Source organism: Gottfriedia acidiceleris (genome assembly GCF_004138285.1).
Lineage (GTDB): Bacteria > Bacillota > Bacilli > Bacillales > Bacillaceae_G > Gottfriedia > Gottfriedia acidiceleris_A.
The window spans coordinates 57,672-173,014 of the sequence record NZ_SCFN01000003.1 but is presented as its reverse complement, the minus strand read 5'-3'; the positions used below and the strand labels follow the sequence as shown (position 1 = coordinate 173,014).

The following is a 115,343-nucleotide window of genomic DNA, read 5'->3' as shown; positions in this document are numbered from 1 at the left end:
TAAAGAATCTTCTAGATCAATTAGCAGTACATAGAATAGAATTTTGCGGCGCTCAAACTGAATACTGTATGGATGCTACAATTAAATTTGCACATGGATTAGGTTACGAAAACTTCATGGTAAACGGAGCGACTTCTACATTAAATAATCCATTTATGTCAGCAAAAGAGACAATTGATTTTTATGAAAAAATGTGGAACCATAGATTTTTAAATTTCATAGAAACTCAAATCTCAGAATAACGGATAAATACTAAGGTTTCTTAGCAAAAAATTAAACAGCTTTAGTTTAAAGAGACAAAACGAGAAATACTCTCTAGGACTATTTAAAAATCTAGTGAATATAATTTAGTAGATTTGAATAGAAGTGGGGGGATATAAATGAAAAGAGTTGCATTTTGCTTCTTCTGTTTCTTTTTGTTGTTTTTATCTAATGTATCGACCTCAAATGCAACATCGCGCTATTTAGATCAAATAGATAAGAATAATCGTAAAGAAGTTCATTATTATGTTAAGAAATCAACGGAGATTGTTGAACAAAAAGAATTTAGTTTAACAAATAAGGACCAAAATACAAACGAAAATGTAGTGGCAATAGCTGTAAAATACGATACAGTTAGAGATCGTTTCTTTAAAACAGCGAATTATGATACGTATTTACTGGATGAAAAAACAGGAGAAATTCTAGATCCAGGAAAATTTGTTTCATCGAAAATATATGATGAATTCATAAATCAACATAAAAATGATGGAGAAAATGATTTTAGATGGAAAAATTCATTAATCGTTTTGGCATTAATATTTATTACAATCATAATCATTCCAATCTTTGCTTCTAAATTAAATGAATAATTCGAAGGCTGTTTCGGCAGTCTTTTTATTATGCTAAATAGAAGATTGATTGAAGAAGGAATATTATTAGATTGAAATATTGTTCAACTAGTAGTACTTTTAATAGAAAATATGTTAGGAGATTAGAAAATGATCCAGTCAATCGTTCATATAGCATTAGTCGTAAAAGACTATGATGAAGCTAAAGCGTTTTATACGAAGAAACTTCATTTTAATTTAATTGAAGATACATATCAGCCTGAACAGGATAAGAGATGGGTAGTTGTAAGTCCACCTGGTTCTTCTGGAACGACTATTCTACTTGCAAAGGCATCGAAACAAGAGCAAGAGCCTTTCATTGGCAATCAAGCTGGTGGGAGAGTTTTTCTATTTTTAGGAACGGATGATTTCTGGAGAGATTATGACGAAATGATTTCAAAAGGAATTGAGTTTGTAAGAGAACCGAAAGTACAAGATTATGGTACGGTTGCAGTATTTAAGGATTTATACGGAAATTTATGGGACTTAATACAATTCAGTGTCAATCATCCGCTTGCAAAAAGAATAAAATAAAACTTAATTTATTAATATTAATTAAGTAATTGCAGTTAAACTCCAGAATAAGATTTTATTGGCACTATTAAATTGAATGTTGATCTTTTATAAAGTAATAAGAGGAACCTTCATTTTGTCGAGGGTTCCCCAATCTTCTTTATTAATTTCACAAACATTATAAATGGAATAAATGCATAAATAAAAATACAATTGGAGGAATTAATAATGATGGTAGAAGATTTAAAGTATTACATTTCTTAATCCCCAATATACTTAGGCCTGACGCTATAATTAATATACCTCCTACAATCGTCACTTCATTTAGAAGATCATTGCTTAAGGAATTCTTCATTAGTATTGCAATTAAATAGATTGAACCCTGCCATGTAAATAAAGCGATGCCAGCAAAAATGATTCCAATCCCAAAAGTGGATGCTAAAACAATCGAAGTAATGCCATCCAACGTACCATTTGCAAGGAGGTACGTATAGTCCCCTTTTAACGCTGCTTCTACTGGTCCTAAAATCGATAATGTTCCAATACAAAATAATAAAATAGCAGTTGATAACCCTTCAGCCAAATTACCTTTAGAATATTTATTAACTAAACTATTAAATCTTGATTCCAACTTGAGTTTTTGCCCAATTAATCCACCTATGGCTAAACTTACAATAAAAAGCACTGGATATTTGCTGGAAGGCAAATGTTGTACTAGTGAGTTTATCCCTAAGCCCAAAGCTACTAATCCCATCGCCTGCATAAGGATTTCATGATATTCTTCTTTTATTCCTTTTTTAAAGATACTTCCAATCATGCTCCCGGCTATAATCATCAATGTGTTAAAAATCGTGCCAAACATAATTCCATTTCTCCTTTTATTAATAGTATATTAATAAAAAATAAACCCTCTAGTAACTAGAGGGTCAAGTGAGTTTTTATCATTAAGTTTACTCGTAAGGTAATAAAATTTCCGTGACATACTTTTCTTTATCGTTGGTAAAGCCATAATCAATAAGTGTAATTTCAAAGGAATCGTCTAACAGTTCATAATTGTGATTTTTCATATAGGTCAACAATTTTTTATAATAACCAACAGCATCAATATGTGTACCTTTAAATCGAACTCTCAAATAGTTTCTTGATGGAATAAGAATGGAGGTTGGAGGTATATGATCACCATCTTCAAGTATCATGAAAATACTAGAATATTTATCAAAAACATTTTTCTTCAAATTAGGAGCCGAGATCGAGATTCCAATTTTCCCTAAAAAAATTTCCTCATTAATGCCAAAACTGTTCCTTAATTTTGTAATAGGTAATTCAATATCGTCGCCTATAACGTAATCATGGCGTAAATATGCTACGTGCATTTCGGGAAGTGTTATTTCCGATATTTTATCTAAAGGTGTACTAACAGCATCTTCAATTTGCAATAGGCGGCGTGATATTTTCGTTTCAATAATCTCCAATTCATTCTTTTTTTTGGCAACTTCATCTTTTTGTTTTTTTAACATATCAACAAGTGCATCAATTTCCCGGTAATTAAAAAAATCTATAATTTCGTTTATTGGTAAATCTAAAGCCCTCAAATATTTTATTGAGTTCAACCTTTCAAACTGCTGTGTAGAATAATATCTATAGTTGGTCTTTTTATCGATAAATTCTGGACGTAAGAGCCCAATCTGATCATAATACCTAAGAGTCGCAATTTTGACTTGGAATAATTTTGATACTTCACCAATTGTAAAATACTCTTTCATTTCTTAAAAACTCCTCGATTTGCCATGAAAATGATATTTCTTATTATCAAAAATTCTTTAATTTCAATGATCTCCAAATTGTTATTTGATAAATGTAATTACTTTCCCGAATGATTGTTGTAATTTAAATAATACATTCAATTCAGATCGTCATCAATAATCTACATTTACATTTATAAGAAACCTTTAATTAAACTGTTCTATGAAGGAAATCAGAAAATTCAATTATCAAAAATTGGATGGTTAATGATAATATAAGAAAATAGAGAGTAAATTTGTAAATTCAATCAATTAATGCTAAGTAGGAGCAGATAAAATGGAAAAAGAGATTTATTTAATTAGACACTGTGAAGCAGAAGGACAGCCATATGAGGCGAATCTAACGAAGCGAGGTATAATACAGGCTAAGCATTTAGGTGATTTTTTCTCAAAGATTAAAATTGACCAAATTATTTCAAGCCCTTTTTTTCGTGCAATTCAATCAATTGAACCGACGAGTAATGAAAAGAAAATAGATATTGTTCTCGATGAGCGACTGTCTGAACGTAAGCTAAGCTCGATTGATTTACCTGACTGGCTTGAAAAATTAGAAGCCACATTTGAAGATATGGAATTGAAATTTGATGGTGGCGAATCAAGTCAAGAAGCTACTAATCGTGCAATAAGCGTAATAGATGATATCATCAAAAGTGAAAATCAAATTACAATCGTTGTAACTCATGGAAATTTGATGTCTTTAATTTTAAAACAGTTTAACAAAGAATTTGGTTTTGAGAATTGGAAAAAATTAAGCAATCCTGATATTTATCTTTTGAAGTGTAAGAATAATGAGTTTGATTGTAAACGTTTGTGGGATGTTGAATAAAAAAGTTGGTACCAAAAGATTAAATTCAACTAAGCAAACAAATTATTAAATTAAAAAGAACACTACTTTTTTAGTTATTCAAAAACTGTAGTGTTCTTTTGTATATATTTATTAGGGCATATTTTAAATTTTGAATTTAATATTTATCCTTTAATAACAAGAGTTTCCCATCCATCATAATTACCACCGAAATGCTCTGAAGTTTCGATTAAGAAATCAGTTAGTTCATCTATGCTATCTAAATCAACATGATCTATTCTGGAAATACGTACGGTAAATTCATACTCCTCATCTAAATCTTCATCAATATTTGAATACTTTTCTTCAAAATTAAAACCTTCTTTTGCTATTTCTCTAATAAACTCATTAATCTTTATTTCATCATTAAATAGAATGAAATGTTCGACTTTACGAGGTGATTTTAATTTGTCACCTGATTTTTGTAATTGCTCAATTAATTCAGCATTGCTTATATGCTGAAGATGGTATTGATTTGGATAAAGAAAGTCGAAATAATATTCCCATTGTTCCTCTTCGTCAATACCATACACTTCAAATTCGTAATCATTCGCTTCAATGATTTGATCAGCAACTTCAATAAGCATTTTAGGATCTTGTTCCGAAGTATAATAAACAAGTTCTCTAAAACCATCAGTCGTAATTCGTCCAACATTAAGGTAAAGTTTTGGACTAATTCGTTTATCAATATCCTTATTAACTTTTTCTAAAACTTTTAATTCATGTTTACTAGGAAAACCTCGTTCGTCTGGATTTTTTAATTGTAGTTTTATACAAACAACAGTTGGATAATCTTCAATGTTTACTTCTTCAGTAACTTCCATATCTAATACTACAGTAGCAGGTTTATCATTTATATAACTAAAATACGCATTCCAATACTCAGACATTTATATTTCTCCTAAATTATATATAAGATTTATGACTTTTATCGCTTTACACGAATTTCTAATTCCTCAAGCTTAAGTGACAATTTTTCTTCATCAATATTAATTTTTAAATCCTCAAATGTATATTCAGCAAAATGAGGTATATCAATTGTAATGGCAGAAAGCTCTTTACTAATAAAAGTAGAGTCCTTACCAGCTTCTAATTTCTTTTTGTAGCGATTAAATTTTGAATCAAGATTTTCCATATTCTCATACAATTCTTCAACTGAGTTATAAAGTTGAATTAATGGAATAGCCGATTTTTCTCCTACTCCAGGGCAACCAGGAATATTATCACTAGAATCACCTAATAATGCTTTTACATCAACCCACTGTTTCGGATGGATACCATAATCATTATTGAAGTGCTCTAGGGAGTATACAATTTCACCAGTTTTTTGGGCAATGATTTGAGATGTATGCTCGTTTATTAATTGTAGTAAGTCTCGATCATTACTATAAATATAGCATTTATTTTTAACAGAATTAGACCAATTATTTGATAAGGTACCCATTAAATCATCTGCTTCATATGGTGCCATTTCTAGTTGAGCAATACCGATTTCTTCTAATGCTGTTTTTAAAGTGAAATATTGTTCGATAAGTGGCGTTGGTAATTCTCCACGAGTTGCTTTATAAAAATCATATTTATTACGACGATCAGTTTCTTCACGTTTTACATCCCAAGTAATTGCAAGATGAGTAATGTCATGCTCTTTAATTAAGTTAAAAAGCTTTGGAATAAATACTCTTAATGCATTTATATAAACGCCATCTTTCGTCTTAGAAAGTTGTTCATCACTTCTACCATAAGAAGTTGCAAAATAACCTCTACTTAATAAGTTAAAGCCATCAATTAATAATAAAGATTGATTTTCCATTTTATAAATCACCTAATATCTATATATTTAATATAAAAATGATAGCATATCCTACTGAAAATGATAACTAGTGTATTACTGCCAATTACAATGTAAGAACCAATGTTAGGAACATTTTATTTCATTCATGTAAATTGACATAAAACTTTCATTAGAAAATTGAATTTTCTGTTTATTTATTAATTAACTTTTAATATAATGGAATTTATATAAAAAAAATGCAAAGGGTAGGTAGTAATATGGAGAAAGTAAAAAATACTGTTAAGATTGAGGATATTTTAGTTGCCTATAATACGTTAAAAGAAGTTACGAATAAAACACCTTTGCAGATTAGTACAATGCTTAGTGAAAAATATGATTGTAACGTATTTTTAAAGCGAGAGGATTTACAAATAATCCGCTCATTTAAGCTTAGAGGAGCATATTACAAAATTAGCAACTTGTCTTATGAAGAAAGACAAAAAGGGGTTGTTTGTGCAAGTGCAGGCAATCATGCTCAAGGAGTGGCGTATACATGTAATCAATTGCAAGTGTATGCGAAAATATTTATGCCATCAACAACACCAAATCAAAAAGTATCTCAAGTGAAATTCTTTGGTGGACCATTTGTTGAAGTTATATTAATCGGTGACACCTTTGACATTGCACATCAAAATGCACAAACTTATTGCAATGAAAATCAAATGACATTTATTCATCCATTTGATGATCCAGATGTAATTGCAGGTCAAGGTACTGTAGCAGTTGAAATTTTAAATGAAATTGACCGTCCAGTAGATTATCTATTCGTAGCAATCGGCGGAGGTGGATTAAGCTCTGGAGTTGGAACATACATAAAAGGAATTAGTCCTTCAACTAAGGTGATTGGCGTAGAGCCGATGGGTGCTGCTTCAATGGCCGAATCGATTGCAAATGGAAGAGTTGTAACTTTACCTTTTATTGAGAAATTTGTTGATGGAGCAGCGGTTGGCCAAGTTGGATATTTAACTTATGAAATCTGTAGAGATGTACTTGATCAAGTTGTCGCTATTCCAGAAGGTGAGATTTGTACAACTATTTTAGAGCTATATAATAAAAATGCAATAATTGCAGAGCCCGCTGGAGCTATGTCTGTATCAGCTTTAGAATTATTTAAAGATGAAATAAAAGGAAAGAATGTCGTTTGCATCGTATCTGGTGGGAATAATGATATTGACCGACTTCAAGAAATAAAAGAAAGGTCTTTAATTCATGAAGGACTAAAGCATTATTTTATCATCAACTTTCCACAACGATCTGGCGCTTTACGTGAATTTCTTGATAAAGTATTAGGACCAAACGATGACATAACGAGATTTGAATATACAAAGAAAAACAATAAGGACAATGGGCCAGCACTAGTTGGAATAGAATTGGCCAATAAATCCGATTACAAAGCATTAATTGAGAGAATGAATTGTCATGAAATTCAATTCATGGAAATAAACAATAACCCAACATTGTTTAATTTACTTATTTAGACTTTTCGGATTGATCTCATTAAATAGTATAGTGAAAAAACCTACAAGGAATTAATTCCCTTGTGGGTTTTTGAATTTCTCGCAAAAAATACAATATACAGTACAATGTATACTTTCCGGAATTGTTCATCAACGAGTAGTTTATGTATTTCGTGCAAACTTATATTCCTGAAAAAAATCAACACTCTAAAATTAAATAAATAATTTCTAAATGCTCTTTAATTAGCCAAATTCTTTTTTATATTTATGGATCATGTCTCTTGACATAATAAATTAGTTAAAATACAATATTTCTAGAAATACTGAAATAAGTACTGGTCTTTGAGAGGGGGTTAAAGTGGTGAACGATGATATTGCAGTAAAGGTTTATAAGGCACTAGGAGAATCAACTCGATTGCAAATTGTTAAAGTACTTGCTAAGCAATCTGAATTAGCTTGTTCAGAAATGAAAAATCAAATAAAAGTATCGGCCAATTCTACATTGACACATCATTTAAAACCATTACTTGATTGCGGTTTGTTAACAGTCCGCAAAGAAGGAACCTTCAGATACTATAGTTTACAACGAGAAGTTTTGGAAAAATATGCACCCGCTTTACTTTAAAAATAAAGCGGTATAATTTTACTTTCTATTTCAGTATTTATAGAAATACCGAATAATTTAAGGGGGAATTGAATATGAGTTTAATAAGCAAAGATGATACTAGTTGGGGAAAATTAGAAAATGGTCTAGAAAGTAAACTTTTTGAACCAGTAAAAATAGGTGCTTGGAATTTACGTAGTCGTACTGCAATGGCTCCATTAACAAGAAGTTTTGCAGATGATCAAACAGGTGTAGTTGGAGAAGATGTAGTTGAATATTATCGTAAACGAGCTGCAGATGGCGTAGGTTTGATTATTTCTGAAGGAACAGTTATTAGTCCACGTGGTAAAGGTTACCCAGGTATTCCAGGAATTTATTCGGAGGCTCAAATTAAAGCTTGGAAAAAAGTAACTGATGCTGTTCATAAAGAGGGTGGCACAATGATATCACAAATCTGGCATGTAGGACGCTTATCTCATCATGAGCTTGCTGGAAATATGCCACCACAAGCACCATCAGCCATTCCTGCAGAAGGATTAGTTTCTCGTTTTCGTAAGCCATATGATATACCTGAAGAAATGACTACCCAGGATATTAAAGAAGTAATCAATCAATATGCTCAAGCTGCTAAAAATGCGATTGAAGCTGGTTTTGATGGAGTCGAAATTCACGCTGCACATGGATACTTAATCGATCAATTTAATTCAGATATTACAAATCATCGTACAGATCAATACGGCGGTGATCTTCCACAAAGATTAACTTTCATGAAGGAAGTAATAAAAGCAGTTATAGAAGCCATTGGTACTGAAAGAACGATGATTCGATTTTCTGCTCATAAAGCTGATATTCCGGGCTATATGTGGGAAGATCCAGATTACGCAATTCGTACATTCATTGAAGCATTCAAAGAAGTTGGCGCAACTTTATTGCACCCATCAATTATGCAATTTGATCGTATACTTGCAGATGGTAAAACGATGCATCAGCTTGTTAGAAAGTACTGGGATGGAATTATCGTTGGAGTAGGAACGTTAAATCCTGAAATGGCAGAAAAAGCGATCGTTGAAGGAACAATTGATGTTGCCGCGTTCGGGCGTCCTCTAATTTCGAATCCAGATCTTTTACATCGATTGAAAAATGGTGAAGCAATTGAAGAATATGATGTTAAAAAGCATCTGAATGTTCTAATCTAAGTTTAGATTTTTTAGTAGATAGAAGGAAGGGAGCTAATCATATAGCTTCCTTTTCTAAAATCCGATATTTCGGTATTTGTAGAAATATCAAATTATGTTGAAAGGAATTAATTTATGACGAATAAAGGAAAAATTTATATTTTAGCAATGATTAGTTTTTTAGTTGGAACTTCACAATATGTTATTTCCGGAATCTTAGATAAAATGGCCAATGAATTAGGTATTTCGATTGAAGCTGCTGGACAACTAATTACGGTGTATTCATTAATCTATGCGATCGGTACACCGATTTTAATGGCTGTATTAGCTAAAATGGAACGCCGAAAATTACTTCTATTTTCTTTAAGCGTATTTATTTTAGGTAATTTATTAGCAGTAATTGCACCTGGTTACGGTTTGTTTATGGTTGCGCGCATTATAATGGCGTTAAGTGCAGGAGTTACTGTTGTAACAGTACTAAGCTTGGCTGCAAAGATCGCACCAGCAGATAAAAAGGCAAGTTCAATTGCCACTGTTGTCATGGGATTTACAGCTTCACTGATCATTGGGGTCCCAATTGGCAGATTTATAGCAGCTGCCTATGATTGGAGATTCGTCTTTCTTGGAGTTGCAATATTCGTTTTAATCTCTTTAGCAGTTATCGTTAAGACAATACCACAAACAATGGGTGATCAACCGATTCCATTATTGCAACAAATTTCACTGATTAAACAACCAAAAATTGCATTAGCTTTATCGATTACTTTTTTCTTAATGAGCGGATATGGAATTGTATTTACGTATTTATCACCGTACCTCATTCAAACTACTAAGATGAGCGATCACGTTTTAAGTTTTGCTTTATTAATACTTGGTATAGCAAGTTTATTTGGATCTAAATTCGGAGGATTCAGTGCAGACAAGTGGGGAATTTCGCTTACTTTAAAACGAGGACTAGTACTTAATATTTTATCGATTTTATTATTATCTCTCATTTCTAGTTCAATCAATACAGTGATTATTATCCTTACATTATGGTCATTTTCTGGTTGGTCATCTGGTGCAACACAACAATTTAATTTAGCAACAATTTCGCCTAAATCATCTGATGTTTTATTAGGTTTGAATCAATCAATGATGCAATTAGGCTTTGCATTTGGTGCAGCAATCGGAGGGCTTGCAGTCAGTCAATTGTCCATCCGTTCAATTACATGGATGGGTTCAATTCCTGTTTTTGTTTCTTTAATCATAACATTTGGATTATCACGTTATTTAATGAATGAAAAGAAAGTTAGACAGGGTGTTGGCACACAAATTAGAGCCTAAATGGACGAATTTATAATTGAAACAAATTTTATTACTTAGTTTTGTGAAAAAATAATTTATATTTTTATGGGGCTGTCTTAAGTGTTGAGTTAATTGACAAATAGGCGCCCCTTTTTAATGTATAAAATAGATTGTACGAGTGTTTTGGAATCATTATTTGAGCTAAATCCAGGATTTTTTATTTTAACGATCTTTTTTAGAGAAAATAAGTAATTAGGTAATTTTTTATTTTATTTGCGATTCTTTGGTATTTAATTGTGGTTTTGCTAATTTTAATTGCAGTTTTCATATTTTAATTGCAGATATGCTAAATTTAATTGCGTTTTTCGAAAATTATTTGCAGTTCACTGTTTATTTGTAGGAATTCATCATTTATTTGTACTTCTCAACTATTTATTTGCAACCCAGACTTAAATCGACATGATTCTCCTTCACTCCCTTTTTAACCACTAGATGTTTTACTAAAAAAACAAATTGAATAATATTCGAATTATATGAATTTTTATAATAATTTAAATTCAACCTTTTTCGAATAAATTTTGAATAAAAGTATTCCTAATGCATTGTAACCGATTTATAATTGAATTCGGAAAGCCTAAACAATACATAAAAAATTTTCTTTTACAAAAATGGAAAATAATAAAACGATAATTTTTTATATTTATTTAATAATAAATAATAGATATAAAATGGGGGCTTACTCCTTTTAGATAAATAAACTTAATTAAGGAGCTGGTATTTATGTCAAGCAAGACATTAGAAGCATTTTTAACTCCACAATTAGCTGAGTTAAAAGAGAAAGGGCTCTATAATGAGATTAACTCTTTAGAAGGTTCTAACGAAGCTACTATTCAAATTAGTGGTAAACAATTTATAAATTTATCTTCAAATAACTATCTTGGTTTTGCGACTCATCCTCGTTTAAAACAAGCTGCTATTGAAGCGACTGAAAAATATGGAGTTGGTGCAGGAGCGGTACGTACGATTAATGGTACGATGGATATCCACGATCAACTTGAAAAAGCGATTGCTGAATTTAAACATACAGAGGCTGCTATTGCATTCCAATCTGGTTTTAACTGTAATATGGGTGCTATTTCAGCAGTAATGACAAAGAAAGATGCAATTCTATCTGATGAATTAAACCATGCTTCAATTATCGATGGTTGCAGACTTTCTGGGGCAAAAATTATTCGTGTAAAACACCAAGATATGGATGATTTACGTGAAAAAGCAAAAGAAGCTACAACTTGTGGTTTATATGAGAAAGTTATGTACATAGCAGATGGTGTTTTCTCTATGGATGGAGATGTAGCAAATATTCCTGATATCGTAAAAATTGCTGAAGAATTTGGCTTAATTACATATATCGATGATGCTCATGGTTCTGGTGTTATGGGAAAAGGAGCTGGAACAGTTAAGCATTTTGGATTATCAGATAAAATTGATTTCCAAATTGGTACACTTTCTAAAGCAGTTGGAGTTGTAGGTGGATATGTAGCTGGTTCACAACAATTAATCGATTGGTTAAAAGTTCGTGCACGTCCTTTCTTATTCTCTACTTCTTTAACACCAGCAAATGCTGCTGCTTGTATTGAAGCAATTCGTATTATGTCTGAAGAACCAGAAAAAATTGAAAAGCTTTGGGAAAATGGTGATTACTTAAAAGCTGGATTATCAAAACTTGGATTTAATATTGGTGAGTCTGAAACACCAATTACACCATGTATTATCGGTGACGAAAATCTTACACAAGAATTTTCTAAACGTCTATACGAAGAGGGAGTTTATGCGAAGTCAATCGTATTCCCAACAGTACCACTTGGAACTGGTCGTATTCGTAATATGCCAACAGCTGCGCATACTAAAGAAATGCTAGATGAAGTTTTAGCTATTTATGAAAAAGTTGGTCGCGAATTAAACGTTATTCAATAATTTTAAAATTAATTTTGATATTTTATTACTATAAGGTGGACTAAGGAATGAAGAAAATATTAATTACTGGTTGTTTTGGACAAATTGGTTCAGAATTAACTACGCGTCTTAGAAATGAATACGGTAATGAAAATGTTGTTGCGACAGATATTCGCCGTCTTGAAGGAAGTCCAATTTTAGAAACTGGTCATTTTGAAATTTTGGATGTAATGGATAAAGAAAAAATGTTAGAGATTGCTAAAAAGTATGAAGTTGATACTTTCATTCACTTAGCTGCACTATTATCAGCAGTAGCAGAAGCGAAACCTACATTAGCTTGGGACTTAAATATGGGTGGATTAGTGAATGCACTTGAAGTAGCAAGAGAGTTAAGCTTAAAATTCTTTACGCCAAGTTCAATTGGTGCATTTGGACCAGCAACACCAAAAGATAACACACCACAGGATACAATCCAGCGTCCAACTACAATGTATGGTGTTACAAAAGTAGCTGGTGAATTATTATGTGATTATTACTTTGAAAAATTTGGTGTAGATACTCGCGGCGTACGTTTCCCAGGCTTAATCTCTTATGATACAGTACCAGGTGGAGGTACAACTGATTATGCTGTTGATATTTACTACGAAGCATTAAAAAATAAGAAATATACTTCATTTATTGGTGAAGGAACATACATGGATATGATGTATATGCCTGATGCAATTGATGCAATTATTAAGCTAATGGAAGCAGATCCATCAAAACTTAAACATCGTAATGCATTTAATATCTCAGCGATGTCATTTGAACCAACTCAAATAGCGGCATCAATTCGTAAATTCATCCCTGAATTTACATTAGATTTCGACATTGACCCTATTCGTCAAGGAATTGCAAATTCATGGCCAAATTCAATTGACAGCTCTGCTGCAAAAGAAGAGTGGGGCTTCGATCCAAAATTTGATTTAGATCGTATGTCTGAAGATATGTTAAATAAATTAGCTTCAAAGTTAAACGTAACTCAAGCTTAAGAAAAAAGAAGGAGACGATTGTCTCCTTCTTTTTTTCTCTTCCTTTACTAATCCCTGTTTTTGGTATTTTGTTTAGTACTTTGACACAAACTTATCATGTATCAAGAATGATAAATTAAAATGCTGATAAAAAAGGAAGTTAGAAGATGAATAATTTAGATCATAAGGGATTACCATTAACGATTAAAGAGATTAAAACTGCATATGAACTTTTAGAGGGGAAAGTTCGAAAAACACCTTTAGTAAAATCATTTTATTTAACTTCAAAGTCGGACGGAGAAATTTATTTAAAACTTGAAAATATGCAATTAACTGGCTCTTTTAAATTTCGAGGTGCATTTAATAAAATTTCTCATTTAACTGAGGAAGAAAGAAGTAAAGGAATTATCGCATGTTCAGCTGGAAATCATGCACAAGGTGTCGCTTTATCATCAAAGCTATTACATATTAAGAGTAAAATCATCATGCCTTCAACTGCACCAAAAGCAAAGGTTGAAGCAACAGAAGGGTACGGTTCAAATATCATTTTATACGGTGATACATTTGATGATGCGAAAGACTATTGTGCTAAAGTGCGAGACGAAACTGGTGAAACATTCATCCATCCTTACGATGATATCTACATTATGGCTGGTCAAGGGACTATTGGTATTGAAATTTTAGATGATCTCTGGGATGTTGATACAATAATTGTTCCAATTGGTGGTGGTGGCCTCATTTCTGGAATTGCAGTCGCTTTGAAATCATTTAACCCTTCAATAGACGTTATTGGCGTTCAAGCAGAGAATGTACATGGAATGAAAGCATCAATAGACGCCGGAGAAATAGTGAGTAATTATATTGCTCCTACAATAGCCGATGGTTGTTCTGTTAAGGTTCCAGGGAAATTAACATATGAAATTGTAAAAGAATTAGTAACCGAAATAATTCTTGTAAGTGAGGATGAAATAGAAGTTGCAATGAAGGATTTACTACAACGCGGTAAGGCAGTTGTGGAAGGTTCAGGTGCCCTAGCGACAGCAGTAATTTTATCAGGTAAAGCTTCAAAATATATAAAAGATAAAAAAGTAGTAGCTATCATATCGGGTGGTAATGTCGATTTAGAGAGAATCTCCAGTGTTTGTGAACATTTCTTTGGGAATGAAGTAAAGTGATTTTTTTAAGAATGGGTGATCCTATTGTCGGAAAATAAACTAAGAAGAGAAATGGGATTTATTGCAGCTTTAACTACCGTAATTGGTACTGTAATTGGTGGTGGAGTCTTCTTTAAAGCCACAGCTGTATATGGCGCAACTGGATCTGCAAGCTTAGGTTTATTAGCATGGATTATTGGAGGCATCATTACAATTTGTGCTGGTTTATCGGGTGCTGAGCTTGCCGCAGCAATACCAAAAACCGGAGGAATGATTGCCTATTTAAAGCACACATATGGAGATCTAACTGCCTATTTACTTGGATGGGCTCAAACGGTCATCTATTTTCCAGCTAATATTGCCGCGCTTTCGATCATATTTGGTACACAAGCAGTTTCAATTTTTGGAGTCCCTGCCAATTCTAATCAATTCACTGTAACGATTATTGCTGTAGTTACTGCAATTTTTATCACATTAATGAATTTTTTAGGAGCAAAAACTGCTGGTAGTATTCAGTCACTTTTTACGTTTTGTAAACTAATACCGTTGGCGATTTTAATCATATTTGGATTAATACATGAAGGAAATGTGACTTTTCAGCTTTTTCCAGTTGAGGTAGGAAGTGATCGAAATTTTTTGCCAGCACTTGGTTCAGCTTTACTTGCTACGATGTTTGCATATGATGGTTGGATACTGGTTGGAAATATAGCCGGAGAAATGAAAAATCCTAAAAATGATTTGCCAAAAGCTATCGTATTTGGTTTAGCAGCTGTAATGGCGGTATATCTTTTGATTAACATATCCTTTTTATTTGTATTAACCGCAGTGCAACTAGCTGGTACATCTACACCTGCTACTGAAGTTTCGAAAGTTTTATTCGGTAATTTTGGAGGAAAACTCGTCTCAATCGGAATTTTAATTTCTGTATTTGGTACAATAAATGGCTATACAATGACAGGTATGAGGGTCCCATATGTAATGGCTAGAGAACAAAAACTTCCTTTTAGTAGTTGGTTTGGTAAATTATCTAAAACTGGAGTTCCATATAATGCTGGTCTATTTATCCTAATAGTTGCCATATTTATGATGTTTATAGGTGGATTTGACTTATTAACTGACATGTTAGTATTTGTCATTTGGATCTTCTATACATTAACATTTATTGCGGTTTATATTTTACGAAAACGGGAACCGGATCTAAAAAGGCCATATAGAGTACCTTTTTTACCCTTAGTTCTCTCAATCGCAATAATTGGGGGAATCTTTATCGTCGTTAATACATTAATGACGCAAACTATTTTAGCATTTTGGGGAATTGGTTTAACGTTAATTGGACTTCCTGTTTATTACATGTTACGGAAAAACCATGTTGCAGTAGATGATTGAAAAAAGGTAGGATTTCTCCTACCTTTAAGACTGCTTATTGAATTTATATCTGTTTCCTTATTTCAAAAAAATGTTTTAGTTCGAATGGTTATTTGTAAAATTCAAAAAATTATAAGATGTAATAACTCCAATCAATAAAAACAAGCTTGCAATGATTGGTGGTAATAGATGATAAAAATCTGTATATCCAATCATAAAATGGACTGCAAACGCAGTTATAAACGTAGGTAAACTCCCAAGCAATAATGTCCACCAAATCCATTTTTGGTTTTGTCTGAACCCCCATAATGAAATCATGAGTACTAGTAAGCCAACACTTACTAACCCACCTCCAAAACCGGCGCGATCATGTGAGATTACAGGAATTAAGTGTTGATTAAACGCATTCAACCTAGAGGGTGTTATACATAAATAATTTAAATCTGTTTTAACAAAGGTAGTAGTGACGCCTACAAAGGAAATAATACATCCTCCGATTATAATCGAAAATCCTAGTATAATAAAAAATAATTGACCTATTAAACTAATCTTCCAAAAGTTATTATTTGTTAAATTTTCAGATTCTGGACTTCTATTTATACCTCTTGTTTTAAAAAAACCAATTAAGAATGGTATTAATAGAACTACCCAAAATAAAGCGTGTAGCCAGTCAAAGTACCCATACCCTATAAATAAGAATATCGCTAAAAAACCTACGAACGCACTAGTGTCAGCTGCTTTCTTTGCCCAATGATAATGATGTTTAATTCCATTTCTTGCTAATGATATGAACAATATTCCACCTGACATAATCGTCCCTGAAAGTGTCATCCGATCATGTGACATAAAGGGGAGAATTCGATCATTAAATTGTAAAATTAAATGACGATTAATCGTTAAAAAGTGCTCATCATATGGAAGGACAATGGAAGTTAAACTAATAAATAGAGCAAGTAATCCTCCAAAAAACATGAAAAGTCCAAATAAAAAGTACCAAATCCATCCGTCACTTAAACTAGTCAACTCTTTTTTTCTTCTATACATTACCGCTTCATTGATCCGTTTTGGTAAACCAGGACCACTGAGCACATATCCATGAGTCAAAAATACTAATGATGCACCAGTATCGATTAATTCAATTGCATCAATCGGTTCAATCACTCCGCCTTTTGTAAAAATTGGTTTCTCAAACTGAATTGATTTTAACTTTTGAATAGTATTTATTAAGTTATTTTTTTGCTCTAAATCAGTAGTAATTGGAAGTTCTTCAATCAATATTGAATCGAATGGATAATTTGCTTGTTTAAGAAAAACATCTATTTCATTTGAATAAATTGAGAGACAAATAGGTTTAGAAGATGCCCAATTATTTTCTACTAAATCCCTGGCCAAATCAAGATCTAAGATGAATAGATCAACAAAATCAGTAAGCCTTGATTCGATCAGTTTAAATTCATCAAAACTCCCAACTATTCTAGCAAAAACGGGAACCTTCTTATGTATTTTTGAAAGTTTATGAACTGTTTGTTCTACGGTTAGTACTTTATATTCTTCTGTTCCAATTAATTGATTATGTTTCAAATCAATGAGCGGACTTTTACTTGTAGGAGTGTGATGTATAGAAATAGGTCCAATTTCAATTACACCAAATCCTAAATTCATAAAAGCATTTGTGCCAGATAGATATGGGTCAATCTTAGAGGCCAATCCAATTTGATTTTTAAGTTTCAAATTATGAATCTCGTTTTCAAGGGAACTATCAGTGTTTAAATGACCAAGAAATTCGATTAGATTCGGACCAAATGGCATGATTGAAATTTTATTCATGCTACTATGAATGAATTCTCTTGAAACTTTAGAAGGAAGCTTTGAGAGCAGTGGTTTAAAAATTGTATGATAAGACCAATCAGGCATAGTATAACCTCATTTATTTTCAGATTACTTCTAGTTTACTTTGACAAATATAAAATGAAAACACTTTCTTGCAAAATTGTGAATTGGTTCACAACACATTGGAATTTTTGTATAAATATGGTATAAATAAAATGAGTTATCTACTTTCAATATTAGTAAGACTAGTAAGGAAAAGGTTGTATAGAAAGGCGTATATGTGATTACAATGGTAAATATGCAAAAAGTGATAGTCATCGTTGGTCCTACAGCAGTAGGGAAAACAAAACTAAGTATTGAACTTGCAAAAGCTGTTGATGGAGAAATCATTAATGGCGATGCAACACAGGTTTATAAAGAATTAAATATTGGAGCAGCTAAAATTACAGAAGAAGAAAAAGAAGGAATTCCGCATCATTTAATTGATTTCCTTGATCCAAAAGATTCTTTTACAGTTGCTGATTTTCAAACTTTAGCTCGAGAAAAAATTAAAGAAATAGCTAATCGAGGTAAAATTCCAATTATTGTTGGTGGTACTGGATTATATATCCAAAGTGTATTAACTAAATATGAATTTGCTGAGCAAGAAGGTGATGAGCATTTAAGAAACCAATTAGAGGGCTTTGCTATGGCCTTTGGGAATAAAGCATTACATGATCAATTAAAAGAAATTGATCCAGAAAGTGCAAAGCAAATACATATGAATAATGTCAGAAGAGTAATCCGAGCAATAGAGGTTTTCAAACTGACAGGACAAAAATTTTCAGAGACCGCATTTAAAAAAGAGCCAGAGTATTTATATGATGCAGAAATAATCGGATTATCGATGGATCGAGAGCTACTATACAATCGAATTAATTTACGTGTTGATCTAATGCTGGAAGAAGGACTAGTAGATGAAGCAAAAATGCTCTACGACAAAGGTATTCGAAATTGTCAATCTGTGCAAGCGATTGGCTATAAAGAGCTTTACGATTATTTTGATGGAATCTTAACAAAAGAGGAAGCAATCGATTTAATTAAACAAAGCTCAAGAAGGTATGCAAAAAGGCAAATGACGTGGTTTAGAAATAAAATGAGCATCCATTGGTTTGATATGGATGGACATAATTTTGATATAAAAAAACTGGAAATTTTAGCTCTACTTGAAGGAAAGGGCTATTTCATCTCGAATAAATATATGTAGAGGTAGAAGAGGAGGAAAAGGACATGAAAACATCAATCAACATTCAAGATCAGTTCTTAAACCAATTACGTAAAGACAATCTAGCGGTTACAGTATTTTTACTAAATGGATTTCAAATCAAAGGTAAAGTAAAAAGCTTTGATAACTTTACGGTATTGTTAGATGTTGAAGGTAAACAACAATTAATATATAAACATGCAATTTCAACGTTTGTACCATCTAAAAATGTACAAATTGAAATGTAAAATAAATTGAAAAAAGAGCATTGATCTTATGGTCAATGTTCTTTTTTAATTATGCTAAATAAATTAATGAAGATAATTATATTATGTAAACTAAGGAGGAGAAATTAAATGTATGCTCCAAAAGAATTTAAAGAAACAGATCTAAATCAATTAATAGCCGAAATGAAGAAAAATAGCTTCGGAATATTATTATCAAATAATGACGAGGCAAAAATAGAAGCAACTCATTTACCATTTATCATTCAAGAAGCCAAAGAGAATTTAATGATAATTACACATTTAGCTAAGCCAAATCCTCAATGGAAAACGATGAATGGAAAGGAATGTTTAATAATCTTTCCAGGACCACATGCATATGTTTCTGCTTCATGGTATGAAGAAAAAAATACAGTTTCAACTTGGAACTATACAGCAATCCATGCTTATGGAAAAGTAACAACAATTGAAAATAAGGATGAAATGAGACAAATCGTTTTAAAAACAACCGACTATTTTGAAAAAGGACAATCAAAACCTTGGAAATACGAAGATCACACAGATTATGTTGAAAAATTACTTTCAGGAATTGTTTGTTTAAAAATTGAAGTAACAGAGTTAATCGGTAAAAAGAAATTAAGTCAAAATCATTCGATTGAGAGAAGAGAAAAAGTGATTACAGCTTTACAAAATGAAGAAAAATATTCCTCAAAAGAAATCGCAGAACTTATGAAAGCAAATCTAAACACAAGTTCCTAAAAGGAAGTTTACTACACTGTAAAAAGAGGGAGTTATGATGATAGAAATCATAACTCCTTTTTATTTGGGCGTTCATTTTCTTGAAAAAATTGAAAGTACCGTTTTAAAGAAACTGAGGTCTTCAATCCAACTAATTGCTGAATATCTTCCACTAATAAACCCTCTTTTATTTTCCGTAGAATAAAAGTGTTTCTTAAATGTTGTGAGCAAAGTCCTTTTCTAAGCCCAGCTCTTTTAACTTCCAACCTAAGCATTTTTTGAAATGCAATTTCAGTTAGTGCTTTCGGTGAATCTGTATCGTAAACCCAGTGGAATGTCATGCGGTTAAAATCAAATGCAACAAAGAGCGGATGAGTTGAATGATAGTGAGGTCTTACGGGCTCGGGTATCGTGACAAAATAATTATATAATAGTATTCGATCTTCTTTTGTAAGAATAATTGTTCTTTTAACACCTTCCTTGCTATGGACAACAAGTTCATTTAAAGCGAAGTTAATGTCTCTCATTTGTAAATCAATTAATTCCTTTAAAGTTAGTCCATAAAACAGCATTAAACGAATCATAATTTCGTTACGATCCATTAAAAATGATCTAGCTTTTAATTGTTTTTCTGATAAATCTGTCGTGGATTGAACAATTGATAGTAATTTTTTTTCTTCTTCTTCAGAGATAAAATCGTCTGTTGAAAGAGCGCGTGAAGGTCCAGCTAAATAGTTAGTGAATGGAATGATATTTTCGATTGAAGAATTATTAGAATGTAAAAATTTATAAAATTGATTTAGTACGACAAAAATTCGATGCATCGTTTTCTCATTATATCCACGTTCAGATGTTAAATAATAGAAATAATCATTAAAATTTTGTACTTGTAATGTACTAAAACTGTCATTAACTTTTTTAAAGTAACGGAAACATTCTTCTAAATCATAGCAATAACGCTTAATAGTAGATTCTTTTCTTCCTTTACTATTTAAGTGAGAGGCAAATTGCAAGATGACATCTGGTAAAGTAGCAGTCGTTAAGTTTGGGATCGTCAAATTTATCAACTCTTCTCTTTTTCTCTTATTATATCAAATAAGTTAATAGAATTTAGTAAAATTTAGCAATCTTATCCATTTAACAGTTAGTCTGGAGAATAAAAGTTTTGAAATTAATTGTTCGTACATATAATAGTAAAAAACTTATTTAGTAAAATACTTTCAAAAGCGCATAAAACGAACTGTAATGAGATTTCTCGTTGAGTGCTTTCTATAGATACTAAAAAATGTTCGACAGAATAAAGAGAGGTGTCATGTTTGGAGCAGCCAATTCGTTTAAAAGATAACGGCCAAATAAATGTTGTACTTAATACAGTGAAAAGGGGAGAGGTTTCTCCAAATCCAAGTATCGAAACAGTAAAACAGCCTAAACATGAATTATTAATTGAAATAGAGGATCAATTAAGACATTTAATTGGCATGGAAGAAATAAAAAAAATGATTCATGAAATTTATGCTTGGATATTTATTAATAAAAAAAGAGAAGAATTAAACTTAAAGGCTGAAAAACAAGTATTGCATATGTTGTTTAAAGGGAATCCAGGAACTGGAAAAACGACTGTTGCAAGGATTATTGGTCAATTATTTTTGAAAATGGGAGTATTGTCAAAGGGCCACCTAATCGAAGCAGAAAGAGCTGATTTAGTAGGAGAATACATTGGTCACACTGCTCAAAAAACTAGAGATTTAGTAAAAAAAGCAAATGGTGGCATTCTTTTTATTGATGAGGCTTACTCACTAGGCCGTGGTGGGGAAAAAGATTTCGGAAAAGAAGCGATTGATACACTTGTTAAACATATGGAAGATAAACATGGCGACTTTGTACTGATATTAGCCGGCTATTCTTCTGAAATGGATTATTTCTTAAGTTTGAATCCTGGCCTAAAATCAAGATTTCCATTCATTTTAGAATTCCAGGATTATTCTGTAAAGGAGCTTCTAGATATTTCAAAAAAAATGTTTGTTGACCGAGAATATATTCTATCTCGGGAAGCGGAATACAGATTAAGAGACTTTATCCAAAAGGCTAAACTTGAAAATCGTGCTCATTTTAGCAATGGGAGATTTGTCCGTAATATTGTTGAAAAATCGATTAGGACACAAGCGACAAGATTAGTATTTGAGACCGAATTTAATCGAGAATTATTAATGAGAATCGAAGAAAAAGACTTATTTACTGCAGACAAAATCGACTCGATTAATTGAACGATTAGCTATTTTATTTGGTGCTTTCTACCCCACCAACCTTTAATGTTAAAATAAATTGAAATAATGACCCCAATTAAAATATTGAGGACAATACAAAATAAATAACCATATTTCCATTTTAACTCAGGCATATTTACAAAATTCATGCCATAAATTCCTGCGATAAAAGACATCGGTAAAAAAATGGCACTTATGAGTGTTAAAGTTTTCATAATATCATTTGTACGGTCAGATTTTAAAGACACTTGCAGTTCTATTATGCCTCCCATACTTTCTTTAAAATTATCAAGGGCATTAATAATACGTTCATAATTCTCCTTCAATTCATTAAAATAAAAGCCTGCATCTTGACTTAAAAAGGGAAAATCTGCTTCTACAATTTGGTTAATGACATTTACTTGCGGTTCTACAAGCTGTCTTAAATCTTGAAGTTGAACTTTCCAATTGAAAATTTTCTGATCTAAATCCTTTCGAAATGGATCATTAAATAAGTCTCGTTCAATTTCTTCAATCTCATTTGCAAACCGATCAATAGAGATAAGGAACTTCTCGATCACTTCGTGGAAAATTTGATATAAAACATGACCAGCATGGTCTACTTTAATATAATTTTGACTGAATTCCTGAGTTACATATCTGAATAGATCTATTTCATGATCTTCAATATATGAAATAATTAAATTTCTGCAAACAAGTATATTTATTTTTGTCGGTTTAAATAACTTAGTTAAGGCATATAGGGAAAGTATTGCCTCGTTTTTAAAAACATTTATTCTTGGCTTATGATCACTATGTAGAAGTTTCTTTTTTGCTAAAGGATGAATATGTAAACTTTCAATAATAGTAGTTAACTCATCAAAGGATTTATTATTGAAGTGATACCAAAGAATTTCATTATCAGTTGGTAGCAAAAATTCATCAACGGTTTCGACTGAATGATTTGTTATATTATATCTCTTCAAATGAAATTCCTCCTTTAAATAAATTTCTAAAATAGTGTTGGCAAGTATAGGTAAATTATGTGAAGAAAACAAACGCTTTTTTGGTTTGTTTATTCATGGTAATGAAAAATGAGATTAATAAGGTTAATTGTTGCAAAGAAGCGCTAGAGCAGAGGCTAGAATATGTCATCAGTTTGTACTTACAAAAAAAAAAAACAAACCATCATTTTAAAAGGTTTGTTTTTATTGGACTTATTTATTTATTTATTTATTTATTTATTTTAATTTAATTTTTGAGTGCTTGATTCGTTTAGACTAACTGTAGAGTCTTTAAATGATCTTTTTGGTAGACTCCAATTATAATGTACAGATAATAGTCTAAGAAGAACAATAACAATGAATAATAATAAAAGTTCAAAATTTGTATCAACAAATTTATTTCCAATTAAAACGCCTATAAGTATTGCCCAAAAAGCATATACTTCTGAATGTAATACCATTGGTTTTCTTTTTGCAAGTAGATCTCGTACGATTCCGCCACCAATTCCAGTTAAGACAGATGCTACAATAACAGCGCTAACAGGTAATTTTAATTCCATGGCATAATTTGCACCAAGAATTGCAAAAGCGGATAAACCGATTGAATCGAATAAAATATCTAACTTTTTAAATGGTTTATTTGATAATTGCGGAAAGAAAAAGATAATTGTCATCGCAACTAACGCAATTGTAAAATTTGTTGTTTGATTCCATAAATAGTTGATTGGATAACCTATTAATAGATTACGTAATGCACCGCCACCAAAGGCTGTAGCAAAGCCTAGAATATAGACACCAAATAAATCATAGTCTTCTTCCATCGCGACTACTGCACCACTTAATGCAAAGGAAATAGTACCAATAATGCTAAATAACTCCCATGTTTCCAAAAAGCAATTCCCCTGCCCTCCAATAAAAAGATGAAAAATAGTCCAGATATCATTATAATAAAGAGACAGTTAAGAGTAAAGAATATTTATTGCTTAGAATTGGTTAAAGAAAAGGTGGAATTTTGTGTCGAATGAAATGAGAGAAAAAGCCATTTTAGTTGGATGTCAGCTTCAAAATGTAGATGATGATCGTTTTAATTATTCATTGGATGAATTAGCATCACTTACGAAAACGGCAAATGGAGAAGTAGTTTTAATAACTTCACAAAAAAGAACTAAATATCATCCAGCATTATACATAGGGACAGGTAAAGTAGAAGAGTTAGAGGCAGCAATTGCAGAGTTAGAACCTGATGTTGTTATTTTTAATAATGAACTGACTCCATCTCAAATACGTAATTTATCTGCAAGATTAGAAAAAAGAGTAATTGACCGCACACAATTAATTTTAGACATATTTGCACAGCGAGCGAAAACAAAAGAAGGTAAATTACAGGTTGAATTAGCTCAATTACAATATTTAATGCCAAGATTGGTTGGTCAAGGAACAGAGTTATCAAGACTTGGTGGAGGTATTGGTACAAGAGGACCTGGTGAAACAAAACTAGAATCTGATCGTCGCCACATTCGAAAACGTATTGATGATATTAAACAGCAATTAAACATAATCGTTGAACATCGTAAACGTTATCGTGAGCGACGTAAGAAAAATGAAATGTTTCATATTTCGTTAGTAGGTTATACGAATGCAGGAAAATCAACATTATTTAATCGACTAACTAAATCTGATGTGTATGAACAAGATTTATTGTTTGCGACATTAGATCCTACAACAAGAAAATTTGTTTTATCAAATGGTATGACAACTTTACTAACTGATACGGTTGGTTTTATTCAGGATTTACCGACATCACTTATTGCAGCATTCCGTTCAACACTAGAAGAAGCAACGGAAGCAGATTTCATTCTTCATGTTGTAGATGCATCTCATGAAAATTATAAAAGCCATGAAGTAACAGTTTCTAAATTATTGAATGATTTAGATGTTGAAAATATTCCAATTTTAACTGTCTATAATAAAATAGATCAAGTTCATGAGGACTTTGTACCGTCACCATCTGAAGGTTTTATTGAAATGAGTGCTTTAAATGAAGATGATTTAAGTAAATTACGTCAAAGAATAGAATTTGAATGTAAACAATACATGGAATATTTTGAAGTGTTTGTACCTGCAAACGAAGGGAAATTGATTCATGAAATCAAAAAATTAACGATGATTGAATCAATCAACTTTAATGAAGAAGTAGAAATCTATCAAATGACTGGCTACGTTTTCAAAGAACATTCAATTTATGATACAGTTAAAAGATATAGAATATATAAGGAGCAATAATCAATGCTAGAATTTTTATCAAACGGGGAAAAAATTGCACCATTAGTGGAAGATGTTGAAAAATTAATTTCAGAAGCCCATAAAGAAATTGACGAAGTGATTGAATATAACCAATTCAAAGTTTTACAAAGCTTTCGAAAGCATAAAGTGAGTGATAGTCATTTTATCCCAACAACTGGTTATGGTTATGATGATATCGGAAGGGATACATTAGAGGAAATTTTTGCTGATGTTTTAGGTGGAGAAGCTGGTTTAGTAAGACCACAAATTATTTCTGGAACTCATGCAATTTCAACTGCTTTATTTGGCGTACTAAGACCAGGGGATGAGCTTTTATATATTACCGGGAAGCCATATGATACATTAGAGGAAATCGTTGGGATTCGTGGTGAAAGTGGAAATGGCTCATTAAAAGACTTTGGTATTGGATATGAATCAATCGAATTAGTAAATGACGAACGAATCAATTATGAAAAAGTAGCAAATAAAATGACAAGTAATACGAAAGTAATCGGTATTCAGCGTTCAAAGGGTTACGGAACAAGACCTTCATATACAATTGAACAAATTAAAGAGATGATTGATTTTGTAAAAGAAATTGATCCAAATGTCATTGTTTTTGTAGATAATTGCTATGGTGAGTTTGTTGAAAAACAAGAACCATGTCATGTAGGAGCAGATTTAATGGCAGGTTCATTAATCAAAAATCCTGGTGGTGGACTTGCAAAAACAGGTGGTTATATTGTAGGACGTAAAGATTTAGTCGAAAAATGCGGCTATCGTTTAACATCTCCAGGAATTGGACGTGAAGCTGGTGCTTCTCTTTATGCGTTACAAGATATGTATCATGGATTTTTTATGGCGCCACATATTACTGGTCAAGCATTAAAAGGTGCATTATTTACTGCAGCGTTTTTAGAAAAGCTTGGAATGAACACAAATCCTTCTTGGGATGCGGTAAGAACAGATTTAATTCAATCTGTTCAATTTGATGATAAAGAAAAAATGATTGCATTTTGTCAGGCAATTCAAGCGGCTTCACCAATCAATGCTCATTTTACGCCAACAGCAAACTATATGCCTGGATACGAAGACGATGTAATTATGGCAGCGGGGACATTTATCCAAGGTGCAAGTATTGAGTTAACAGCAGACGGTCCAATAAGAGCTCCGTATGTTGCATACGTTCAAGGTGGTTTAACTTATGCTCATGTGAAAATCGCTATTTGTTCGGCAGTTAATTCTTTAATTGAAAAAAATCTATTAGAAATTTAAAACAAAATAGCTCATGACCTCTAGTCATGAGCTATTTTATATATGAAAATAATTGGGGACTTACTTTCATAATGAAGAAGGTTCTATCTATATCTATATCTTACAGGTCAATTCTTAAATTAACCTTAACACTTTTATTAAAATTCGATAATGATTATCTAATATTGTATTAAGGTCAGGAGTATGCGAGTATATAGAAGTTGGGTAAACAGTTTAGATTTAGTAATGAGCGGAGGAAAAACAATGGAAAATCTACCTAATTGTCCTAAATGTAATTCAGCATATACATATGAAGATGGAAATCTTTTAATTTGTCCAGAATGTGGTTATGAATGGACAATGGAAACAGAAAATACGAATGACGAAACAAAAGTAGTAAAAGATGCTAACGGAAATATTTTAAACGATGGGGATTCAGTTACTGTTATAAAAGATTTAAAAGTAAAGGGCACATCACTTGTTGTTAAAATTGGTACAAAAGTGAAAAGTATTCGATTAGTTGAAGGCGATCACGATATCGATTGTAAAATTGAAGGATTTGGTGCCATGAAGTTGAAGTCTGAATTTGTTAAAAAAGCGTAGTATCGTTATTATTAAATTTTATTAAAAGAACAAATGCATCAAGTCAAAAGGCTCGATGCATTTGTTTTATATGTAAACTTGAATAATATGATTAGAATGAATTTGTTTTAGAGGATGGCGTGAATTCATAAGAAGTGAAGTTATTTAGGAGAGGGAATTATGAAGCTTTTTCAAAGTGAAAATAGTTATGTTCATGCAAACAACTGTTACAAAGAGATCTTAACACCTCTTGGACATGTTTCGTTGGAACTAAATATTGACGACAATTGTTACACTAACTTAGCTAAAATTTCGGAATGCTTTACGCTCCATAATGGAGGCACATTACTTTGTTATAAACATCAACATTTCATTGCCGAATTAGTAATTTGCAAACCTGATTATAAAATCCCTAATCATATGAAAGTTGAAAAAGTTATCGCTGGAATTTGGAGGATTAAACCATTAGTTGAAAATTTAAATTGCAAGTTCGATACAAAATTAATACCAATCAATTTAAAGGAAACTGTTTGTGGTTCTAATAATGGAGTAAATCTAGATGCCATATCATTTGAGTATGAAGAATTTAAAATGACAATAGGAACACAAGACGGAAATACATTACTAAATCGATTACATGAAAAAGACATGATGGCGAATGAATTTAATCGATTGGAACAAGAATTTCCAGACAACATAATTCAATACAACAAAGACTATACTGGACTTTCTGTACCACTTACATCACTTGTAAGAAATGAAGTAACTCAAATTCATTTTGTTATTGCTTGGAATTATGCATTAGATGAATTTGACTGTTCAACTTGGTTTGCTGTTGATCTGTCTAGCAAAGCAATTCTTTCTGGTGAAGATTTGATTTAATTTTACTAAAGAAGTAAAATTAATAGTTTGATATAAATTGATATTTGTTAAAATAAAAGAGATGTATTTAAACGTTTACATTATTGATAGTATTGCAATCATTTTTTTAAAATCGCACGACTAAAAGAAGGTGTATAAATGAATAATCGAGCGCATAATTTTGCAATGGATTATGTGAATTCAGAGGAAAAACAAAAAATGCTATATAAACGGACTCTTTTGATGGTTAGCATTTCGCAAATTTTTGGTGGAGCAGGATTAGCTGCCGGAGTTACAGTCGGTGCACTACTGGCTCAACAAATGCTTGGTACAGATGCTTTTACTGGTCTTCCAGCTTCCCTTTTTACATTAGGTTCAGCAGGAGCGGCATTAATTGTAGGTAGGCTTTCTCAAAGATTTGGTCGACGAATAGGGCTTGCTGCAGGATTTTTTACAGGTGGACTTGGTGCAATCGGTGTAGTAATTGCGGCAATGACAAACAGTATTATCCTTTTATTTGCTTCACTCTTGATTTACGGAGCAGGAACAGCAACCAATTTGCAAGCTAGATATGCGGGAACTGATTTAGCAAATAATAAACAACGTGCAAAAGCGATCAGTATTGCAATGGTTTCTACAACATTTGGTGCTGTTGCAGGTCCCAACCTAATAGGCCCAATGGGAAAATTTGCAGTCTCCATTGGCGTGCCAGCACTTGCAGGTCCATTCATTTTATCCGCAACTGCTTTTATTTTGGCCGGCCTTTTTCTTTTCATAATGCTTAATCCAGATCCTTTGATTTTAGCAAAAATAATCGAGTCAAATAAAACACAAAAAGTGGATGTAGCTCAGTCCACACAAATTGAAAGTATGAAAGCAAAAAGGGGTATTGCTGTAGGAGCAACGACAATGGTACTGACGCAAATTGTTATGGTTGCTATTATGACAATGACACCTATTCACATGAAACATCACGGTCATGGACTAAACGAAGTAGGTATAGTGATTGCGTTCCATATTGGCTCAATGTATCTTCCTTCACTCATTACAGGTATTCTTGTCGATAAAATAGGTCGAACAGCTATGTCGATTGCATCTGGAGCTACTTTATTACTAGCAGGAGTATTAGCCGCCTCAGCACCAAGTGATTCTATGATTCTCCTAGTCGTTGCGCTTTCTTTATTAGGATTAGGATGGAATTTTGGACTAATCAGTGGGACTGCTCAAATCGTTGATTCAACAGATTCGACTACACGTGCCAAGACTCAAGGAACTGTGGATGTATTTATCGCACTAGCAGGAGCATCAGGTGGCGCATTGTCTGGAATGATTGTTGCCAATTCAAGTTATGCAACATTATCATTAGCTGGAGGGATTTTGTCCCTAATCCTTATACCAGTCGTGATTTGGTCACGTGGAGGAAAGAAAGAACGCGAACAAGGGCTTCATATGTAAAATGAAATTTAATTTATAATTAAGATAAAATAGGAGCTGATTAATCAGCTCCTATTTCACAATTTGTACGATTTTTGTGTAGGACAATTAATTTATTAGGTAAAATAGTAGCTAGAAGAACTAATCCTCACTAAATTAAAAGATAAAAGCAAGGTAAATCAGTTATTAAAAAAAGTCTTTTATTATGATAGATTTGATAACCTAATCCTTGAAATGAAACTAATCAAGAGGTGCTTATAATGAAGAATAGCATTTGGCTAGAGGAGAACGACTTATATCAATTAGAACCCTTAACGGACGAGATGGTAAAAAAAGCAGAAGAAAAGTTTAACATTAAATTACCTAATAAATACATAGAAATCCTTAAACAACAAAACGGGGGAGTCATTAAATTTGATTCATTTCCTACTGAAATTCCAACTTCTTGGGCAGATGACCATATTAATGTAGATCATATTTTAGGAATTGGTGAAGAAACTGGGATTTTAGAAAGTGAGTATCTAATAAAAGAATGGGGTTTGCCACGTAATATTGTTCTAATCTCAGGTGACGGACATTCTTGGATTGCTCTTGATTATAGGAAGACAAAAGTTGACCCACCTGTAATATATATTGACTTGGATGAAGATCAAATAATCAAAATAGCACCTAAATTTGAAGTGTTTTTGAAGGGTTTAATGAATTGGTAAATTTTTAAATAGGTTGATAGATTGAGAAATAATAGTAATCGGTTATAAAGGGGTAAACGAAATGTCTATTTTAACAAATCAATCTGAATTTAAGGATCGGATTGAAAATGAATTAATTCCGAATGTAATCCTCAAGAGTGAACGTCCAAATGACCCAATAGTAGTTAAGAATATACCTGAAGGCTGGAAATGCATTGGATCAGGTAATTATGCTGCTGTTTTTATACACCATTCTGAACCAAATGTGGTTGTTAAAGTGTATGGAAAAGATGTAGATGGTTTAGAAAAAGAAGTTCAAGTCTATAAACAATTAGGAGAGCATCCAGCTTATTCGAAATTGATACAATTCGGTGAAAAATATCTAGTATTAAAAAGATTAGAAGGAATTACGTTATACAACGCCCTTGCAAATGGTGATCGAATACCTGAAAGTGTGATTAAAGATGTAAATATTGCGCTTAAGTATGCGATAAGTCGAGGGTTAAATCCATACGATGTTCACGGTAAAAATGTGATGATGAAAGATGGTAGGGGGTACGTTGTAGATATATCTGACTTTTACAAAAAAGGAAAGGATGAAAAGTGGGAAGATATAGTCAAAGCTTACTATAAACTATATAAAAAAACTTTGTATAAAGTGCCTATTAAAATCCCATTAAGATTCCTAGATTTTACTAGACACTCATATAGATTCTACAAAAAACTCAAGAGGAAGATTAAAGATAGATAATGCTGGGAAATGGTATGACACGTGCAATGTTTTATATAATTGAGCTTTTTTTGTGAATGCGGATACTAAAAAAGAGTTAGCGGTTTAGGCTCAAGAAGACTAACTTACGGGCTAGTCTTCTTGAGTGTGTTTGTAGTTATTCATTTAGGGGGGGAATGTTTAGGATCATTACTCTCCTCATTTTATATCCCTTTTCTTTACTAAGACATTATTAAAATAAAGTCTGTTTTCATTTATCCATAGGAATATTCTATTTAGAAATATCTTGGCTATTATCATAATTTAACAATTGTTTATGATGATAAAATTTTTCAAAAAGTATGCCCATTAAATAGTAAAATACTAAGCCAAAACAAATATGAATAAGTGTAAATTTAATACCAAATGAAGCAAATTCATATATAACAACAGGTAGTTTAGCCGTTGTCCAAACTCCTAAAAAGAAAACAACATAGCGAATGCTTCCGCCTTTTTTCAATAAAAGTACCGCGATCGGAAAAGCTAGGTATAGAGGACCAGCTGCAATACCTCCTAGTAAGAGAGCAAACAGAACGCCGTAAATACCAGATTTATCTCCCATATATTTAATAAGAGTTTCTTTTTCAACCCATTTATCAAGTAAGCCAACAAATATTAAAACAGGAGGGAGGAGAAATAACATATTTAATATACTATTTCCAGTTAATTGAAATGCTTTCATTCCAAGTGAGTGGTTTATTAATGTTAAAAAGATGAACCCTATTAATAAAATAAAAAAGAAACGATATTTTTTTAATTGACTCATACCATCACCAACCAAATAATATATGCAAATATAAGAGACATTAAAAGTCCACTTGCATTACGCGCATATGCAAAACTTCTTCCAAATAATTTTTGTTCCATAGGTAAAGTGATAATTCCTACTGACATTAATGTAGACATTAATACTGCTACTTGAGGAAGTCCAGCACCATTTTGGACTAACGTTTCCCCAAGAGGAAAAACGATAAAACTAGGAATTAGTCCAACAGAACCAATTAAAGTAGATATGATAATTCCTAATATTCCTGAGTGTTCCCCAATAATTGAAGAAACGATGGTAGGCGTTAATAAGGATAAAGATAGCCCTACAAAAAACATAATAGTTAAAATTTCAGGAAAAATATTACAAAACATACTCCAAGATTTTAATAGAGCTTCTTTTGTTTTATTTCGATCTTTTATAAAAGAAATAATAGTAAGAGCAATTGCTAAACTGTATAGGATCGAAGCATTAATCATGATCCTTCTCCTTCCAATCATTGTATCTGTTCAAGAAAAATGTTAAATTTTTAAGTTTTTCTTCAATGTTAATTTGAAATTCTTCTAATTTTTCTTTTCCTACTTCAGTAATTTTGTATATCTTTATCGGTTTATCTTGTTCGGATGTACCTAAATAGGATTCAACAGCACCCTCAGTCTCTAATTGCTTTAGTGTGCGATATAAAATAGAACTGTCAATTGGATTGATTGGAAGTTCTTCCTCACATTTTTGCAAAAGCTTCCCACCATAGCTATCCCCCTCTGTTAAAAATAATAAAAGAAATGCACCAGTATGTCTTCCTGTATGTTTCATAAAAATTTAACCTCCTAAATTCGTATATTTTCGTTACAATGGATTACTTTTAAACTGATAAAAACAGTATACTGTTAATAACAGTAATGTGTTACTAACAGTATATTTGTTTTTTTATGTTATTACAACTCTAACATTATAAAAATGTTTCTCTTTCCAAGGGGGAGGGGTTGAATGATTTAAGAGTTATATGAGAATTTCTTTAGGTGAAGATTGCTTTTTTATTATTTATAAAATGTATGGATATTTTCATAACGATAATAATATAATAAAAAACAACAATAATTTATTGTAAAACGATAAAATATATGGTAAATTCAAATTGAAAATAATTTAGTGAGGTGCTTTTATGAAACGAGGGTCAACTCTCTTTTTAAAAATAGTAGTGATTCTTATTGGGCTCCCAGTTCTAGCATTGTGTATATTTGTTGTTCCGAAGATTGCAGAATTTGCTGCTGAGCTTTATCCGAATATTGCTTTAATGAAATATTTCATTTTTATAGATCTTTATGCAGCAGCTATTCCTTTCTATTTTGCTCTTTATCAAGCTTTTAAACTTTTAAGCTATATTGATAAAAACAAAGCTTTCTCGGAATTATCGGTTAATGCTTTAAAGAAAATAAAATTTAGTGCAATAGCAATTAGTGTATTGTATGTACTAGGGTTGCCACTTTTTTATTTAATTGCTGATATGGATGACGCTCCAGGAATTATTGTTATTGGAATGGTCTTGATTTTTGCTTCATTGGTAATTGCAGTCTTTGCAGCTGTTCTCGAAAGGCTTTTGAAAGAAGCGATTGATATAAAATCAGAAAATGATTTAACGGTCTGAGGTGAAGAACATGGCAATTATTATCAATATTGACGTGATGTTGGCAAAAAGGAAAATGAGTGTAACCGAGCTTTCGGAAAAGGTTGGGATTACGATGGCGAATCTTTCTATATTGAAAAACGGAAAGGCAAAAGCGATTCGTTTTGCAACTTTAGAAGCGATTTGTAAGGCCTTAGAGTGTCAACCTGGAGATATTTTAGAGTACCAAAATGATGAAGACATCAAGTAGATCGTAAAGATTGATATAAATTTATGAAGGAGAGCTAATTGTGAATTTAATACTTCAAAAGGCAGAGTCACATTTTATAAGAGCGGTCAAACAACTTGTTCGATTTGGTTTGGAGCAGGCTTTATCATGTATTTTTCCTGTTGTGATTTTTGCTTCTTTAGCTTTTACTAAAATTGTGCCACTTCCATTTCTGCCACGATATGATTGGTTACTATTGATCTGTATTTTGATGCAGTGGTTAATGGTGCGTACTGGACTTGAAACATTGGATGAATTAAAGGTAATTACACTGTTTCACTTAATTGGACTTGCGCTTGAACTTTTTAAAGTACATATGGGCTCATGGGCATATCCAGGGGAAGGATACTCCAAACTATTTGGAGTGCCACTATATAGTGGTTTTATGTACGCAAGTGTTGCAAGTTATTTATGTCAAGCGTGGAGAAGGTTAAACGTTGAACTAATTAATTGGCCACCATTTTTTGTAGTTGCTTCACTTGCAGCAGCAATTTATTTGAATTTCTTTACTCACCATTTTTGGATGGACGTTCGTTGGTGGTTATCTGGACTTGTCATAATTGTTTTTTGGAAATCTTGGGTCACTTATGAAGTCCATGGGACTAAGTACCGTATGCCAATTGCACTTTCTTTCGTGCTAATCGGATTTTTTATATGGATTGCTGAAAATATTGCAACGTTTTTTGGCGCATGGCAATATCCTAATCAGTCGGATGCATGGAGTTTAGTTCATCTAGGTAAAGTAAGTTCATGGCTCTTATTAGTAATTGTAAGCTTTCTGATCGTAGCTACGTTAAAGAGAGTTAAAGGAAAGAACACTAAAAAAGCAAAAATGTAGAAGTATTTATGTTCGGCAACATAAAAAATAACCTGTATCTTTGATTAACTAGTAATCAGATACAGGTTTATTTATTAATTTGTAACGTTAGTATATTTCAATAAGATTCCTAAACCTAATATTTCCTACTTACCGATAAGATTCATAAACCCTTTGTATATTAGGAAAAGGGAGAAAATTAAAATAGCTAAAATACCAATTAAATCTGTTAATGGCTCTACACTTGATAAGAATGTGCCTGCTAATGGCATTTTGATCAAAGCAAAACCAGCTATAATACTAGCTAACATTAAAAAAATTCTTTCCATTCATTCATCCCTCCATTCAATATATTTTATGTGCAAGTGAAATGTAAGTGCTTTCAAAAACAACCATTTATAAAAAATGTGCGTTTGTCACGGTAAATTAGAGATCAAATAACACAATAATTCGTTAGTTTATTTCACATGAATTTGGAGGAATTATTGAAATTAAGAGGAGTGTGGCTTTTAGGATACAATTTAATCTTTTAATAGAATTGGTTTCCTAGTTCTTTTTACATAGATGGGCAGTCAATACTATTTCTTTCCTATCATTTAACCACTTTTTTAATATAATCGCCGTTTCACCTACTATTAGATTTCATCTATTAAGCTCATCTAGTCGGGTATTCACAGAGTGACCGAACAAAAACTGGTCTTTGGCCATCGGATCATGCAGGGTTATTTTCAAGATTAAGTTTGAAGTAAAATCTTGATGATAATTAGTTAACAACTGAATAAATAAGAAATGACCGCAAATTTACACAAGGCGGTCATTTTATTTAATCAATCTTATAGCTGAAACTATGAAGGGCATTTCATTAAAGAAATTGAATACTATGTAAAAAAGAGTATTTTTTAAGGAGGTTTTAATGAAAAGAGTTAGACTGTTCAAGCTATCGTTTATAATATTGCCTTTATTACTTGTCGCTTGTCGTTTCATCCCTTCAGAAAGTGAATCAATTATAGATTGGGTAGACTTTGTTAGATGGAATGGGGTTGAGTACAATGGCATACAATCAGGAATTTTAGCTAATGAAAAATTTATTGATGAAAAAGTAGGGGAAGTTAAATTCAGGGTGGCAGATCATGTTACAAATCCCAATTATAAAATAAAAGATGGAGATGCAGCATTCCATGAGAAAGGAACGGACATTTATTCAATCAAGGGTAATCCTGAATTAATTGCCTTAAAAGACAAAACTGCAATAAATGGATATAGAGTCTATTATGCAAAAGGAACAACTGATTATAAGTGGTATTTTAAAGATGTACCAATCGAAAAAGTAGATATGATTGAAATCTATCAATCTTATTCACCTAACGCGAAAAAGATATCAGAGATTATAGACAAAGAAAAAATAGTTAACTTTCTGGATATCTTAAAGAATAGTAAGGAAGATTCAAATTTTCAGCCAAATAATGATAATACAGATTCTACTCATTATGAAATTGTATTGTATACAGATGAACCAATCGCTTATAAGTATCATATTGAGTTTGACGGTGCTAACTACTACTGGTATCCGTGGGATACTTCAATTTTGTCAAATGAGATTGGAAAATTTATACCAAAGTAATGTTGTATATACATATACACCTATATTTAAATACAAAAATAAACTCGCTAATTAATTTTAGCGAGTTTTTACTTTACATAATAATTTCACTACTAGACAAAACTCAAATCCATTATGTGCACTCCCACCGAAATCTAGTAATTTGAAAAACAACTAGTAAAATATGTGAACGATCTATGAAACTAGAAGATTTCTTGTACTAAACTACTTTTAAAAATGGTGAAATATGGTTATATCATATTAGGAAGTGGGACTTTTTTTACGGAGGGGCTATATTTGAGAAAGCCATATATATTTTTGATATGCGTAGCAATCCTAGCTGTGTGCTTAGGTGGATTTTATTTTGAAAAAATGAAGTATACCAAACCAAAAAATGAAATATGGATTGGTTATAACTACACAAAGTTCGGGAAAAATGTAATCAAATTTAAACCAGTAAAAGTAGAAAAACAAGCAAAATTAAGTCAATTAGAAGAAATATTTTTATTTAGTAAAAAATTAGAAAAACCAATTGTTGATTTAGCTAAATATGCTGTTCAGTTATCATTCAGAAGTCCAATAGATGAAACAGTTGAATATAGTTCATTACTTTGGTTCACAAAAAGTGGTGCAATCATAAAAATTAATGGATTTAATGGATATAGAAGTGTAAGTATTGAGAATGCCAAATCAATAAAAAATATAATAAATTACATAGAGTTGTAATGATTTAAATGAGTTGTCATGGCAACTTATTTTTTTTGATGTTATAAGGAAGAATTGGTTGGATATTTAGTGTGGCAGTTTAGTAGTAGAAGAAATGATATAATATTGTAGTGGTTTAAAAAGCAAACTTATTAATTAATCTTTAAGTTGGTGATTGGATGTTTCGTTTCATTAAATCTAAAAAGAAGGTAAGTTTTTGTGAAGAATTATGTGAATTGCAAAAGATAAAACAGCAAAAACTTAATATTTAACTGTTAACTTGATGTTGAACAATGTGGTACATCTATTTGTGCTCATTTAGAGCTGCTTGATAAAAATTTTGGCTAAAAGGAAACAATGTAGTGGGAATGTAAAGAAAGGAAGTGTAAAACATTGGAATTGGAAACGGTTATGCAGGAGCTAGAAGCACTCGGTAAGGAGCGGACAAAAAAGACATACATAAGTAATGGTGCACATGAGCCACTATTTGGAGTGGCAACAGGGGCAATGAAGCCGATCGCTAAGAAAATTAAAATGGATCAGCAATTAGCGAATCAATTATATGCAACAGGTAATTACGATGCGATGTATTTTGCGGGGATAATTGCAGAGCCTTTGAAAATGACTGAAGAAGACTTTGAGAGGTGGATTGATGGAGCGTATTTCTATATGCTTTCAGACTATGTAGTTGCAGTTACTTTAGCTGAAGCAGATATTGCGCAAGAGGTAGCCGATAAATGGATTGCAAGCGGAGATGAACTTAAAATGTCAGCTGGTTGGAGCTGTTACTGTTGGCTTTTGGGGAATCGCTCGGATACTGAATTTGACGAGATTAAGATTTCAGATCTGCTTGACCAGGTGAAGGATACAATCCATGAATCTCCTGAACGAACAAAATCTGCAATGAATAATTTTATTTATACAGTAGCGATTTCATATTTACCTCAACATGAAAAAGCAGTTGAAACTGCTAAAGCAATTGGGCCAGTCGAAATGAAAAAGGATAAGAAAAAAAGCACCATTTTACTTTGCTCTGAAAAAATTCAAAAAGATTTAGATAAAGGTCTTTTAGGATTTAAGCGTAAACATGTAAGGTGTTAATGTATTACATTAGTACTTTGAATTGATGTTAGGTGTAACGGACATTAAAAAGCTGAATCTATTATTTCGATTCAGCTTTTTCTTTAATTTTGATATGAATTTTTTCTATTTTTGAAAATAAAAAAGTAGCTTATGAAGATAATGAGAATTAAACCTAAACTAATAAAGACACCCATCCTTTGAGTTGCGTGAACTAATCCGCCTGAGACTCCCGCTAGTATTAATATAATGCCTAAGTAAGAAGTGTAAGGATAACCGAACATTTTAAAATGATCATTATTATTTCTTACTTTTCTTAGTTTAATTTGTGATGATAAGATTGTTGTCCAATTCAAAATCATCATAACGCCTGCTGCAGTTGTTATATATTCATATATTTTTCCCGGTAGAATAAAAGATAATATTAGAGAAATAGCTACTGCAACCCCCGTTAGAAATAATGCCTTTAAAGCAGTTCCTCTCTTGTCCCTGTTTGCTACTCTCCTAGGTGCTTCACCATCTTCCGCTAATGAAACCATAATGTTAGTCACTGAGAAAAGAGAGCCCACCATAGTTGATAAGGCAGCACTAATAATAATTAAGTTGAAAAAGGAATCGATATAAGGAAAATGAAAAACCGATAGAGCTGAAACGAATGGACTTTTTGATGCATTAATCTTTGTCCAAGGTACCATCATTAATACAAAGAAAATAGATGAAATATACACAGCAACTAGTGCAATGAGCATTCCTATTCCCGCTTTTGGAATGTCTTCTCTATTTTTCAATTCAGATGAGGCGATCCCAATTATTTCTATGCCTCCAAAAGAAAAAAATACAAATATTAAAGCAGACCACATTCCTTTCATTCCTGTTGCTAAAAATGGGTGAATGCTGTTTAATCCTTTTACTGAATTAGTTTCTGGGGTAATAATTTGGGTTATTAATAATACCCCAAATAAAATAAAGATAACTAAAGTAGATAATTTTATTATGGCGAAAATCGATTCTATTTTCCCAAAATTTTTTACGCCTAAAAGATTAATAGCGAATGCAATAATGACAAAGAAAACTGTAAAGATCCAAAGGGGAACATTAGGGAACCAATATTTAGCAAAGGTTCCAAGTGCTACAGCTTCACTAGAGATTATAAATACACCAGATAACCAATACATCCAACCAGATACAAATCCCATCGAGTTACCAAATGCTTTTTTCGCGTACGTTCTAAAAGATCCTGGCTCTGGATCTGCTACTGTCATTTCAGCAAGTGCACTAAATACAAAAAAGGAAGTGAATCCTCCGATTATGTAATTGAGTAATATTGCAGGACCTGCTATTTGGATCGATAAACCAGTACCTAAAAAGAAACCGGCCCCAATGATCGAACCAATTCCGATCAAAGAAAGCTGCCACCAAGAAAGTTTAGATGTTTTTCCTTTTTCAAGATTAGCCCTTTTTTTGTCAAGTACTGCCTGCTTTATCGAATGTTTATTATCCATATAAAAGGTCTCCTTAATTTTATTCAATACTAGTTATACATTCCCCATTTGTATAAAATTAAAACAGTTATTTTAGAATTATATCTAAATAACTAGAGTGTCAGTGTCAGTCTATTATTGGTTAGGAATCCGTATCTATTTATATTAGGTCAACAAAAATGAGAGCCGAACATCGGCTCTCATTTTACTTTTTGCAAGACTAGATAAGAAAGGTTTAGGAAGATGAAAAGGGGTTACTTAACATTTATTATAATTTGAAGATCTCATTAACTGCCTAGTGTGATATCCTCCAGCTTCTCGAAAAGATTTCTTTATCCTGTCGATTGCTTTACCGTAAGTCGAATTATTACTTAACATTTCCTCTGCGGCTTCACGCAGTTGAATTGGAGTTAAATTATCTAATTTCTTATTTTTATTAATAAGATGATTTTTTTAGATTTAAAAGGACTCCCAAAATATTCTTATCAAAATTCTGAATTGGTGTATTTATTACTTTTAATATTCTATAATATTATTTATACTAATCTAGTTAAATACTCTATTAAATTTAAAAACTTAAGGGAGCATCGTATGAATCAAATTACACTTGCTGAGGCTTTAAATATTAGACATATTCTTACAAAAAGAATTCGTGAATTAATTGAAGAACTTGAAGAAAATTCAACAGTTGAAGTAGAAAAGAACCAGCCTTTACCAAGTTTAGTTCGTGATTTGAATAAAATTGAAAGTGAATTATTAAAAGTTCGCACTGATTTTCGAAAATTAGATTTCTTGATGCAAAAAGCAAATGTAGAAAATACAATTACGATTGAAGACGAAGAGATGTCAATAACCGAAGCGATTGAGTATGCTAAACAACTACGTGCTGAGGTACAGCTAAGTAAAAGCTTTGCATTAAAGAAGGAACGTATTCAGCCGATGTATGGTTCTGAAAACATAATTGTAGAGAAACTTTACTTTAATCCTGAAGAGTATCGTTCTAGAGCATTAAAACTAGAACGAAAAGTAACACGCTTATCAGGATTAATCGATGCAAAAAACTTCACGATTATGATCCCATTTGATGGTACTGATTATTATTAAAACCTCACAGGAATGAGACTTTCCTGTGAGGATAAGAAGAGAAAAAATGGATCTATCAAAAGGTTGATAAGCAAACGGATGAAGAGTTACAGGTTACTTTCCTTACGTGTAACGAATGACGAACGAATGTAAACGAACTCCTCCCATAGTGTAGCTTAGCTACTTTAATTGGGTTACCATTAATCCCTTCTTCTTATGACCACCTCATAAATATTAGAGGTGGTCTTTATTTTTTAAACAAATGTTTCTTTCCAAATATTAAGTGTCTATTTTTAATAAATAATTATCTAATATAGCAGATATTGTACACCTTGTTAACTAGTTCAAAAAGGATAAAGGGGAATTGTTGATTCATTATTGAATTTATATTAAAGAATAAAAATGTAAAAGGAGATTATGATGAAACAATTAGTTTCTGCTTTGTATATTTTGTTTGGCCTATTAATTGTAACATTAACTTATTTTTCTAATTTTTCTGGTCCAAGATATCTCACAAATATAGGTTGGTTTCTTATCGTAATTGGGATTATATATCCATTTTATAGTCGTGTTGTTAATTATTTTAAACTTGAATTTGAAGATGAAAAAAATAGTGTCTAATTGAAAGGTATAATGAAAAGGGATCTTCTTATTTTAGAAGATCCTTTTTTATACTTATATGGGTATAGTTGAACAGATGAGATCTAGTATTTTATTAATTGTAAATTGGTTAAAAATAAACAAAGCTAAGATTTAGTGTTTAGGTTTTAAAGCAAATTGATTACTAAAAATATAAAAAAAAATAGAGGAATATCCTCTATGCAATAGTATAACTTATAAACCTCCGAGCGCTTTAATCGTTGCAGGTCCTACAATACCATCTACTTTTAAATGCCGGTCTTTTTGAAATTTACGCACGGCTTGGTCTGTATTGTTCCCAAAGATTCCATCGATACCTTTTGTACTGTAGCCGAGAGCTGTTAGCTTTTGTTGAAGTTTTTTAACTGTAGTTCCACGATTTCCCTTTTTTAATACAGTTCCACTTGGGATAACTGCATTTGAACCACCATTACTACTTGTTACCTTATACCCGTTTGCATTTGCTATTGAGTCAAATGATTTACTTGAAGTTGTAATGACAACAGGTGTGCTCAATTTTACTCTATTAAAAAGCCATTCTACTTCATTATCATACATTCTAACACAGCCATGACTGACGTATTTTCCAATCGAGCTTGGGTTATTGTTACCGTGGATGGCATATGTAGTTCCCCATGTACCACGGGCATTTAATCCAAGCCAACGGTTTCCGAGTGGGTTTCTTGGATCACCACCAGGAATGTGACCTGTATAGTAAGGTCTATTTACAATCTTATTTACAATTTTAAACTTACCTTCTGGCGTTAGAGATGGACTTTTACCAGTTGCTACTTTAAAAACTTTGTAGAGTTTACCATTTTCATAATAAGCTAGTTGATTTGTTGATTTATTAATTATAATGAATTGAGATGTAGCTGCCTGGCTAGGTTTAATACCAATACCCACAAACATAAGACAGGTTAAAATTAAAACAGCAAGCCATTTTCTTATCAATACCGTCCCTCCCGAATCATTTTTTCAAATTCTTAATCAATTAATCCTATGATGGTAGAAGTTGTCCGTGTGTCATTTTTTTCAAATATGCTTAAAATAGTTAAGGAACATGACAATTGTAACGGTGTTTTACAGTTCTTTTGGCTTGTATAGCTGTATTAATAAACTTGTAAATAAATGGTATATTTAAAGTAGTGGAGGTGAAAAGATGAAAATTAATAATTACATGCTCCAACTATCATTACTAATCATCATTATTTTTGGTGGAACTTTTATCATTCACTTAGTTCGAACAGGTGAACTTTTGTTAGATCAAATTATTGGATGCTCAGTAGGAATATTAATTCTTTTGTTTTCTTTAATTTGGAGGAAATCTAGCAAACTGTCATAATCCATAGAATTCGAGAAATCTAAAAGATTGTAATTTTTTTAAAAAATACCAAGTCATGGAGCTTAGATTAAAGTCTAAGGTTGAAGTGTATTTTAGATAACTACATTAAAAAATAAATAAAAAGGATCTATAAAAAGATCCCTTTTTATTATTCAGGCATAATTCGTTCAACCTGACAATTGGATACAAATACATCTCTGTTGCCATTTTGTATATTGAACCTTGTAATACCTTCACCTACATCCGTAACTGTTGCATTAGTAAAATTCATAATCTGCATACCCGTTGTATTGACAGTAAACATCTGAGGTAAGCCTTCAAATGTTAAAAAGTATGCAGTAACTGGATCTTCACAACAAGCACAAGAACCGGTACTAACAACAGATGGAGTTAACGTAACAGGTAATCCAGCAATAGTTGGTTCAGCTGCAACAATGTGACAGATTGGTATAATAGATTGTCCACTTGGTTCCATTATATTTAAGAGAAATCCATTAATCGTAGGATTCAATGCATCAATTACACCAGTTGTATTTTCGTCTTCAGTATAGATTGTTACTCTTCTTCCTGCCAATTGTACTAACACATTTCTCATTGGAGTTGTACAACAATCGCAATCAGAATTCATTGTTGGTCCGGTAGCGCCGGTGACCCCAGTAGCGCCAGTTGAACCAACAGCCCCAGTTGATCCAGTAGCGCCAGTTGAACCAGCAGCCCCGGTTGATCCAGTAGCGCCAGTTGAACCAGCAGCCCCAGTTGAGCCAGCAGGACCAGTTGGGCCAGTAACATCAGTTGCTCCTCTTTTTCCGTCTTTACCTCTAGGACCTGGGCAACAGCAACATATTTGGCAACCGTGACATTTACGACAATGGCAATCACATTTGTGATCGCAATTTTGATTTCTTGCATTCACATTTACAATCGCAATGTTTTTTATGAGAGCCATTACACTCATTACAATGACATTCACATTTCTCTTGGTGCTTAGATTCTTTACAATTACACTTTTTTTTCTTTTCTTCTTTTCCCAATTTATCACCTTTATTTTATAATAATTGGGCTCGTCCTAAGATGAATGTTACTTTTCTATTTGATATTATCATTCAACATATGCAAAAAAGGAGACTTGGTTTGAATAATTAAAGAAAATTAATTTGGTGATTTTTTACAATTGGGTTTAATGAATTTTACCAGTAATTTTAAAAAAATTTTTCATTTTTAAAGGTAAACTAGATGAAAATTCACTTAATTACGATTGTTTTTGTGCAAAGTAGACTAATCTTAAACAAATTGCAAATTATGTAGTAGAATGAAAGAATACGAGTTTAAGAAAATAATTGTGTGCATTGGTTGTATAAGAAATTAGACTCTATATTTAAGAATAAACGGTAATATAATGATTTTATAAGGAGATAGTTATGAGGAGGAACGATTTTGTTTAAACGTATTTCTTTCTTTATTTTTGTTAATATTTTAGTGTTAATTACAATTACTACGATTACAACATTATTAGGTGTACCTCGTTATATTGGAAATGGGGGATACTGGGCACTGCTTGCATTTAGTGTAATTGCAGGATTTAGTGGAGCGATTATTTCATTATTATTTTCTCGGATAATGGCCAAATGGATTATGGGTGTAAAATTAATTGATCCTCGTTCTCCACAAGTTGATCGATTTAATTTTGTACTAGAAGAGACTTATCGTTTAGCAAAACTTGCTGGTTTAAAAAAGATGCCACAAGTGGGCGTATATGATTCAGTTGAAGTTAATGCTTTTGCAACAGGTCCTAGTAAAAGACGATCTTTAGTAGCTGTTTCTAGTGGAATGATCGAGACCATGGATCGCCCAGCGATTAGTGGTGTTTTAGCACACGAAATTGCCCATATAAAAAATGGGGATATGGTTACTACAACATTATTACAAGGTATAATTAACACTTTTGTCATTTTCTTCTCCCGTTTAGTGGCAAAAATTGTTTCTAATTTTGTAAGAGAAGAGCTATCTTATGTAGTTTATTTTCTTTGTTCAGTAGTATTTGAGATTGTATTCAGTATTTTAAGTAGCCCAATTATCTTCTGGCATTCAAGAAAAAGGGAGTTTAAGGCAGATCAGTATGCGGCAGAACTTGGTGGAAAAGATAACATGATTTATGCTTTAGAATCATTAAGTCGAAATATTAGATTAGTTGATGATCGTCAAAAATCGATTGCAGCTTTTAAAATTAGCGGAAAAGAGAAATTCGCAAGATTATTCTCAACGCATCCACCATTAGAAAAACGTATCGAACGTTTAAAATCATTATAAAAGTTAAAGGCTTTTTACATTTAACGATGTAAAAAGCCTTTTTTTTTGCATGAAATTGAAAGAAGGAATTCATTAAGTTTTAGGGAATATAGATACTAAAAAGATGAGGTGTACTTTAATTTGGATAAAGATAAAATTGAAAAATTGAAGACAGCAGGAATAATTTTAGGTACCTTTGTTATAACCCTCGGAATTATCATATCTATTGCTACTATTAATTTTAATCACGCTAAAGCGCATCCAAATATTATCAAAATTCCTAAATCAAAAAGTATCATCACACTAGTAAATAAACAAGAATTAATTAACGTAGATTCAAATTTAAAAACTAGTGTTTGTGAAGTTATCGAACTTCCAAAAACAGATAATAAAAATCAGTATCAAATAGTTTGTGATGATTCTGAGAAATACGGATTTATGGAAAAAGAAATAATAGATAAAAATTCTCACCCTGCCTTGAAAGTCGGTGACACTGTTTATTTAACTATTTATAAAGATGGTAAATTAAAGGTGAGAATAGAAAATGAATAAGGATTTAGTAGTCTAAAAAAATGTTTGAACGTAAAATACACACCTATCGGATTTATAATATGAATAAAGGAACTTCAATTAGATGAAGTTCCTTTATATATATAATTATAGTTTTTCTCCATTTGAAGCAATCACGTCTTTGTACCAGAAAAATGATTTTTTCTTTTTTCGTTCTAATGTTCCACTACCGTCGTCGTGTTTATCGACATAAATGAAACCATAACGTTTTGAGAACTCACCTGACGATGCACTAACAAGATCGATGCAACCCCAGCTAGTATAACCCATCAAATTAACGCCATCTTGAATTGCTTCTCCCATAGCATGAATATGCTCACGTAAATAATCAATTCGATAATAATCATTAATTGATCCATCAGCTTCTACTTTGTCATATGCACCTAGGCCGTTTTCTACAACAAATAACGGTACTTGGTAACGGTCATACATTTGATTTAAACTAATTCGTAAACCTACCGGATCAATTTCCCAGCCCCAGTCACTTGCTTTTAGGAAAGGATTTTTAACGCCGCCAATCAGATTTCCTTGGGAGCTTTCTAAGTCGGATTTTTCTTTTTTCTCTGTTCTAGACATATAATAACTGAACCCAATATAGTCAACAGTGCCCTTTTTAATTAATTCTAAATCCCCATCTTGTATTTCAATATTAATATTGTTTTCTTTAAAAAAGCGTTTTATAAATGACGGATAATCGCCTCGAACTTGAACGTCTGCACAGAAGTAATTAAAAAAGCGTTCTTCTTCAAGGGTATACATTACGTTGTTAGGATTCGAATCAAATGAATAAACCGGAGCATATAAAATCATACATCCAATTTGAGAATCTGGAATGATTTCATGACATGCTTTGACAGCAATACTACTTGCAACAAATTGATGATGAAACGCCTGAAATGTTGGTTGGTATTTATCTTTTTCTTCTTTTATAGAAAAACCAAGACCCATAATTGGCATAATTAATCCACTATTAATTTCATTAAAAGTCATCCAATATTTTACTTTGTTTATATAACGATTGAAGATTGCGTTCACATATCTTTCAAAGAAGGTTACTACTTCTCGATTTCTCCAACCGCCATATTGTTTTACAAGATTTACTGGCATTTCATAGTGTGAAATTGTAACAACTGGTTCAATGCCATATTTGTGTAGTTCGTCAAAAACACGATCATAGAAGGCCAATCCATCTTCATTTGCATCTAATTCATTCCCATTTGGAAAGATTCTAGTCCAAGCAATTGACATTCGGAAAACTTTAAAACCCATTTCCGCAAATAAAGCAATATCTTCTTTATATCGGTGATAGAAGTCTATTCCTTCGTGGTTTGGATAATTATATTTTGAACGGTCAATCTCGAAATTAAATCCAGATGACTGTAAAATATTTAGTCTTTCCTTCCCCCCTGGAAGAACATCGGCTATATTTAAACCTTTATTCCCTTCATAAAATCCGCCTTCCATTTGATTAGCAGCTGTAGCACCACCCCATAAAAAATCTTTAGGAAACTTAAACTGATTCATTTTTTTTCCTCCTAATTTCTTTTTAATTGTTTATATTAATTCATATTTTTACTTATTGAGAGTATAAACGAATCATAACGTTAACGGATATGTTAGTAAATATGTGAATTGAATCTAGTTTCTAATCACAAAAGTAAATAATTGTTTCATAAATGTAACGCTGTGTTTTTTATTTTGTATGTTAAGATAATAAAAAAGATTAAATATAATTAGTACCAAGTTATAAAAGGAGAACTATATAAAATGTTTTCAAATGATCAAATCGCGTCTTTTAATGAGTTAGAGTTATCTTTATATAATTACATTTCGCAAAATATGGAAAAAGTCGCTTACATGCGTATACGTGAAATTGCAGATGAAACCCATGTTTCAACTTCAACAATTTTGCGTTTTTGTAGAAAACTAAATTGCGACGGCTTTTCTGAATTTAAAGTAAAGCTAAAAATGTATTTGGAGGAGGAGAAAAGGACCTTCGTAAAAAGTGCACATCATACTTTAGTGGAATTTTTTGAGAGGTCTTTAAAAGGGGATATAGAAGATAAAGTTAAAGAGGCTGCTATTGAAATAAACAAAGCTGAAAATGTAATTTTTATTGGAATAGGTAGCTCAGGTATTCTTGCTGAATATGGTTCGAGGTACTTTTCAAGTCTAGGAAAATTTTCACTCTATATAAAAGACCCACATTTTCCAATTCATTCTAAATTAACAAAAAATAGTATAGCAATCGCTTTGTCAGTCTCTGGAGAAACTATTTTCACAGTAAATCATCTGAATTTACTTAAACAAGAAGGATGTAAAATTATTAGTATTACAAACAACAAATTATCAACAATAGCAAAAATTTCTGATTTAAATATTCCCTATTATGTAACAGAAGAGTATTTTGAAGAGGCAAATATAACTACTCAAGTTCCAGTGGTCTATATAATTGAATCAATAGCGCGCGAAATATATAGAATTAATCAATAAGTCAAAAGAGCTGCGATTATTTTTACTCATTATTAGAAGGGATTTCACAACATGTGAGGAATGTTATTTATTCTGATAAAGAGTAAAGGAGTATTAATATTTATGAAATTAATCGATCCTACATTAAATAAAGATTGGGTAACACCACATTCAACAAAGTGGTATGAACAAATAGGTAATTTATATGGGGAATACACATATCCTTGGAATTCAACAATTACAGAGCCGAATGGGGAGTTAATTTTTAATAATGAAGTATTTGAAATGATTAATAACAAAACTGTATTAGACGTAGGGTGTGGACATGGAGAATTCACTATTAAATGTAGTGAAAAAGCAAAAGAAATTGTAGGGTTTGATCTTACAAATGATTTTATAAAAAGTGGAAATGAATCGAAAAAATCAAATGTGTCTTTTATTGCTGGCAGCACAAAAAATGGGTTGCCTTTTGAAACCGGACAATTTGATTGTGCTTATAACCGAAAAGGCCCAACATCAGCTTATCCAGAAATTAAAAGAGTAGTTAAAAAAGGAGGAAAAGTCCTTGGACTTCATCCTGGTGATGATTTAGGAACTGAATTAACTAAATTATTTCCTAATCTTTTTCAATCAATTAATAGTGAGAAACCGATTTTAAGAACGATAAAGCAAAGACTTGATCAATGTAGATTTGAAAGTGTAGAAATACAAGTCATTAATAGTATTGAATTTTTACATACGCCACTTGATGTTTTAAAACTAAGATGCTTCGGCCAAAAGCAATCTCTATTAAAGGAGCAAACAGAAGATAATTTATCGGAAGTAAAACGAATATTTGAACAAAATGCTCAGAAAAATGGATTGCCAATAACTTATTCACGTTACATCGTTAGAGCAAGGGTTTAATTTTGATTGGAGGATGATAAAACATCCTCTTTTTTTGTTTTAGACTTGAAGAATACATATTCATTTTTTAATTCGTAATTGTAAAAATATACCAAATATTTTTTTGGTCATATATAATAATCAAATTTTAATGTAGGTACATAGAATTATATTGGTATGAAAAATGGACAAGATTCTTTGCCAAAGTGGTTTTCTAGTTGGAAAAGGTGATAATTTGGGGAAAGAGAATGAAGAAAATAAAAAATCTTGTAAATGCAAAGATTGCAAATGTAAGAAATGTAAATGTAAGAACTGCGAGTGTAAAGAATGTAAGAAATGCAAATGTAAGGACTGTAGGTGTAAGAATTGTAAGGAGTGTAAACGTAAGGACTGTAAGTGTAAAAATTGTAAGGAATGCAAGTGTAAGGACTGTAATTGTAAAGATTCAAAGGAATGCTACTGTTGTGATAAATGTTGTAGAGGACCTAGAGGTAAAAGAGGTAAAACTGGTCCTCAAGGGCCGACTGGAGTAACGGGGGCTACCGGAGCAACTGGAATTGGGTTAACGGGAACATCTGGAACAACGGGTGTAACCGGAGCGACTGGTTCGACTGGTGAAAGAGGAGAAACCGGATCAACCGGATCAACAGGTGCAACTGGTGAAAGAGGAGAAACAGGTTTGACAGGAGCAACAGGAGCTGGTGCAACTGGTGAAACAGGAGTAACAGGATCGACGGGGTCGACTGGAGCAACTGGAGAAAGAGGAGTAACAGGAACGACCGGCTTTACTGGTGTAACAGGTGCAACCGGTGCAACTGGAGAAAGAGGAGTAACAGGTTCAACAGGTCCAACCGGAGCGACAGGTGTAACTGGAGAAAGAGGAGTAACAGGAACGACCGGCCCAACTGGAGCGACAGGTGTAACTGGAGAAAGAGGAATAACAGGAACGGCCGGCTTAACAGGAGTATCCGGGGCAACAGGTGCAACTGGAGAAAGAGGAGTAACAGGAACGACCGGCTTAACAGGTGTAACAGGGACAACAGGTGTGACGGGCTCAACTGGCTCAACGGGCATAACAGGGGTAACCGGGTCAATCGGAACGACAGGAGTAACAGGAGTAACAGGAGTAACAGGCTCAATTGGGGCAACCGGAACGACAGGAATAACCGGGGCAACAGGAGTATCTGGAGCAACGGGAATAACAGGAGTAATAGGTTCGACGGGTGAAACAGGAGCAACGGGAGTAACAGGAGTAACAGGTTCAACGGGTGAAACAGGAGCAACGGGAATAACAGGAGCAACGGGAATAACAGGAGTAACAGGTTCGACGGGTGAAACAGGAGTAACGGGAACGACAGGAACAATAGGAGTAACAGGAGTAACAGGAGTAACAGGAGTAACAGGAACGACAGGAACAATAGGGTCAACAGGAACCACAGGAGCAACTGGAACAACAGGAACGATAGGAGTAACAGGAGCAACAGGAGTAACGGGAACGACAGGAGCAACCGGCCCAACAGGTTCGACAGGAACAACTGGGGCAACCGGAATAACGGGAACAACAGGAGCAACTGGGGCGACAGGAACAACAGGGTCAACAGGTCCGACGGGAATAACCGGTGCAACCGGATCGACAGGGTCAACTGGCCCAACGGGTGCAACCGGAGTAACAGGAACAACAGGGGCGACAGGGTCAACAGGTTCGACGGGAATAACTGGGGCAACTGGAACGACAGGAGCAACAGGAGCAACTTGAGTAACAGGAACGACAGGAGCTACTGGGGCGACAGGAATAACAGGATCGACAGGGTCAACAGGTTCGACGGGAATAACCGGTGCAACCGGATCGACAGGAGCAACCGGAGTAACAGGAACAACAGGGGCAACAGGTCCGACGGGAATAACCGGTGCAACCGGATCGACAGGAGCAACCGGAGTGACAGGATCAACGGGAGCAACTGGGGCGACAGGAACAACAGGGTCAACAGGTCCGACGGGAATAACCGGTGCAACCGGATCGACAGGGTCAACTGGCTCAACCGGAGTAACCGGAGTAACAGGAACAACAGGGTCAACAGGTCCAACAGGAATAACCGGTGCAACCGGATCGACAGGAGCAACCGGAGTAACAGGAACGACAGGAACAACAGGGTCAACCGGATCGACAGGCCCAACCGGAGCAACGGGTCCGACGGGAATAACGGTGCAACCGGATCGACAGGGTCAACCGGAGTAACCGGAGTAACCGGAACAACAGGGTCAACCAGAGCAACTGGAGCAACCGGAACAACAGGGTCAACCGGAGCAACCGGGGTAACCGGAGTAACGGGTCCAACAGGTCAAAGACCAACTCTAACATTTGCAGAAAATGCAGGATCGATTGCGGTATTCCCGCCACTCAATACTGAAGTAACCATTGTAAGTATCACTCAAGGCGTACTTGCTAATCAGCAGCTTAAAATTGACTATGCAACAGCGATTGAACTAGTTGTTTCTGCAAACTGGTCAGTTACATTTGAATTGCGACTATACAGGGATGCCACTTTAATAGATACTAGAATATTTAATAGTAGCCAGCCTACAGCTGGTACTCACCGATATCAATTTGCAAGTACTCAAGTTAATATAGCACCTGCAAATGCAACATCAACGTATAGTCTAAGAGTATTTTTTACCGCTGCATCGAATCTTACTTCAGCATCGGCAATTAATAGAGATATGAATATAATCACATTTACACCGTAAGTTAGTGTGAATAGATTTATAGAATAATAACCCCATATGATAGACAGTTAGAATAGATTTTACTGTTTGTTATATGGGGATTCTTTATTTAAAGAAAATATAGATATGATGTACAACTTTAATCTTCAACCAAAAACATTTTATTTTTTTTCACATACTTTAATAAAATAGAAAATTAAGGATGTGGAGAATTTGAATCGCTTTAATAGCCGTAAAGTCGAGCAGTTACAATTCGATATTGAATTCAGAACCCAATTTACTTTTATAGTTAATGATGAAACTTTATGTTGTGTTTTAAAAGATATTGCTAACGATTCAGTAAATATTGTTGGGGTTTTACTGACAAAAAGTAGTGAAAATAATAATTTTGTTAGACTTGTGCCTGGTACAACCGAATCGCAGAATAAGCAAGATCTAAAAGTAGTTATAGAAGTACTTGAATCATTTAATGTGAATTTTAAAGAAGAAACAATTTTCGCTATATTAAATATTCCCCCTAGTATTCCAGGAGTATTTAGTAAAATTTACGGTAGTTTATGGTGTAAGGTTGGTGTGAAATCATTTTATATAGGAGAAAAAGATAGTATTTTTTTAACCGTATCAAATATTAAGAAAGCAACGGACATTTTAAAGAATGATTACTTTATACAATGCGATAATCATTGTGAATAACTTTAAACTAGATTTCTGTAGTTTTTAGGTGACTTAAATAAAGTTTATTCATCATTTTGAATATTATATTTCTGCAATAATTTGTTAGCTAATTCTATTCCATCTTCTGTTAAGTAAACTGATTTAGCACGATTACTAAAAAATATGAGATTACTATTTGATAATTTATTTAATGTGTCGAAAGGATATCCTTTCCAACTTCTGAGTATAGTATCACCTAATACTGTGTTTTCTTCAAATGCTGTTAAATATATTAACAATAAAGTTAATTCATCAATCTGTTCTTGCATTTCAAATAGTTCCTTTCTAATCTATATTTAAAAATAAAGGAAGTAAGAGTAAACCTTCATAAGTATAAGGATTACTCTTACTTCCAATAAATAAACTATAAATTTGTACAAATAGAGCGAAAAAAGTAATTTAGTAATTTAATCATTTATAATAGTCATTCGATCTCTATGACCACAAACTGGACAAGTAACTAACCGTTCATTTAATTTACCGGTTTTAAATGTTAAAGCAAAATTTAATTTAGATAATTTAAAGCGACTACTACAACGAGGACAAACAAAATGGGTAGTTCTTGTGCGAATTTCTGAATATTTATAGACAAAGACAAATGCTAAAATTAATATAAGAATCGATTGAAAAAGACCAGAAATAAATTGATTCATATGTTATCCCACTTTCTTTTTTATTGATAAGATCATAAAAAATTTTTTATGTTTGCTATTTATAGAATGATACCTTTGTAGTTTTGATTTCAAATTAGTAAAATAACTTTACAATCAAAAAATAAAAAGTTAAAAAAAGAAAAATAAAAATTGAGGGAAATACCAAAAATAGGAAACAATAGAAACTAAGTACAAAATACATAAATAAAGATTGAACTACATACGAAAGGAGAATTTTATGAATATAAAATTCTTGTTTATATTAAATGATTATATACCTACAGAACCTGCTTATGTTGCCAATATTGGAAAATATATAGATGGCTCATTAAATATCTATTTAAATGAAACTTTATTTTTTCATGATCCGAATTTAAATCTTACTGAGTTTGCGAGTCAATTAAATGAATGGGTTCAAAAGGTACAAAATGGATCAAGAGATAACATGAATTATGAATCGATTAATCGAAATGAAGATCTTATGAATTTCCTATATAAAGGAGATGACAGGTGGGGGATTTATTCGGTGTGGCAACTGTTTGAACCCACAGAATATATTAATACAGAGGTATTAGTTGAGTCTGTAAATAGATTTCTTACTGCGTTAAATGATGGGCTTATTGAAATCAATTATGATTATACGCTTGATGAATTTAATCAGTAATTTCTATTATAAATAAATGTTGTTTTACAAAAAAGAGTTGCAAGAGTAACTCTTTTTTTAATGCATTTTGATAGGGAAATTTTACTAAAAAAATTGTATTTCATATGCTTAATATATCTTTTTAATTATTATCTAATGGTTTAAAAGGAGTAATGGGTAAGATGTTGAATTTTATTGGAAAATCGAAAAAAAATTGGAGGATTAATGAGAAAACTTCTAATCGTTTAAAGTTGTATATTCCTTTTATTTGGCTGTTCTATGAAATCAAATACAGAGCAAAACTAGTAAAGTTGTTGGTATCATAGGAGTTACTTCAGTAGTTAAAATTATTTATTCGGCGGATAAAGATTATGATTTAATTAATAAAATCGAAAAGGTTTTAAATTAAAAAACATTGAGGATAAACAAATTGAATCCACTGATTTAAGGTTACTGTTGGTGAAATTGTTGAAATGCCAAATGGAAGAGTGTTTAACTTTGCTGATGATGAACAAAATTATTTTGCTGTAATGGAAAAAAAGTAAAAGATTTAAGTAATAAAATAAAGGGATTATTTTAAAAACACAGGGTAAAATTTTACCTTGTGTTTTTTTTATAAATTTTAATTAAAAAATCACTTTTACCATGAAGATAAAAGTGATTTGCACCTGTTTGCCAATGCCACCAAGAAAACAAGGTTAATACAGGATATGTTAGGAAATGGGAATAGTTCAATTTTCTCATATGGTAATAATTTCCTGATTGATTAATTATGGGAATTTTTAGATTGATGATGATCGTAGGCAGTAATTGAGATTTATATTTTTATCAAGTAAGTATCTAATTTATTAAGTTATCTGTTAAAATAATTCGTAAGATTAATCATAAAAGGAGAAATCAACTTATGATGAAAGTATTTTCCAAAAAAATCGTACTATTAGTCACTTCATTGATGATTTTACTAATGATAAGCGGAGCGTTAATTTCTTTAACTTATATCCCATTAAAAGTCAAAGAAAATCAAGAGAAAATGAAATTAATAGAAAGTCACTAATAGATCTTAAAAGAAGACAAATTATTTTAAACTAAAAAGCTCTGAATAAGGGCTTTTTGTACTTTAGTAATTAAAATCATTCAACTAAATGCAACTACAATTGATGAATATAAAGCTGGAGGGAATTTATAATGAGTCAAAAAAGAATAAGAGATTATGGTGTTAATATTGGATACCTAGAAACAGGGAAGCTAAATTCTATTACGGATGTTGAAGGGGTTACAGTAGGTCATGTAACGATCAGCGATCATGACATCCAAACTGGTGTTACAGCAATTTTTCCTCATCAAGGAAATCTATTTAAGGATAAGTTAATTGCGTCATCTCATGTCATTAATGGGTTTGGTAAGTCGATGGGAACGATTCAGATTAATGAGTTAGGAACAATCGAAACGCCAATTATATTAACAAATACTCTAAGTATTGGGACAGCCGCAGACGCTTTAATTGAATATATGTTAGAACATAACCCAGAAATAGGCCGTACAACAGGAACAGTTAACCCAGTGATATGTGAGTGTAATGACATGCTTTTAAATGATGTACGAGCTAGATTTATCACGAAAGATCATGTTTTTCAAGCATTAAGTAATGCTTCTTCAGATGTGAAAGAAGGAACTGTTGGAGCAGGAACTGGAATGCTTTGTTATTCATTAAAAGGTGGGATTGGAACAGCTTCTCGAGTTATGAAGATGGAACATGGTACATATACAATGGGTGTTTTAGTCTTATCTAACTTTGGGATTTTAAGCGATTTAAAAGTAAATGGAAAGCCTGTTGGAGCAGAATTGCGAGATTTTATCTTAAAGGAACAAGACGAACAAGATAAGGGTTCAATCATTATGATTGTTGCAACGGACCTTCCCGTATCCGAAAGGCAGCTAAATCGTATAATTAAAAGAACAGTTACAGGTTTATCAAGAACAGGCTCAATTATTACAACGGGAAGTGGCGAAGTTGTTATTGGCTTTTCAACTGCAACAAAAATACCTCATGAAAAAACATCGCATTGTATTACGGTTCCGACTATACATGAAGAAGATATTGATCTTGCATTTAGAGCAATAGGAGAAGCAACTGAAGAAGCAGTTTTAAACTCCTTGGTAACAGCAACACATATTGTTGGTAGAGATGGAAATGAAAGACCAGCTTTTAAAGATTTAGTAGAAAAATACAATATTAACTTAATATAGTTTATAGAATTCAAAAATCTAACAAGAAAGATTTTATAAAGTTCTAATAGCGTAAACACTTACATAAAATACTCTTAATCTTAAAGTTGGACAAGCATTAAGTTAGAAGGCTATAATGAAAAAATTTGTATTTTTTGTTTGCACAATTATTATTTGTTTAGGTGTTAATTTTATGGCTTTTTATCAAATTAGTTTAAAAAAGGCTAACTCAACACTAAAAGAACACGTTCAGATTGAAGCTCAAAATAAAGTAATCGCTGATAAAAATATAAATATATTGAATTTACCTCTGCCTCATACTGATCAAAGAAAATATAGTGTAAAAAAATTACCAATCAATGGCAGTAAAAAAGAAATTAAAAAATTAAATAAATATTTTAATAATGTAATTGTCTAAGTGTAAATTAGTCAAAAAAAATGACAGACCACAACACATTAATGGTCTGTCATTTTTTAATTAAATCCTTTATTAAAGAAAGGTGTTGGTGTTTTTTTATATTCATCAGACTGGGTCATGAACCAATGAAATATTACAGTTAAATATATCTAGGAGAGAATTTTTATTGAATAAGTTCTATATTAGGTTCATTGATATTATTAGTACTCTAACGCATTGCTTTAGTTATAAAACAATCTGACTGCTTCGGCGGTCTTTTTTGTTGAACTAAATGGCAGGATAGTTGAATTAGGATAAACGGCTCAATTAAACATTGGAAATATTTGTTAAAATTATAATTAGAATAAATCTTGCTCAAACAACTGAAACAAAGGAGAAACTATGCAGAGTAAAAACGTAGAACTTGTGGAATTAAATGCAGAAAATTGGTATGAATGCTGTCAATTAGAGGTATCTGAGGATCAAAAGAGCCACATCGAACCGAATGCGATCTCGATTGCTCAATCGAAATTTAAATCTTCACTAAAGCCATTTGCTATTCATTTTGAAGGTAAAACAGTTGGATTCTTAATGTTTAATACTAATGAAGAAGAGCTTGATGGCTATTGGATATATAGAATAATGGTTGATAAAAACTTTCAACAAAAAGGCATAGGTAAAATTGCAACTCAGTTAATGATCGATGAAATTACTAAACTACCTAATGCAAAAAGAATTGTTGTAGGTTATCATCCAGAAAACTTAGGGGCACATAATTTATATTCAAGTTTAGGCTTTATTGATCATGGCGATAGATTTGGTAAAGAAATGGCAGTAGTATTAGATATTAAGCATAAATAAATACATCTTATTCAACTAACGTATCCGTTAGTTGAAGTGCATGAAGGCTGCTTTGGCATTCGTTTTATTATGCTATCCCACAGTTTAATGTAAAGGTAAAATTCACGAAATATAACAAAAATTTATCAATAACATGTAAAATAATATTTAAGTTACAGAAATGTGAATTTTAATAAATAGTATAGGAGAAGAAACCAATGAATCCATTATTATTAGAAATTCCAACTAAAATCGATACTAAGAGATTGTACTTAAGAATTCCGATGGCTGGAGAAGGTGAAACAGTTCATGCTGCAATAAAAGCTTCAATTAATGAATTTAAACTTTGGTTACCATTATTTCAAAGTATACCTGATATTACTGAAACAGAAATCCTTGTGCGACGTGCACATAATCAGTTTTTAAATCGTGAAAGTTTTCGTTTTTTTATATTCAGTAAAGAAAAAGATGAGTTTATAGGTACGTGCAGTTTACACAATATTAATTGGGATATTCCTAAATTTGAAATAGGATACTGGATTGATACTCGTTTTAGTGGTAAGGGTTTTATGACTGAAGCAATACAAAGATTAACTCATTTTGCAATTCAGGAATTGAATGCTAGACGAATTGAAATACGATGTGAATCTAGTAATACGAAAAGTCGTGCGATCCCTGAAAAATTAGTATTTGAGCTTGAGGGGATTTTACGTAATGAAGATTTCTCAGCAGATGGTAAAAAACTAACTGACACCTGTATTTATGCAAAGATAAATTAGCCTATAACGTAAATTTACTTGTTCAACAATCGCATGCATTAGTTGTATAAGATGTTGCTATACAAATCGACTTAATATAAAAAATATCATTCCCAATGTCATGTATATTATTGAGACAACATGAGTAGCATTATTGCGTATTTTTTTTCTTTTTGTCTCATAAGAAATACTAAAAATAAAAGCTACATATAACACAGTAATTACAATTGGTAATATTGAGTCGATGAAATGAAACATATTTTTAGTCTCCCTTTTGATCGATAATTACATAAGGTTTTTATTCAACTTTTACTTGGCTGTTTAAACGTTCTGATAAATGTTCCTAAACATACAGAACATATAAAGAAAATGGGAAAAAGCTGAACGAAATTTTGTTTTGTTGAAAATACAAAAATTAATAAAGAAACTCCAATTCCTGTAAGAGTCACTATTCTTAATTGGTTTTTAGGTGTTTTTTTAAATGGTTTTGGAATAGCAGAAAGAATACATACGATTAAACCAAAAATGATTAGTTGAATAAAAAAAATCATCATCTATTTCTCCTTTATAATGGCTTAAGTAATTTGGGAGTATTTTTCATAACTACTTCTTAATATAACGCTACAATCATTTCAAGTAAATCGGGGGAATTTTATGCTTGGATACTTGTAAAACTAAATAAATTTTGAATTTTGATATGTCGAAAATCGAAAAAAACATAGAAGTATGTAATATTTAGTCTGAATTTGATGTATCATCATACAAAAACTTGGGGGAATTTTAATTCATTATTATAACTAACCTTTATGAACTAATCTGCCAGTTAGTTGAATAAGAAAATCAACAATCTACTTTAACAGAGTCTATTTTAAAAAAAGGTAGGACTATAACAAAACAAATAGAATAATTATTTAAGAGGAATATAGATTGTCATGGAGGGGAAATAATGAAAATTGGTTTTCTTATTATTGATATGCAAAAAATATTTTTAGATGGTAAAAAAGAATCATTGAATGTCGAAGGTGCTTGTGAATATATAAATTATGTTGCTGACCGTATCCGATCAAAAAATCATTTAGTCATACATGTTCAAGATGTTGAAGGAGCAGATGAAATAAATTCAGAATTACTTTCTTTCATCCCTGAAATTAAAGTAGAAGAACAAGATATTTGTGTTTCAAAAGAACATTCAAATGCATTTTGGAATACTGAATTAGAGCAGATTTTGAAAGGAAATGACGTTGAGTTAGTTATAATAGCTGGATTTGCAGCAGAACAATGTGTTCTATTTACGTATAATGGAGCTAGCGAAAGAGGATTTAAACCAGTCTTATTGCAAAATGGAATATTAAGCACAAAAAGTGATGTAATAAATCAAACGTATCGTGATCGAAACATTATTTCATACAATGTTGTCCCTTACATTATTTAGTATAAAAATAGATTGATAATGAGCTCTTTTTTTGACATAAAGAATAAAACAAAGAAACCACAAGATAAAATTAATGATCTTGTGGTTCTAATATTATATATTGGAAATTTAGACAACGTTCCTCGTATTTTTCTAATGGATACGGATTAGTTCATAAATATCAGAGTCAAATCGAACTCTTGTATGTTTGGATTCAATTCGTTCTATTTCTTCTATTTCTTCTCTTAACTCTCCAAACCACCAAAATTTGATTTCAGTTAATAAATTAGTAAGCATTTTATTCCCCCTAGTTTGAATAATGCCTTAACACTATTAGATTATATATCCATTTTTTTAAGCCTAGATTAATCAAATGTAAAAGTTGGAAAAGGTTTTATGTAGTTATAGAAGATTATCAAATTTGTTCAATTAAATAAGTGAATCTATTAAATTCCAAACAGATTGGCATAAATTTTAAATAAAGTTGAATTTATTTAAAGGAAAATTATGGATGGATGTAGAATATTAATCTATACCTCAAAGATTTATCCTTTATGAATAAATCCCAAAAAGGAGTTGGTAGGCATGTCTAAATTTAGATTAATTCCTTATAAGTTGGAAGAAGTTAAAGGTAGTACAAAGGAAGTACCACCTGGAGTTCGTTTAATTGAAGCTAAATCTATTTGGGAAAAAGGGTGTCAAGGGGAAGACGTGGTCGTAGCAGTTATCGATACTGGCTGTCAGACAGACCACCCTGATTTACAAGAACGAATTATTGGTGGATATAATTTTACTGAAGATTACGGTGGGGATCCTAACGTATTCTTAGATAATAACGGTCACGGTACACATGTTTGCGGAACGATTGCAGCTTCTGAAAATGGAGAAGGGGTAGTAGGTGTAGCTCCAAAAGCAATACTTCTCGTTTTAAAAGTACTAACTGGTGCTGGGGAAGGAAGCATAGAATCAATTGTACAGGCTATTGATTATGCGACGAATTGGAGAGGCTCTAATGGTGAAACTGTTCGAGTGATTTCAATGTCATTAGGTGGTCCAGAGGATGATTCTTCGTTACATGAAGCGATTCAAAGAGCGGTTGAACAAAATATAGCCGTTGTATGCGCAGCTGGTAACGAAGGTGATGGTGATGGCACAACCAATGAATATAGCTATCCAGGTGCTTACGATGAAGTAATAGAAGTAGGTTCTGTAAATCTTCAAAAACGATTATCCAACTTTAGTAATACAAATAATGAAATTGATTTAGTTGCGCCGGGCGAAAAGATACTTTCGACTTATCCGACAAATCAATATGCTGTTCTTTCTGGTACATCAATGGCAACACCACATGTATCAGGGGCAATTGCATTATTAATTCAACAGTTTGAGTCTGAAACTAATGAGAAAATCACTGAACCAGAATTATTCGAACTTTTAATAAGTCATACAGTACCAATCGGATATAGTACGTTTGAGGAAGGCCATGGACTTTTAAATCTAGGCGTAAATGTACCCTCAAAATCTTCGAATGTAATAAAATAATAGGTGAAGTCCCGGTAGTGTTGCTAGACTATTCGGGACTTTTTTTGGTGAGTAGAAAAAAGTTAAATTTAATAGAGGTGAAATGAATGTTTAAAAATCAAATAACTGAACTTTTAAGTATAGAATATCCAATTATTCAAGCTCCGATGGCTGGTGGAATCACAACTTCAAATTTTGTAGCTGAAGTATCAAATTGTGGAGCTTTAGGTACAATTGGAGCAGGCTATATGACTCCATCACAAATACGTGAACAAATTAGAGAAATAAAAACGTTAACTAATAAAAGCTTCGGAATTAATTTATTTGTACCAAATGATTTTATAGTAAACGAGAATGAAATTTCAAAATCCAATGATTTATTACAACCTTTCAATGAAGAATTAAATATAAAACAAAATGATCGAATCCAACTTCAAAATTTTAATCGTTTTAATGATACATTTCACGAACAAATAAGTGTAATCATTGAAGAAGGTGTTCCTATTTGTTCATTTACATTCGGTATACCTTCAAAGGAAATGATAAAAGAGTTAAAGCTTCATAATATTATTTTGATTGGAACGGCAACTACTGTAAATGAAGCAATTGAAATTGAGAAATCAGGAATGGATCTAATTGTCGTACAAGGTAGTGAAGCAGGTGGACATCGAGGTAATTTCTTAAGTGATAATGAGGAAAGTTTAATTGGATTAATGTCGCTAATTCCACAAGTAGTTGATCATGTTAGTATTCCTGTAATTGCGGCAGGAGGAATTATGGACGGAAGAGGTTTAATGGCGTCTCTTTGTTTAGGGGCTAAAGCTGTTCAATTGGGTACCGCCTTTTTAACCTGTATTGAAAGTGGGGCACATGAAGTACATAAAAATGCTATTTTAAATTCTACCGAAGACCAGTTAGTTTTGACCCGTGCATTTTCAGGAAAATGGGCAAGAGGAATTGAAAATAAATTTATTACGGAAATGAAAAAATACGAAGCTGATTTTCCACAGTTTCCTGTTCAAAATACAATTACCCAAACGATGAGAAAAGCATCCTCCGTACAAAATAATAAAGAGTTTATGTCACTCTGGTCGGGACAAAGTCCTAGATTAGCTAAAAAGGAATCGGTAGAAAACTTAATAAATGAAATGATGGATGAAGCTAAAAAAATTATTCGGGATTTTTAGTAAAAAACTTATAAATTGTTTAAGAAAAAAGTTATTTACTAAAAATAGGAAAGTAATATTTTAGTTGAACTCTAAATAAATTGATTGGACTAATATTTCAGATTAGGAGGCTTTATGAATTATTGTGAAGGTATGAGAGAAAAGATTGGAAATGATCCTTTAATTATTGTTCGTCCAAGCGTTGCCATCTTAAATTCTGAGGGTGAAATCTTACTTTATCGATACGGAGTAGGCAATTGGGGTATACCAGGTGGGATTTTACAATTAAATGAATCGGTTGAAGAATGTATTAAGCGCTCTGTTCTTGAAGATATTGGACTTAAGTTGAATTCTTTATCATTAATTGGAGTATATTCCGGGGCAGAATTTATAAATAAAGTTGAGGGAAGCGGAGACGAATATCATACAGTAGCAATTGGTTATATTTGTACAGATTTCGAAAACGAAATTAGTCCGGACCAAAATCAATCAATTGAAGCGCAATTCTTTCGTTTAAAACAACTGCCTGAAGAAATTGATCCTTTTATAAAAAGTCAGTTAAAAAAATTAAAATTTTAAACAAGAAAAAAAGGTTCTAATATGGTTTTTTCGAAAAACCTATATTAAGAACCTTTTTTTGTATAGGTAAATAAAAATTTCTCAGTTACTTTAAAAGCATACGATCAATATACGATTTTATTGCTTCAATATTACCAGATACTTGTTCTTCTCTTTGTTCATCTTTTTTTATTTTTTCTAATGATTTTTCTAAAATCGTCTTTGCTTCCGATTGAGGGATTACAACTACTCCATCTGCATCACCAACAATGATATCACCTGGGTTAACTGATGTACCTCCACAGGATATTGGAACATTAATTTCGCCTACACCAATCTTTCCACTAGCAGCTACAGTAGTTCCTTTACAAAATACTGGGAAATTTAACTTTTTAATACCGCTGATATCGCGGATTACCCCATCAACAACGATGGCACTAACACCCATTGTTTGTGCCATTCCAACAATAAAGTCTCCTGCAATTGCCCGGTATCGATCCCCTTTTGCATCGATTACGATGACATCACCTGGATTTGCTTCACGAATTGCATTCAATACGGCTAAATTATCACCAACAGGGATTTTAACAGTCAGTGCCTTTCCAACAAATTTATATTCATCTTTTAAAGGCTTTATTGACGGATCCATATTATTTAGTCCATCCATTACGTCTGAGATACAAGTTGTTGGTATATTTTTAAATTGATTAATAATAGAAATCACTCCCTTATAAATCATTTATTTAATTAAATTATATAAAGAATTTGTTCACGTGAGAATTTCGAAAAAATTATTAAGCTTGATAAAAAATAATTATTGAATTAGAAAGGTAGCAATCGATTAATATCGAATAAAATAAGTTGATAATAAAAAATAGTTTAATCTTTAAACATCTTGAATTGAAACATCATGTAAATAAAGATCTGATTGTAGTGAAAATCTAGATAATATCGTACAGATTTTATAAAGACAATACATTCCATTAAGTTTCAATACATTATTAATATTTTACATTAGACAATTTGTAGAGAATGTAACAAGATTGACTTTATTTTTTAATATATAGATATAGCCTTGTATAGTAACATTTAATTAAGGAGTTGAGGTGCTTGAGAAACAAAACTAAATATGTCTATTTAACACACAAGGTTAAAATAGAATCCACTGAAAAACTGGAAAAGCTATCCCAACTTACAGGGAAAACTAGTGCAGAATTAATCGAAAAAATGATAGAAGAGATGTATGACCTACATATAAATCATAAAGGAAATGCTGAAGATCTTGAAGTTCTTAACGACGAAAGTTTATATGAAGGAATTACAGACCAAGAAATAAGAGATGCAGAGCAAAGATGGAGAGACTCAAAAGAAGGTATTAAAGATTTCAGTCAAAGAATGGAAGATTGGAAGAAGGAAGAAAAAAGGAAAAACGCAGAAAAAGCAAAAGAATATAAAAAGAAAATAGTTGATTGGGCTAGAGTCTGGGAAGAGTATTTAAGAAATTACTCTACTTCAATCAAGAAAAATAAAAAACATAATTTCAAGTATTTCAATCCGAATGATAGTGCTGAAGTTTGGAAGAAACAAATGAGGGAATATACAAAGCTTTGGCATCCGGATTATGCACCGGAACATGGAAATCCTCAAAAGTTTGGTGAAATGAAAGCGGAATACGATATTTTAAAAGGCAAAATTCCGACTGAAGAATATAGTCTATAAATTTATCGGTAATACATAAAAAGAATTAAAGTTCAGTTCGATGTGTAAAAAAATAAATGTAGTGGAACTAATTTCGTTCCACTACTCATTTTAACTACGGTATCTATTCTTCTTTTGCACTATCCTCAGCAATCACTCTTAATTCTTGATAAAAAAGGTCATGATTACATTCTGGATTTTCAGCTTGTTTATATTTGTCTACAATTTCAAGTAATTCACCAGTATCACCTTTTGCATTGATAATTTCTAATATTTGATTCATATCATCAGTATATTCATCTTCTTTTTTCATAATTTACCCTCCATTCACATTTAGATGGTAATTATTATTCGCAAGCTTTATGAAAAAAATAGATTAATTTTTTAAATATATTTATTCTACTAATTGAATGTTTAATTTTAATCAATTTATGTTTCTAATATTCTTTTAATAGCTCTTAAGTCTTTAATATTTGTTCTTTTCATCATCATGGACATAAAGGGTAAAACAACTCTAGAGAATCCTTTTGGAATTCCTTTGTTTCGCAAAGTCATTCGAGTAGAATGATCGTTTATTTTTACCCAAGTATATGTGGTCTCCATTGGAAACGGACCACTAACTGTTTTCATAACTAGTTTTTGCGGTGAATTAAATTCAATAATTTCATATATATACGCTAGTTCTTTACCTAAAAACTGTGCTTTAAATGCAATTTTTGAACCGACCATTAAAGGTTTTTCTGTTTTCCATTCTACTAAATTAATATTTGCATACCATTTTGGAGCGTTGTCAGGGTTCGATGCATACTCGGATACTTTTTCTAAAGGGCAATTAATAGTAATTTCAGTTAATACATCTACCATTCTCTATATTAACCTTGATGCCAAACCTCAGGATTTTTACCTTCAACAAATTGTTTTAAAATATACATTAAAGTACCCCATGTTGTATTGATCATTGCATAAGGGCCTTCCATTGATTCAAATCCAGAGTGATTGAAATTTAATACAGTTGCACCATTTTCGTTTGCATTTAATTCAAAGCGTATTTTTGTACCTTTCCAAGCTGGCATATCATGTTTTGCACTCCACTCTAATAATTTCCCAGGTTCTAATTGGTCAACTTGTAATTTGAAAACAGCTTGGCGGTTATAAAAAGCGACTTCGGTAATACTTCCTAATTGTGGCTCAGCCTTTGCATCCGTAGACCACCAAGATTTGATACCTTCAGTTGTTGTAATTGCTTCAAATACTTTCTCTGGAGTTTCATTAATTGTAATTTGATGTGGCATATTTACCATTTTATATTCCTCTTTTCATTTTTGTTTATTATTTAAAAAAACTCGTAAGTTTCTCCTCTAAGAAACTTGTCCAACCATGTGTATGATTTTTTGCTTCCTCTTCATTAGGAAGATTTGTATGAGTTACGATTACTTCAGTTTTTCCATCTTTCTCAAGAAAATCGACAGTTACATTTGTAACAGGAAAATCAGCTTGTTGTTCCCATTGCCATGTGAAAACTAATTTTTCATTTGATAAAATTTCTAAATATTTTCCATATACAATATGTTCAATTCCATTTGGAGATTTCATAATGAATTTATAATTACCCTGTACTTCAACATTCATTTCTACTATTTTCGTTGTATAGCCTTGTGGACCCCACCATTTTTCTAATAACTCTGGTTTAGTCCATGCTGCAAATACTTTTTCTTTCATTACAGGATAAACATGATTAAGTTTTAAAGTGAAGTTTTGTGAATTATTCATTGTGATCATCTTCGTTACCTCCATATTCTTCTGATAATAAAAATTGCTCCAAACTTGATAACTGATGCTCCCATAAGGACTTTAATTCATTTAGCCAATTAGATGCAGATGAAATTGCACTTGGATGAAGATAATAATACTTAAATCTCCCAACTTTCTTGAAAGAAACCAAACCAGCATTTTCTAAAACCTTCATATGCTTTGAAAAAGCAGGCAAAGACATATCAAATGGTTCAGCTAATTTTTTAACTGTATTCTCTCCTTTAGATAGCTCTTGGATGATTGCTCTCCGTGTTGGATCTGATAAAACTGAAAATACTTGATCAAGATTGTCATCATAATAGTTAACCATGTGGTTAACTATAAAATAAAAATTTATTAAAATCAAGCACTTGTATTATTCATTTTTTTCCAGTTGAATATTAATGATTTTAGTTGCTTCGTACACTAAAAGTCTTATTTTTAATTGAATTTTCTAGCGGAATAGTATAATTTGGATATTAATTATGTTTACGAAAATACTATTGATTAAGTATATACCGGAATATAAATAGTAAAATCTTAATCATAAATGATCGAAAAATGGTGGGGGATTAAATATGAACTTTAACTTTAATGAAGAACATAATAGAAAAAATACAAATAGTACAAAGTGGGACTCAGTTGATCGAGTATTTGGATGTACGGATGTTCTACCTTTATGGGTTGCCGATATGGATTTTGCTTGTGCACCCGGGATTGTAGAGGCTATAACAAAACGAGCTCAACATCCTATTTATGGTTATGGACATATACCAGAAGAATTTTTTGAATCAGCAATGAATTGGGCAAGTAAACGTTATAACACATCGATTAAAAGAGAATGGTTAACAAATGTACCTGGTGTGGTTCCAGCATTAAATTTAGCTATTGATGCTTTCACAAAACGAGGTGATGAAATCATCATTCAGCCACCAGTTTACTTTCCATTTTTCAGTACAATTAAAAATAATGGAAGAAACATCGTTGAAAATTCTTTAATTGAAGAAGATGGTTATTATTATATGGATTTAGAGGATCTAGAAAATAAAATTACTTCTAAAACTAAAATGATTATTCTTTGTAGCCCTGCAAATCCTGTTGGAAGAGTCTGGACGAAAGAAGAATTATCAGGTTTGATTGAAATATGTAAAAAGAATAAAATTGTTGTAATTGCAGATGAAATTCATGCTGATCTAGTCTACAAGAAAGGTAGTCACAAACCTTTTTATTCTTTAAGTGAAGATGCAGAAAATATGAGTATTACATTTATGTCGCCAAGCAAAACATTTAATATCGCAGGCTTATTTTCGTCACTTGCTGTTATTCCAAATCAAGATTTATTTACAGAGTTTTCTCATGCAATTGCACGTTCAAGTTTAGAAAACTTAAATATTTTTGGAATTGAGGCAGTTATAGCAGCTTATAACGAAGGTGAAAAATGGCTCGATGAATTATTGATTTATTTAAAAGGAAACGCGGAGTTTATACATAATTACTTAAAAACAAATATTCCAGGGGTAAAAATGAGAGTTACAGAAGCGACGTACTTAGGATGGCTTGATTTTAGAGGTTTAGGCCTAAGAGGTGACCAATTGAACGAATTTATGATTAATGATGCTAAATTAGGTTTAAATGAAGGTCGCGGTTTTGGAATAGATGGAGATGGTTTTATGAGATTGAATTACGCATGCACACGTAAAACATTAGAAGAAGCCATGACACGATTAGAGAAAGCTGTAAAAGCTAATAAGAAATAGATAAGGGAGATGGCATTTATGACGTTAAAAATTACACCATGTATTGTTATGAGTGGGAATGCTAAAGAAGCAGTTCATTTTTATGAAAGAGAACTTGAAGCAGAGGTTCTTAATATTCAAACATACGGAGAAATGCCAATTCCTTGTCCAGAAGCATTAAAAAATAGTGTTGCAAATGCAATTTTAAAAATCGGTGAAAGTGACCTTATGTTATTCGATGCGCCGATTCAATCGAATCCGATTATGGACAAAGATTTTCAACGAAATACACCTAATTATGAAAATAAAAACGTAGAAGTCACGATTAATCTTTCGATTGATAGCATAGAAAAAACAAAGCGCATCTTTAATTCATTACAACAAGATGGACATGTCATTGCACCGTTAGAAGCAGTACCATTTAGTCCCGCATTTGGAACAGTTACAGACAAGTTCGGCGTTACATTTATATTGATAACCCAAAAGTAAAATACAAATAATTTATTAGTTTGATTGCAAAAATGGGGAGATTAGATGGATAAAATAAATGTTGAATTAGTAAAACAATTAATTAATGAACAATTTCCAATTTGGTCTCACTTAGAAATAAAGCCTGTAGAATTAAGTGGCAACGATAACAGGACGTTCCATTTAGGGGATAATATGAGTGTAAGATTACCAAGCGCAGAATGCTACGTACCTCAAGTTGAAAAAGAGCATAAATGGTTACCCATTTTAGCGAATAAACTAAGTTTACCAATTTCAAAACCGTTAGCAAAAGGAAGTTCTAGTAGATACTATCCTTGGCCATGGACGATTAATGAATGGATTGATGGGGAATCTTTAAGTAAAGAAAATATAAGTGATTTAAGTCAATTTGCAAAAGATTTAGGGGGATTTTTAAAGGAGTTCCAGTCAATTGATGCTCATGGAGGGCCGGTTGCAGGAAAGCATAATTTCTTTAGAGGTGGAAACTTAGCTGTTTACGACCAAGAAACTAGAGATTCAATAGACCAAACGAAAGAGATTTTTAACAAGGATTTACTAACAGAAATTTGGGAAACAGCTCTAAGTTCCAAATGGGAGTATGAACCAGTATGGGTGCATGGTGACATTGCGCCTGGAAACTTACTTGTTAAAAATGGCAAGCTATGTGCAGTCATTGATTTTGGAATACTTGGAGTAGGTGATCCATCATGTGATGCTGCAATGGCATGGACATTTTTCGATACCAATAGTAGAAAAGTTTTTAAAAACGTTTTAAACTTTGATGAAAATACTTGGCATAGAGCAAGAGGCTGGGCGTTATGGAAGGCTTTAATTACATTTAATGCGAATAAAGAGAATACTACAACAATAAGGGAAGAATCATTTAATACGATTAATCTAATTATTAACGAGTTCAAATCTTAAAATGTATGAAAAATTTACGAGTTGCTTAACTTGTGGCTTATATTTTTGTATCTTAGTACTTTAGCGAGAGTGCAAATAAAAATGCTGAAACTGCAATTGAATTTATGAAACTGCAAATAAAATTGTGTAAGCTGCAAATAAGATTACTAATCAAGAATAAAGAAATTGAAAACAACAAAAATTAATACAAAAAAGTAATAAAAAAAGACTTTAAAATCATTCAAAACAATTAAATATATCCTGAAAGTAGATTAGAGAAGGCTAAAAGTGCTTCTCTATTTTTATGTTGATAAAAAGTATCAGAAAAGTAAGAGCATAGTGAATGATTTATTAGGAAAAAACATGAAAGTATTGAATTTTGTTCATACTAATGTTGGGAGGAATCCAACTATGTTACAAAAATTATTAGCTAGTTTTTTATTATTGACGCAATCAGTTGAACAACCTGATAGCTTAACTGTTATTCAACAGGGCCTTCCGATTGCCGTAGTTAATCGTGAAGATTTTACAACGTCGCTTCCAGGTACACCAATGATAAACGATAAAAAGTTTAATCAATTTATTGAAAAGCTTGATCAACAAATTTACCGTAACCCTATAAATGCGACAATCAATGAACAAGGTAGGATTGTACCAGGCCAAGTAGGATACAGGCTTTATAAAAAAGAGTTTAAGGATAAATTTACTACATATTTTTATGGTAAAGGACCATCTAAAATTGAAGTACCAGAGTTAGATATTTATCCAAAAGTTGATAGTGAATTATTAGCTCATATTAGGATTCAACAAATTGGACAATATGTAACCTACTTTAATTCGAATAATAAAAGTCGGGTACATAATATTTCACTCGCAGCAAAAGCAATTGATAATTACGTAGTTTTCCCAAATGAAGTTTTTTCTTTCAATAAGGTAGTAGGAGAGAGAAGTGGAGCGAAGGGATATAAACGTGCACCAGTCATTGTAAGGGGAGAATTGTCTGAAGGAGTAGGAGGAGGAATATGTCAAGTGTCCTCTACTCTGTTTAATGCAGTAGATCGCGCTGGTCTAAAAATTATTGAAAGATATACCCATAGTAGACGAGTACCATATGTACCAGCAGGACGTGATGCTACTGTTAGTTGGTATGGACCAGACTTCCGTTTTCAAAATAAATATAATCAGCCAATTCTAATTCGAGCAAAACAATATGGTGGAAGTATGATTGTTACACTTCATTCTTCTGATGTAATCAATTATGAAGTAAGAAATGTCCCTATAGCTCCAACTCGTTTACCAGAAGAAATAAATACAGAAGATGACAAACAACATTCTAATCCTTCTAGAAAAGGAAAAATAATACCACCGAATAAGTCGGTAGGGGATTAAAGTTGAATACATACTTAGTAAACTCCACAAAGGAAATTATTGATCCTAGTGGGGTTTTTTGTTTTTCATGTATTAGGATCAATATGAATAAAAAATAATGAATGTCTAATCCTTTCAACACTAGACTTATAGAAACTAAGGATTTAGAATTATAAGAAAGATTGGAAAACAAAGGAGAATTGCATGACAAAAATAAATGTTTTATTTGATTCGAAGGATATGGAACGAGATAACTTACCTTATTACTACGATTACGGAAAGATCATTTCAACTATTCAAAGTCAGCTATTTGATACATTTGGTGTAGATTTCCAAATGTATTCAGATGAGGATACAACAAATGAAATCTGGGAAATTCTTGAAGAAGATCTTAAAGAGGAATCGAGTGAAGTTCAATTAATTAGCCATATTTATAATGAGCTTGAGACAAAAACTATTTCTTCGAATCACACTGATAAAAAGTTGGAACTCATCATTAAGCCAAGGGTTGAAAATGGATTATATTATTATCCGAATTACGGAGTAGCTTTATCGAAAGCGATGATATTTGAAGCGGATAATCAATACAATAGAGACCTGATTTTTGCTAAAAATGATTCATGTCTTTCATCTTTTTTTCAATACGTACTAAAAAGAAAACGAGATTATATTAAAAATTATGTAACAGTCTATACAGATACAGATGATGGTGTCGAAACATCAATTGAAAATATAACAAAAATGGTTAGAAGAGAAGATGTATTTTTAGAAGAATCATTAAAACGAGAAATTTATCGATCAATTGATCATTTCTTTAATGATGGTCGAGATTTCTTTAAAACATATGACATCCCATATAAACGAGGATTTTTATTATATGGAAATCCTGGAAATGGAAAAACAACATTAGTAAAATCAATTGCAAGTAGTATTAACGCACCGGTTGCATATTGGCAAATTACTGAATATACATCAAGTTACACAATTAAAGAAGTCTTTAGTTCAGTGTTAAAATTAACGCCAATGGTACTAGTTATCGAGGATATTGACAGTATGCCTCCTTCGGTTCGCTCAGTTTTCCTAAACACAATCGATGGTGCAACTTCTAAAGAAGGTTTATTTTTAATTGGAACGACTAATTATCCTGAAAAAATCGATCCAGCTTTAATGAATCGCTCTGGTAGATTTGATCGTGCATATGAAATTAAACAACCAACAAAAGAAATGCGTTCTGACTATTTACAAAAGAAAAAATTAAATCGAATTTTAAACTATGAAGAATTACAGCTACTTATCGATTCAACGAATGACTTCTCTTATGCTCAATTAAATGAGTTATATATTTCAATCATAATTGAGTGGGACTGTGAACAAAAAGTAAATATCAATCGACTATGCGATGAAATGAGATCCATTTTACGTAAGCAAAAAAAGCAAAATTGGGAAAAGAATCAAACTGTTGGATTTTCTTTTGAATAATTGAGTTTACTTATTCATGTACTAGTTATGAGTAAGTTAAATACAAAATTCCACTAGGATAGTTACTCATGAACCTTTTATGAGTATGATATTTCCATCATTATAACTCTGAAAAGATAGAAGCTCGAAAAAGGCTTATATCTTTTTTCTTTTTATTTAATCTTGTCCAATAATTAACTAGTATAATATGCATTCCTCTTGCCTTTTCAATTTCAATCCAATTAATTAAGTCAAAGTAATACATTCAAAAAGTTTTAATACTTTTAATTCCATTTTTGAATAAAGTTAAACGAGGAATATAGCCAATTTTCAGAAAAAGTAATTGAAAACCGACACTCATGTCGTTATAATAAAATAAAAACGACATGAGTGTCGGTTTCAAGGGGGCTAAGCAAGATGAAGGGTCTAAGGAATAATAAAGGTTTTATAACATTAATGGTTGCTCAAGCGATTTCAAATATTGGTGATTGGTTAAGTATTGTCGCGATCATTACGCTGGTAGGGTTAAAATGGAATGCTTCGCCAATTGAAGTGTCATTTATTATTTTATGTCTCGCTGTTCCGATGGCTTTATTAGGACCTGTTGCAGGAACGATTGCAGATCGTTTTAGTAGAAAGCAATTGATGGTATTATCTGACATTGTCCGTGCTGGTTTATTTGTAATACTTGCATTAGCAAATACTTTGTGGATGGTCTATATTTGTTTGTTTACGATTGGACTGTTTTCTGCTGTTTTTAATCCTGCGAAAAATGGTAAGTTAAAAGAACTAGTTCCGAATGATGAAATCAAGAGCGCTATGTCAATTACAACTATGATTGACTCAGCTACAAAAATTTTTGGACCGATTTTAAGTGGAATTCTAGTTTCGGCAGCTGGAACAACGCCAGTATTTTATATTAATTCAGTATCATTTATTATCTCTGCGATCTTAATTTTCTTGCTTCCAAAGGTAGTTGAGCAGATTAAAGAAGAAAAAGTGAAAGATAAAGCTAAATCCTCCTATAAAACTGAATTTATGGAAGGCGTTACATTTATTAAATCAAAAACTCAAATTTTAGTCGGTATGCTATTTTTAGGTTTTAGTCTCTTAATCTTGCAGTTATCTGATTCGCAAATTATAGTTTTGATAAGGGAACTTAAACATGCGTCACCAGGTTTATTTGGCTATTTAGTAACTGGATCTGGAGTAGGAATGTTTTTTTCTAGTTTAATTTTAGCGAAAAAAACAAATTATCGTGCCTATAATTTAATGTTAATTGGAGTTTGTGGAATCGGACTTGGTTTTGGTATGATGGCTTTATTCACACATATTAATCTCGATTTTTCAATTGTTTGGGCACCATTATTAGGTTTGTTTGCAGGATTTGCAGCTGGCTTAGTATTTGTTCCATTCCAGGCATCTGTTCAAGTCGATACCCCAGTTGAGTTAACTGGTAGAGTATTTGGTGTAATAGGAAGTGTTACCACAACAGCAACAATTATCGGACCTTTATTAGGTGGATGGCTATCAACAGTAATAGGTGTCATTCCAACATTTATTATCTCTGCATCACTTTTAGTATTTGTCTCACTAATTGGATTCTTAACGAAAAATAGAGTAGAGCGGGGGAAGAAAGATGTCTCCGAAAGTCAGCAAGGAGCACCAACAGCAACGTCGAACTAAAATTTTAGAAGCAGCAAAACAAGTGTTTATCGAAAATGGTTATGAAAGAACGACTATGAAGCATGTGATGGACGCATCAAATGTAAGTAGAGGTGGGCTATATCAATATTTTGCTAATAAAGAAGAAGTGTTTGAATCACTTTTATCTGAATCACTATTGAGAGTGTCTGAAGAAACAAGTGAATTATTGAATCAAAATGTTGATTCATATTGGGAATTACTTTTATTAAGGATGTTCGGTGAAAAAAGAGTGCCAAATGATCGAATGGATCCTTTGGCACCAATTACTTTAGAGTTTTTCATAACTGGTAGAAATGATAACAGAAGAAAAAAGTATGGGAAAGAACGATATTTTTTTGGTATAAAAATCTTTTCTGATGTCATAAAAGAAGGTCAAAAAAACAAAGAATTTAGTGAACAATATGATAGTGAAATTTTAGCAAGAATGATTGTTTCATTTATTGATGGACTTGCATTAGACTATGCAATACTCTCAGCGGAAGAAATAATGATGAAAGAACAATCGATTTTGTTCGTACAATTTTTAAAATTTGCTCTTGAAGTAGAATAAATATTCGGGATTGTTATTGAATTAACATCCCGAATAATTAAGCAGGGTATAAAAATTGAAAACTACAAATATGGCTATACTATTGGTGACCAAAGGAGTGATTAGATGAATTTTCGATCAAAGGAACAAATATTAACGGAGCAACCATCAATAGAAAGAAAAATAGAATTTAGAGGTAATAAATACAAATTAGTTGATACAGTTCATGATATTTCACACGGTGGGTTTGATGATCTAACATGCTATACATTCCGAAATGAAACAGATAACGCAGAAATATTGCTATATGTGCAAAAAGGAAAAATCGTAATTGTTGAACCTTAAGAATAGGTTTTAAGACTGTCTTGTATATACAGGCAGTTTTTATTTATTTTAAGACTAATATGACGATATTTAGAGATATTAAGTAGAAAAAAGAAACGATAGATTTGGAAAAATAGGGGGCATGTGGATTGAAAAAAATTATTTTTTTATTCTCAATTCTTTTGTTAACTGCTTGTTCACATGGTAACGGTGCAGTTGATGCATTAAAAAAAGAATATCCTAAAACTATAAAACAAGTAGTAGATCAATTACCTAAAGATGTACAAAAAGAACTAGTTGTACCAGAAAGGATACCTTTTAGAGCAAAGGATGTCTCAATGGATGTACAAAAAAATCAAGGTAATGGAACTATTAATGCTACCTCGTTTAATTATTCAAATGAAGAAAAAGAGGTCGAAATGTATGTTATCACTTATCATAATAAAAAACCTTCCTTTCCAGATGAAGAACAACAATTAAAAACAACCAAATTAAAAGATGGTACAAAAGTTTTGATTGTTGCTGATGATGATAATACAAAAACAATTCGTTGGAAGAAAAATGGGCTCTTTCATTCAATTTCAATTCTTTTTTCAGAGGAAACTGGTAAACAATACACTATTCGAGATTTAGTAAAGACCGCAAATTCGATGAGTAAATAATTAAAAAAGAGACCGTCAAAAAATGACGGTCATTTTTATTTTACACATTAAGAAAGTATAAATTGGCAAACTGAGAAGAACCCCTCTGTCTTCTCTTAACGGCTCGCCAATCGGCGAGTTTTCTTTATTGATTTTTAACTTCATTAAGAGCTTCAGTATTTGATTTACTTGGAGCAAAATAGCCTTCTGAATTAACTGCAGCTGGTATAGGTTGTCCTTTATTTATGTTTTTCTTTTTTACATGTGGATTTTGATTGTGACCCATGAATATCACCTCCAAATTTAGTATGTGCTATATTTCCAACTTACTTTCGGAATTGTTATTAACAATAAGTGGGAAGAAATTTGCTAAGCAATTTTCTTCTCTTTTTGTGTATGTTTTCTTGAACGGTTAAGAATTAGTAAAGCTAATATTGAAAAGAAGATGGGACCTGCAATCATCCAAATTGTTGAGTTGTAATCACCTTCAATAGCCGGCTGGATGATCGTAAAAAAGTTTGCAAATCCAACTACTAAAATAACGAGAATGCTTGCAAATAAAGCAGATGAATTTGATTTTAAAATTTGGAATGGTTTATCGATTTGATTATTCCTTTTAAACATTGGATATGCAATACCTAAAAATATATAAGGTAATGTCATTGAAACATTCGTCATTAAAGTTATTTTATTAAAAAATGATGATGCTCCTTCACCGCCAAAGGATGTTAGGACAATAATGATTGAAACAATTGAGAATTGTACCCACATCGCATTGACAGGCATACCTTTTTCATTTGTTTCTGAGAATTTTGTCGGCCATAAGTATTTTGGTGTGCCTTTAATGATTGTTTTTAATGGTGCATAAATTAATGTGAAAAATGCTCCGGTATATGCAAGAAACATTGATAAACCAGTAATTCTTGCAAACCAAATACCAATTTGATCGGCAGTCTGTGTTGATAAGTTAAAAGCTTTTCCAAGTTCTAATCCTAAATTGTACATTAGAACATATGTTATGTTCCCTAAATTCGTTGTGCTAGCACTTAAATCATTTGACCAGTTAATAAAGATACCGACTAAAAAAATGCCTAACGAATATCCTACAGAAATAATAATTGCAGAAATTGTAATCCCTTTCGGAAAATTACGTTCAGCGTTTTCAGTTTGATCAACTAATCCGCCGATTGCTTCTAAACCGCCATAAGCAAAGATTGCAAATACAACAAATGATAAGATTGCGAGGGTAGATAAATAATTTGGATTAGGTGAGTGAGCAAATGCTGATGAAAAGCTTTTAATTGGCTGAGCAAATTTTCCTCCATTAAATATAAAAATAAGAATACTTGTGATTAGCAATACTATATTTAATGAGAAAACTGTAATGCCACCAATCGTTGTTACCTTACTTATACTTTCAATCCCTTTTGAAGCGAAATATGTCACAACTAACATCCAAAGTAATGCTAATAAGCCAATTGATTGAGTAGATGAAAGTCCGAATAATGAAAGAGATTGAGTTTTGTCTCTACCAAAAATAAACGTTGATAGTGGAATCCAAACCTTTGAGGAGACACTAACCATATAAATTACATAGGAAGAGAACCACATAAAGGTTCCAATAAAAGCGAACCTAGGCCCAACTGAATCAGCCATCCATGTATAAATTCCACCTTCTGAATGCTTATATGCAGCTCCGAACTCAGCCATCATAAAAGCAAAAGGAATAAAAAACGTAATAGCTGAGAGTATATACCATGGAATTGCACTATATCCCATTAAATAAAAAGCTGTAGGAATATTTCCAAAACCATATACAGTTGTAAATACCATTAATATTAATCCAACAAGCGAAAGTTTTTTACTCAAAATCTCACCTCAGGTAATTAGTCGATTATAAATGAATAGTAATATTTTCTTCAATAATCGGTAAATTATGAGGAAATAACAAACGGTCTGGTTTTACTAATTTTTTAGAAATAATAAAGAATAGTTTCGTTCTATTTTTCAAACGCTAAGTTGATTAATAATTACTTGAAATGGTTTTTTTTGAAAGAGAAAGGATGAAATAAATGAGCCTAAATGAAGTTTTATTTAGAGTTACATGCTCATTTTTTGTTTTATTTATTTTAACGAGATTAATGGGGAAGAAGGAAATTAGTCAATTAGATGTTTTTACATTTATAACGGCCATTACAATAGGGAATATAGCTGCATCAATTTCAGCAGATAAAACATTAGATGTTGAGGATGGAATCATTGGATTAGTTGGTTGGTCAGTTTTAACGATCATAATGGGGTATTTAAGTTTAAAATCTAAGACTGCACGTAAGTTTATTCTTGGAGAACCAATTATATTAATTAGACAAGGAAAAATAATGGAAAATGCATTAAAAAAAGCTAGATTAGATACAGAGCAATTTCAAGGGATGCTTCGTAATGAGAATATCTACTCATTGAAAGATGTCGAATACGCTATATTTGAAATTGATGGAAGTCTATCAGTAATGAAAACAAAAGATGTTAAAACGAAAAAAAATAAAACATGGAAAAAAACTTTATTATTTCCGACCTCAACAGCTGTGGTATCAGATGGAGAAGTAAATGAAGATGCATTATCAAATTTAAACTTGGATAAAAAATGGTTAATGGCTCAACTTGAAAGGGGAGGCATAAAATCAATTTCAGATGTGTTTTTTGTTGAAGTACAAACCGATGGGTCGTTATATATCGACTACCGAGATGATCATTTTAATGAAGAAGAAAATTAATTGACTCACATCCTATAGTGGATATGAGTCAATTTAGTTTTTATCAAATTATTCGTAAATCGGCACCCAGCCTTCAGTAGTGACAAACAATCGAACAGCAACAACTTTACGATCCTCTGCTAACGTGAAGTAATGGCGTACATTTGGTGGTACAGAAATTAAATCACCAGGATTCAAATTAACATGGAAAAAGCCTTCATTTCCTTCGATAATAAACGTACCGTGACCGCTAACAATGAAGCGAACTTCGTCATCTGTATGATGATGCTCACGGTTGAAGTTTTTAAGTAATTCATCAAGATTTGGAGTTGCTTCTGAAAGAGTAATAATATCACTCGCTAAATAGCCACGTCTTGATGAAATACTATCGATTTCAGCTTTAAATGTTTCAAGAATCGCTGCTTTTTCATCATCTGATAAAATAAATTTTTCTTGTAACGAACTATGTAATTGTTCGATTTTCCAATTTTCATAAATTACACCTTGTTCTTCTAAATATGCTTTTACTTCAACATCACTTGTAATATGATAATCTTTTTTTTCTACCCAAATTGTTGCCATTCTTCATTCCTCCAAATTAATTCTTTATAAATAAATTTTTTTGTATACCTTGTAATGCGTATTGGAATAGAAACTCATAAGCTTCTAAATGTTTTTTAGCTTCAAATGCTGATTCGGCCCATACTGTTATACCATGATTATGAATTAATACAGCACCATGATCATTCTTAATATGTGGTAGAAATTCATTTGCAAGAGTAGGGATATGCGCATGGTTTTTTATAATTGGAATTTTAATTTCTGCATCTTCTTCCCATAGTCCTAGTGCTTTAATAATTTCGATACCAGAAAAAGATAACTCATCTTGATATGGAAAATCCTTTGTTATAAAGTTATTTGCTAAAGTGTGTACATGAAGAACGCATTTAGCATTTGTGTGTTGATAAATTAGACGATGTAAAATGGCTTCGGCTGATGGTTTTTTTGATTCATCCCAAACAGATTGGTCAAATTCATTAACAAGTAAAAAATCGTCATAAGTATGTTTAGTTTTATCTTTACCACTAGTTGTAACTAAAAAGTTCAAAGGCTCCTCATTTACTTTTATTGATAAATTACCGCTAGTTCCTAAAAACCAATCACGATCGGCAAGTACTTTTTTTACTTCACGGATTTCATCATAATGTTTGAAAAAGTCCTTCATACTAGCACCTCCTTCTCTAATGAAGCTCGAATATCATAGAAATTTTCAAAAGGGATGAAAGGTAAAGATAGTTCTTCGCATTTATCTTTTAAGAAATCTCGAGCAAAAATTAAATTGGCTTCTTTTGCAATTTGTAAGTCAGTAATTGAATCGCCAATGACAATGATAAAATCATTTGATTCACTAAATTTTCTTTTTACAGATGGTTTACACATTCCACAATCATTCGTACAGTTTTCATCACATGCGTGATCCCAATGAATTTTTACAGTTTGACCTGTAAAGTCAGTACGATTACATAAAATATCAGAAGGTGGTAGGTAATCCGCCAATATTGGATGAACGAAAAAATCTAGTCCGCCACTTACAACTTTTAACTCATATTGTTGAACGCTTACAAATTGAATAAAATCGCTAAAACCATCTCGAATGACAGTACGATCAATTACAAAATCAGTCATTTCTTGTTTTTTCGTTGAAGGAATCGTAGCAAACATTTTCTCTACGCCTTCTCGAATCGATATATTGCCATTTAATACTTCACTTGTTAATTCACTTACTGAAGGTGGAGCAAATTCTTTAATTAAATTAACGATATTGTCTCCCTCAGTAATTGTTCCATCAAAATCACAAAAAATCTTTATTGCCATTGTTGTTTACCCCCAAAGTTGTAATGCTTTTTGTAGTGATGTATTTGGAAGTGCGTAGTCTTTTAGCTCAACTCCAGACAGTGTTGCTGAAATTGCTTCTCTAAATGCATTACCTCCACCAATTGGTCCATCCGGATGGCCATGAACACCGCCGCCAGCGTTGATGACTTGCTCAATTCCAAAATCTTGAATTAATTGAGGTACAAGTCCTGGATGAATTCCAGCAGAAGGTACTGGGAATGTCTCTTTTAATCCATTTGATACTGTTAAATTTTCAGCGATTTTTAAAGCTGTCTCTTTTTGTAATGCAACTGATCCATAAGGTGAAGGGAAAAGACTAAAATCTGCACCAGCAATTCGTAAAAGTTTCCCTAGTAATAATCCTGCGTCAATTCCATAAATTGGTGATGCTGTAAACGCACCCGATACAGCAGGATGAGCCATAATTGGAATATTAATTGATGGATCCTCTGCCAATCCTTGAAGTACATCAATTCCATACGAGAACACATTTAATAAAAATACATCAGCACCAGCATCAGCTGCACGTAATGCTTTTTCTTTTAACTCATATGTACGGCCAGTTAAATTCACCGCGTATAATGTTTTGTGTCCTGTTTTCTCATAAACTTGGTTCAAAATATTTTTTCCGTGAGTGACTCGATCCGTAATAGATGTAATTGTGTCAAAAAGAATCTCGTCATCTTTAATTAAATCAACACCACCTAAAGCTTGCTTTTTTAATTCTTCTGAAATGTATTGAATATCTCTGCCGATAATTGATTTGAAAATGCTCATTAATAAAGGTCGATCATATACATCCAACTTCTCTCGAATGCCTTTAATACCAAATTTTGGTCCTGGAAAAAGAGTTAAAATATCATCAGTAAAATTTAAATCAATTAATTTAATTTCACCGTCAAGGGATAGCTTACCGAAAACGGTTGTTAAAATAGCTGGAAGATCAGCTGAAAAATTTAAGCTAGGATAATAGATTTCAATAATCCCTTTTGTCGCTTTATATCCTAAAAAGTTAACGATATTTTCTTCGCATTCTATTTCACGAACTGAAAGAACTTTCCCTTTATGCTTTTGTAATTGAATTTGATCATTTTGAGGTAAAGTCGTCCATGAACCAACGGTTAAACCTAGCGCGATTGACTCTGCCTTTTTTTCTAAATGATGATTTTTATCATAAACTTGGTAAGTTGCTATTACTCCACTCATTTCAAAACCTCCAAAAAGTTTTAATCAAACAAAAAACCTCTCCACTAAGGAGAGGTTTACCTACACCTTATCTGTCAGCAAATGCTGCGAGAATTAGCACCGTACTAGTTAACTAGCCGGTTGCCGGGTTTCATCGGGCTCGGTCCCTCCACCTACTCTGAATAAAGTTAATATTTAATTTTGAATTATTAATCTAATCGCATTATTTCATGAACAATCACAATTGTCAAACATTAAATTTAGAAAATAGTTCAATCTCTTTTAATCTAGCAACTGCTTCCTTCAGTCTGTCCGTATCTGAGAGTAGTCCGACTCTTACATAACCTTCACCATATTCTCCAAATCCATTTCCTGGAGCGACTGCAATATGAGCCTTTTCTAGTAATAGATCAGCAAATTCCTGTGATGTAAAACCTGATGGGATTTTTAACCATGCAAAAAAGGAACCTGCTGGTGCAGTTACTTCCCATCCAATTTCGTGACAGCCGCTAATAAATACATTTCTACGCTCTTCATAAAGTGCTAATAGTTGTTTTACACTTTCTTGAGATTCAGTTAGCGCAACAGCGGCAGCTTCTTGAACAGCAGGGAAGATGCTAACGTAAAGATGATCCTGTAATAGATTAATTGCTGAAATAACCTCTTTATTTCCAACTGCAAAACCGATTCTCCAGCCAGCCATATTATAAGTTTTAGAAAGGGTATAAATTTCAATCCCACATTCCTTTGCTCCTGGTGTTTGAAGATAACTTAAAGGCTTTTTGCCGTCAAAACCAAATGCGCCGTAAGCAAAATCATGACAAACGGTAATCTGATTATTTTTTGCAAGCTCAACTGTTTCTTTAAAAAATTCTTCTGTTGCAATAGCCCCTGTAGGATTATTTGGATAATTGATAAATAATATTTTACTAGCATCCAAAACATCTTGAGGGATTAATTTATAATCTGGTAAAAATTGATTTTGTTCAAGTAATGGAAGCATGTATGGTACCGTTTTTGAAAGGGATATACCAGATAAATAGTCTGGATAGCCTGGGTCTGGCACTAAAATTGTATCTCCCTCATCGCATAAACAAAGTGGTAGCTCAACTAATCCAGCTTTTCCGCCGAATAATATGGCTACTTCTTCCTCTGGGTCTAAATCAACATCATACTCTCGTTTATAAAATTCTACAACAGCATTTTTTAAAGAACTCATTCCTCTAAACGGAGAATAACGATGAGTTAGAGGGTTTTCAACAGATTGCTGTAATGCTTTTATAATATGCTCAGGTGTAGGTTGATCTGGATTTCCTTGACCAAGATTAATTACATCATGACCATTACTTATTGACTGATTCACTTTTTGGACTAGTGAAGCAAAAAATTGTTTTGGTAAATTGTTTAATAGTTTACTATGATTCAAGTTAATCACTCCAAAAATATAATAAAATTAATTTGAATAGATCGTTTCTTAATCGAATGATTTTCATGAACGACTGTTGCAATAACTTTCACCATCATATATGCTCGATTTAAAAATGTCTATAAAATTTAGAATAGGGTGAATAAATTGTGATTAAAATTGCGTGTATTCAATCTGACGTTATTTTAGGTGAATCAAAGTCTAATTTAGAGAACATGAAAACTCAAATAAACGAAGCTGTTAAAGAAAATGTTCGTATAATCGTATTACCGGAGTTATGGACAACAGGCTATTGTCTGGAAGAAATTGGCTTGCATACAGGTGAACAAGAAGCGGTTATTTCTGAACTTCAGTCCATCGCAAAATCGAATAACATACTATTGATTGCTGGTTCGTTACCAATTGCAAGAGAAAATGGTGTTACGAATACGTTAATTGTTATTAGCAGTACTGGCGAATTAGTAAAAACTTATGATAAAGTTCATTTATTTCAGTTAATGAACGAGCATCACTATCTACAATCAGGGCAAACAGATGGGCTTTTTGAAATCGATGGATTAACTGCTGCAGGTTTTGTTTGCTATGATTTGCGTTTTCCTGAATGGATTGGAGCTCATTCTCAAAAGGGTGCAAAAGTTTTATTTTTCGTTGCCGAATGGCCAATTCAAAGAATGAATCATTGGGAAATCTTATTAAAAGCAAGAGCAATCGAAAATCAGTGTTATGTTGTTGCTTGTAATCGAGTAGGGAAAGATTTAGCGAATACATTTGGTGGAGGATCAATGATCATTGACCCTTGGGGAGAAGTGATTACTAAAGGCAGCACGAATGAAGAAATCGTTTTTGGAGAAATTGATCCGAAAAAAGTCGATGAAATACGCGGTACAATCCCTATTTTTGAAGACAGAAAAGAAGAAATTTACAAAAAGTTTTAAAAAAATAATTGACAAATTAAAAATCGATAAACTAAAATACGATTATAAAATCAAATATGCGAACTCTTATTTCGAGTAGGCGGAGGGATTTGGCCCGACGATGCCCAGCAACCGACCGTAATACCATTGTGAAATGGGGCGTATTGTTTACGCCTGAGCTTAAATGCTCAGTAAGGCACGGTGCTAATTCCAACAGAAAAGAAATTTTCTGGTAGATAAGAGACGAAAGCCAATTAGTATTGCCTCTTTTCGTCTCGGAAAAGAGGCTTTTTATTTTGCAAAATTCAAGGGGGATGAATTTAGTGACTGTCATTGAACGAAAAGAATATAGACCTTTAACAGAAGCAACTGCAATTACTTATTTACAAAAACTTGGATATTTTAAAAATGAACTATGTGAATGTGTAGAAATCGGGGATGGGAATTTAAATTTAGTGTTTAAAGTTAATCAAGTAGGAAGCGAGAAAGGGTTAATTATAAAACAGGCTCTACCATACGCGAAAGTTGTTGGTGAAAGCTGGCCACTTACACTAAAGCGAGCTACGATCGAGAGTAATGCGACAAAAATATACAATGAGTTAATCCCATTGCATGCACCAAAAATTTTAGAGCATGATGAAGAGCAAGCTGTAACAGTAATGGAGGATCTTTCTCATTTACAAATTTTACGAAAAGGATTCATTGAGAAAAAAAGCTATCCGTTTTTGGCTGAACATATCGGTGAATTTTTAGCAAAGTCATTATTCTTCACTTCAGACTTTGGAACTTCACCAGCTAAGAAAAAAGAGTTAGAGTATCTTTTTAATAATCCTGAATTATGTGATATAACAGAAAACCTTGTTTATACAGATCCGTTTTTTAACAGTGAAACAAATAGTTTTGAAGAAGAATTAACAGATGAAATTCAAGAACTATGGAATGATGGAGATCTACAAATTGAGGTTGCGAAACTAAAATTAGATTTCTTATCGAAAAAAGAAGCTTTATTACACGGTGATTTACATACGGGAAGTATTTTCGTATCTGAAACAGAAACAAAAATAATTGACCCGGAATTTGCATTTGTAGGACCAATCGGATTTGATTTAGGGCAAATTCAAGCAAATTTACTTTTTCAACTTTTCAGCCGTACTGAACTAAAAGACGAAATTATTGAACACATTTTAAATATTGAAAAAGTGTTTAATGAAACATTTATTCGACTATGGGAAGAACATAGCGTTAGACCATTTAACCAAATAGCTCTAATTAAAGAAAAACTAGAAGGATATTGGGTTGATGCAATTGGGGTTATTGGATGTGAATTAATCCGAAGAAGTATCGGTCTTGCTCACGTTGAAGATATCGATGGACTTGAACATAATCAAAAAATTGAAGCGAAGAAAAAAGTCTTAAAATTCGGAGTTTATTGTATAAAAAATAGATTTACTATTAAAAATTTTGGAAATTTACTTAATGGATTGGAGTAATAATCGATGACTACATTACAGCAAATACCTGAATCATTACAATGGAACGGTGAAAGTTTAAAAATTTTAGACCAAACTAAATTACCAACTGAAATATACTATTTTGATGCAACGACATTATTAGATGTACGTGAAGCAATCGTAAAATTACAAGTAAGAGGAGCACCAGCGATTGGTTTAGCAGCTGCATATGGACTTTATTTAGGTGTTCGAGAAATTGAAACTGAACTAATTGATGAATTTCACCAACAAGCAAGATTATTAGCGGATGAACTAATTAGTGCTAGACCAACTGCAGTAAATTTAGCATGGGCAGTTGAAAAACTAATTGGGTCTAGTAAAGAAGCAGTAACTGTATCCGAAGCTAAATTAATTATCATGGAAGAAGCGATTAAATTACATTTAGCAGATGAGGCAACTTGCAAGGAAATCGGTGAAAACGCGTTAACATTATTACATGACGGTGCTGCAGTATTAACTCATTGCAACGCAGGGAGCATCGCGACAAGTCGATACGGAACAGCTTTAGCTCCACTTCACTTAGCAAAAGAAAAGGGTTGGGAAATTTCAGCTTTTGCAACTGAAACAAGACCAGTATTTCAAGGTGCAAGACTGACATCTTGGGAATTGAACCAAAGTGGTATCCCAGTTACATTATTAACGGATAATATGGTCGGCTACTTATTACAAAATAAAAAAGTAGATGCAATTATTGTTGGAGCTGATCGCATTACTGCTAATGGAGACACTGCAAATAAAATTGGAACATTACAATTAGCGATTTTAGCTAACTTTTACCAAATCCCATTTTATGTAGCTGCTCCTTTATCAACAATCGATTTATCAATCGAATCAGGGAATGAAATTGTAATTGAACAACGCGATCGTACTGAAGTAACGCATATTGGAAATGTACAAATTGCCCCTGAAGGAATCGATGTACTAAACCCAGCGTTTGATGTGACGCCGAATGAATTAATAACAGCGATTATTACAGAAAAAGGAATTGTATCTAGCGATTATAAAGAAACGTTTATAAGTTGGGAGCAAGTGTAAGTTAATTCCACTAAGTGAACATTCATCAATTGTAAAAGTCCCTCAATTAGGTTTTGAGGGATTTTTGATTGGAAGTTTGATGATTGTATTTAATAGAGAAAAAACGATATACCATTTTTTAGTTAGCATCTTGCTTAGGAAATAGTTAATAAGAGCAATTTTTTCTAATTCTTTACTTTTTAAAACTTTAACAGTTTAAGAGATAGGTTGGCAATTTTTCTCTGTTAAGTTTTTATTAATATAAAACAAAAAGAGAGCTATGTAATGGCTTCAGTTTTGAAATATTAAATTAAGTGTATTGAAACTTCTATTAGTATAGAAATAAATAAAATTAAATAATCGCCATTTACTTGAAAAAGAAATATGAAAATATTTTTAGAAATTGCATTTTAGAAAGAAAAGCAAAATGAGCTAATAATAGGAAGAAACTCGTATTAAAGCCGGATTGATGATTCTTTCCAAATTGAGAATTTGTCTAATCGAAAGATAAGTCAAACTGAACATTATTTTGAATACAAACCGTTATAATCTCCAAGCTAATGGAGATTATTTTTTTTTAATAAAATAGTAGAATTTTAATTAATATTGCATAGAATAAAAAACAAATATTTTCATGTTAGATTTTCTAACATCGTATTGACAGATTATCTAACATGAAATAAAATACTTATAGATGAACGAAAGGAGCATTGCTATGAATGATCAAGTAAGACGCTCAACGCCACTTTTCCCAATCGGAATAGTCATTTCGTTAACTGAATTATCTGCAAGACAAATTCGATATTACGAAGAGCATGATTTAATTCGTCCAGCTCGTACTGAAGGTAATCGTAGATTATTTTCTTTCAATGATGTCGATCGATTATTAGAAATAAAAACTTTTATAGAACAAGGCTTGAATTTAGCAGGAATTAAAGAAGTACTCAATTTAAAATCGTCAGAAAAATCCAAAGAAACAGTGGTTCAACAAGTCATTGTTGAAAAATCAATATCAGATGAACAGCTTCGAAAAATGCTTCGTCAAGAGTTATATCAAAATGGTAAGTTAGGTAGAACTTCTTTACGACAAGGAGATATGTCTCGATTCTTTCATTAAGTTATTGATTAAGTCCGGATTATTCTAGCTTTTATATTTATATGGGGGGAAATATAAATGAAAAAGGAAACGATTTTAAATAGTGTTGAAGAACACAGTCTTGAATTTGTACAGTTATTTTTTACAGATGTAGAAGGGGTATTCAAACATTTAGAACTACCTATCACACAAATTGAAAAAATACTTAATAATGAAACTATGTTTGATGGCTCTAGTATTAACGGATTCACAAAAATTGAAGCAAGTGATATGATGCTTTTCCCAGATTTGAATACTTGGAAATTCGACCTTAACGAAAAAGTTGGACTCTTCATTTGCGATGTTTATTATCCGAATGGTACACCTTTTGAAGGTGATCCAAGAAATGTGCTTAAACGAGCAATTGAAAAAGCGACTGATAAGGGATTTACTTCTTTTAATGTAGGACCAGAACCTGAATTTTTCCTATTTACTAAGGAAGGAAATCAGTTAGTTCCAAATGACAATGGTGGATATTTTGATGTAGCCCCCCTAGATAAAACAGTTACAATACGACGTGAAATTACGAAAGCACTTCAGGCGTTAGGGTTAGAAGTTGAGGCTTTACATCACGAAGTTGCAATCGGTCAACATGAGATTGATTGGAAATACGCACCAGGATTAGAAACAGCTGATAATATTCAATTATTTAAATATACAGTTAAAACAATTGCTGAAAAAAATGGTTTAGTTGCTACATTCATGCCAAAACCAATTTTTGGAGAAAATGGCTCAGGTATGCATTGTCATATGAGTCTAGGAAATGATAATGGTAATGCCTTTTATGATCAGCATGATTCAATTGGATTATCTGAAACAGCACGACAATTTATTGCAGGTGTATTAACACATGCTCGTGCAAATGCTTCAGTTACAAATCCAACAGTTAATTCATATAAGCGTTTAGTTCCAGGCTATGAAGCACCAGTTTACGTAGCTTGGTCACAAAGTAATCGTACATGTACAATTCGTATACCGGCTGCAAGAGGTGCAGGTACTAGAATCGAAGTACGAAATCCAGACCCATCTGCAAATCCTTATTTAGCTTTAGCTGTTTTATTATCTGCAGGCTTGGATGGTATTGAAAGAAAATTAACACCTCCAGTCGAACGAAGTGAAAACCTGTATTTGATGGATGACGTAACTAGAAAAGCAGAAGGTATTGAAACATTGCCTGGAAGCTTACTTGAAGCAGTTACAGAACTTGAAAACAGTGAATTCCTGCAGCAAGTTTTAGGGAAACACGTATTTTATTCATTCCTTCAAAACAAAAAAGAAGAATGGGATGCATATCGATTACGTGTATCAGAATGGGAAAAAGAAACATATTTAAACTGCTAATCACTAAACTTAAAATAAAAAAATAGAAAAGTGGAAGTAGGATATCTCTACTTTTCTATTTTAAAGTGTGTTAGACTAATTTTGTTTGTTGCATACGAAAGGGGAACTTTTATAATGGCTAAGTTTACAAAAGAAGATATTTTCCGTATTTCAAAAGAACAAAACGTAAAGTACATACGTCTACAATTTACGGATTTACTGGGGATTATCAAAAACGTTGAAATTCCAGTAAGTCAGCTTGAAAAAGCTTTAGACAATAAAATGATGTTTGACGGTTCTTCAATCGAAGGATTCGTTCGTATCGAAGAATCAGATATGTATCTATTCCCTGATTTAGACACTTGGGTAGTATTCCCATGGACTGCTGAAAAAGGAAAAGTAGCTCGTTTAATCTGTGATATTTACAATGCAGATGGCACTCCGTTTGAAGGAGATCCTCGTAATAACTTAAAACGTATGTTAAAAGAAATGGAAGCTTTAGGCTTCACAGATTTCAACTTAGGGCCTGAGCCAGAATTCTTCTTATTTAAATTAGATGAAAAAGGCGAGCCAACTCTTGAATTAAATGATAAAGGCGGTTACTTCGACTTAGCACCAACTGATTTAGGTGAAAACTGCCGTCGTGATATCGTTCTTGAACTTGAAGAAATGGGCTTTGAAATCGAAGCATCTCACCACGAGGTAGCTCCAGGACAACATGAAATTGATTTCAAATATGCTGGTGCAATTAAAGCTTGTGATGACATTCAAACATTTAAATTAGTTGTAAAAACAATCGCTCGTAAACACGGTTTACATGCTACATTCATGCCAAAACCACTATTTGGTGTAAACGGTTCTGGTATGCACTGTAACTTATCATTATTTACAAATGGTAAAAACGCATTCTACGATGAGACTGGTGAATTAGGTTTAAGTGAAACTGCACGTCACTTCATCGCAGGAATCTTAAAGCATGCTCCAAGCTTTACAGCTGTTACAAACCCAACTGTAAACTCGTACAAGCGTTTAGTACCAGGTTATGAAGCTCCATGTTACGTTGCATGGTCAGCAAGAAACCGTAGTCCACTAATTCGTATTCCTGCATCTCGTGGCTTAAGCACACGTGTAGAAGTACGTTCAGTTGACCCAGCTGCAAACCCATACTTAGCATTATCAGTATTATTAGCAGCAGGTTTAGATGGAATCAAAAATAAATTAGAAGCTCCAGCTCCAGTAGACCGTAACATCTACGTTATGTCTAAAGAAGAGCGAGAAGAAGTTGGAATCATCGATTTACCAGCAACTTTAGCAGCTGCACTAGATCTATTAAAAACTGACGAAGTAATCGTAGGTGCTCTAGGATCACACTTATTCGAACACTTTGTAGAAGCAAAAGAAATCGAATGGGATATCTTCCGTACTCAAGTTCACCCTTGGGAAAGAGATCAATACATGTCAGTATATTAATCAAATCAACCCTTGACGCTATTGGCGTTGAGGGTTTTTTCTATTTTGGTCAAAAAGAGGAAATAGAAGTAGGAGAACATATAGACCAAAAAATGACCAAATTTTAAGATGTTTGAAGATTAAACCTTTCATTCTTTCGAATCGAATTCTCCAAAGTACCTAGACATATTTTAACACGTAGTTTAGAATAATAAGAAAAATCACAATTTTATACAAAATTGGAAAAATTTATACGTTATTGTCAATTAAATAGTAAAAGGGGTGAGGCTTATGACATTACTGAAAGTGGAAGATTTGTCGATTAAATTCAAGTCTCGCCAAGGAGTTGTCCAAGCAGTTGAAGGGGTAGGTTTCGACATTGAACAAGGACATTCGCTCGGAATCGTAGGCGAAAGTGGAAGTGGCAAAAGCGTGACATCTCTTGCCATTATGGGTCTTTTGCAAAACGCTGTTGCTGATATCACTGGAAAAATACAGTTCGAAGACGTCGATTTGTTAACTTCTTCGCCTGAAGACATGCGAAAAATGAGAGGTAAATCTGTGTCGATGATTTTTCAAGAACCGATGACGTCATTGAACCCCCTTCATACTTGTGGAAAGCAAATCATGGAACCAATCTTACTTCATCAAAAAGTTAGCAAAAACGAAGCGAAACAAACCGCCATCGAATTACTCAGAATGGTCGGCATTCCTTCTCCGGAACAACGATTTCATGAATACCCTCACCAAATGTCTGGTGGGATGCGCCAACGAATTATGATTGCGATCGCACTTGCTTGTGAACCCAAACTTTTAATTGCGGATGAACCGACCACTGCACTAGACGTAACGATTCAAGCGCAAATACTAGATTTAATGAATCGTCTCATGAAAAAACGGGACATGAGCATGATCCTGATTACGCATGATTTGGGTGTTGTGAAAGAAATGTGTGACCAAGTCGTCGTCATGTATACTGGTCAAATTGTTGAGAAAAGCCCAACGGCAGCTGTTTTTTCAGAGCCACTTCATCCTTATACAAAAGGATTACTGAATGCAGTCCCGAAAATTTCTCATAAGGTAGACAGACTCGAGGCAATTGAAGGCACCGTGCCAGATGCTCTGAACATGCCAAGTGGATGTAGCTTTCATCCTCGTTGTCAATTCGCAACTGAACGATGCAAAAACGAAGCACCGCCATTATTTACCCAAGGTGATGGTCGCGAAGTGAGATGTTTCCTTTATGATGAGGCCAAAAAGGCAGGTGATCAACATGTCACGAACTGAATCTAGCCGACTCGATTCGGTTTCAAATCCGTCACCATCTGACACAATTTTAGAAGTTTCGCACTTAACAAAAACGTTTCAAATCAAACAACCGAATGGCAAAAAAGGTGTCCTGTCAGCTGTTGATGATGTGTCATTTTCAATCCAAAGAGGCGAAACGTTTAGTCTTGTTGGGGAAAGTGGCTGTGGCAAGAGTACGTTAGGCAAAACACTACTTGGTCTTTATCCAGCAGACCCTGGTTCAACCATTCTGTTTAATGGTGAGGATATCACGAATCTGTCAAAAAAAGAATTCGCGAAAAAAGCGCAAATGATCTTTCAAGATCCTTCTGCTTGCTTGAATCCACGTCGAACCCTCAAACAAATTTTATCTGAACCGTTCAAGATTCACAAAATGGCGAACGGTGAAGGAAAAATCACCGAACTGATGGAGATGGTTGGCCTACCAAGTCGCTTTTTGGGGCGTTATCCTCACGAACTATCAGGTGGTCAAAAACAACGGGTTGGTATTGCGCGGGCATTAGCGCTCGAACCAGAACTATTAATATGTGACGAACCCGTCTCAGCACTTGATGTGTCGATTCAAGCGCAAGTCATTAACTTATTAGAAGACTTGCAGAAACAATTGAATCTTACCTATCTTTTTATCTCACATGATTTAAGCGTCGTTCACCATTTAAGTGATAGGGTTGCCGTCATGTATTTGGGAAAAATGGTTGAACTCGCTTCACGCGATGAGTTGTATGGCAACACACAACATCCGTATACAAAGGCACTCCTCTCTTCTATTCCTGATCCAAACGGGGATGTACGAGAGAAAATCATTCTCACAGGGGATGTACCTAGCCCATCAAATCCACCAGCCGGTTGTCGGTTCCACACCAGATGTAATGCTGCGAAGGAACAGTGTAAAACAGTCGCACCAGCATTCATCCAAACAGGTAGTAACCACTTTGCAGCGTGTCATTTGACGACAAAGTGATGCTATAAATTTTAGAGAAAAAGGGGTTTTACGAGATGAAAAAATTCAGTTTACTCGCTTTGGTTACGTTGATGGTGTTCTCACTTTTCGCTTGTGGGAAGAAAGATACGAGCACCTCATCATCTTATGCCGATACTATTGTTGTGGGTGTCGCATCTGACTGGAAAACAATGGATCCTGCTCGCGCGTACGAAGTGTATGCAAACTTCTATTTCTATGCAACGTATGAGAACTTATACATGTTAGAAGGTTCAGACCTTACACCAAAACCAGCTCTTGCAAAATCATATACAGTCGATGATTCAGGACTTGTGTATACATTTAATCTGAATGAAGGACGTAAGTTTGCAAGTGGTAACCCAATCACAGCAAATGACGTTGTTTTTAGTTTCAATCGTACAAAAAATATCAAAGACAATGCGTCAGCTTTAGCGGCTGGTGTGGCGAAAGTCGAAGCAAAAGATGAGCAAACAGTTGTTGTGACACTGACAGAAAAAGATGCGTCATTCTTGTCAAAAATCACAGGAAATGCTTTTGCGGTTGTGGATAGTAAAGTCGTCAAAGAAAAAGGCGGTACTGATGCTGCAAATGCAAGCACAACTGACAAAGCAACAACTTACCTTGACGGTGCTTCTGCTGGAAGTGGTCCGTATGTGTTGAAAAAATGGACAAGAAATACGGAAATGGTGCTTGAAAAGAATCCGAATTACAAGGGCACTGTGAATGCAAGCAAAATCATCATCAAAGAAATGCCAGATCCAAATACACAAATTCAAGCGCTCGAAAATGGTGAGATTGACGTAGCGCTTAGTGTTGGTCCTGACCAAGTGAAAACCATTAAATCAAGCGGAAACGCAAAAGTTGTTTCTTCTCCAACTTCAACGATTTCATTTTTAATGATGAACGATAAAGCAAGTATTGGGAAGGAGCTATCGAATCCACTTGTTCAACAAGCTGTTCGTTACGCACTTGACTACAAAGGATTCCAACAATTAGCAGGTAATGGTGCACTTCTTCCGTTATCATTTGTTCAAAAAGGATTTGTCGGGGCTAAATCAAGACCAGTCAACTATCAAAACATTGATAAAGCGAAGGAATTGATGAAAGAAGCGGGTTATGAAAAAGGATTCACCATTCCTTTAACGGCTGCGAACTTCGAATCTGAAGGTCTTTCATGGACAACGATGGCTGAAAAAGTAAAAGAAGATTTAGCGAAAATCAATATCAATGTCGACATCAAAACAGGTGAAATTGGTGCGGTCATTGAAGATTACCGAAACGGTAAATCACCATTCCTTGTGATGCATTGGTCACCTGACTATTACGATTTAAGCAACCAATTAGCGTTTATTCCTGGTGATATTGTCGGAAAACGCGCGAACTGGGAAGCATCAGCGAATTCTGCGTTAGTCAACTTAGCAAATCAAGCGAAAATCGAAATCGATCCGGCAAAACGTGCAGACATTTCAGGCCAAATGCAAGACATCGTGGCTGAAAATAGCCCGTATGCTTTCTTAGTGCAACACCCAAAATCATTTGCTGTTAGCAAAAAGTTACAAGGTGTTGCGTATAACGATTTTTGTAAATTGCATTTAAATGAATTAAAGCTGTCTAAATAATCATCGAAATGACAAAAAGCTAGTCGTAGGGTGTTCTCCCCTATGACTAGCTTTCCTATTACCATCTTTTACATAGTGAATCCATCGTATCTGTTTTTTGAAAGGAGTTGTGCCAATTGCTTCGATTTATCGGTAGACGTCTATTGTTTCTTCTTTTCTTATTAGTTGGCGTGGCGCTGTTTGTCTTTATCCTTTCGCATTTAGTACCAAGTGATCCAGTTGCAGCGAATTTAAGTCAAAGCGCCATGAATAATCCCGAAATCGTCGCCGCTTTTAAAGCAAAGTGGGGGCTTGATCAATCGTTATTCCGTCAATTAATTCTCTATTTTCAGCACTTATTCGCAGGTGATTTAGGCACGTCCATTCGCACCGGTAAACCAGTACTGGAGGATTTAATGCAGTTTTTCCCGGCTACTCTTGAACTATCGGTCGTGGCCATGGTGATTGCTTTAGTTTTCGGCGTACTTTTTGGCGTGATTTCTGCCATCTTTCGGAACAAAGCAATTGACCATGTCATCCGAACGGTTTCTATTAGTGGCGTGTCGATCCCAAGTTTTTGGTTTGCGCTTGTTCTGCTCTATGTGTTTACGTCTGTTTTAGGGGTCACACCAGGACCAGGACGCATCGATGCACGTACGTCAACTCCAGATGGTGGAACGGGTCTTTTTCTACTCGATTCACTCCTAAGAGGTGATTTCCAATTATTTGGTGAAGTGGCGATGCACTTGATCCTCCCTGGCGCTGTACTTGGTCTTTTTACGATGGGGTTAATCGCTCGTCAAACAAGGTCAAACTTACTTGAAGTGATGTCAATGGATTATATTCGAACAGCGCGAGCAAAAGGGTTAAAAGAATCAGCGATTATTTTTAAACACGCCCTTTCAAATTCTATGATTCCGGTCATTACAGTTGCTGGAATGGGGTTTTGTAATCTACTTGGTGGAATGGTGCTTGTTGAAAATATTTTTGCGTGGCCAGGGATTGGTCAATATGCTTATTTGTCTGCTGTTTCACTCGACTTCCCGGCAATTTGTGGTGTTTCGTTATTAATTGCATTGATTTATGTTGTGATTAATCTAGTCATTGATATCTTATACGGTGTCATTGATCCGAGAGTGAGGCACCGATAATGCGAACAATTGTATCGTTTCTTCGTCAAAAAGGATTTCTTTTTAAACTTGGTTTAGTCATTTGTCTTGTTTGGTTTATCGTTGCCTTGTTTGCACCTTTCATCGTAACACATAGTGTCACGGCGCAGAATTTAAGCATCCGGTATGAGTCCCCTAGCGCTTCACACTTTTTTGGAACGGATGAGCTTGGTCGAGATGTTTTCTCCCGTGTCATCGTTGGTTCTCGTATTTCGTTAACGGCTGGGGTCATTACAGTGGTTTGTGCGTTCGCTTTCGGTATTTTATATGGGGGAATCGCAGGTTATAAAGGCGGGTATGTGGATGAAGTGATGATGCGCTTCTCCGAACTCATCATGGCATTCCCTCCCCTTATTTTGGCGATGGTGATCGCAGCAGCACTTGGACCAAGTATCTTAAACTCAGTGCTTGCGATGGCCATCATTTGGTGGCCGAATTATGCAAGGCTCATGCGTTCTATGGTGATTTCATTAAAAGAAAGCGAGTATGTGACGGCTTCTCGCGTCATGGGTGCCTCTCATATTCGTGTCCTCTTTTTGGAAATTTTACCGAATTGTTTCGGACCATTGCTTGTGATGGCAACACTTGACCTTGGAAACGCCATTTTGATGTTCTCAGGGCTCAGTTTTCTTGGTCTTGGGACTCAACCTCCGACACCTGAGTGGGGTTCGATGGTATCTGGCGGAGCGAAAGTGATTCAAAATTGGTGGGTGTCTACTTTCCCAGGTTTAGCGATCTTTTCTGTATCTGTTGGTGCGAACTTTGTAGGTGATGGTCTTCGCGATTTTCTCGATCCAAAACTTAAAAAAGAATAGAGGTAATGAAATGGAAAAAATTAATTTGAATCAAGTTGAACCAATCGGCATGCCAATCTATGAAATGAAAAAACTCTTCACGCGACAAGGTGATTTTAAAGAAGTGAGCATGAGTGTGATTTCTCTAACGCCTGGTGAACGTGTACCAGCTGTTGGTATGAGTTGCCACGAAGAAGACGAGTATTCTTATATTTTTAGTGGAGAAATTGATACCTATTCCAACGGTGTTCACAGTGTGGAAAAAGCGGGAGATGCAACCTTTATCCCTGCCGGTGAAGAGCATTGGTGCATTAATCGTACGAACGAACCTTGTCTTCTCGTTTGTTTTATGGTGAAAAAAGCAGAAGGTTAATCAGTTCCTCTTCATTTCTGCACTACTTGGCTTTGTTAATGGCAACGGGGATCATGAGCATCAATCATTCATATCAAGAAACTGTAAAACAGTGACTACGAAAAAAAAGGAGACTACAACTTTGCTATTGCACTAACCGATCATTATGTTGAATAAGGAATAGAAGATTCTTAGTCAAAAAGAAGATCGTTGAGAGAAACAAGGCTGGGTAAGTTACTGACATATAAGAATTATGCGTGAACTAAATCTTGATTCAAATGAATCGATTGAATACGCAAAGCTTAATGCAGGAGTAGTTCAGCCATCGAAAACAAGCATTAAACCATATTATTTAGGACTACGAATGTTTAAAGATATTGAAGAGCGATATAATAATCCAACAAAAGAAATGAGAGAGTTAGGTGTTAAACCTGGCAGTGGTCGGAAAAAATGTTTGAAGTACAAGAATTAGAGTCCGATAGTTTATTTATTCGAAACTACTTAACTAAAGATCTCGTCATGCGCGAAGATATGTATTTATTCCAGCGACAAGGTAAGGAATATAAAGTCACTGGTAAGGAATGGGAAAATGTTAGGGGTCAGTTAGTTGTCAGTAGGGTAAATGGAGGATTCCCATATATCGTTGTACAAGAGGGAGATTATTTAAAAAATGGTGAGCTTTATTTGAAGCATTCCTATGAACATATGGAACTTGATGTGAAGTATGTTGAGAAGGTTATGCCTTATATTCATCAGTTGTGGGGTAGAGGCGTTTATTTAGAGAAGAATATTGAAGGGAAATCTGTGTTGTTTAGTTATGATGGCAAGAATATTCATCGGAAGTATATTTTAGGCCACCTTTAAAAGGTGGTTTTTTGTATGAATTGTCTCTATTTTAAGTCAGGATTCAATAAAAATTTGAAAGCTCAAAGGAAAAACAGCCATAAAAGTAAATATGTAAAGTATTGTGCTTATTTTTAATTTCATATTATTAAACTTCCTATCATTATTAAATATACGCTTACAATTTATTAAAACAGCCTTTACAAACATAATTGATTCCTTATGCAACTAAGCTGCCAATTACTAATAAAGTTGAATTAGAAAATATAAATATAAATGATATAGTTTGGTCAAGTTATAAAGAAGCATTAAACTTATTGAAGCAAAATCAAGTTGGGATTACACCTGGATTGAATCTTTCCATAAGATTTTAAAGAAAGTAGAAGGAAATCATATAACATATTAAGCTGTGATTCTACCTATTTAAATGGTAATTCATTTTTTTTAGCATGTAGTTAATTAATTAAATCATTATTAAGAATATCTTAATAGTATTTATTGGTTAACATAAAAATTAAGTTTACTTTATATCTAGTCAATAATTAAGATGTATAATTAATGGTTAATTTTAACTAATTTTATAACAACTTTTTAATCTAGAAGGATCCATGATAGATAGTAAACCGAAAAATATAGCTAGCAGACATAACTTCAAATTCATCTATAAAAAGTTCAAGAACGTATATGTTCTTGAACTTTTTTGTGTTTATTTAGACATTGAAAAACAATTCTGACTTAAGGATATAGGAATGGAAGGAATAGATACTAGATTTTAAGATACTTTAGTATTTTTTATTTGTTTTACCTCCTTAATGAAAGCATTTAAGGGTAAAAGTGTTTAATTTAAATATTATTTAATTGAGTGATATATTACGAATTACTTAACACCAATGATTTCAATATTAATTGATTAATATAAAATCAATGTGTAATTTACATAGTGCAAATATAATTGTCCGTGTGATACTTTTCACCTTATCACTGAAAAAAGTGAAATCAAAATTATAAAGTGTTGTTGAATTCACTAGGAGAAGAAGTCGTAAGGAAAATTATGGATCATTTTGAAAAAGGAGGAACAATATTTTTTTGATATCTACCTATTTTTTACAGTTTTTTAATTGTTGTAATCTGTTTTACTGCATTGAATTCACCTAATATTCGGCTTGCGAAAGGGAGATTTTTTATGGTTAATTTAACGAGGTCTAACAAATCATTATTTTCATTAATCTTAATAGTTGCATACCTACTCGGCAACTTTGTTGGCTATATTCCAGTGCATGCAGTAAGTGATGCATTTAGTTTGATAGAAGCAGAAAGCTTTGGTTCCAAGTCGGGTGCCTACATTAAAGTTGAGGATTGCCCAGATGGTGGGAAATCTGTGGGCGGTACTAATGACAACCAGTATTTAGTATATAACAATATGGACTTTGGTAGTGGTGTTGGAGCTACGGAATTTAGTGCAAGAGCTTCAGTTAAGGGATCAAATGCAGGTGGAAATATTGAAGTATGGATTGACGGTCCGAACAACACAAACGGTACAAAAGTGGGAGCACTTACTGTCGCAACAACAGCACCGGACAACTGGAATGTCTATAAAACTATGTCAACCGATATTACTAAAGTTACCGGGATTCATGATGTATACCTTGTATTAAAGGTAGCGGCGGGAAAAACATATGTAGCGAACATCAACTGGTTTCAGTTTTCAAAAACGTTGAACAGCATTGAGATTACAAAACCACCAGTAAAGACTGTTTACCGTATCGGAGAGAGCCTTGATATCACGGGTATAGTAGTAACCGGCACCTACTCCGACGGATCGACAAGGATTGAGGAAGTAAGAACTTCCGATGTAAGCGGTTTTGACAGTTCTAGGGCAGTGGACAGCCAGATACTAACCGTCACAGTACGCGGTAAGAAAGTAACTTATCCAGTAAAAATAAAGCCGAAGATATTATCAAGTATCACAGCACCTTCAGCCATTACAGGTGTAGTAAACGGAACAGCGCCAACAGGGGTGGCCCTGGGATTACCTAGCACAGTAGTACTGGTGACTGATGGAGGTAATGTGAATGCACCTGTAACATGGAATATATCTGCTTCAGGCTATGTTCCTTCCGTAAAAACCGAGCAGAGTTTCACAGTTAAGGGAACAGTAGATCAACCTACAGAGGTTACAAATCCGAATAATATAGAATTATTAACAAGTATCAATGTTACGGTTCTTGCTTCAACAGCTCCAGACAAGGATACCAGTTATAAATTCAGCTTTATGTCCATTTCTGATACACATGCAAATGTACAAGGTGATATCAGCGATGTCAGACTTGACAATGCATTGCATGACGCAGTTAGCAATAATGTGCAATCTGTTAGCGTTGTTGGAGATCTTACCGAATCTGGAACAGATGCACAATATAATACATTAATGAAAACAATGAACAAATATCCTCAACTTGATCGTAACTTGATTTTAGGGAACCATGATGTAAGGTGGATGGGAGGATTTGAGACTGCTAAAAACAGATTTTTGACACATACTGATATGCCTGGTGTTTATTACGATAAGTGGATAAACGGATACCACTTTATCTATTTGGCAACGGAGACTGATGAAAAAGACAGCGCATATATTTCAGATACCCAGATGAAGTGGTTAAGCGCTAGGTTAGCGGAGAATGCAAGTCTTGATAAACCGATATTTCTTTTCCTTCATCAACCACTAGATAATACCGTTTATGAGGAATATCCTTCAGATCCTTATCAAAGTGATGAAGTACAGGATCAAAAGTTAAAGGACATTATTGGAAAATATCCTCAAAGTGTTTTTATAACTGGACATATACATTATCCTCTAACATTACCGGGTACTTTCTATAACAAACAGTACTTTACAATGATGAGAGATGGAGCTATCAAGGATTCAGGTCAAGGTTTAATTTTAGATGTATATGCCGACAGGGTGGTTATACATGGAAGGGACTTCTCGAAAAAAAGTACGATAACTACCTGGACTATAAATAATTACACGGCGGATGTACTTGCAGCAGATAAACAAGCGCCTACCGCTCCAACTAATGTCTCAACGAAAGTGTTAACAGACAAGATGGCCATTCTGTCATGGCATGCAGCTAAAGATAATTTTACGGGTAATATAGGTGTTACAGGCTACGATATTTATAATGGAAACACTCTAATTGGATCAACAAAAGGGAGTACGAACTATAAAGTGGCAGGACTGACCGCAAATACTGCATATCAATTTACTGTAAAAGCCAAGGATGCGGCAGGAAATATTTCAGATGCTAGCAGCCCATTAAAAGTTACCACATTAGCTTTCGATCCTGCTCCGGTAAATTTAGCGCTAAACAAGACGGTTACAGCTAACGGAAGTATAGTGGGCTACGAACCGTCCAAGGCAGTAGATGGTTCGGCTGCAAGCGGTAAAAAGTGGTCTTCAAATACTACCGAAGACAAATGGCTGATGGTCGATCTTGGACGAAATTATGACATTTCTAGGTGGGTAGTAAAGCATGCAGGAGAAGGCGGAGATACCTTATCTCTGAATACAAAAAATTATAAGCTTCAGGGAAGTATGGATGGAACTACTTGGACTGACCTGGATTCAGTAACAGGTAACGTTTCAAACAGTACGGACAGATATATAACCAAGTCTACTGCAAGATATGTGAGGCTTTATATTACTACGCCGCAAAATTATGCTGAAACGGGAACAGCAAATATTTACGAGTTTGAGGTTTATGGGCGGGAAAACGATGTTCAGTCACCTGTTACAACGGCAACGATGGATGGAGTTACAGGTGAGGACGTTTGGAATGCAAAGAATGTGAATGTGAAGTTCACTGCAGATGACGATCCAACTGGAACTGGTGTAAATCACATCGAGACAAGAGTAGACGGCGGCGATTGGAACAACAAGTCCGATTTGACGCTGACTGCTGAAGGGATGCACAGTGTTGAATATCGTGCTATAGATAACGCTGGCAATGTGGAAGCAGTGAAGCATCTTTCTATTGGCATCGATAAGACGGGGCCAGCAATCGCGTTATCTGTACCGGCGGATGGAAGAATTTATGAAAATTCCGGAGATTTGAAGCCTGAGTTTGCATTGACCGACTACTTTTCGGGTGTCGACAACAGTATGACGACGTTGACGCTAGATATGCATTCTTGCAAGATTGGAAAAGCAATTCCGCTATATACCTTGCCGCTTGGTCAGCATACTCTTGTTATAACTTCAAGTGACCTAGCCGGCAATAAGGGGAGTAAAACTGTTCACTTTCAAACAGTGGCCAGCATTGATTCCTTAAAGGCTTTGGTGACACGCTTTGTTGATACCAAATGGATCGACAATTTCGGAATTGCCAATAGCCTACAGGCAAAATTGGCACAAAACGATTTGAATAGTCTAGTGAATGAAGTGAAGGCACAAAACGGGAAACACATTTCAAGTGAAGCTGCAACCTATTTGTTGCGAGACGCTCAATATGTGATTTCACAACAATAGTACATTTTTGAAAAGATAGAGGAATATCAGAGTTTAGTAGAATATATTTCTTGCTAGATTAAAAATGGAAATAAAATCATTATACTTATTCAACTACCATGGAAGTTTATATCGTACTCCCATGGTAGTTGAACAAGATCACGAGTCGCAAATGCGGCTTTTTTTATTGAAGTAACTGGCAGGATTGTTGAATATGAAGTAAAAGCTTTTAATCATTCATTTATCTATTGACTTAGAGTTTACTCTAAACAATATAATTAAAAATGATATGGAAAAGTACTGTAATTAGTTAAAGATTGGGTCTTTATCATCATATGGTTCAGATGAAAAATTCGATTTAATTAATGTGAACAGTGATTTTTTCTACTAAATATTTAAATAATAGAAAGGGATAAGACAATAAATTTAGTAAATTATAAATAAAAATGTTGGGAGTCGGTTTTATGGAGAAATCAAATAAAGCATTCAGTGACACATTAATAAAATCATTAAGGGGAGAACGTGGTCATCTTCCTATTAAGAATGCTTTGTTGGATATAGATATGGATCTTGCTGGAAAAAGAATAGAGGAACTACCTTATACTATTTATCAATTAGTCAAACATATGACATACTGGCAAGAATTCCTCTTATTATTCGCACAAGGAGAGAAGCCTGAATTGCCTTCCGATGTGAAAGAAAGCTGGCCCGTTGAAGAAGGGCCTAGTAATGAGGAAGAGTGGAAACAGATTATTCAGCATTTTCTTCAAGGGATAGAACAGGCATGTACGATTGCCCGAACTGTTCAATTGGATAAATCATTAGAGAAATGGCCAGGCGAATCCCTAGGTGGTGTGCTACGCAATATTGCATCTCACAACTCCTATCATTTAGGTGAAATCGTAATAATACGCAGATTATTTAGTGCTTGGCCACCACCAACCGGAGGATATCCTGTCTAAACTTTGCATCAATAGGAATTTCATAATAAAAATACGTTAGCCCATTAACACATGGGAGACATTTGAATTTACTCTAAATGTTAGTTGTGTCAACAATTGAGACCATTTCATTCGTTCATTATGACTAACGCATGCGTTCGGATTATAAGGTCATCCAGTTAAATTACTGGCTGACCAAATTTTTTATGGTCTTATGATCAAAGTAGTCGGGGCGGGAGCAGAAGTATTAAAGAAGCATGCAGGTTTTATTGTGAATATAGAACATGCAACTTCAACAGATTACCTCGACTTGATTCGAGTTATTCAAGAAACAGAGAAAAATAAATTTAAAATTGATATTGAAACAGAAGGGAAAATTCTTGGTGAGGAAAATCAAAAAGAAGATCGTTGGGAGATACAAGATTGGGCAAGTTACTGGCATATAAGAATTATGCGTAAACTAAATCTTGATTCAAACAAAGCAATCGTATACGCAAAACTAACCGCGGGTGTTTTTCATCAATCAAAAACAAGTATGACTATTTTACCTTTATTTATTTTTTAATTATCAACATAAAAAAAACAAAAAAAATAAAGAGGGTGCCCCTAAAAGTTATACTTTTAGGACACCCTCCTATCTCTTTTTAGTAAGTTGTAGTTTTCACTACTTCTGCATTATTAGGTTCAGAAACACGAGTTAAAAAGAAAATACCAATAACAAAAAGAATAATTAGACTAAATATACCCATGTTAGAGCGACCTGTAATTTGAGCTGTCAAGCCGACTATTAATGGTCCCATAATCGATGCAAATTTACCGAAAATATTATAGAAGCCAAAAAACTCATTTGATTTTTCTTTAGGTATAAGTTTTGCGTAATATGAACGACTTATAGCTTGGATTCCACCTTGAGATGTGGCAACGAGCATAGCCAATATCCAAAAGTCTAATGTGGAATTTAAAAAGTAAGCATATATACAAACAAACATATAAATAATGATTCCAACATAAAGCATAATTTTACCGGTAAACTTATCAGCAAGCCTTCCATAAATAATCGCAAATGGAGCGGCAACAACCTGTGTGACAAACAAAATAATTAATAGATTTGTTGAACTGATTCCAAGGTCAGTTCCATAAGCAGTTGACATTGTAATGATCGTTCCAACGCCATCAATATAAAAGAAGTATGCAAGTAAAAATAAAAATAAAGCACGATATTGTCGAATATTTTTAAAGGTTTTTCCTAGCCTTTTAAAACTACTTAATACAGGATTTTGTTCACGTTCAATAAAATAATTTTGACGAACGTTTCGTAACAAAGGAATTGCAAAAATGCCCCACCAAGTTGCTGTTATGAGAAAGGCAATTTGACTTGCAAGAGTTGTTGAAATTGATAATATCTCCTTCTGAGCTAATACGATCAAAGCAATACTAATGATAAATGGGATTGTGCTACCTATATATCCTAAACTAAAGCCTCGAGCGGATACCTTATTCATACGTTCTTCTGAAGTTACATCTACTAAAAAAGCGTCATAAAATACATTCGCGCCAGCAAAGCCAATAGCTGTAACTGTATAACAAGTCAATAGTAAAAGCCAGTTATCATTAGGAATAAAAGTAAGTAGTGCAGTAAAAGAAACACCGAGAGTTAAAAAGAAAGAAAAGAACTTCTTTTTAAATCCTCTGTAGTCGGCAATTGTTCCAAGAATTGGACCTAACATAGCTAAGATGAATGTTGAAATCGCAATTGTATAACCTAAATAAGCAGTAGAATCAGAAGCACTAATTCCAGCTTTTGAAGCTGAAGCTTTATAAAAAAGTGGGAATACGGCAGTGCTAATAATAATAGAATAAGCTGAATTTGCCCAATCATAGAAAATCCAACTATTTTCTTGCTTTGTAAAACTCTTCATGAGTTTTTTCCTCCCAATGATTAGTCACTTCTTTTTTTCATAATAGGCTTATAGATTAGATACTACTATTATTTTATTTATCCTCTACAGTTATCAGTATATTCTCTAAAAAATTTCTGTATAAGCAGTGGAAAAGATGAGAAGCTTCAGAATCTGTAAATCTGGACTCTTGACTATAAAAAAAGCACAACAACGTAAAAAAGACCTAGATTCTAATACATAAATTCCCACTTCTATGTTATCTTAGTTATATACACAATTCTTGGAGGTTACGAGTTATGAAATCTACTTTAAACGATACTACAAATGAGCAACTCCCATTTTCAAGGACCAATCCATTTCAAGCGAAGGTTCTCAAAAATATTAATTTAAATGGAACAGACTCAAACAAAGAAACAAGACATATTGAGTTATCATTAAAAGGGTCAGGACTTTCTTATGTTCCAGGTGCTGCACTTGGCGTGATTCCTTCAAATGATCCAGAGTTAGTTTCTTCTCTTATAAATGAAATGAAATGGGATGAAGAAGCGATTGTAACTGTTGGTAAGCAAGGTGAAACACTATCTTTAAAAGAAGCGCTTACATCTTACTTTGAAATTACACTGTTGACGAAGAAGATATTACAACAGGCAGCTGTGTATACAGAAAACGAAGAGCTGAAAAACCTTGTGTTGGTTGAAAATACAGTTCAACTTAAGGAATATTGCTATGGGCGAGATTTACTTGATATGTTACGTGATTTTGGTCCATGGAGTGCTTCTGCTCAAGAAATCGTTTCATTATTAAGAAAAATGACACCACGTCTATATTCAATTGCAAGCAGTATTGCTGCAAATCCAGATGAAGTTCATCTAACAATTGGTGCTGTACGCTACACCGCACACGGACGCGAACGAAAAGGTGTTTGTTCTGTTTTATGTTCAGAACGTATTAAAGAAGGAGATACTCTTCCAGTCTATGTTCAAGCAAATAAACACTTCTATTTGCCAGAGTCTCAAGACAAAGATATTATTATGGTTGGACCAGGGACGGGTATTGCACCATTCCGTTCGTTTATCCAGGAACGAGCAGTTAATAAAGTTAATGGACGTTCATGGCTATTTTTTGGAGACCAGCATGAAGCGTCAGATTTCCTTTATCAAAGCGAGTTGAAAAAATATCAACAAGACGGAGTATTAACAAAACTTGATACTGCATTCTCTCGCGATACAGATCAAAAAGTTTATGTTCAGCATAAGATGCTTGAACACGGCAAAGAACTGTTTGAATGGATTGAAAAAGGTGCTTATTTCTACGTTTGTGGGGATAAAGAATATATGGCGAAAGACGTTAACGAAGCGCTTATTACTATTCTTGAAAAAGAAGGTGCGATGGATCGCGATGCAGCTGAAGCGTATCTTAAAGATATGCAAAAGCAAGGGCGTTACCAACGTGACGTGTATTAATATAAAAAGGTATTAAGAATTAGGTGTGTTGTAACAAAAAGTAACCCTTCGTTCCAGTTGGTACAAAGGGTTACTTTTTTTATTGTCTTTAAGGACAATTTTTTGCTCTAACCTACATTTGAATACGACTTTCCTTTTCTTGAGATACCTTTTTCTAATGAGACGTTAGTTGAATTGTTATTCAAAAGTGCCTTTTACAATTGGAGTACCATTTTCAACCATCTTTCTCCCAAGTGCGAATACTGTTTCAATTTCTAAAGTTTCTTGATTTAATAAGACAATATCAGCATCGTTACCGGGTTTTATGTTACCTTTGTGTGTTAGTTTTAGCACTTGTGCAGGATTTGAAGTTATTACTTGTACTGCTATCTCTAATGGAATTCCTTCATCGATTACAGCTTCTCTTACTTCTTGATATAAAGATGAAATTTTGCCAATTTGAAGTCCTAAATAGTCACCATTTGTATCAAAAAAGGGAAGACTTGCCTGGGCATCTGATGAAAAAGTTATGTTCTCAATCTGAACTCCTACTTCAAGCATTATTCGTAGTCCTTTGCTACACTTTACTTCGCCTTCTTCTAAAAACTTGAGAATTGTACTTGTAGTAAAATCTACAAATCCACCTTTAAGTGCAAAATCAATACCGGCTTTAAACAATTCTTCATTCCGATTAATATGAGTTGGGTGAAACTGACGAATTGGAATATTTGTATGATCGACTAGTTGATGTAGAAGGGAAAGTTTATCTTTGCCATCACCGACATGAATTTCTAATATCCCAGCCTTTCCAGATAAAATTCCACCATTCCGCGCAGCGGATGCAATCTTTGAAAGTTCTTCAATCGTTGGTTCCGAGGAACGGTGGTCTGCTATTGCGATTTCACCAACACCAATAATCTTATCAATCAGAATAATATCTCTCTGGATCGATTCTGTTAGTGTCTTTACAGGGATTTGGTAAGAACCAGTATGAATATAACAAGTAATGCCTTCTTCTTCTAAGGCACGTGCTTTTGCAAGTAAATTCTCAATAGTTCTTGTTGTACCGTCTGTCCCTAGTACACCGACTACTGTAGTAACGCCAGCGGTTGTAACGTTCGTAAGCATTAGTTCAGGAGTGCGTGTTTTAAATCCACCTTCTCCACCACCTCCAATGATATGTACATGTGAATCGATAAAACCAGGTACAACTAAAGAGTTGGAGGCATCTATGACATCGCAGGAAAGAAAGTCTGGTGGAATGGTGATATGATCTGCTATCATTTCAATTTTTCCTCCTGCTAAAAGTAAATCTTTTCTGCCAATAGAGTGTGGTGTGTATACTTGACCGTTTTTTATTAAGGTTAACAATTTTTTCTCCTCCTAATTCCTTTGTTAATTGTTTAAAAAGGACCGTAATTTATTAAGTGTGCGATTACAACAGCAATTAAACCTATTAAATATTGAATGAATACTAATGGGAAAATCCATCTAGCCCATTTTGTCCAAGGTATTCCTGCAATTGCTAATCCTGCCATTAAAGTTCCAGCTGTTGGGAAAATGATGTTCCCAATTCCATCCGCAAAAGAAAATGATAGGACAGCAGTTTGTCGAGTAATTCCTAGTAGGTCGGCAAGTGGTGCCATTATGGGCATTGTTAACATGGCATGACCGCTACCGGATGCTAAAATAAAGTGTATAATTGCTTGGAAATTATACATTCCAATTACACTTAAAGAAGTAGGGATATGTTTAATGACTTCTGATACTCCATGAAGCATTGGATCAACAATATGTCCTTGATTTAAAACGACTAGAATTGCACGGGAAACACCAATAATTAAGGCACCACTTATTAAAGTAGCAGATCCTTGAGTAAATGATTTAACAACTTCATCGATTGATAATCTTCCAATTATCCCAATCGCAATCGTTAGGATAATAAACAAAGAAGCAATTTCACTGATATACCATTGATATTTAATCACACCATAAGCTAAAACAATATAGTTTATAAGAAAAGCAAAGAATATCCATTTATGTCTAGAAGATAACTTAGCTTTAGAAGATAATAGATTATTTGATTGCTCTACTGAATATTTACCATAAAATCCCATTTCTGGGTTTTTCTTTACTTTCATGGCATATCGATAAATAAAAATTACTGATAGTAAATAAACAATTACAAACAATACAAGTCGAAATCCCATTCCAGAAAAAGTAGGTAGTTCTGCAATTCCCTGAGCGATACCAACTGTGAACGGATTCATTATTGCTGTTGTAAAACCTGCAGATGCTCCAACTAATACGATTGCAGTTCCCGTCATTGTGTCGAAACCTAGAGCAAGAGCTAATGGAATTAGAAGTGGGATATAAGCTAAAGATTCTTCAGCCATTCCCATTAAAGAACCTGCAATTGCAAAGAAAAGCATCATTATTGGAATTAATAACTTTTCTCTATTAGCTAGTTTTTTGGCCAAAGTAGAGATTAATACTTCAATTGTGCCAGTTGCACTTAATACACCGAAAAAACCTCCAATTATTAGAACAAAGAAAATAATATTTGCTGCATCTACCATTCCCATATGAATGGCTTTTATCATTTCAAAGAATCCAACTGGTGTTGCTTCGATTGATTTAAATGAATTCGGATCAACTGTTGAATGTCCATTGATGTCTATATGTGCGTATTCACCTGTTGGTAAAACATAAGTAAGAATAGTTGCAATAAGTAAAATTACTAATAAGAGTGCAAAGATATTAATTTTACGTTCTTTTAAAACATTGCTCTGTTTTGCAATTTTTTTAGCCTGAATTTGTGACATCATTTCATCTCCTTTGAAATTAGAGTGCTAGAATAATCTGATTTAATATTCTAAAATTAGTGGTAAAAAATTATAATGTTTTCGGATCTTCCCTCCTATCTAATCGGAATCTTAACAACTATTAAAATTACTACAATCTACTATAAGCAAATAGCGTGCCAAGTTTTAAAGTCCAATTTTAAAGAAAATTTAAAGTGTTTACTGGGTTTATTGGTTCTTTTTGGGTGATATAATAGAACCAAAAAGAACTGCAAGGAGGGATTTATATGAAGAAAAATTCACTTACTTTAATTACAGGGAGTAAAAAAACAAGACAAGCTCTTTCTAATCAGTTAATTCAATTACTAGAAGATTATATAAATATTAAATCCTATGCAATTGCTGAATGTGAGTTATTAGAGTTTAAAGACGATATTATTCTTTTTTCTTCTGAAGAAGCAAAAAATGAAACTGAAAAAATAGCGACAGTGAGTGGTAAACATGTCATGGTAGGAAAGAGAACACTTAATCATGAGAATGTTGAAAAACTATTAAGGATTGAGGAGGGTACAAATGTATTAGTTGTTAATGATGATTTTTATTCTACTGTTGAATTAATACAGTCCCTTTATCAATTAGGAATCGACCATGTAGAATATTTCCCATTTAAAAATGATCAATTATATTATCCAAATATAAGCATTGCAGTATCTCCTGGTGAAACTCATTTAAGTCCTTCATATATTAAAGAAGTAATTGATATAGGAGTACGTCTTTTTGATATCTCCGCTATACTTCAAATTGTTGAAATCTGTAATCTTAATAAAAACATTTCATCATTAATTTCGGAAAAATATATTAGAAATATTATTGAATTGCAAAGAGAACTTTTACATGCAGAGCAAAATGAGAAAAAAGTAAATCGGCATTTACAAAATGTTGTAGATACGGTGGATGATGGTATTTTAGCGTTAGATAGTAATGGAAATATAACTGTATTTAATGAAAAACTTTCTTTGCTTTTTCAAGTACCTATTGAGAATGCGTTAGGGAAACATTTAGACAATGTTATTGAATTGCAAAATGTTAAGGAGTTTATATTAAATGGATTTGAAGAATTTAAATTCTTTTCCATCAATAATACTGATTTAGTCATCTATCGATTCTATATAAAAGATGATGAAAAAGTTGTAGCTACCTTTAAAAGTGTAAACAGAGCATCTGAAATAGAAAGAACTGCTCAAAAAGAGCTTAGAAATCAAGGTTTTTTTGCTAGATACGATTTTAAAGATATTATTGGTGAGCATCAATCCATTACAGAGTGTAAGAATATTGCCAAAAAACTTGCGATCACAGAGCACCCAATATTAATCCAGGGTGAGACTGGTACAGGTAAAGAACTCTTTGCTCATGCTATGCATCAACAATCTAAACGGAAAAATGGCCCTTTTTTAGCAGTTAATTGTAGTGCTTTTACGGAGAGTTTATTAGAGAGTGAGCTATTTGGTTATGACGAAGGTACCTTTACAGGAGCTAAAAAAGGTGGAAAAAAAGGGTTGTTTGAAATTGCAAATGGAGGGACCATATTCTTAGATGAAATTGGTGATATTAGTTTAAACGTACAGTCTCATTTATTGCGTGTACTGCAGGAACAAGAGATTCGCAGAATTGGAGGAAGGAAAATTATTTCCATTAATGTACGGATAATTGCAGCAACAAATAAAGATCTTCATCTGAAAATTACTGACGGTTCATTTCGGTCAGATTTGTTTTACAGATTAAACGTTTTAAATCTATTTATTCCACCGTTACGATCTCGGAAAATGGATATACCTTTGTTAGTAAATCATTTTGTTACAAAAAGTGGTAAACAAGTGATGATAGATAAAGACGTTTTACAAAAATTAGATCATCTTGAATGGAACGGAAATATTAGGGAACTAAAAGGAGTAATTGATTACATGCTCACTGTCTGTGAAGGTGGGATTATTACTCTAAAAGATTTTCCAAGTCATAGTCAAACAAAAACTAATCGATTACAGACTATAGAAAAAACTGAATATGAATTACCAAGTAGTGTCCTTGAAGTACAAGAATCCATCACAATACTAGAATCAATAAAAAATTTTAATGACATAGGTAAGATAGCAAGTAGAGAGGCCATTTCAGCTAGAAGTGAGGATATTGGTAGATACTTAACCACACAACAAATTAGACTTCGATTAAATACAATGGAAAAAAAAGGATTTATTATTAAAGGTAAAGGAAGAGCAGGCACAAAAATTACTTCCTTAGGTACTGATTATTTATATTTCTTAAAGGATAAATTAAAATTTTAACAAATGAACATTGATAGCATTATTTTTTCTAATTACTATGTGTTTGCTATTATTGAAAGTTCACCCTAGGGAAGATATCAATACATGACTGTATATTAATCAATTCAACACTTGACGCTATTGGCGTTGAGGGTTTTTCTATTTATGGGCAATTTTCTTTTTAGAAATAATTTCAAAAGATGCCTGATAAATGCCCAAAAAGTTATTTGAAAAAATTCCATTCTAAAGTAAGAATTTCACATATTCAATGAACTAAAGAGATTATTTAGATGCATATCTTAAATAATAAAAGAATAAAAGTAAAACTGTAGAAATAAATAAATGTACGATTAATAGGTAAGAAGACAACGTTTTTATTTAAATTTTATAAAGGGGGGAGAAAAGTTGAGTTATATAGATTCATTACTAGATCGACAAGTATTTGTACTTCTATCTGGAGATATCGCTTTTGAAGGTATTTTAACAGATGCAGGACAAGACATACTTGTATTATATAATGGTCAAAAATATTATTATATCCCTTGGATTCATGTTCATCGAGTACATTTATGTCAACTTATTAAAGATAAGATAAATACTCCTAATGAGCCTTCAATTGCAAATGAAATTGAAACAATTTCTTACAGAAAAGTTTTAACAAATGCGAGAGGGATTTTCTCGGAAATATATGTTACGGGTAATTTAACGTTTCATGGCTATATTACAAATGTTTTAAGTGACTATATCGTTTTTTATTCACCCGTTTTTAAAATGATGTATATCTCATTATCTCATCTAAAGTGGCTCTCACCTTATCATCAAAATGTAACACCTTATTCAATTGATAATGCAAATTTTCCAATTAATCCATCGAATATCTCCCCTGTACGCTCATTTGAATCTCAATTAAAAAAAGAAGAAGGAAAACTAGTTATTTTTGATGGTGGGAATGATCCAATGAAAATTGGTTTGCTGAATACGATTGAAAATAGTGTAATTAAATTATCGGTCGCAAGTGGGGAAGTAGTTTATTTAAGACTTAACCATATTAAGTCAGTGCATTTGCCTTAAATGATTTATGTTTTTTATGTAATATTAACCAACAGATAAATAATTACAGTGTACTTTTGTTAATTGAGAAGCTCTTATTCTAGAGCTTCTCTTTTTAATTAGTTTCTAATAATATAAAATATTTTAATATAATTAATCTGAATAAAGGATAATTTCTAGACTATATGATTAGAAAAAATATCCATTGGAGAAGATCAATTCAAATGTTAGTTGCATATCCAAAAAATGTGATATTCAATGTGCTTTTTTCGAAAGGGGTTAATGGACAATTGTTACTATAGTTATTTATCTTTAGGGGACATTTGCATTATATAGGTAAAACAACCATCTTCTATAAAATAATGAAATCATCTAAAACATCATTGTTATATTTGAATAATAATATAACAGATGGACAAGTTTCATTGGAAAATATTTTATAAGAAGGTGAGTTTTATGAATTTCGAAATTCTAATGAGTGCTTCTGTATTTCTATTAACGATGGCAGTCATTTTTTGGAGACCAAAAGGAATAAATGAAGCATGGCCTGCTGCAATTGGAGCATTAATCATTTTGGTGACTGGGATTGTAACAAAAAGTAATTTGATCGATATTGTACACAAAATTGGTGAAGCTTCTATTACAATTATCGCAACGATTGTAATGGCGATTATATTAGAGAGTTTTGGATTTTTCCATTGGTCTGCTGCTAGACTTGCAAGTTTAGCAAAAGGGTCAGGACGCAGATTATACTGGTATATCCAGCTTCTATGCTTTTTAATGACATTACTGTTTAATAATGATGGTAGTATCTTAATTACAACTCCGATTTTAATTCTCCTATTAAAAAATTTACGTTTAAAACCACATCAACAAATTCCATATCTTCTAAGCGGAGCATTAATTGCTACAGCTTCAAGTGCGCCAATCGGTGTAAGTAATATCGTAAACTTAATCGCATTAAAAATTGTTCATATGACTCTTTATATGCATACAGCTATGATGTTTGTCCCTGCAAGTACAGGACTTCTATTTATGTCATGGCTAATGTACATGGTATTAAGAAATAAATTACCAAAACAATTGCCAGTGTCAACCGATGATATTGAAGAGTCATTTTTTATGAAAAATTTTCATCCTTTAAAAGGGAAAATGTCAGTAGAAACAAAACAAAAAAGAACTAAATTTATGTTAAAGGTATTGGGATTTGTTTTCCTAATGCGCTGCTTATTATTCGTCGCTTCATTTCTTGGAATACCGATTCAATATGTAGCAGTTTTAGGTTCACTTGTCTTATTAACTTGGAGATGGTATCACTTACGGACAAGCCCTGTTGATATCTTAAAAAAGACACCTTGGCATATTTTAGTCTTTGCATTTTCGATGTATGTGATTATTTATGGTCTCCATAATGCTGGTTTAACTGCAGCTTTAGTAAAATTCTGTGAACCAATCGTAAATCAAGGCTTATTTCAAGCAAGCTTTATAATGGGAGGATTAGTTTCAATCCTATCTAATCTGTTTAATAATCATCCAGCATTAATGGTTGGAACAATTACACTGACAGAAATGGGGCTTGATCCAATTACATTAAAGACGATTTATCTAGCAAATATAATCGGTAGTGATATTGGATCGTTATTACTTCCAGTAGGTACTTTAGCATCCCTAATTTGGATGCACATATTAAAACAAAATAAAATTAAGGTGAAATGGAAGGATTATCTAAATGTATCATTAATTGTCATTCCATTAACAACAATCGTAACGCTGTTTCTACTATATTATTGGGTGCAATTAGTTTTCGCTTAAGAAACAATTTCAATCTACTAGAAAGAGGAGATGCAAATGAGTGATGTACAATCATTAGTTGGAGAAAAAATTTATGTACAATTATCAGGTCGTAATTATTTTGAAGGAATACTAACAGATTATGGTAGAGACGTCCTTGTATTGTACAATGGAGAAAAATACTATTATATTCCATGGCTTCACGTTCACAGGGTTAGTCTTAGTAACAACTTTAAAGACAAAATAGATAAACCTACTGGACCTTCAATAGCAGAAGATATTGGAACGATCTCTTATCGGAAAATATTATCAAATGCAAAAGGAATCTTTGCAGAGATTTATGTTACTGGTAATATCACATTTCATGGAAATATTATAAACGTATTAAGTGACTATATCGTGTTTTATTCACCTGTATTTAAAATGCTGTATATCCCTTTAACACATTTAAAATGGCTAACACCATACAATCATAATACCAATCCCTATAACTCGGAAATCAATCTATTACCTGTAAATGCAAATATGTCATTTTCACGCTTATTTGATACACAATTAAAAAAAGAAGAAGGGAAATTTGTCGTATTTGATGGGGGAATTGACCCAATGAAAATTGGAATACTCAAAAGCGTAGAGGAAGGTGCCATTGAATTAATAGTAGCAAGTGGTGAGGTCACTTTATTGAGGCTTAATCATATTAAATCGTATCATTTACCATAGCAAATGAATTTCGAAAAAGATTTTATATCATCCTCTTCATTGTCAATCTTCTTCCAGTTTTCTTTATCACAAATGATGTGGATCTGAGAATAAGTCTGTGGTGTTTAGTTAAAATGGGAAGTAAATTTGAGGCCACCTTCTATAGGTGGTTTTTTAATAATTAAGTATCTTAGTAGAGAAAATTAATGGGTTTGAAGTGAAAAGATAGGTTTGATTTCAATTTTGTTTAGTGAGCTAAATGCCAAAACTTACAAATTTTAAAATAGTTAAACATTCGATTTCGCTTAAGATAATTACTTCTATTCATGAAATCACATCCACCATTAAAAAAACCACCAGTCAAAATGCTGGCGGTTTATGATTTGTGTAGTTTTACTGTAATTTATCTTAACCTAATGGTGCAAAAAAATCTTCTATTGTTTTCCCTTTATATTTTGTTACCGGCTGAATATGGCCAGAAGGAGCGTCAGGGTTTTTCATTAAATAGTTTCTCTTAACATACTCAAGGTCTTTTGTATCAACTACTCCATCAAAGTTGATATCGGCTTCTCGGTCATTTGTATTAAGCTTGTTAGTAATGTAGACTGCATCAAGTATATCGATGACGTTATCATGGTTAACATCTCCAGCTCGCATAGTAGCGTAGTAAAAATACTTTAATTTTCCAGCTGCCATTCCATCATAGGAATCGACCATTTCATCAACTTTTACATGTCTTTCGAAGTGACCAGGTATTTTGATAACGATTTCATAGGATTGGTCTAATAATGGCAGATTCTTTACTGAGAATCTTGCAGCACTATTGATTGTTGCATCATAACGTTTTCCATCTGTGCCACCAATGACATACACTTCGGCTCCAACTTTTGAATAGTCTTTTTTAGGATCTAACCAAATTTGATTGCTTGGGATAAAGCCGTCTGGCAAGAATCCACCTTCAAGAATTGAATATGTTGGAATAATATTTAATCCTCTACCGAACTTGTTGGTAATCGTCGTTTGTGGTTGACCTAAAATATTTGCCTTTGCAGTTTGAATACCAAATTGTTGAACCCACTTTGTATAGACACTTGGATCATCCTTCACTTTGAAAGTAAGCGTGGCAATTGGCATATTTGCATTGATTCCAGATAATGGAGTAGTTCCATCTAAATTTGTCACTAATTTAACCCAGTTGCTCGACGTGTCGGTTTTAAGATCTTGTGCTGTTAGTTTGGCTGTAAGTCCCATGGACTTCGCAGCATTTACATATTCACTATTTAACTCAGCGCCTTGGAAATCAAATAGTTGATAAGGATAAGCGACTGTAAACTCGCCACCCATGAAATTTTTAATATTTTGTTCGTTTAA

The 115,343-nt window shown here is 33.0% G+C and carries 116 protein-coding genes, 3 pseudogenes and 2 riboswitches (2 of these 121 cut by a window edge); of the genes and pseudogenes, 82 read left to right on the top strand and 37 right to left on the bottom strand.

Annotated features, from left to right (window positions below; translation table 11 throughout):
• The 3 genes from EP747_RS06090 to EP747_RS06080 form a co-directional block, all read left to right on the top strand.
• Positions 1 to 242 carry the end of a cysteine hydrolase family protein gene (locus tag EP747_RS06090; RefSeq protein WP_129688994.1) on the top strand. The gene continues 277 nt to the left of window position 1, outside the view, so 242 of the gene's 519 nt are visible here — the last part of the coding sequence; its start codon lies beyond the left edge, outside the window; its stop codon occupies positions 240 to 242.
• A 138-nt stretch (positions 243 to 380) separates the two neighbouring features.
• Positions 381 to 851, top strand: a complete 471-nt coding sequence (locus tag EP747_RS06085) for a hypothetical protein (protein ID WP_129688993.1) — start codon at positions 381 to 383, stop codon at positions 849 to 851.
• A gap of 129 nt (positions 852 to 980) precedes the next feature.
• Entirely contained in the window at positions 981 to 1,403 is a 423-nt protein-coding gene (locus tag EP747_RS06080; RefSeq protein ID WP_129688992.1) for a VOC family protein, read from the top strand.
• Between the two features lie 157 nt (positions 1,404 to 1,560).
• Here EP747_RS06080 and EP747_RS06075 read toward each other — a convergent pair whose 3' ends face one another.
• Both EP747_RS06075 and EP747_RS06070 read right to left on the bottom strand, forming a co-directional pair.
• Complete coding sequence (locus EP747_RS06075) at positions 1,561 to 2,244, bottom strand: DUF554 domain-containing protein (RefSeq protein ID WP_129688991.1); 684 nt, start codon at positions 2,242 to 2,244, stop codon at positions 1,561 to 1,563.
• Between the two features lie 88 nt (positions 2,245 to 2,332).
• Entirely contained in the window at positions 2,333 to 3,145 is an 813-nt protein-coding gene (locus EP747_RS06070) for a MerR family transcriptional regulator (RefSeq protein ID WP_129688990.1), read from the bottom strand.
• A gap of 316 nt (positions 3,146 to 3,461) precedes the next feature.
• On the opposite strand from EP747_RS06070, the gene EP747_RS06065 reads away from it, so the two are divergent.
• Complete coding sequence (locus EP747_RS06065; RefSeq protein WP_129688989.1) at positions 3,462 to 4,010, top strand: histidine phosphatase family protein; 549 nt, start codon at positions 3,462 to 3,464, stop codon at positions 4,008 to 4,010.
• Positions 4,011 to 4,153: 143 nt separating this feature from the next.
• On the opposite strand, the gene EP747_RS06060 is transcribed toward EP747_RS06065, so the two are convergent.
• Positions 4,154 to 4,918, bottom strand: a complete 765-nt coding sequence (locus EP747_RS06060; RefSeq protein WP_129688988.1) for a DUF695 domain-containing protein — start codon at positions 4,916 to 4,918, stop codon at positions 4,154 to 4,156.
• A gap of 38 nt (positions 4,919 to 4,956) precedes the next feature.
• Positions 4,957 to 5,838: a 5'-3' exonuclease gene (locus tag EP747_RS06055; RefSeq protein ID WP_129688987.1), complete on the bottom strand. Its 882-nt coding sequence runs from the start codon at positions 5,836 to 5,838 to the stop codon at positions 4,957 to 4,959.
• Between the two features lie 239 nt (positions 5,839 to 6,077).
• On the opposite strand from EP747_RS06055, the gene ilvA reads away from it, so the two are divergent.
• From ilvA to EP747_RS06015, 8 genes are all read left to right on the top strand, one after another.
• Complete coding sequence (gene ilvA / locus EP747_RS06050; RefSeq protein WP_129688986.1) at positions 6,078 to 7,337, top strand: threonine ammonia-lyase IlvA; 1,260 nt, start codon at positions 6,078 to 6,080, stop codon at positions 7,335 to 7,337.
• 340 nt (positions 7,338 to 7,677) lie between these two features.
• Entirely contained in the window at positions 7,678 to 7,941 is a 264-nt protein-coding gene (locus EP747_RS06045) for an ArsR/SmtB family transcription factor (RefSeq protein WP_084006945.1), read from the top strand.
• A gap of 74 nt (positions 7,942 to 8,015) precedes the next feature.
• A complete protein-coding gene (locus EP747_RS06040; protein ID WP_129688985.1) occupies positions 8,016 to 9,116 on the top strand; it encodes an alkene reductase in 1,101 nt (366 codons plus the stop codon).
• 114 nt (positions 9,117 to 9,230) lie between these two features.
• The gene (locus EP747_RS06035) at positions 9,231 to 10,421 is read left to right on the top strand and encodes an MFS transporter (RefSeq protein ID WP_129688984.1); all 1,191 of its coding nucleotides are present in this window, start codon (positions 9,231 to 9,233) and stop codon (positions 10,419 to 10,421) included.
• A 741-nt stretch (positions 10,422 to 11,162) separates the two neighbouring features.
• Complete coding sequence (locus EP747_RS06030) at positions 11,163 to 12,356, top strand: glycine C-acetyltransferase (RefSeq protein WP_129688983.1); 1,194 nt, start codon at positions 11,163 to 11,165, stop codon at positions 12,354 to 12,356.
• A gap of 47 nt (positions 12,357 to 12,403) precedes the next feature.
• Positions 12,404 to 13,366 (top strand): L-threonine 3-dehydrogenase, encoded by a 963-nt coding sequence (locus tag EP747_RS06025; protein WP_129688982.1) that lies wholly within the window; start codon positions 12,404 to 12,406, stop codon positions 13,364 to 13,366.
• Between the two features lie 146 nt (positions 13,367 to 13,512).
• Entirely contained in the window at positions 13,513 to 14,520 is a 1,008-nt protein-coding gene (gene tdcB, locus EP747_RS06020; RefSeq protein WP_129688981.1) for a bifunctional threonine ammonia-lyase/L-serine ammonia-lyase TdcB, read from the top strand.
• Positions 14,521 to 14,571: 51 nt separating this feature from the next.
• Entirely contained in the window at positions 14,572 to 15,885 is a 1,314-nt protein-coding gene (locus tag EP747_RS06015) for an APC family permease (RefSeq protein ID WP_419179277.1), read from the top strand.
• 75 nt (positions 15,886 to 15,960) lie between these two features.
• Here the strand turns inward: EP747_RS06015 and EP747_RS06010 are convergent, their stop codons facing one another.
• Positions 15,961 to 17,778: a dihydroorotate dehydrogenase gene (locus EP747_RS06010; protein ID WP_129688979.1), complete on the bottom strand. Its 1,818-nt coding sequence runs from the start codon at positions 17,776 to 17,778 to the stop codon at positions 15,961 to 15,963.
• A 199-nt stretch (positions 17,779 to 17,977) separates the two neighbouring features.
• Between EP747_RS06010 and miaA the strand changes: the two genes are divergently transcribed.
• The 3 genes from miaA to EP747_RS05995 all read left to right on the top strand — a co-directional run bounded on the left by miaA (position 17,978) and on the right by EP747_RS05995 (position 19,920).
• On the top strand, positions 17,978 to 18,940 hold the full coding sequence (gene miaA / locus EP747_RS06005) for a tRNA (adenosine(37)-N6)-dimethylallyltransferase MiaA (RefSeq protein ID WP_419179276.1): 963 nt from the start codon (positions 17,978 to 17,980) through the stop codon (positions 18,938 to 18,940).
• Between the two features lie 23 nt (positions 18,941 to 18,963).
• Positions 18,964 to 19,185, top strand: coding sequence for an RNA chaperone Hfq (gene hfq / locus EP747_RS06000; protein ID WP_056470298.1), 222 nt, complete (start codon positions 18,964 to 18,966; stop codon positions 19,183 to 19,185).
• A 108-nt stretch (positions 19,186 to 19,293) separates the two neighbouring features.
• Positions 19,294 to 19,920, top strand: a complete 627-nt coding sequence (locus EP747_RS05995; protein ID WP_129688977.1) for an FMN-binding negative transcriptional regulator — start codon at positions 19,294 to 19,296, stop codon at positions 19,918 to 19,920.
• Between the two features lie 47 nt (positions 19,921 to 19,967).
• On the opposite strand, the gene EP747_RS05990 is transcribed toward EP747_RS05995, so the two are convergent.
• Complete coding sequence (locus EP747_RS05990) at positions 19,968 to 20,957, bottom strand: tyrosine-type recombinase/integrase (RefSeq protein ID WP_235832778.1); 990 nt, start codon at positions 20,955 to 20,957, stop codon at positions 19,968 to 19,970.
• A gap of 258 nt (positions 20,958 to 21,215) precedes the next feature.
• Here EP747_RS05990 and EP747_RS05985 point away from each other — a divergent pair, with 258 nt between their 5' ends.
• Positions 21,216 to 22,163, top strand: coding sequence for an AAA family ATPase (locus EP747_RS05985; RefSeq protein WP_129688976.1), 948 nt, complete (start codon positions 21,216 to 21,218; stop codon positions 22,161 to 22,163).
• Positions 22,164 to 22,171: 8 nt separating this feature from the next.
• Here the strand turns inward: EP747_RS05985 and EP747_RS05980 are convergent, their stop codons facing one another.
• Positions 22,172 to 23,128: a magnesium transporter CorA family protein gene (locus EP747_RS05980; RefSeq protein ID WP_165346883.1), complete on the bottom strand. Its 957-nt coding sequence runs from the start codon at positions 23,126 to 23,128 to the stop codon at positions 22,172 to 22,174.
• A gap of 260 nt (positions 23,129 to 23,388) precedes the next feature.
• Positions 23,389 to 24,036: a trimeric intracellular cation channel family protein gene (locus EP747_RS05975; protein ID WP_235832777.1), complete on the bottom strand. Its 648-nt coding sequence runs from the start codon at positions 24,034 to 24,036 to the stop codon at positions 23,389 to 23,391.
• Positions 24,037 to 24,172: 136 nt separating this feature from the next.
• Between EP747_RS05975 and hflX the strand changes: the two genes are divergently transcribed.
• The 7 genes from hflX (at position 24,173) to EP747_RS05940 (ending at position 31,000) form a co-directional block, all read left to right on the top strand.
• Entirely contained in the window at positions 24,173 to 25,429 is a 1,257-nt protein-coding gene (hflX, locus tag EP747_RS05970) for a GTPase HflX (protein WP_129689115.1), read from the top strand.
• Between the two features lie 3 nt (positions 25,430 to 25,432).
• A complete protein-coding gene (locus tag EP747_RS05965) occupies positions 25,433 to 26,704 on the top strand; it encodes an aminotransferase class I/II-fold pyridoxal phosphate-dependent enzyme (RefSeq protein WP_129688974.1) in 1,272 nt (423 codons plus the stop codon).
• A gap of 243 nt (positions 26,705 to 26,947) precedes the next feature.
• Positions 26,948 to 27,286, top strand: a complete 339-nt coding sequence (locus tag EP747_RS05960; protein ID WP_129689114.1) for a zinc ribbon domain-containing protein YjdM — start codon at positions 26,948 to 26,950, stop codon at positions 27,284 to 27,286.
• 159 nt (positions 27,287 to 27,445) lie between these two features.
• Positions 27,446 to 28,147 (top strand): hypothetical protein, encoded by a 702-nt coding sequence (locus EP747_RS05955; protein WP_129688973.1) that lies wholly within the window; start codon positions 27,446 to 27,448, stop codon positions 28,145 to 28,147.
• Between the two features lie 138 nt (positions 28,148 to 28,285).
• Entirely contained in the window at positions 28,286 to 29,581 is a 1,296-nt protein-coding gene (locus EP747_RS05950; protein WP_129688972.1) for an MFS transporter, read from the top strand.
• Positions 29,582 to 29,820: 239 nt separating this feature from the next.
• The gene (locus tag EP747_RS05945; RefSeq protein ID WP_129688971.1) at positions 29,821 to 30,270 is read left to right on the top strand and encodes an SMI1/KNR4 family protein; all 450 of its coding nucleotides are present in this window, start codon (positions 29,821 to 29,823) and stop codon (positions 30,268 to 30,270) included.
• 61 nt (positions 30,271 to 30,331) lie between these two features.
• The gene (locus EP747_RS05940) at positions 30,332 to 31,000 is read left to right on the top strand and encodes a serine/threonine protein kinase (RefSeq protein ID WP_129688970.1); all 669 of its coding nucleotides are present in this window, start codon (positions 30,332 to 30,334) and stop codon (positions 30,998 to 31,000) included.
• A 250-nt stretch (positions 31,001 to 31,250) separates the two neighbouring features.
• Here the strand turns inward: EP747_RS05940 and EP747_RS05935 are convergent, their stop codons facing one another.
• The 3 genes from EP747_RS05935 to EP747_RS05925 are packed head-to-tail and all read right to left on the bottom strand — an operon-like array spanning position 31,251 to position 32,597.
• The gene (locus EP747_RS05935; protein WP_129688969.1) at positions 31,251 to 31,784 is read right to left on the bottom strand and encodes a permease; all 534 of its coding nucleotides are present in this window, start codon (positions 31,782 to 31,784) and stop codon (positions 31,251 to 31,253) included.
• The gene (locus tag EP747_RS05930; RefSeq protein WP_129688968.1) at positions 31,781 to 32,263 is read right to left on the bottom strand and encodes a hypothetical protein; all 483 of its coding nucleotides are present in this window, start codon (positions 32,261 to 32,263) and stop codon (positions 31,781 to 31,783) included. The genes EP747_RS05935 and EP747_RS05930 overlap by 4 nt, the downstream gene beginning before the upstream one ends.
• The gene (locus tag EP747_RS05925) at positions 32,256 to 32,597 is read right to left on the bottom strand and encodes a PadR family transcriptional regulator (RefSeq protein WP_129688967.1); all 342 of its coding nucleotides are present in this window, start codon (positions 32,595 to 32,597) and stop codon (positions 32,256 to 32,258) included. The genes EP747_RS05930 and EP747_RS05925 overlap by 8 nt, the downstream gene beginning before the upstream one ends.
• 349 nt (positions 32,598 to 32,946) lie before the next feature.
• On the opposite strand from EP747_RS05925, the gene EP747_RS05920 reads away from it, so the two are divergent.
• From EP747_RS05920 to EP747_RS05910, 3 genes are all read left to right on the top strand, one after another.
• A complete protein-coding gene (locus tag EP747_RS05920; RefSeq protein ID WP_098429885.1) occupies positions 32,947 to 33,429 on the top strand; it encodes a DUF2975 domain-containing protein in 483 nt (160 codons plus the stop codon).
• A 10-nt stretch (positions 33,430 to 33,439) separates the two neighbouring features.
• Entirely contained in the window at positions 33,440 to 33,658 is a 219-nt protein-coding gene (locus tag EP747_RS05915; RefSeq protein ID WP_129688966.1) for a helix-turn-helix domain-containing protein, read from the top strand.
• A 76-nt stretch (positions 33,659 to 33,734) separates the two neighbouring features.
• On the top strand, positions 33,735 to 34,514 hold the full coding sequence (locus EP747_RS05910; RefSeq protein ID WP_129689113.1) for a DUF817 domain-containing protein: 780 nt from the start codon (positions 33,735 to 33,737) through the stop codon (positions 34,512 to 34,514).
• A 125-nt stretch (positions 34,515 to 34,639) separates the two neighbouring features.
• Here the strand turns inward: EP747_RS05910 and EP747_RS05905 are convergent, their stop codons facing one another.
• Positions 34,640 to 34,822 (bottom strand): hypothetical protein, encoded by a 183-nt coding sequence (locus EP747_RS05905; RefSeq protein WP_069034392.1) that lies wholly within the window; start codon positions 34,820 to 34,822, stop codon positions 34,640 to 34,642.
• Positions 34,823 to 35,406: 584 nt separating this feature from the next.
• Here EP747_RS05905 and EP747_RS05900 point away from each other — a divergent pair.
• The 3 genes from EP747_RS05900 (at position 35,407) to EP747_RS05890 (ending at position 37,899) form a co-directional block, all read left to right on the top strand.
• Positions 35,407 to 36,114 carry a hypothetical protein gene (locus EP747_RS05900; RefSeq protein WP_129688965.1) on the top strand — a complete coding sequence of 236 codons (708 nt, stop codon included), beginning with the start codon at positions 35,407 to 35,409 and terminating at the stop codon, positions 36,112 to 36,114.
• 276 nt (positions 36,115 to 36,390) lie between these two features.
• A complete protein-coding gene (locus EP747_RS05895) occupies positions 36,391 to 36,819 on the top strand; it encodes a hypothetical protein (protein WP_129688964.1) in 429 nt (142 codons plus the stop codon).
• Between the two features lie 372 nt (positions 36,820 to 37,191).
• Positions 37,192 to 37,899, top strand: a complete 708-nt coding sequence (locus tag EP747_RS05890; RefSeq protein WP_129688963.1) for a DNA alkylation repair protein — start codon at positions 37,192 to 37,194, stop codon at positions 37,897 to 37,899.
• Positions 37,900 to 37,982: 83 nt separating this feature from the next.
• Here the strand turns inward: EP747_RS05890 and EP747_RS05885 are convergent, their stop codons facing one another.
• Positions 37,983 to 39,380 (bottom strand): amino acid permease, encoded by a 1,398-nt coding sequence (locus EP747_RS05885; protein WP_129688962.1) that lies wholly within the window; start codon positions 39,378 to 39,380, stop codon positions 37,983 to 37,985.
• A 570-nt stretch (positions 39,381 to 39,950) separates the two neighbouring features.
• Between EP747_RS05885 and EP747_RS05880 the strand changes: the two genes are divergently transcribed.
• Both EP747_RS05880 and EP747_RS05875 read left to right on the top strand, forming a co-directional pair.
• Positions 39,951 to 40,463 (top strand): hypothetical protein, encoded by a 513-nt coding sequence (locus EP747_RS05880; protein WP_129688961.1) that lies wholly within the window; start codon positions 39,951 to 39,953, stop codon positions 40,461 to 40,463.
• A 399-nt stretch (positions 40,464 to 40,862) separates the two neighbouring features.
• Positions 40,863 to 41,063, top strand: a complete 201-nt coding sequence (locus tag EP747_RS05875; protein WP_129688960.1) for a hypothetical protein — start codon at positions 40,863 to 40,865, stop codon at positions 41,061 to 41,063.
• Positions 41,064 to 41,276: 213 nt separating this feature from the next.
• Here the strand turns inward: EP747_RS05875 and EP747_RS05870 are convergent, their stop codons facing one another.
• Positions 41,277 to 42,035, bottom strand: a complete 759-nt coding sequence (locus EP747_RS05870; RefSeq protein WP_235832776.1) for a L,D-transpeptidase family protein — start codon at positions 42,033 to 42,035, stop codon at positions 41,277 to 41,279.
• A 208-nt stretch (positions 42,036 to 42,243) separates the two neighbouring features.
• Between EP747_RS05870 and EP747_RS05865 the strand changes: the two genes are divergently transcribed.
• Positions 42,244 to 42,426, top strand: a complete 183-nt coding sequence (locus EP747_RS05865; protein ID WP_129688959.1) for a hypothetical protein — start codon at positions 42,244 to 42,246, stop codon at positions 42,424 to 42,426.
• Positions 42,427 to 42,574: 148 nt separating this feature from the next.
• Here EP747_RS05865 and EP747_RS24695 read toward each other — a convergent pair whose 3' ends face one another.
• Positions 42,575 to 43,381: a collagen-like protein gene (locus EP747_RS24695; protein ID WP_235832775.1), complete on the bottom strand. Its 807-nt coding sequence runs from the start codon at positions 43,379 to 43,381 to the stop codon at positions 42,575 to 42,577.
• 479 nt (positions 43,382 to 43,860) lie between these two features.
• Between EP747_RS24695 and htpX the strand changes: the two genes are divergently transcribed.
• Positions 43,861 to 44,733, top strand: a complete 873-nt coding sequence (gene htpX / locus EP747_RS05855; RefSeq protein WP_129688958.1) for a protease HtpX — start codon at positions 43,861 to 43,863, stop codon at positions 44,731 to 44,733.
• 120 nt (positions 44,734 to 44,853) lie between these two features.
• The gene (locus EP747_RS05850; protein WP_129688957.1) at positions 44,854 to 45,264 is read left to right on the top strand and encodes a hypothetical protein; all 411 of its coding nucleotides are present in this window, start codon (positions 44,854 to 44,856) and stop codon (positions 45,262 to 45,264) included.
• Positions 45,265 to 45,369: 105 nt separating this feature from the next.
• Here the strand turns inward: EP747_RS05850 and EP747_RS05845 are convergent, their stop codons facing one another.
• The gene (locus EP747_RS05845) at positions 45,370 to 46,806 is read right to left on the bottom strand and encodes a glycoside hydrolase family 1 protein (RefSeq protein ID WP_129688956.1); all 1,437 of its coding nucleotides are present in this window, start codon (positions 46,804 to 46,806) and stop codon (positions 45,370 to 45,372) included.
• Between the two features lie 243 nt (positions 46,807 to 47,049).
• Here EP747_RS05845 and EP747_RS05840 point away from each other — a divergent pair, with 243 nt between their 5' ends.
• From EP747_RS05840 to EP747_RS05820, 5 genes and pseudogenes are all read left to right on the top strand, one after another.
• Positions 47,050 to 47,775, top strand: a complete 726-nt coding sequence (locus EP747_RS05840) for a MurR/RpiR family transcriptional regulator (RefSeq protein WP_129688955.1) — start codon at positions 47,050 to 47,052, stop codon at positions 47,773 to 47,775.
• Between the two features lie 102 nt (positions 47,776 to 47,877).
• Positions 47,878 to 48,660, top strand: coding sequence for a class I SAM-dependent methyltransferase (locus EP747_RS05835; RefSeq protein WP_129688954.1), 783 nt, complete (start codon positions 47,878 to 47,880; stop codon positions 48,658 to 48,660).
• 475 nt (positions 48,661 to 49,135) lie between these two features.
• A pseudogene (locus EP747_RS25070) lies at positions 49,136 to 50,979 on the top strand (collagen-like protein); the annotation flags it as partial.
• A gap of 180 nt (positions 50,980 to 51,159) precedes the next feature.
• Positions 51,160 to 51,384, top strand: coding sequence for a hypothetical protein (locus EP747_RS25320; protein ID WP_129688953.1), 225 nt, complete (start codon positions 51,160 to 51,162; stop codon positions 51,382 to 51,384).
• A gap of 192 nt (positions 51,385 to 51,576) precedes the next feature.
• A complete protein-coding gene (locus tag EP747_RS05820) occupies positions 51,577 to 52,056 on the top strand; it encodes a hypothetical protein (protein WP_129688952.1) in 480 nt (159 codons plus the stop codon).
• Positions 52,057 to 52,100: 44 nt separating this feature from the next.
• Here the strand turns inward: EP747_RS05820 and EP747_RS05815 are convergent, their stop codons facing one another.
• The gene (locus EP747_RS05815; protein ID WP_129688951.1) at positions 52,101 to 52,346 is read right to left on the bottom strand and encodes a DUF6429 family protein; all 246 of its coding nucleotides are present in this window, start codon (positions 52,344 to 52,346) and stop codon (positions 52,101 to 52,103) included.
• A 138-nt stretch (positions 52,347 to 52,484) separates the two neighbouring features.
• Positions 52,485 to 52,730 (bottom strand): hypothetical protein, encoded by a 246-nt coding sequence (locus EP747_RS05810; protein ID WP_129688950.1) that lies wholly within the window; start codon positions 52,728 to 52,730, stop codon positions 52,485 to 52,487.
• A gap of 238 nt (positions 52,731 to 52,968) precedes the next feature.
• Here EP747_RS05810 and EP747_RS05805 point away from each other — a divergent pair, with 238 nt between their 5' ends.
• The 7 genes and pseudogenes from EP747_RS05805 to EP747_RS05780 all read left to right on the top strand — a co-directional run bounded on the left by EP747_RS05805 (position 52,969) and on the right by EP747_RS05780 (position 57,615).
• Positions 52,969 to 53,394, top strand: a complete 426-nt coding sequence (locus EP747_RS05805) for a hypothetical protein (protein ID WP_129688949.1) — start codon at positions 52,969 to 52,971, stop codon at positions 53,392 to 53,394.
• A 428-nt stretch (positions 53,395 to 53,822) separates the two neighbouring features.
• Positions 53,823 to 53,918 (top strand): annotated as a pseudogene (locus EP747_RS05800) (VOC family protein); the annotation flags it as partial.
• A gap of 359 nt (positions 53,919 to 54,277) precedes the next feature.
• Positions 54,278 to 54,427: a hypothetical protein gene (locus tag EP747_RS24165; RefSeq protein ID WP_165346881.1), complete on the top strand. Its 150-nt coding sequence runs from the start codon at positions 54,278 to 54,280 to the stop codon at positions 54,425 to 54,427.
• A gap of 131 nt (positions 54,428 to 54,558) precedes the next feature.
• Positions 54,559 to 55,620: a P1 family peptidase gene (locus tag EP747_RS05795; protein WP_129688948.1), complete on the top strand. Its 1,062-nt coding sequence runs from the start codon at positions 54,559 to 54,561 to the stop codon at positions 55,618 to 55,620.
• Between the two features lie 115 nt (positions 55,621 to 55,735).
• Positions 55,736 to 56,017, top strand: coding sequence for a hypothetical protein (locus EP747_RS05790; protein WP_129688947.1), 282 nt, complete (start codon positions 55,736 to 55,738; stop codon positions 56,015 to 56,017).
• Between the two features lie 381 nt (positions 56,018 to 56,398).
• The gene (locus EP747_RS05785) at positions 56,399 to 56,857 is read left to right on the top strand and encodes a GNAT family N-acetyltransferase (protein WP_129688946.1); all 459 of its coding nucleotides are present in this window, start codon (positions 56,399 to 56,401) and stop codon (positions 56,855 to 56,857) included.
• A gap of 197 nt (positions 56,858 to 57,054) precedes the next feature.
• Positions 57,055 to 57,615, top strand: a complete 561-nt coding sequence (locus EP747_RS05780; RefSeq protein ID WP_129688945.1) for a GNAT family N-acetyltransferase — start codon at positions 57,055 to 57,057, stop codon at positions 57,613 to 57,615.
• A gap of 281 nt (positions 57,616 to 57,896) precedes the next feature.
• Here the strand turns inward: EP747_RS05780 and EP747_RS05775 are convergent, their stop codons facing one another.
• Positions 57,897 to 58,145, bottom strand: a complete 249-nt coding sequence (locus EP747_RS05775; protein ID WP_129688944.1) for a hypothetical protein — start codon at positions 58,143 to 58,145, stop codon at positions 57,897 to 57,899.
• A 395-nt stretch (positions 58,146 to 58,540) separates the two neighbouring features.
• Here EP747_RS05775 and EP747_RS05770 point away from each other — a divergent pair, with 395 nt between their 5' ends.
• Complete coding sequence (locus tag EP747_RS05770; RefSeq protein WP_129688943.1) at positions 58,541 to 59,026, top strand: cysteine hydrolase family protein; 486 nt, start codon at positions 58,541 to 58,543, stop codon at positions 59,024 to 59,026.
• A gap of 132 nt (positions 59,027 to 59,158) precedes the next feature.
• Here EP747_RS05770 and EP747_RS24160 read toward each other — a convergent pair whose 3' ends face one another.
• Positions 59,159 to 59,302, bottom strand: a complete 144-nt coding sequence (locus EP747_RS24160; protein WP_165346879.1) for a hypothetical protein — start codon at positions 59,300 to 59,302, stop codon at positions 59,159 to 59,161.
• A 288-nt stretch (positions 59,303 to 59,590) separates the two neighbouring features.
• On the opposite strand from EP747_RS24160, the gene EP747_RS05765 reads away from it, so the two are divergent.
• The 3 genes from EP747_RS05765 to EP747_RS05755 all read left to right on the top strand — a co-directional run bounded on the left by EP747_RS05765 (position 59,591) and on the right by EP747_RS05755 (position 62,271).
• The gene (locus tag EP747_RS05765; RefSeq protein ID WP_129688942.1) at positions 59,591 to 60,547 is read left to right on the top strand and encodes a S8 family peptidase; all 957 of its coding nucleotides are present in this window, start codon (positions 59,591 to 59,593) and stop codon (positions 60,545 to 60,547) included.
• Positions 60,548 to 60,633: 86 nt separating this feature from the next.
• On the top strand, positions 60,634 to 61,713 hold the full coding sequence (locus EP747_RS05760; RefSeq protein ID WP_129688941.1) for an NAD(P)H-dependent flavin oxidoreductase: 1,080 nt from the start codon (positions 60,634 to 60,636) through the stop codon (positions 61,711 to 61,713).
• 114 nt (positions 61,714 to 61,827) lie between these two features.
• Positions 61,828 to 62,271, top strand: a complete 444-nt coding sequence (locus tag EP747_RS05755; protein ID WP_129688940.1) for an NUDIX domain-containing protein — start codon at positions 61,828 to 61,830, stop codon at positions 62,269 to 62,271.
• Between the two features lie 85 nt (positions 62,272 to 62,356).
• On the opposite strand, the gene EP747_RS05750 is transcribed toward EP747_RS05755, so the two are convergent.
• Positions 62,357 to 62,989 carry an RraA family protein gene (locus EP747_RS05750; protein WP_129688939.1) on the bottom strand — a complete coding sequence of 211 codons (633 nt, stop codon included), beginning with the start codon at positions 62,987 to 62,989 and terminating at the stop codon, positions 62,357 to 62,359.
• Positions 62,990 to 63,360: 371 nt separating this feature from the next.
• Here EP747_RS05750 and EP747_RS05745 point away from each other — a divergent pair, with 371 nt between their 5' ends.
• Complete coding sequence (locus EP747_RS05745) at positions 63,361 to 63,969, top strand: hypothetical protein (protein ID WP_129688938.1); 609 nt, start codon at positions 63,361 to 63,363, stop codon at positions 63,967 to 63,969.
• Positions 63,970 to 64,072: 103 nt separating this feature from the next.
• Here the strand turns inward: EP747_RS05745 and EP747_RS05740 are convergent, their stop codons facing one another.
• The 5 genes from EP747_RS05740 to EP747_RS05720 form a co-directional block, all read right to left on the bottom strand.
• The gene (locus EP747_RS05740; RefSeq protein ID WP_088014716.1) at positions 64,073 to 64,261 is read right to left on the bottom strand and encodes a hypothetical protein; all 189 of its coding nucleotides are present in this window, start codon (positions 64,259 to 64,261) and stop codon (positions 64,073 to 64,075) included.
• 116 nt (positions 64,262 to 64,377) lie between these two features.
• Entirely contained in the window at positions 64,378 to 64,812 is a 435-nt protein-coding gene (locus tag EP747_RS05735; protein WP_129688937.1) for an SRPBCC family protein, read from the bottom strand.
• Positions 64,813 to 64,820: 8 nt separating this feature from the next.
• Positions 64,821 to 65,249, bottom strand: coding sequence for an SRPBCC family protein (locus EP747_RS05730; protein WP_129688936.1), 429 nt, complete (start codon positions 65,247 to 65,249; stop codon positions 64,821 to 64,823).
• Positions 65,250 to 65,277: 28 nt separating this feature from the next.
• Positions 65,278 to 65,727: an SRPBCC family protein gene (locus EP747_RS05725; RefSeq protein WP_165346877.1), complete on the bottom strand. Its 450-nt coding sequence runs from the start codon at positions 65,725 to 65,727 to the stop codon at positions 65,278 to 65,280.
• On the bottom strand, positions 65,711 to 66,070 hold the full coding sequence (locus tag EP747_RS05720) for an ArsR/SmtB family transcription factor (protein WP_129688934.1): 360 nt from the start codon (positions 66,068 to 66,070) through the stop codon (positions 65,711 to 65,713). The genes EP747_RS05725 and EP747_RS05720 overlap by 17 nt, the downstream gene beginning before the upstream one ends.
• 247 nt (positions 66,071 to 66,317) lie before the next feature.
• On the opposite strand from EP747_RS05720, the gene EP747_RS05715 reads away from it, so the two are divergent.
• From EP747_RS05715 to EP747_RS05675, 9 genes are all read left to right on the top strand, one after another.
• On the top strand, positions 66,318 to 67,496 hold the full coding sequence (locus EP747_RS05715; RefSeq protein ID WP_129688933.1) for a MalY/PatB family protein: 1,179 nt from the start codon (positions 66,318 to 66,320) through the stop codon (positions 67,494 to 67,496).
• An 18-nt stretch (positions 67,497 to 67,514) separates the two neighbouring features.
• Complete coding sequence (locus EP747_RS05710) at positions 67,515 to 67,964, top strand: VOC family protein (RefSeq protein ID WP_129688932.1); 450 nt, start codon at positions 67,515 to 67,517, stop codon at positions 67,962 to 67,964.
• Between the two features lie 45 nt (positions 67,965 to 68,009).
• Positions 68,010 to 68,888, top strand: a complete 879-nt coding sequence (locus tag EP747_RS05705; protein ID WP_129688931.1) for an aminoglycoside phosphotransferase family protein — start codon at positions 68,010 to 68,012, stop codon at positions 68,886 to 68,888.
• Positions 68,889 to 69,278: 390 nt separating this feature from the next.
• Positions 69,279 to 70,256 carry a VanW family protein gene (locus EP747_RS05700; protein WP_129688930.1) on the top strand — a complete coding sequence of 326 codons (978 nt, stop codon included), beginning with the start codon at positions 69,279 to 69,281 and terminating at the stop codon, positions 70,254 to 70,256.
• 183 nt (positions 70,257 to 70,439) lie between these two features.
• Positions 70,440 to 71,714 (top strand): ATP-binding protein, encoded by a 1,275-nt coding sequence (locus EP747_RS05695; protein WP_235832774.1) that lies wholly within the window; start codon positions 70,440 to 70,442, stop codon positions 71,712 to 71,714.
• A gap of 396 nt (positions 71,715 to 72,110) precedes the next feature.
• The gene (locus EP747_RS05690) at positions 72,111 to 73,379 is read left to right on the top strand and encodes an MFS transporter (protein ID WP_129688929.1); all 1,269 of its coding nucleotides are present in this window, start codon (positions 72,111 to 72,113) and stop codon (positions 73,377 to 73,379) included.
• Complete coding sequence (locus EP747_RS05685; protein WP_129688928.1) at positions 73,333 to 73,950, top strand: TetR/AcrR family transcriptional regulator; 618 nt, start codon at positions 73,333 to 73,335, stop codon at positions 73,948 to 73,950. The genes EP747_RS05690 and EP747_RS05685 overlap by 47 nt, the downstream gene beginning before the upstream one ends.
• 105 nt (positions 73,951 to 74,055) lie before the next feature.
• Entirely contained in the window at positions 74,056 to 74,274 is a 219-nt protein-coding gene (locus EP747_RS05680) for a hypothetical protein (RefSeq protein ID WP_129688927.1), read from the top strand.
• Positions 74,275 to 74,402: 128 nt separating this feature from the next.
• Positions 74,403 to 74,915, top strand: a complete 513-nt coding sequence (locus tag EP747_RS05675; protein WP_129688926.1) for a membrane lipoprotein lipid attachment site-containing protein — start codon at positions 74,403 to 74,405, stop codon at positions 74,913 to 74,915.
• A 124-nt stretch (positions 74,916 to 75,039) separates the two neighbouring features.
• Here the strand turns inward: EP747_RS05675 and EP747_RS24155 are convergent, their stop codons facing one another.
• Complete coding sequence (locus EP747_RS24155) at positions 75,040 to 75,180, bottom strand: hypothetical protein (RefSeq protein ID WP_165346875.1); 141 nt, start codon at positions 75,178 to 75,180, stop codon at positions 75,040 to 75,042.
• A gap of 83 nt (positions 75,181 to 75,263) precedes the next feature.
• Entirely contained in the window at positions 75,264 to 76,763 is a 1,500-nt protein-coding gene (yjeM, locus tag EP747_RS05670) for a glutamate/gamma-aminobutyrate family transporter YjeM (protein WP_235832773.1), read from the bottom strand.
• 203 nt (positions 76,764 to 76,966) lie between these two features.
• Here yjeM and EP747_RS05665 point away from each other — a divergent pair, with 203 nt between their 5' ends.
• Positions 76,967 to 77,665, top strand: coding sequence for a DUF421 domain-containing protein (locus EP747_RS05665; RefSeq protein ID WP_129688925.1), 699 nt, complete (start codon positions 76,967 to 76,969; stop codon positions 77,663 to 77,665).
• Positions 77,666 to 77,713: 48 nt separating this feature from the next.
• Here EP747_RS05665 and EP747_RS05660 read toward each other — a convergent pair whose 3' ends face one another.
• From EP747_RS05660 to EP747_RS05640, 5 genes are all read right to left on the bottom strand, one after another.
• Positions 77,714 to 78,226, bottom strand: coding sequence for a cupin domain-containing protein (locus EP747_RS05660; RefSeq protein WP_129688924.1), 513 nt, complete (start codon positions 78,224 to 78,226; stop codon positions 77,714 to 77,716).
• Between the two features lie 16 nt (positions 78,227 to 78,242).
• Positions 78,243 to 78,869, bottom strand: coding sequence for a methylthioribulose 1-phosphate dehydratase (locus EP747_RS05655; protein ID WP_129688923.1), 627 nt, complete (start codon positions 78,867 to 78,869; stop codon positions 78,243 to 78,245).
• Complete coding sequence (locus tag EP747_RS05650; RefSeq protein WP_129688922.1) at positions 78,866 to 79,519, bottom strand: 2-hydroxy-3-keto-5-methylthiopentenyl-1-phosphate phosphatase; 654 nt, start codon at positions 79,517 to 79,519, stop codon at positions 78,866 to 78,868. The genes EP747_RS05655 and EP747_RS05650 overlap by 4 nt, the downstream gene beginning before the upstream one ends.
• A gap of 6 nt (positions 79,520 to 79,525) precedes the next feature.
• Positions 79,526 to 80,746 (bottom strand): 2,3-diketo-5-methylthiopentyl-1-phosphate enolase, encoded by a 1,221-nt coding sequence (locus tag EP747_RS05645; protein ID WP_129688921.1) that lies wholly within the window; start codon positions 80,744 to 80,746, stop codon positions 79,526 to 79,528.
• A gap of 64 nt (positions 80,747 to 80,810) precedes the next feature.
• Positions 80,811 to 80,914: riboswitch (SAM riboswitch) on the bottom strand.
• A gap of 58 nt (positions 80,915 to 80,972) precedes the next feature.
• Positions 80,973 to 82,157 (bottom strand): pyridoxal phosphate-dependent aminotransferase, encoded by a 1,185-nt coding sequence (locus EP747_RS05640; RefSeq protein WP_419179275.1) that lies wholly within the window; start codon positions 82,155 to 82,157, stop codon positions 80,973 to 80,975.
• A 146-nt stretch (positions 82,158 to 82,303) separates the two neighbouring features.
• Between EP747_RS05640 and EP747_RS05635 the strand changes: the two genes are divergently transcribed.
• The 16 genes and pseudogenes from EP747_RS05635 (at position 82,304) to EP747_RS05560 (ending at position 102,532) form a co-directional block, all read left to right on the top strand.
• Complete coding sequence (locus tag EP747_RS05635; protein WP_129689109.1) at positions 82,304 to 83,086, top strand: carbon-nitrogen family hydrolase; 783 nt, start codon at positions 82,304 to 82,306, stop codon at positions 83,084 to 83,086.
• A 63-nt stretch (positions 83,087 to 83,149) separates the two neighbouring features.
• A riboswitch (SAM riboswitch) is annotated at positions 83,150 to 83,308 on the top strand.
• A gap of 71 nt (positions 83,309 to 83,379) precedes the next feature.
• Positions 83,380 to 84,555, top strand: coding sequence for an S-methyl-5-thioribose kinase (gene mtnK / locus EP747_RS05630; protein ID WP_129688919.1), 1,176 nt, complete (start codon positions 83,380 to 83,382; stop codon positions 84,553 to 84,555).
• A 6-nt stretch (positions 84,556 to 84,561) separates the two neighbouring features.
• A complete protein-coding gene (gene mtnA, locus EP747_RS05625; RefSeq protein ID WP_129688918.1) occupies positions 84,562 to 85,611 on the top strand; it encodes an S-methyl-5-thioribose-1-phosphate isomerase in 1,050 nt (349 codons plus the stop codon).
• A 694-nt stretch (positions 85,612 to 86,305) separates the two neighbouring features.
• Positions 86,306 to 86,707 carry a MerR family transcriptional regulator gene (locus EP747_RS05620; RefSeq protein ID WP_056470089.1) on the top strand — a complete coding sequence of 134 codons (402 nt, stop codon included), beginning with the start codon at positions 86,306 to 86,308 and terminating at the stop codon, positions 86,705 to 86,707.
• 57 nt (positions 86,708 to 86,764) lie between these two features.
• The gene (locus EP747_RS05615; RefSeq protein WP_165346873.1) at positions 86,765 to 88,066 is read left to right on the top strand and encodes a glutamine synthetase family protein; all 1,302 of its coding nucleotides are present in this window, start codon (positions 86,765 to 86,767) and stop codon (positions 88,064 to 88,066) included.
• A 114-nt stretch (positions 88,067 to 88,180) separates the two neighbouring features.
• Positions 88,181 to 89,515 carry a type I glutamate--ammonia ligase gene (glnA, locus tag EP747_RS05610; RefSeq protein WP_088014744.1) on the top strand — a complete coding sequence of 445 codons (1,335 nt, stop codon included), beginning with the start codon at positions 88,181 to 88,183 and terminating at the stop codon, positions 89,513 to 89,515.
• 270 nt (positions 89,516 to 89,785) lie between these two features.
• Positions 89,786 to 90,781: an ABC transporter ATP-binding protein gene (locus EP747_RS05605; protein ID WP_129688917.1), complete on the top strand. Its 996-nt coding sequence runs from the start codon at positions 89,786 to 89,788 to the stop codon at positions 90,779 to 90,781.
• Entirely contained in the window at positions 90,768 to 91,763 is a 996-nt protein-coding gene (locus EP747_RS05600) for an ABC transporter ATP-binding protein (protein WP_129688916.1), read from the top strand. The genes EP747_RS05605 and EP747_RS05600 overlap by 14 nt, the downstream gene beginning before the upstream one ends.
• A gap of 35 nt (positions 91,764 to 91,798) precedes the next feature.
• Entirely contained in the window at positions 91,799 to 93,382 is a 1,584-nt protein-coding gene (locus tag EP747_RS05595) for an ABC transporter substrate-binding protein (RefSeq protein WP_129688915.1), read from the top strand.
• A gap of 116 nt (positions 93,383 to 93,498) precedes the next feature.
• The gene (locus tag EP747_RS05590) at positions 93,499 to 94,512 is read left to right on the top strand and encodes an ABC transporter permease (protein ID WP_205753807.1); all 1,014 of its coding nucleotides are present in this window, start codon (positions 93,499 to 93,501) and stop codon (positions 94,510 to 94,512) included.
• Positions 94,512 to 95,345 (top strand): ABC transporter permease, encoded by an 834-nt coding sequence (locus EP747_RS05585; protein ID WP_205753806.1) that lies wholly within the window; start codon positions 94,512 to 94,514, stop codon positions 95,343 to 95,345. Before EP747_RS05590 ends, EP747_RS05585 begins: the two co-directional genes overlap by 1 nt.
• Before the next feature lie 10 nt (positions 95,346 to 95,355).
• Entirely contained in the window at positions 95,356 to 95,697 is a 342-nt protein-coding gene (locus EP747_RS05580) for a cupin domain-containing protein (RefSeq protein WP_165346871.1), read from the top strand.
• A gap of 199 nt (positions 95,698 to 95,896) precedes the next feature.
• Positions 95,897 to 96,540 (top strand): annotated as a pseudogene (locus EP747_RS05575) (SpoVR family protein); the annotation flags it as partial.
• A 1,162-nt stretch (positions 96,541 to 97,702) separates the two neighbouring features.
• Positions 97,703 to 101,047 (top strand): carbohydrate-binding protein, encoded by a 3,345-nt coding sequence (locus EP747_RS05570; protein ID WP_129688912.1) that lies wholly within the window; start codon positions 97,703 to 97,705, stop codon positions 101,045 to 101,047.
• A gap of 443 nt (positions 101,048 to 101,490) precedes the next feature.
• Positions 101,491 to 101,988 (top strand): DinB family protein, encoded by a 498-nt coding sequence (locus tag EP747_RS05565; RefSeq protein WP_129688911.1) that lies wholly within the window; start codon positions 101,491 to 101,493, stop codon positions 101,986 to 101,988.
• Positions 101,989 to 102,181: 193 nt separating this feature from the next.
• Positions 102,182 to 102,532, top strand: a complete 351-nt coding sequence (locus tag EP747_RS05560) for a SpoVR family protein (RefSeq protein WP_129688910.1) — start codon at positions 102,182 to 102,184, stop codon at positions 102,530 to 102,532.
• A gap of 79 nt (positions 102,533 to 102,611) precedes the next feature.
• Here the strand turns inward: EP747_RS05560 and EP747_RS05555 are convergent, their stop codons facing one another.
• Positions 102,612 to 103,886 carry an MFS transporter gene (locus EP747_RS05555; RefSeq protein WP_129688909.1) on the bottom strand — a complete coding sequence of 425 codons (1,275 nt, stop codon included), beginning with the start codon at positions 103,884 to 103,886 and terminating at the stop codon, positions 102,612 to 102,614.
• A 278-nt stretch (positions 103,887 to 104,164) separates the two neighbouring features.
• On the opposite strand from EP747_RS05555, the gene EP747_RS05550 reads away from it, so the two are divergent.
• Positions 104,165 to 105,331, top strand: coding sequence for a sulfite reductase subunit alpha (locus EP747_RS05550; RefSeq protein WP_129688908.1), 1,167 nt, complete (start codon positions 104,165 to 104,167; stop codon positions 105,329 to 105,331).
• A gap of 177 nt (positions 105,332 to 105,508) precedes the next feature.
• On the opposite strand, the gene iadA is transcribed toward EP747_RS05550, so the two are convergent.
• The gene (gene iadA, locus EP747_RS05545; RefSeq protein ID WP_129688907.1) at positions 105,509 to 106,681 is read right to left on the bottom strand and encodes a beta-aspartyl-peptidase; all 1,173 of its coding nucleotides are present in this window, start codon (positions 106,679 to 106,681) and stop codon (positions 105,509 to 105,511) included.
• A 32-nt stretch (positions 106,682 to 106,713) separates the two neighbouring features.
• On the bottom strand, positions 106,714 to 108,135 hold the full coding sequence (locus tag EP747_RS05540; RefSeq protein ID WP_129688906.1) for a YfcC family protein: 1,422 nt from the start codon (positions 108,133 to 108,135) through the stop codon (positions 106,714 to 106,716).
• Positions 108,136 to 108,401: 266 nt separating this feature from the next.
• Between EP747_RS05540 and EP747_RS05535 the strand changes: the two genes are divergently transcribed.
• The 4 genes from EP747_RS05535 (at position 108,402) to EP747_RS05520 (ending at position 113,993) form a co-directional block, all read left to right on the top strand.
• The gene (locus EP747_RS05535; RefSeq protein WP_129688905.1) at positions 108,402 to 110,453 is read left to right on the top strand and encodes a sigma-54 interaction domain-containing protein; all 2,052 of its coding nucleotides are present in this window, start codon (positions 108,402 to 108,404) and stop codon (positions 110,451 to 110,453) included.
• Between the two features lie 384 nt (positions 110,454 to 110,837).
• Positions 110,838 to 111,503 (top strand): DUF2642 domain-containing protein, encoded by a 666-nt coding sequence (locus EP747_RS05530; protein WP_129688904.1) that lies wholly within the window; start codon positions 110,838 to 110,840, stop codon positions 111,501 to 111,503.
• A 435-nt stretch (positions 111,504 to 111,938) separates the two neighbouring features.
• Positions 111,939 to 113,294, top strand: a complete 1,356-nt coding sequence (locus tag EP747_RS05525; protein WP_129688903.1) for an arsenic transporter — start codon at positions 111,939 to 111,941, stop codon at positions 113,292 to 113,294.
• 36 nt (positions 113,295 to 113,330) lie between these two features.
• Positions 113,331 to 113,993: a DUF2642 domain-containing protein gene (locus EP747_RS05520; RefSeq protein ID WP_129688902.1), complete on the top strand. Its 663-nt coding sequence runs from the start codon at positions 113,331 to 113,333 to the stop codon at positions 113,991 to 113,993.
• Positions 113,994 to 114,380: 387 nt separating this feature from the next.
• Here EP747_RS05520 and EP747_RS25065 read toward each other — a convergent pair whose 3' ends face one another.
• A protein-coding gene (locus EP747_RS25065; RefSeq protein ID WP_165346869.1) for a S8 family serine peptidase crosses the window boundary here: on the bottom strand, positions 114,381 to 115,343 show its end. It continues 3,195 nt past the right edge of the window; the window shows 963 of its 4,158 coding nt (coding positions 3,196-4,158); the start codon falls outside the window, past its right edge; it ends in the stop codon at positions 114,381 to 114,383.

Excerpts from the sequence above, each read along its gene's own strand:
- EP747_RS05935 (WP_129688969.1), bottom strand. The coding sequence starts at position 31,784 with ATGAGTCAATTAAAAAAATATCGTTTCTTTTTTATTTTATTAATAGGG.
- EP747_RS05950 (WP_129688972.1), top strand. The coding sequence starts at position 28,286 with ATGAATAATCGAGCGCATAATTTTGCAATGGATTATGTGAATTCAGAG.
- EP747_RS05915 (WP_129688966.1), top strand. The coding sequence starts at position 33,440 with ATGGCAATTATTATCAATATTGACGTGATGTTGGCAAAAAGGAAAATG.
- EP747_RS05605 (WP_129688917.1), top strand. The coding sequence starts at position 89,786 with ATGACATTACTGAAAGTGGAAGATTTGTCGATTAAATTCAAGTCTCGC.
- EP747_RS05845 (WP_129688956.1), bottom strand. The coding sequence starts at position 46,806 with ATGAATCAGTTTAAGTTTCCTAAAGATTTTTTATGGGGTGGTGCTACA.
- EP747_RS06055 (WP_129688987.1), bottom strand. The coding sequence starts at position 5,838 with ATGGAAAATCAATCTTTATTATTAATTGATGGCTTTAACTTATTAAGT.
- EP747_RS05620 (WP_056470089.1), top strand. The coding sequence starts at position 86,306 with ATGAATGATCAAGTAAGACGCTCAACGCCACTTTTCCCAATCGGAATA.
- EP747_RS06040 (WP_129688985.1), top strand. The coding sequence starts at position 8,016 with ATGAGTTTAATAAGCAAAGATGATACTAGTTGGGGAAAATTAGAAAAT.
- EP747_RS05695 (WP_235832774.1), top strand. The coding sequence starts at position 70,440 with ATGACAAAAATAAATGTTTTATTTGATTCGAAGGATATGGAACGAGAT.
- EP747_RS06065 (WP_129688989.1), top strand. The coding sequence starts at position 3,462 with ATGGAAAAAGAGATTTATTTAATTAGACACTGTGAAGCAGAAGGACAG.
- EP747_RS05570 (WP_129688912.1), top strand. The coding sequence starts at position 97,703 with ATGGTTAATTTAACGAGGTCTAACAAATCATTATTTTCATTAATCTTA.
- EP747_RS05770 (WP_129688943.1), top strand. The coding sequence starts at position 58,541 with ATGAAAATTGGTTTTCTTATTATTGATATGCAAAAAATATTTTTAGAT.
- EP747_RS05940 (WP_129688970.1), top strand. The coding sequence starts at position 30,332 with ATGTCTATTTTAACAAATCAATCTGAATTTAAGGATCGGATTGAAAAT.
- EP747_RS05700 (WP_129688930.1), top strand. The coding sequence starts at position 69,279 with ATGTTACAAAAATTATTAGCTAGTTTTTTATTATTGACGCAATCAGTT.
- EP747_RS05815 (WP_129688951.1), bottom strand. The coding sequence starts at position 52,346 with ATGCAAGAACAGATTGATGAATTAACTTTATTGTTAATATATTTAACA.
- EP747_RS06085 (WP_129688993.1), top strand. The coding sequence starts at position 381 with ATGAAAAGAGTTGCATTTTGCTTCTTCTGTTTCTTTTTGTTGTTTTTA.
- EP747_RS06030 (WP_129688983.1), top strand. The coding sequence starts at position 11,163 with ATGTCAAGCAAGACATTAGAAGCATTTTTAACTCCACAATTAGCTGAG.
- EP747_RS05650 (WP_129688922.1), bottom strand. The coding sequence starts at position 79,519 with ATGGCAATAAAGATTTTTTGTGATTTTGATGGAACAATTACTGAGGGA.
- EP747_RS05580 (WP_165346871.1), top strand. The coding sequence starts at position 95,356 with ATGGAAAAAATTAATTTGAATCAAGTTGAACCAATCGGCATGCCAATC.
- EP747_RS05550 (WP_129688908.1), top strand. The coding sequence starts at position 104,165 with ATGAAATCTACTTTAAACGATACTACAAATGAGCAACTCCCATTTTCA.
- EP747_RS05730 (WP_129688936.1), bottom strand. The coding sequence starts at position 65,249 with ATGGTAAATATGCCACATCAAATTACAATTAATGAAACTCCAGAGAAA.
- EP747_RS05875 (WP_129688960.1), top strand. The coding sequence starts at position 40,863 with ATGAAACAATTAGTTTCTGCTTTGTATATTTTGTTTGGCCTATTAATT.
- EP747_RS05925 (WP_129688967.1), bottom strand. The coding sequence starts at position 32,597 with ATGAAACATACAGGAAGACATACTGGTGCATTTCTTTTATTATTTTTA.
- EP747_RS06010 (WP_129688979.1), bottom strand. The coding sequence starts at position 17,778 with ATGCCTGATTGGTCTTATCATACAATTTTTAAACCACTGCTCTCAAAG.
- EP747_RS05785 (WP_129688946.1), top strand. The coding sequence starts at position 56,399 with ATGCAGAGTAAAAACGTAGAACTTGTGGAATTAAATGCAGAAAATTGG.
- EP747_RS05525 (WP_129688903.1), top strand. The coding sequence starts at position 111,939 with ATGAATTTCGAAATTCTAATGAGTGCTTCTGTATTTCTATTAACGATG.
- EP747_RS05960 (WP_129689114.1), top strand. The coding sequence starts at position 26,948 with ATGGAAAATCTACCTAATTGTCCTAAATGTAATTCAGCATATACATAT.
- EP747_RS05810 (WP_129688950.1), bottom strand. The coding sequence starts at position 52,730 with ATGAATCAATTTATTTCTGGTCTTTTTCAATCGATTCTTATATTAATT.
- mtnA (WP_129688918.1), top strand. The coding sequence starts at position 84,562 with ATGACTACATTACAGCAAATACCTGAATCATTACAATGGAACGGTGAA.
- EP747_RS05865 (WP_129688959.1), top strand. The coding sequence starts at position 42,244 with ATGAAAATTAATAATTACATGCTCCAACTATCATTACTAATCATCATT.
- EP747_RS05805 (WP_129688949.1), top strand. The coding sequence starts at position 52,969 with ATGAATATAAAATTCTTGTTTATATTAAATGATTATATACCTACAGAA.
- EP747_RS05790 (WP_129688947.1), top strand. The coding sequence starts at position 55,736 with ATGAAAAAATTTGTATTTTTTGTTTGCACAATTATTATTTGTTTAGGT.
- EP747_RS05995 (WP_129688977.1), top strand. The coding sequence starts at position 19,294 with ATGTATGCTCCAAAAGAATTTAAAGAAACAGATCTAAATCAATTAATA.
- EP747_RS05595 (WP_129688915.1), top strand. The coding sequence starts at position 91,799 with ATGAAAAAATTCAGTTTACTCGCTTTGGTTACGTTGATGGTGTTCTCA.
- EP747_RS05560 (WP_129688910.1), top strand. The coding sequence starts at position 102,182 with ATGATCAAAGTAGTCGGGGCGGGAGCAGAAGTATTAAAGAAGCATGCA.
- ilvA (WP_129688986.1), top strand. The coding sequence starts at position 6,078 with ATGGAGAAAGTAAAAAATACTGTTAAGATTGAGGATATTTTAGTTGCC.
- EP747_RS05520 (WP_129688902.1), top strand. The coding sequence starts at position 113,331 with ATGAGTGATGTACAATCATTAGTTGGAGAAAAAATTTATGTACAATTA.
- EP747_RS05655 (WP_129688923.1), bottom strand. The coding sequence starts at position 78,869 with ATGAAGGACTTTTTCAAACATTATGATGAAATCCGTGAAGTAAAAAAA.
- EP747_RS05705 (WP_129688931.1), top strand. The coding sequence starts at position 68,010 with ATGGATAAAATAAATGTTGAATTAGTAAAACAATTAATTAATGAACAA.
- EP747_RS05680 (WP_129688927.1), top strand. The coding sequence starts at position 74,056 with ATGAATTTTCGATCAAAGGAACAAATATTAACGGAGCAACCATCAATA.
- EP747_RS06075 (WP_129688991.1), bottom strand. The coding sequence starts at position 2,244 with ATGTTTGGCACGATTTTTAACACATTGATGATTATAGCCGGGAGCATG.
- EP747_RS05685 (WP_129688928.1), top strand. The coding sequence starts at position 73,333 with ATGTCTCCGAAAGTCAGCAAGGAGCACCAACAGCAACGTCGAACTAAA.
- EP747_RS05585 (WP_205753806.1), top strand. The coding sequence starts at position 94,512 with ATGCGAACAATTGTATCGTTTCTTCGTCAAAAAGGATTTCTTTTTAAA.
- EP747_RS05535 (WP_129688905.1), top strand. The coding sequence starts at position 108,402 with ATGAAGAAAAATTCACTTACTTTAATTACAGGGAGTAAAAAAACAAGA.
- EP747_RS05735 (WP_129688937.1), bottom strand. The coding sequence starts at position 64,812 with ATGGTAGATGTATTAACTGAAATTACTATTAATTGCCCTTTAGAAAAA.
- tdcB (WP_129688981.1), top strand. The coding sequence starts at position 13,513 with ATGAATAATTTAGATCATAAGGGATTACCATTAACGATTAAAGAGATT.
- EP747_RS05615 (WP_165346873.1), top strand. The coding sequence starts at position 86,765 with ATGAAAAAGGAAACGATTTTAAATAGTGTTGAAGAACACAGTCTTGAA.
- EP747_RS05665 (WP_129688925.1), top strand. The coding sequence starts at position 76,967 with ATGAGCCTAAATGAAGTTTTATTTAGAGTTACATGCTCATTTTTTGTT.
- EP747_RS05920 (WP_098429885.1), top strand. The coding sequence starts at position 32,947 with ATGAAACGAGGGTCAACTCTCTTTTTAAAAATAGTAGTGATTCTTATT.
- EP747_RS05840 (WP_129688955.1), top strand. The coding sequence starts at position 47,050 with ATGTTTTCAAATGATCAAATCGCGTCTTTTAATGAGTTAGAGTTATCT.
- EP747_RS05885 (WP_129688962.1), bottom strand. The coding sequence starts at position 39,380 with ATGGATAATAAACATTCGATAAAGCAGGCAGTACTTGACAAAAAAAGG.
- EP747_RS05905 (WP_069034392.1), bottom strand. The coding sequence starts at position 34,822 with ATGGAAAGAATTTTTTTAATGTTAGCTAGTATTATAGCTGGTTTTGCT.
- EP747_RS05765 (WP_129688942.1), top strand. The coding sequence starts at position 59,591 with ATGTCTAAATTTAGATTAATTCCTTATAAGTTGGAAGAAGTTAAAGGT.
- EP747_RS05900 (WP_129688965.1), top strand. The coding sequence starts at position 35,407 with ATGAAAAGAGTTAGACTGTTCAAGCTATCGTTTATAATATTGCCTTTA.
- EP747_RS05835 (WP_129688954.1), top strand. The coding sequence starts at position 47,878 with ATGAAATTAATCGATCCTACATTAAATAAAGATTGGGTAACACCACAT.
- EP747_RS05725 (WP_165346877.1), bottom strand. The coding sequence starts at position 65,727 with ATGATCACAATGAATAATTCACAAAACTTCACTTTAAAACTTAATCAT.
- hfq (WP_056470298.1), top strand. The coding sequence starts at position 18,964 with ATGAAAACATCAATCAACATTCAAGATCAGTTCTTAAACCAATTACGT.
- EP747_RS06070 (WP_129688990.1), bottom strand. The coding sequence starts at position 3,145 with ATGAAAGAGTATTTTACAATTGGTGAAGTATCAAAATTATTCCAAGTC.
- EP747_RS05555 (WP_129688909.1), bottom strand. The coding sequence starts at position 103,886 with ATGAAGAGTTTTACAAAGCAAGAAAATAGTTGGATTTTCTATGATTGG.
- EP747_RS24160 (WP_165346879.1), bottom strand. The coding sequence starts at position 59,302 with ATGCTTACTAATTTATTAACTGAAATCAAATTTTGGTGGTTTGGAGAG.
- EP747_RS24165 (WP_165346881.1), top strand. The coding sequence starts at position 54,278 with ATGATGAAAGTATTTTCCAAAAAAATCGTACTATTAGTCACTTCATTG.
- EP747_RS05955 (WP_129688973.1), top strand. The coding sequence starts at position 27,446 with ATGAAGCTTTTTCAAAGTGAAAATAGTTATGTTCATGCAAACAACTGT.
- EP747_RS06080 (WP_129688992.1), top strand. The coding sequence starts at position 981 with ATGATCCAGTCAATCGTTCATATAGCATTAGTCGTAAAAGACTATGAT.
- EP747_RS05645 (WP_129688921.1), bottom strand. The coding sequence starts at position 80,746 with ATGAGTGGAGTAATAGCAACTTACCAAGTTTATGATAAAAATCATCAT.
- EP747_RS05795 (WP_129688948.1), top strand. The coding sequence starts at position 54,559 with ATGAGTCAAAAAAGAATAAGAGATTATGGTGTTAATATTGGATACCTA.
- EP747_RS05715 (WP_129688933.1), top strand. The coding sequence starts at position 66,318 with ATGAACTTTAACTTTAATGAAGAACATAATAGAAAAAATACAAATAGT.
- EP747_RS05710 (WP_129688932.1), top strand. The coding sequence starts at position 67,515 with ATGACGTTAAAAATTACACCATGTATTGTTATGAGTGGGAATGCTAAA.
- EP747_RS05740 (WP_088014716.1), bottom strand. The coding sequence starts at position 64,261 with ATGAAAAAAGAAGATGAATATACTGATGATATGAATCAAATATTAGAA.
- EP747_RS05780 (WP_129688945.1), top strand. The coding sequence starts at position 57,055 with ATGAATCCATTATTATTAGAAATTCCAACTAAAATCGATACTAAGAGA.
- EP747_RS05755 (WP_129688940.1), top strand. The coding sequence starts at position 61,828 with ATGAATTATTGTGAAGGTATGAGAGAAAAGATTGGAAATGATCCTTTA.
- mtnK (WP_129688919.1), top strand. The coding sequence starts at position 83,380 with ATGAATTTAGTGACTGTCATTGAACGAAAAGAATATAGACCTTTAACA.
- EP747_RS05965 (WP_129688974.1), top strand. The coding sequence starts at position 25,433 with ATGCTAGAATTTTTATCAAACGGGGAAAAAATTGCACCATTAGTGGAA.
- EP747_RS05690 (WP_129688929.1), top strand. The coding sequence starts at position 72,111 with ATGAAGGGTCTAAGGAATAATAAAGGTTTTATAACATTAATGGTTGCT.
- hflX (WP_129689115.1), top strand. The coding sequence starts at position 24,173 with ATGAGAGAAAAAGCCATTTTAGTTGGATGTCAGCTTCAAAATGTAGAT.
- glnA (WP_088014744.1), top strand. The coding sequence starts at position 88,181 with ATGGCTAAGTTTACAAAAGAAGATATTTTCCGTATTTCAAAAGAACAA.
- EP747_RS06025 (WP_129688982.1), top strand. The coding sequence starts at position 12,404 with ATGAAGAAAATATTAATTACTGGTTGTTTTGGACAAATTGGTTCAGAA.
- EP747_RS05760 (WP_129688941.1), top strand. The coding sequence starts at position 60,634 with ATGTTTAAAAATCAAATAACTGAACTTTTAAGTATAGAATATCCAATT.
- EP747_RS24155 (WP_165346875.1), bottom strand. The coding sequence starts at position 75,180 with ATGGGTCACAATCAAAATCCACATGTAAAAAAGAAAAACATAAATAAA.
- EP747_RS05600 (WP_129688916.1), top strand. The coding sequence starts at position 90,768 with ATGTCACGAACTGAATCTAGCCGACTCGATTCGGTTTCAAATCCGTCA.
- EP747_RS06060 (WP_129688988.1), bottom strand. The coding sequence starts at position 4,918 with ATGTCTGAGTATTGGAATGCGTATTTTAGTTATATAAATGATAAACCT.
- EP747_RS05720 (WP_129688934.1), bottom strand. The coding sequence starts at position 66,070 with ATGGTTAACTATTATGATGACAATCTTGATCAAGTATTTTCAGTTTTA.
- EP747_RS06015 (WP_419179277.1), top strand. The coding sequence starts at position 14,572 with ATGGGATTTATTGCAGCTTTAACTACCGTAATTGGTACTGTAATTGGT.
- EP747_RS05750 (WP_129688939.1), bottom strand. The coding sequence starts at position 62,989 with ATGATTTATAAGGGAGTGATTTCTATTATTAATCAATTTAAAAATATA.
- EP747_RS06035 (WP_129688984.1), top strand. The coding sequence starts at position 9,231 with ATGACGAATAAAGGAAAAATTTATATTTTAGCAATGATTAGTTTTTTA.
- EP747_RS05565 (WP_129688911.1), top strand. The coding sequence starts at position 101,491 with ATGGAGAAATCAAATAAAGCATTCAGTGACACATTAATAAAATCATTA.
- EP747_RS24695 (WP_235832775.1), bottom strand. The coding sequence starts at position 43,381 with ATGAGTGTAATGGCTCTCATAAAAAACATTGCGATTGTAAATGTGAAT.
- EP747_RS05930 (WP_129688968.1), bottom strand. The coding sequence starts at position 32,263 with ATGATTAATGCTTCGATCCTATACAGTTTAGCAATTGCTCTTACTATT.
- EP747_RS05775 (WP_129688944.1), bottom strand. The coding sequence starts at position 58,145 with ATGATTTTTTTTATTCAACTAATCATTTTTGGTTTAATCGTATGTATT.
- EP747_RS05660 (WP_129688924.1), bottom strand. The coding sequence starts at position 78,226 with ATGGCAACAATTTGGGTAGAAAAAAAAGATTATCATATTACAAGTGAT.
- EP747_RS05540 (WP_129688906.1), bottom strand. The coding sequence starts at position 108,135 with ATGTCACAAATTCAGGCTAAAAAAATTGCAAAACAGAGCAATGTTTTA.
- EP747_RS05880 (WP_129688961.1), top strand. The coding sequence starts at position 39,951 with ATGAATCAAATTACACTTGCTGAGGCTTTAAATATTAGACATATTCTT.
- EP747_RS05945 (WP_129688971.1), top strand. The coding sequence starts at position 29,821 with ATGAAGAATAGCATTTGGCTAGAGGAGAACGACTTATATCAATTAGAA.